Source organism: Celerinatantimonas marina, assembly GCF_046054165.1.
Classification (GTDB): domain Bacteria; phylum Pseudomonadota; class Gammaproteobacteria; order Enterobacterales; family Celerinatantimonadaceae; genus Celerinatantimonas.
Window position 1 is genome coordinate 1 of the sequence record NZ_JBFNXK010000012.1, and the last position, 115,343, is coordinate 115,343.

The following is a 115,343-nucleotide window of genomic DNA, read 5'->3' on the forward strand; positions in this document are numbered from 1 at the left end:
CGTAGGAGTCTGGGCCGTGTCTCAGTCCCAGTGTGGCTGATCATCCTCTCAAACCAGCTAGAGATCGTCGCCTTGGTGAGCCGTTACCTCACCAACTAGCTAATCTCACTTGGGTGCATCTGATAGCGCAAGGCCCGAAGGTCCCCTGCTTTGCTCCGTAGAGGTTATGCGGTATTAGCCACCGTTTCCAGTGGTTGTCCCCCTCTATCAGGCAGCTCCCCAAGCATTACTCACCCGTCCGCCGCTCGTCAGCAAAGAAAGCAAGCTTTCTTCCTGTTACCGCTCGACTTGCATGTGTTAGGCCTGCCGCCAGCGTTCAATCTGAGCCATGATCAAACTCTTCAATTCAAATCATGCTCATCGAATTCTGTTATTGACAGTGTTAGTCACTGCAGAATTGATGATTTAAAATTTTTACAAATCATCTCTGCGAGTGCCCACACAGATTGCTTGATATCTTGTTAAAGAACGTTGCTTCGCGGCTCAGTTGCCGTTGAAGCGGATGCGAATCTTACGCATCGGATGAAAACATGTCAACGATTATTTTCGTTTTTGTTTTCGCACCGTTAGGCGTGAAGCCTTGTGGTGACTGAGTTGGTGACCGTTTGAGGCGGTGTGCCGTGTCAGTGGTGGTGCATTATAGGGACCCCATTTTTTTGCGCAACCTTTTTTTTCCCTTTTTTTGGGTTTTTTATCTATGTGGGCATTTTATGGTCAATTACAGCACATCTTCGGCCTTATACGTCTAATAAAACATCAAGTTGTGCCATTCGAAATGGCTACAAGGCTATCGGAATAGTTGTTTGAGTTCCAAAGCAAACGTATCTACTTTATTCCAATCCGTGAATTCAATATCGACTGATGTATCGATACTTCCCCCGGTGATTTTCATAATGAGCTGAATGAGTTTGGTCTGCCACCAGTTATAACGAGAATATTGCAATGCTCCGGCAAACATCCGCCGAATGCTGGGTTGCCAATGATGCTTCTTCGCCAAATGGATCATATACACACTTCGCTCAGGATCATCTTTACCGGGTTTGCGGGCCGTTAGACAAACCCCGACAAACGCTGAAGGAATACTCTGTAATCGATCTTCAAATCGTCGAATATATCGGTGCAGCGCTGGACGGAATACGCCATAACGGATCGAAGCAACCAATAAAATTTTATCTTCGGCCGTAGCTTCCAGCCACTGTTCCGGATGGTCCAGACAAAACCACTTAATTGGTTCTCCTGAAAGCTGTTTAGCAATATGCTGCGCTATTTTATAGGACTGACCTTCACAACTGGAATAACCAATTAATATCGACATACTATCCTCTGCCTACGTTTATTCACACTTATATAGTATGAGCCATAGGCATCGGATTCCACCATTGTTGAATAGGTAAAGGCTTACCGATTTCATAACGCTGACCGAATTCTGGTGCAATCATAGTTACACCACGCTTTTGGCTAGCCGCCAGCGTATCTTTTAATGGCGCGTACCACGCGTGATCAGAAAGCTGGAAGGTACTGTTATGCACGGGTAATAACACTTTCGCTCTTAAATCGAGGCTCGCTTGTACCACTTGCTTGGGAAACATATGAATAACAGGCCAATTATGACTATATTGACCGTCTTCAAGCAGCGCCACATCAAATGGACCATACTGATCCCCTATTTTTTTGAAACCATGAAAATATCCGGAATCACCACTATAGTAGAGACGGTGTTGTTGCCCTTTAATCACCCATCCCCCCCAAAGGGTTTTGTTTTGATCAAACATACTCCGACCCGAGAAATGCTGTGCCGGAGTAAAAACAAACGTGGTGGTACCGATCTGGGTACTCTGCCACCATTTAAAACGATGCACTTTATCTTTGGGAACACCCCAGCCTAGTAAAATTTGGTCGATTTTCTCAGGAACCAAAAATTGCCCTACTTTCGGGATCAATGCTTTGACTGAAGCTTCATCCAAGTGATCATAATGACTGTGGCTAATCAATACGACATCGATAGGAGGCAGATCCTTAATCTGTATCGGAACAGGATGAAACCGTTTAGGACCAACCCACTGCATAGGAGAGGCACGTTCACTAAACATCGGATCCGTTAATATCCACTGCGAACCAAGTTTCATCAGTACGGTTGAATGGCCTAACCGATAGACGACATCTTGGGTTTCATTGACCAATTGCTGATGAGTGATGGGGATCACCGGAATCGGCTTAGTTGGGACACCTTCTTTATTGTCCGACGTGAGCATATTCCAAAACCCTTTCACAAAAGTACCAAAACCAGGGCGATAAGGAACTTCAGTATTTGAATATCGCTGATTCTCGGTCGTGGTCTGAGTTTCTGCAGCACACCCTGCCAGCAACAGCGTCCACAAACAAAGTCCGGAGATAATAACAGGAGTTAAACGACGTAAATGCATAGTTTCGGATCTTGGCTGATAAGTAAACTAAACCGTGTAGTTTATCGAGTCCTTAGAAAAAGTAAACTGACTCATATACAATCATGGTGAACTCAAAGTAACTGAACGAATAAATAATGGCAAAAACACGGAGTGAGCAAAAACGGAAGGCTATTCTACACGCAGCCTTATCCGCCTTTCGGGAAGATGGTGCTCAGCAAACTAGTATGGATAAAATTGCCGAGTTGGCCAATGTATCCAAACGGACTATTTACAATCACTTTCCCTCGAAGGAAGCCCTGATAGCCTCCTTATTAGCCGAATTATGGCAAAACATAGCGCATCTGGTCGTTCCGGAACAATTAGCTTCTTTAGATTGGAATGAACAACTGGAGCAACTGCTATACAGTGAAATTGAGCTATTATCATCCCCTGAATACATCGATTTAGCGCGTGTCGTTATGGGACATTATCTGTTTCGTCCCCAAGATTTGGCCGAGATTTCACAACAAAAGCTAGCCCAACAAACCCAACTATCGATTTGGTTAGAGGAACAAGTCAACCAACAGACATTGATGATCACGAATGTTGAAGAAGCAACAGCACAGTTACACAGTTTGGTCAAAGGACAATGCTTCTGGCCACAAATATTGGGTTTCAAACCGATGTTAACTGCTTGCCAAAAAAACACACTGGCCCAAAAAACAGCTGCATTCTTTCTCAATAATTATCGTCGTCATTTGCCTTGATTTGCATCTTGGATGCATCCCCATTGATCATGCCTATCGGATGCTCAGCGTTAATCTTCCACCTGAATAAACTCAACCTTCCCACTACAGGCATTGGTGAGCTGGCTTTTAAACAGGGATAAATGCTGAGCAGGCATCATTAACGTCATCATGACCTGATGACTATACTGTACATCCGTCTGCTCAGCCTGATATTGCTTTGCCAACTGAGATACGATGCCAATATGATTAAAGTCAAAAGTAAAGGTAATCGGCTTTAAAGGGATATACGGGGTTCTTTCTACAAGTTCCAAAGCCTGTCCGACACTGCTACCGTAAGCCCTAACCAAGCCTCCAGTACCTAATTTAATGCCTCCGAAATATCGGATTACAACGGCACAAATATACCCTAATCCACTTCCCTGTAACTGAGCCAATATCGGTTTGCCCGCCGTACCACTCGGCTCACCGTCATCGCTGAACCCCAAAACCTGCGTATCATCCGGCGCTCCGGCAATAAAAGCCCAGCAATGATGACGAGCATCTGGATATTGCTGTTTCATCTGTTCAATCCACTGAGAAGCCTGTTCTCTATCAGCAACATAACCAAGCTGAGTGATAAACCGACTTTTTTTCAGTGTTTGCTCACAAGAAACTGAAGCCACAGGAATTTCAAACGCACCAGACATAAAGCGCTCACTTATACGACTCAAAACCTCTTCTTAACGAGATTATACGTTAATCAGCCCACATCTCGGTAGTGACGCGCTTCAATCGCTACTGGGTTAGAGAATGAATCGTGGATTCCGTCACCAGAAAAGTATCCGCCCGGATCATCCCCCCGTATTCACATAACAGCGAGAACTGATTCCAATGAATCACATCCGGCTGGATATCGATATAACGGGATAGCCGTTTTGGATCGAGAGAAAAACTAACGGTCACCGAAAAGGCATGTCCGGGACTTATGACATCACCAGTCATTGAAGTTTCCCCCAAAGCGGCCTCATGTAATCCTAACCCGACAAATTGAATAACAGGTTCAATCAGGAGCTGATCCACAATTTCTAATTTCAGACATTGCCGAACCGAACATAGTACGAGTTCATTCTCTACCAGTAGACTAGCCAACCCTCGACGGAACTGTTGGTATAGTTCGTCATAGCGTTGTTGCAATTGCACCTGTCCGATCACCGATTCAAACATCGCCTCAAAATCCACCAGCAATTCAGAATAGTGATCACGTCGGTAAGCATAACAGCGTCCAATCCGCACCTGATAATCATGCCACGAACAACTCGCAGTCAAAGCAAACGAACGCCGGGTTTGCTCCGCTAAACACCCATCATGAGCGAAAATTCGACCGCCATGAGTCACCTGCTGATTAAAGGCCAACCGAGCAGGCTCCAGTAATTCGCTCTGACCAATACTTTTTAAATATCCAAGATAGATATCTAACGCTGATGCTCCCTGATAAAAACGTTCCCTAACTTGCAACATTGCTTTACCAGCTAGCTGTCCGGCCTGCTGCAAACAATACTGTTCATAGCCAGTTTTAATCGCTCGTTGCTGATAAAAATAATGTAGTACCGCTTCAGGATTTATTTCTTCAAATCCTAATGCTTTTGCGACATCGGGATGAGGCCCAATGTAAATGGCGGTTTCAACATCCGTCAACCAATCCTCCACCTGATGAGAATGATCCAGTAAATGAACATCGAACAAAGACCACCATGAACACTCCGACCAATGAGGATTAAAAGCATCCGCAGGGATTAACAATGTGGGAGAACCACAGCCATCGGTTAATAGCCAAGCATTTTCAACACTCGCAGCTGAAATCCACTGTGAAAAAAAGGGGCTGGCCCGAAAAGGTAATGGCTGATCGGCAAGCAATTGGTGTAAACTATACCCAGCATGGAACGCCAGTCGTTGTGAGGAAGTGACACTTAGAAGATCTCGGCAACGCTGCTGTAAAATTATCAGATGCATTGCATAGTGTTGATCATTAGACGCCATCGCTAACTCCTATCACTTGCCGAAAGACTATCATTCATTTAAGTTATAGTCTTCACTATGACTAACATAGTGCAACATGATAAATAATTCATTTTTATCGATCATATAGCGGCCTGTTGTCCGGTCGGACGTCGTATGTATTACAAAACCTTTGACCCACGTAACCGTAATAATGTTGACCAACATGTTACACTGGTAAACTAGTAACTCATTAATTGTGCTTAGATTATGACGCAACAAAAACAAATCCTTGTTGTAGATGACGATCAAGAAATCCTCAGCTTATTACAACAATACCTTACGAAATCAGGTTATTCGGTTTCGATAGCTAGTGAAGGCCAAGAGATGTTGCTCTATCTTGAAGAGCACCAACCGGATCTCATCATCCTCGATGTGATGTTACCCGGAGATGATGGCTTTACACTCTGCCGGAAAGTACGTCAGCAATCGAATGTGCCGATTATTATGTTAACGGCGAACTCCGATGAAATGGACCGGGTGATCGGTTTGGAACTAGGCGCCGATGATTATATCGGGAAACCATTCAGTCCACGGGAACTACTGGCCCGGGTCAAAGCATTGTTGCGTCGTTCTGAAGTGACTGCACAAGCGATGATGCCCACTCGCTATATCCGCTTTAACCAATGGCGACTGGATATGCAAACGCAATGTTTACTCAATGATAACGGAGAACAGCTTGAGTTATCCGGAAGTGATTACCGATTACTGCAATTATTTCTACAACATCCGAATGAAATCCTGAATCGGGATATGATCAGTGATGCAACTCGTGGACGGGAAAGCTTGCCAATGGAACGCGGTATCGATGTCCAGATTAGTCGACTACGGCAACGACTTGGGGATAACGGCAAAAGTCGCCGGATTATCAAAACTATTCGAGGCAGCGGCTATACGCTAGTCGCCCAAGTCAATCATGAACGCTAGCGATTTTTTCTCACGGCTCCGGCCTCAATCGCTCCTTTCCAGAATGCTGCTCCTGTTGTTTTTATCCTTAGCTCTGGCACAAGGGATCGGGGGCTTGTTCTGGTCCTATCGTTTTCAGCAAACGGAAGACGAGGGACTCAAAGCGGCCTCGAACAATCTGGCGATGAGTCTGGCCTCTACCGTTAAATTTTTTGAATCACTCCCTCTTGAATATCGCCATATTGTTTTAAATCAGCTGCGAAATATGGGGGGAACCCGATTTTTTGTCTCTCTGAACCGAGAAAAAATAGATATGACGCCAGTGACCTCCAGCCGACGCAAACAGTTGGTTTTAGATGAGGTCAACCAGATCCTGCGCCAACAGCTCAAACGCCACGATCAGATCTACACCAATTTTTCGACAGCCCAGACCTTAAAAGTATTTAATAATCATACCTTAATGACGGATCTTCCCCGTTCTTGGGCACACTACACATTGACACTGGATCCTCTGGCTCCTCCGATCCTAGTCACGCAAATTGAAATCCATCCGGATGAGTGGATCTATCTGGCCGCGCTATTACCAGCCCCATATATGACACTCAATGATCCCAGCATCTCTTTGCGGCAGATCGTCAATTTAATCCTGACCACGTTCTTTCTGAGCCTGTTTACTTACTTTTTTCTGCACCGTGAAACCCGGCCACTGGATAAACTGGCGACAGCAGCCTCCCAACTGGCCTTGAATTTATATCAACCGCCTTTAAAAGAAGAAGGAAGTATTGAACTGGTTCGAGCGACCCGTGCCTTTAATGCCATGCAGGAAAAACTCAAACGCTATATCGAAGATCGGGAACAATTATTCCGTTCCATTTCCCATGATTTGAAAACCCCAATCACTCGTTTGCGATTAAGGGCTGAATTACTAGAAGATGAGCAACTGATTACTAAATTTAATCATGATCTGGATGAACTGGAGATCATGGCGAAAGGAGCTCTACAAACAGTTAAAGAAACAGATATTCATGAAAATGTTCAAAATATCAATATGATGGACCTTATTGATCTCATCTGCGAAGGCTATCCTGGGAAAGTGACCGTTCAGGGCAGCCCTCAGCAACATTACCGAGGCAAACCCCTAGCGATCAAACGCTGTCTCGGCAATATCATCGAAAACGGGGTGAAATATGGTGACCACGTAGAGATTTCGATCGTGGATACAGAACCGGTACTCTATTTATATTTTTCCGATCAAGGTCCGGGGATCCCAGAGCATTTACAACAAAATATCTTTGCGCCCTATGTGCGCCTGAACCATAACACGCATGGTCATGGTTTAGGTTTAGGGATCGCCAGAAATATTGCCCATGCACATGGTGGAGACATTACGCTAGCCAATCGTCCGGAAGGGGGACTTAAGGTAACACTTCAGCTACCTCACATAAGCTAATCCAGTATTGACGAAGAATATCACGAGCTGGAAATAAGCTTTCGTTATCTGTAGGCACCCCCCAATTCTAAAAAGAGGCTGTTATGATTAACTTAAGATTATCCAGTATATGCTGCTATCTCACAGGCTGGCTTTGGTTGTTCAGCCTACCCGGCTGGGCCGATAACGGAGAAGTTGAAGTCCTTCACTGGTGGACATCAACCGGAGAAACCAATGCCGTCCATGTTTTGCAACAGCAAGTAGAGCAACAAGGTGTTCATTGGAAAAATTTTGCAGTGATCGGCGGAGGGGGCGAAAGTGCGATGAATGTCCTTGAAGCCCGGGTAATTTCCGGCAATCCTCCAACCGCGGCCCAGCTCAAAAGCTCAGAGATACGAGACTGGGCTGCCCTTGGTTTTTTGAATAACTTGGATCCCATTGCGAAAACCCAACACTGGGATCAATTATTGCCCCCAACGATTGCCAACTTACTGAAATATCAGGGGCACTATGTGGCGGTTCCAGCCAATATCCATCGCGAAAACTGGCTTTGGGTCAATACTCATATTTTCAAAGCGGCAGGGGCTAAAATTCCCACAACTTGGGATGAATTTTTTACCGCTGCACAAAAAATCAAGGCGGCAGGCTATCCGGTACTGGTCAATGGCAATCAGGACTGGCAAAACACAACGATTTTTGAATCCATTGCCCTTGGTATTTTAGGGGGTAAAGATTATATCCGCGCCTTCGTCCAGCATGATGCCACCGTTCTAACCAGCGATAAGATGTTGAAGGTATTTGAAATTTTTCAGAAGGTCCATCAATTTGTTGAACTCCCACCCCAAAGTGATGACTGGAATCAAGCCACCAACTTAGTGATTCATGACAAAGCGGCTATGCAAATTATGGGCGATTGGGCCAAAAGTGAATTCTTTATTGCTGGCAAACAACTGGATCAGGATTTTGATTGTGTTCCTGTCCCCGAAACACAACATGCCTTCCTGTTTGATACCGATAGTTTTTCTATGTTTCATCTGGACAATAAAGCCAACCAAAAAGCCCAGAAAATTCTGACCCGGACCATCATGGATCCTGAATTTCAAAAACGCTTCAATCTGGCCAAAGGTTCTATTCCGATCCGAAATGACATTCCACTGGATGCATTTGACCGCTGTGCCGTTGCTTCCAGACGCGCGTTCAACCAAGCTCGCAAAACAGGTCAGTTAGCCCCGAGTATCGCACATGGAATGGCTACAACCATGCCAGAACAAAAAGCCTTATTCGATGTGGTCAATCATTTTTTCAACACACCGAATGCCGATCCTAAACAGGCCATATTACGGCTCAACCGGGCAACTCAGGCCGCACAATAACGTCGAACGATCAAGGCAATGGGGGCTGCTTGGGGGGGGTCACTAAGACCTCTATTGCCATGCCGATAACCGAACAGGCCAGCACCAGCCAACCTTGCCACCAATCCAGATAAGACCAGTGAAAAACCAAGGCCAACACGGTTACAAAATCAATGAACAAATAAGTGGCAAGTCGAGGTACCATCATTGCTCTCCTTCTGTAGCTGTGCTTTTTGAGTATAGTTAGCCACCACATAACAATACGCTAACCATTACTTTTTTTACTGAAGAAAAACGAAAAATGAGTACAATGTTGCCTTTGACTGCAATTAATCGATCAATATCATGACCCGTATCTCGGATTACAATGTCACTTCAGAACTGGATGCGCGGGGACTACGCTGCCCGGAACCCGTCATGCTAACACGTAAGGCGATTCGCTCTTTGAATGAGGGTGATACTTTATTAGTGCTAGCTGATGATCCATCGACAACCCGAGATATTCCGAGTTTTTGCCGGTTTATGGATCATACATTGGTTAAAAGTCAGACCGATCAGCCGCCTTACAGCTACTTAATCCAGAAAGGATTGCCTGATCGATAAAATAATGAGCAATAAAATCATTGTTTTTCGATAGAGAAGGTATCGGCCAGTTGCTCCAATCGGTATACTCTTGGTTAATTTCAGTACACCATGATTTATAACATCGCGCGATAACTCAACATGCAAAAATACGATATAAAAACATTTCAGGGGTTGATTCTAGCGCTCCAGGATTACTGGGCTCGTCAGGGCTGCATCATTGTACAGCCACTGGATATGGAAGTGGGTGCCGGAACCTTTCACCCACAAACGTTCCTGCGTTCCATCGGGCCAGAACCCATGAGCAGTGCTTATGTCCAACCCTGTCGTCGTCCGACAGATGGCCGTTACGGTGAAAACCCAAACCGACTGCAACAGTATTATCAGTTTCAGGTTGTGCTCAAACCCTCTCCCGATAACATTCAGGAGCTTTATTTAGGCTCTCTGGTTGAATTAGGGATCAATCCAGAAGTCCACGATATTCGTTTCGTTGAAGACAACTGGGAATCGCCTACACTTGGCGCTTGGGGATTAGGTTGGGAAATCTGGCTCAATGGGATGGAAGTGACCCAGTTCACCTATTTCCAGCAAGTCGGTGGCTTAGAATGTTCGCCAGTAACCGGTGAAATCACCTATGGTCTGGAACGTTTGGCCATGTACATTCAAGGGGTGGACAGTATCTACGATCTGGTCTGGACAGATGGTCCTATGGGCAAAGTCACTTACGGCGATGTATTCCATCAAAATGAAGTTGAACAATCGACTTATAACTTTGAATATGCCGATATCGATTCACTTTTCCGCCAATTTGATCAATGTGAACATGATAGCCAGAAATTAATTGAAGCGAATCTCCCCCTACCGGCTTATGAACAAGTCATGAAAGCATCGCATGCCTTTAATTTACTCGATGCTCGTCACGCCATTTCTGTCACTGAACGGCAACGATATATTTTACGGGTTCGAGCACTCGCGAAAGCAGTGGCTGAAGGTTATTACAGTGCACGAGAAACACTTGGTTTCCCATTGTGCAAAGAACAGGGTTAAGAGACAGGCATGGATACAGAAAATCTATTAATTGAAATAGGCACAGAAGAGCTGCCTCCAAAAGCATTACGACAACTGGGTCAGGCTTTTGCTGACAATTTCCAACAAAGTCTGGATAATGCCGAACTTCCATATCAGCAAGTGACTTGGTATGCGGCCCCTCGTCGTCTGGCCCTGTTTGTCACTGCATTAGCTGAACAAGCCCCTGATAAATCCGTCGAAAAACGAGGACCATCGATTAAAGCGGCTTTCGATAAAGACGGCAATCCAACCAAAGCAGCACAAGGATGGGCGCATTCTAACGGGATCAGCGTCGAACAAGCCGAACGGTTGGTCACCGATAAAGGTGAATGGTTACTGCACCGAGCCGAAGTCAAAGGTCAGTCAATTCAGATCCTAGTACCACAGCTTACGACGGAAGCTTTAGCCAAACTGCCCATTCCGAAACCGATGCGTTGGGGGGCCAATACCACCCAATTTATTCGCCCGGTACATACCGTCACCATGCTCTATGGAGACAAATTGATTCAGGGAGAAGTGCTTGGGATTGAATCGGCGCGAACCATTCGTGGCCATCGGTTTATGGGCGAATCTGAATTTCAACTGACTCATGCCGATGAATATGTTCAGATGTTAGATCTACGTGGGAAAGTCATCGTCGATTACGAACGCCGGAAAGCGATTATCCGTGAACAAATCGAAGCCGAAGCCGCCCGTGAAAATGGGGTAGCCGATATCGATGAAAGCCTACTTGAAGAAGTCACATCACTGGTTGAATGGCCAATAGCCATGGTTGGTAGCTTCGAAGATAAGTTTCTGGATGTCCCCGCCGAAGCGCTTATCTACACCATGAAAGATAACCAGAAATACTTTCCGATTTTGGATCAAGAAGGCAAACTGCTCCCTCGATTTATCTTTGTCTCCAATATCGTAAGTAAAGATCCACAACAAGTGATCGCAGGGAATGAAAAAGTAGTTCGCCCTCGTTTGGCTGATGCTGAATTTTTCTATCATACAGATCGCAAAATCTCTCTGGAACAACGTCTGGACTCACTAGGTAATGTGGTCTTCCAGCAAAAACTGGGGACTTTACTGGACAAGTCTAAACGAGTTGCTGCATTAGCCGCACTGATCGCCCCCCAAATTCAGGCCAGTGAAAAAGATGCTGAACGAGCTGCACTCCTGAGCAAAACTGACCTGATGAGTGAAATGGTGATGGAGTTCACCGATATTCAGGGCACCATGGGGATGTATTATGCTCGCCATGATGGTGAAACCGCAGCCGTTGCCCAAGCTATTGGGGAACAATATCTGCCTCGCTTCTCCGGCGACAAACTCCCAGCTAGTGCCGAAGGCTCTGCCGTCGCTCTCGCCGATAAACTGGATACTTTAGCCGGTATTTTCAGTATCGATATGGCCCCTAAAGGCGATAAAGACCCATTTGCCCTGCGTCGTGCAGCCTTAGGTGTCATTCGGATCATCACCGAACAGCAACTGCCGCTGGATTTGGCACCGCTGTTTGAAGCAGCGCTAAAAGCACAACCGGTTGCTCTCGATGCGGCCGCAATAAGCCAAGTTCAAGCACAATTAATGGACTTCATCTATGCCCGGTTAAGAGCGTTTTATCAGGAACAAGGGATTGATATCAGCGTCATTCAGGCCGTCTTGGCTCGTCATCCGAGTCAACCAGCGGATATTGCGAAACGGATGCAAGCTGTGGAACATTTCCGAGGGCTGGAACCTGCCGCCGCATTAGCAGCAGCGAATAAGCGAGTGGCCAATATTCTGGATAAAAATGGCGTCACTACTCAAAGTCCTCTGGATGAATCGCTATTCATCGAAGCCGAAGAGCGCCAACTGGCTGATGCGCTGCATCAGCTGAGTGAAAAACTTCAACCTAGTTTTGCCGCTGGGGATTACCAAAGTGCGTTGACCGAACTGGCGCAGTTGCGTGCTCCTGTGGACAACTTCTTTGAAAAAGTAATGGTGATGGCCGATGATCCTAAACTGGCAGCTAATCGCTTAGCATTACTTGGACAACTGCGGAATTTATTCTTAGAAATTGCGGATATTTCGCTGATTCAGTATTAGACAGATAACTATTATTGACTGTGTATGACTGATTAATAACTACGTGTTCTGGACACGATCACGGATACGACTTAAGGCTTAAGCCTGGTGTATCACAAGTCCAGAACACGTTTGAATGATGCTTCATTTGCCATACCCCATGCTGCTTTTTCTTTGATTTCCAACTGATTATTGCTCCTCTGAAAAATGAAGGTCTCTAGTGATTTTATTCTCACTTTGGCTAATACAAACTCAGTATTTTGTGCTAATCTTTAAAGTGCAGTTATTTGCATAAATTGTAGTATTGGGTATTTTCCCTTCAACGACAAATCAACTAATTATTATGAAGCCAAATTTAAACTGCCAATTATAATCAAGAAGGAGGTGACTGAATGGGCTATTCAGCATGGCATGCTCGCACCCAAGCCGGAGATCAATGTTTACAACAGGATCAGCCAGGAATGGCATTGATCCACTATCTGGCGGCAATCGAACAAGCTCGTTACTGGATGGAACAAATCAATGACAACACTGATGATGAATATCGTATTGAGACCATTACGTTGTTTTTACGCTCTTGTATGAATTTATCCCGTTACTGGTACATCCAGTCTGATCTTCAGGAACAACAACGTTATCTCTTAGAAGCCTGCCAGTATCAGGATTATCTGCATGAAACCACTGATATTCACGAGAGCGCGCTAAAAGGGGCCTTGTTGACTTATTATAAATCGCTCTGTCATATCATCGCTCATCATCCCGAATCAGAGACGCTTGCGCCATTACGAACCCAAGCCAACCAATTGGAACAAAGCTTAGGATTAACCTCAGCGTTCTGATTAATTCGCTGAGCTCATCCATAACCAAGGAGTCTTAATGAACTATCCTTGGATATTTTTTATTGTTTTCCGTTAACTGAAAAAGGCAACTATCCGCAAACAGCTGATAAGGAGAACAGCCATTAATTTGACGGGCCTGATTTAACACAACGCCCCAACGAAACTCCTCTGATTCGCCCTGAGGAAGTTGTCCATACAGTTGCATCAAAACCTGCAGTCCTTGAACAATATCGGCCAGTTCATTTTGATATTGGATCCCGGAGCCTTGAGTCAGAATAATTTCATTGCGGCGATCAAGGATGGCCTGCTGCAATCGCTCACTCGCATTGGGTGATAACTCAGTCACCGTCAATGCCTCAGCCATCACTCGACGTAACCAAACCTGTTCAAATGCCTGATAGTCTTGCTCGTTTAAATCCAGGAACAGCATGACATATTGAGTCTGGTGTTCAACCAATAATAAACATTCATGAGATGCGATCGAAATAGTGTGGGCCTGCCAACACCAAGACTCCGAAGGTATCTGTGGCGGTAATGCAGGAGTTAACGGGTACGGTAACTGTTCTGTAAACTGTAAATTAATCATCGCGTCAAAAAAACATCAGCTTCATCCATAATGGTTCTTTTGCAACCGCGATGCCAATCTCTAAATCAGCGGAGCCTCATATAAAATAAATACCGCCGGAACCGAATCCTGGATCTTTAAGCATCAATCTATTCGACAAGAACAACACATGTCATCCACGGATAACTTATTGAATCATTTGTAGGTAGAGCGTCATTAAAAACCGTCAGACAGATGATAAAAGAGGTCACCGAAACTTGACGCATACTCCCATTAAGATTGATTCAATTGTTTGATCACCGTTGACTGATCTCGTCCAACCGGACGGTTCACGGATACTTTCTTCCCTTTTTTCATACCTGATTCAAAATCCGGTGTGAGCTGAGTCATCGCTTTCTTAATTTGAGCTTTAAACGTTTCTCGATCTAAATTTTTAAACTGCTGATCCAGATAATCATCCAGCGAATCACTATGTCCAGGATTCAGATTTGGCAACTTTTCTAAAGCCCCTTCGATCCATCCTGCGGTAAAAGATGCGACCCGACGTTGAACTTCATGTTGACTCACACCACTCCCGGCAAAACTATTTCGAAAAGAACCGATTTGCTGATGCATTTCACGATATAAGACATCAAAAGCAAATCCAGCAAAGATAGCGCGTTCCGCATCCCCCACAAATTCCAACCGTTTTAACCCTTTATGATCCAGCAAGACCGCTTCGACTCCGAACCGACTATTAATTCCCCGAATAATACGCAGAATATTCTGGCTAGGTTGGGAGGGGAGGAGTTGTTTAGCGGAAGTGGTTCCCATTCGAATAAAATCAATATCTGACTGCTCAAGCCCATGTTTGCGCATCAACCGCTCAGCCATACGAATGGCCTGTGCCGCTTCATGAATATTGGTGGAATGACCCAATTCCAAACATTTTGCAATTTTCTGCAATGCTTTTTGCCGGCGCTCAGACATTCTTACTCCTATTTTTCTACCAATCGAATATTGTCTGAAAAAAAAGACGTTTCCGCTACCCCAAATTCAAATTTGCTTACAAATTTGCAAAGTGCCGACCAAGATCTTCCATCAAAAACTGTCGGATCCCCCATTGTTATCTCTCATAAAATCGCTAATGATTAAGTATCCTTATTCTGAGAAACTATTCATGCTAACGGCTCTGGTCACAACGGTAACGATTATTCTGATGGGATTCATCAGCGGTGCTATCCTCCGTCATATGTTCCCTAATCAGGTTCAACGACTCAATTTCTGGTGTACCCGTCTGGCCCTACAAGGTGCCATCCCGTTATCTTTACTCGCAGCCATCTGGCAACTACATCATCTTTCTTGGCAACTCTTTTTGCTTACGATTGTCGGATCGCTCATTTTACTATCGGGTGGTGGATTAGCCGCATTTCTGGCGAAATGGTTAAAACTTTCCCCTTCTCAAACCGGTGCTTATATCCCGGCGGGGATGTTCATGAATATTGGAGCCATTGGCTGCTTTTGTGTTTATCTCTTTCTTGGAGAAGATGGATTAGCCTTAGTCCCGTTGTATAAATTATTTGAAGAAGTTATCTACTATTCGATCGCGTTCCCGATTGCGCGACGCTTAGGTCAGTATTCTCAGCAAAAGCAACGGCCTTTTTGGCTCGATCCTTTTTTATTGACCACACTTAGCGCTGTATCTGCCGGATTTATTTTGAATGGTTCCGGTTTAGCTCGCCCGTTATGGATCAGCGATGTGATGCAGTTTATTGTCCCTCTCGGCACTTATCTGTTAATGATCACCGTAGGCTTAGTTTTTCGTTTTACCGACATCACAGGGCTACTCCGCCCCGCGCTAACCTTAGCCATCAGTCGCAGTATTTTAGGACCGATACTGGTGATTATTTTAGCCTATCTATTTCAATTATGGGGCATACATCAAGGATTACTCGTTAAAGTAGCCTTACTGCTCTCTGTAATGCCGACCGCGTTTTTAAGCCTGCTTCCTCCGGTCATTTACGGTGTTGACCAAAAAATTGCCAACAGCTATTGGTTAATCAGCAGTCTGTGGTTCTTGTTTATTTTTCCAATTGTATTGTTATTGATGCATTTTTTATTTTTGTAAACATCATCGGGAAGTATTGATCATGATGGGGACATCGATTTGAACTTTACTTAAATCTGTTGCAAATAGCCTTGTAGGTTTAGAAACCCGCTGAACTTTGTTTCGCGCCTATAGGTTCACTGACCTTATTGCAGTGTCATCAACTGCCCCCGCCCCAAAGTCATGCCACCTAATAAAAATGATCTGAGTCTTTATACACAAATGAGATTTTAACTGACAAAAAAATGCCGCTCCATAACCGAGCGGCATCATCTCAACGAGATTCATCGGACTCATTATTCTTCTATATGGTCAGATGATTCAGCCTCTTCACTACGATGTTTGGTGAAATAGCGGATCACCAACACAAAGAACAGTGGTACAAAGAAGATCGCCAGCACCGTCGCACTGATCATCCCACCGATCACACCGGTCCCAATGTCGTGTCGACTAATGGCACCGGCACCGGTACTAATCGCCAGTGGCAACACCCCTAAAATGAATGCTAATGAGGTCATCAGAATAGGTCGCAAACGCATTCGACAAGCTTCCAATACCGATCCGACCAATGGGTTACCTTTGTCGTAGAGTTCTTTAGCAAATTCGACAATCAAAATTGCGTTTTTCGCCGACAGCCCAATGGTAGTCAACAATCCGACTTGGAAGTACACATCGTTATACAACCCGCGTAAGCTGGCAGCGACAATCGCCCCGAAGACCCCAAGAGGAACCACCAGCATCACAGAAAATGGAATACTCCAACTTTCATACAATGCCGCTAAGCAAAGGAATACCACCAACAGTGAAATAGCATACAATGCCGGAGCCTGAGAACCCGACTGTCGTTCCTGGAAGGACAGCCCAGTCCAAGAAATTCCGAACCCGTGAGGCAGTTGTTTCGCCATTTGCTCAATGTCGCTCATTGCCTGACCCGAACTATATAACGGTGCCGGTTCACCCTGAATTTCAACTGCAGGAACCCCGTTATAACGTTCCAAACGAGGTGATCCATAACCCCATTCACCGGTGGCAAAGGTTGAGAAGGGCACCATCTGACCTTGGTCGTTACGCACGTACCATTTATCTAAGTCTTCCGGAGTCATCCGATATTTTTTATCACCTTGAACGTAAACCCGTTTTACTCGGTTTCGGTCAATAAAGTCATCGGTGTAAGTCGACCCCCAAGCGGTTGAGAGCATATCGTTCAAACTGGCGATCGAAACGCCCTGCGCCATCGCTTTGGCATAGTCGATATGAATATTATATTCCGGGGTATCACTCATCCCATTAGGACGGACACGTACCAAATTTTTACTTTGTGCGGCCATTCCCAACAGCTGATTACGCGCATTCATCAACGCTTCATGACCTTGCCCACCCCGATCTTGCAGGTAGAAGTCGAATCCGGTCGCTGTACCTAATGCTGGAATGGCAGGCAAGTTGAAAACAAAGATCTGTGCCCCTTTAATAGTCTGGGCATAGCCCATCGCTCGGGCAATAATACTATTGGCCTCACCGCGTTTGGTCTCACGTTCAGACCAATCACGCAGACGAATAAATGCCATCCCCATGTTCTGACCACGACCCGCGAAACTGAAGCCGGATACCGTCATCAGTGACTGCACCGTATCCTTCTCTTTGGTCATGAAATATTCTGTTAGATCATGCAGTGTGGCATCCGTCCGTTGTTTCGAAGAACTCGGTGGTAATTGCACCATCGCCAACAGCACCCCCTGATCTTCTTCAGGTAAGAATGAGGTTGGCATCCGCAGAAACATAAAAGCCAAGCCAGCGACAATCAGCACATACAATGCCAAATAGCGGAATCGCTGCTGGATCACCCGCCGCACGCCACTCTGATAACGATCGGCACTCGCGTCAAAAAACCGGTTAAACCAACCGAAGAAACCTTTTTTCGCTTCCCCATGATTTTTTGGTTTTTTCAACAACGTCGCACACAGCGCTGGCGTCAAGATCAACGCAACCAACACCGATAACACCATCGCCGAAACAATAGTAATAGAGAACTGTCGATAAATGGCCCCAGTGGATCCACCAAAGAAGGCCATTGGGATAAATACCGCCGAAAGCACCATCGCAATCCCAACCAATGCGCCCGTAATTTGGCCCATCGATTTCTTGGTCGCTTCATAGGGCGAAAGATCTTCTTCCCCCATGATCCTCTCGACGTTCTCCACAACCACAATAGCATCATCCACCAACAACCCGATGGCCAGTACCAATCCGAACATCGTCAGAGTGTTGATCGAAAAGCCAGCCGCCGCCATTACGCCGAATGTCCCCAACAAGACCACCGGCACCGCAATGGTTGGGATCAATGTTGCCCGAATATTCTGTAAGAACAGGAACATCACGAAGAACACCAACACGATGGCTTCGATCAAAGTGTGAACCACCTCTTCGATAGAAATTTTAATGAAAGGGGTAGTATCAAACGGATAAACAACTTTCATCCCACGAGGGAAGAATTCGGATAACTCATCCAGACGAGCCCGAATCGCATCCGCAGTATCGAGGGCATTCGCACCGGTTGCCAAACGAATCGCAATCCCAGTTGCCGGTTGGTTATTATAATTTGACGAATACTGATAGCTCTGAGTACCAATTTCAATCTTAGCAACATCTTTAAGATAAACTTTGGAACTATCCTGATTCACCCGCAACAGAATATTTTCAAACTGTTTTGCAGTATTGAGTCGACCTCGGCCATTGATCGTTACCGAGAACTGCTGACCATCGACTGCAGGAGTCCCACCGATACTCCCTAGTGAAACCTGAGCGTTTTGTGCCGTAATCGCCGATTTGACATCCCCTGGAGTCAAGCTATATTGCTGCAGCTTATTCGGATCGAGCCAAACTCGCATCGAATACTGGCTCCCGAAGACCTGAATTTCCCCCACACCATTCACTCGGCTGATGGAATCCTGCACGTTCGAAACAATGTAGTCCGACAGATCATATTGGTTCATGCTGCCATCGGTTGAGATAAACCCGACCACCATCAAGAAACTACTGGTGGTTTTACGAACGTCAATCCCCTGTTGCTGCACTACCGTAGGTAACTGCGAAGTCACCTGCTGCAATTTGTTCTGAACCTGCACCTGTGCAATATCCGGATCCGTTCCGGGAGCAAAAGTCAGTGTTAATGTTCCGGTCCCAGAGGAATCACTTTGTGAGGACATATACATGAAGTGGTCAAGACCAATCATGTTCTGCTCAATAATCTGGATCACCGAACTTTCAACAGTTTCAGCCGATGCTCCAGGATAAGTCGCCCGAATAGACACGGCTGGCGGTGCAATCTGCGGATACTGAGCAATTGGCAGGTTGATGATCGATAACAACCCCGCCAACATAATGATTAAAGCTATCACCCATGCAAAAATGGGCCTATCGATAAAAAATCTGGACATGAATCCATTGCTCCACTTTACTGATTTTGCGCTTGTTCAGAGGGGGTATATCTGAAATTATCAGTGACATCATTTACCTGAACTTTACTTCCTGGTCGAACTTTCTGGAGCCCTGCGACAATCACTTTATCACCCACTTTAAGACCCGATTCAACTAACCAGAACTGGCCAATGGTACGTCCGGTTTTAATGATCTGCACTTGAACCTGATTATCTGCATTGATCACCATCACCGATGCTTCGCCACGTGGTGTATGAGACACAGCTTTCTGGGGAATTAATAACGCCTGCTGACGAGCTCCTTCATCGAGCTGAGCGCGAATGAACATCCCGGGCAATAAAACTTTCTGTGGATTGCGAGCAATAATTCGCTGATCCACCATCCCGGTGGTCGGGTCAACCGTGACATCCGAAAACTGTAAGTGTCCAGGGAACTGATAAATAGACTCATCTTCAAGAATAAATTTCACAGAAGCTGAATTGTCCTGATTCACGGCCAGCGAACCATTTTCTATCTCGCGGCGCTGACGGAGCAAATCAGATGTACTTTGACGCACATCCACATACACCGGATCTAACTGCTGAATCGTTGACATAGCCGTCGCTTGGTTGGCTGTAACCAGCGCCCCTTCAGTAACGGCAGAAACACCGATTCTCCCAGAGATAGGAGCTTTTACATGCGTCCGATCAAGATCGATTTTAGCAGTTTTAAGCGTAGCTTCCGCCGCTTTAATTTCTGCTTCCTGCTGTTTCCAGGCAGCCATTGCATCATCATAATCCTGATGACTAATCGCTTTGGTTTTAACCAATTTCGAATAACGTTGTGCCTGTAGCCGAGCACTCATCTCATTAGCATGAGCTCGTGCCAAAGTGGCCTCCGCATTAGCGACATTCGCTTCATAGGTCGAAGGATCGATCTGATACAGTAACTCACCCGCTTTGACATCACTCCCTTCTTTGAAGTAACGTTTCAAAATAATCCCACTCACCTGTGGACGGACTTCCGCCACGCGATACGCGTGAACACGTCCAGATAGTTCCGTTGTCAATTTAACCGGTTGAGCATGAATAGTAACCGCATCGACCGGCACGGCTCTAGTGACCTGCTGAGCGGCTGCTTGCTGTTGTTGCTTACTATCATCACACCCTGTTAACACCAGACTTGCAACTAATACCAAGCCCAATGATTTAATCAGAATATATTTCTTTGCCATGAAAATCTGTGCCCCTGTAAATTACGCCGATCCCGCACATTTCAATAATTGTGTTGGCCTTAAAACTCGTCTTGTAGTAATTTACATACATTCATGCATGTATGTAAGCTTTTTTTTTAATTAAATTTTTAAGAGAACCTCCGCTATGGCACGTAAGACCAAAGAAGAAGCGCAAAAAACCCGACAAGCAATCCTGAACTCTGCTTTGCAACTTTTTTGTGATAAAGGTCTTGCGGAAACGAGTTTGACCGATATAGCCAATGCCACCGGAGTCACTCGTGGTGCTATTTACTGGTACTTCAGAAATAAAAATGTATTGTTTGTCACTTTGTGGGATGAAATGTGTGAACCACTCACACACTTAATGCTAGCCAGTATTGATGATCATGAACCAGACCCAATGGGTAAGCTACGATCTTTTCTCATAAAATCTTTGCAAAGCTTATCTGTTAATGCCAGTCAACAGCAGATGTTTTCCATCTTATTTAATCTTGAGTCCCTTGATAATGAGTTGGCTGAGCTTCGGGAACACATCAAACAACAATACCAATGCTTTATTAAAAATTTAAGTCAAGCCTTAAACAATGCAAAAGTCAAGGGACAAATCCCTCCCCAAACCGATATGAAAATCTGTACAGATTTATTGGTTGCGATGGTTGACGGTATCATTTTACGCTTTGTGCAATTAGAACCTGAATACCCACTCTTCGAACAAGCCGAGTCTCTGGCCGATCTGATGCTAAAACTCATCTATACCCATACACCTTAAGGCAAATCCTTGGTGATGATTTGGCAGCCATCGTTTTAAACGCATTCTGAACGTATTGCACGCTGTTCGCTTAATTCATACCGCGACATAGGCCGAGCTTGGTTCAAAATGCGTTTACACTATTTGACCACCGAGGATCACCAGTGCCTCATATCAACTCCAGTTATGATTGACGGCTCTGCTGATAACTGGCTTTGCCTTCTTGATCCAATGCTGCAAAATCTTCATCACTCAACGTAATGAGAGTCGCTGCAACATTTTGCTCCAGATGACTAATCTGAGAAGTCCCTGGGATCGGTAACATCACCGGACTACGTTTTAAGATCCAAGCCAAAGCCAATTGACCAGGTGTCGCATTATACTGAGCCGTTAACTTAGCGAATAATGAACTATTTTGAGCCAGTTCTCCCCGAGCCAATGGATACCAAGGAATAAATCCAATGTTATGCTCCGTACAGTAATCCATGACGCTTTCATGTTCTCGATCAACGAGGTTATAGCGATTTTGCACTGTAGCTACCGGGAAATATTTATTCGCGAGTTCAATATCATCAAGAGTCACTTCACTCAAACCCGCATAGCGGATCAGCCCTTGTTCCAGCATTGTTTTAATTGCATCAAACTGTTCATCCCGTGGAACTTTAGGATCGATACGATGCAGCTGCCATAAATCAATGCACTCAACCCCTAAATTACGCAAGCTCTTATGTGCTTGTTGGATCAAATATTCCGGACGACCAACCGGGATCCACTCTCCTGGACCCGGACGAGCATTCCCCCCTTTCGTTGCGATCACCAATCCAGAATACGGATGTAATGCCTGGCGGATCATTTGTTCAGAGGTATCAGGCCCATAAGCATCGGCGGTATCAATGAAATTGATCCCCAACTCCGGCACCCGTTGCAGAGTTCGGATCGCGCTGGCAGGATCTTCGGGTGCTCCCCAGACGCCTTTGCCAGTCAAACGCATCGCTCCGAAACCCAATCGATTCACAGTGAGATCTGGACCGATATCAAATGTACCGGCATTTTTAGCACTGAGTTCAGTCATTGCTGCTCCTTACTTAATAAATAAAATCGCTCCAAATCGATCTGACGATTTAGCTCATGTTATCCTGTTGTTTTATATCAGATATAAGGTTCTCTCAGGCGCTCTATCCCTGAGCATAACCGTTTTGTAAAAATTGCACTATACAATCTTAACAAATGAGTTGAATGCGTCCAGAGATCCATAAATATTCCGGGACGTCCCGATGCGACTGAACGCTAGTAGGTGAGTTGAAACGCATTGATATAGGTGAAGATCAAATTCAACGAGAGAGCGAGCCGGCAACAGAATGCATCAAATGACCCAATTCGAAGGATTAAAATGCAACAGCTCCGAAGGGCTCGCTAACACCGCTAAATCGACGAAGTCATGGCGGGTGAAATCACTCCAATGTGAGAATCAACCGCCATTGCAACGCTCAGAGACGTAATAATCAGAATGGATGCAAAAAAGACCCGCCGCGCCCAAGCAACATCATCATTATCTTTACGATAACCTTTTAGCGCCATATGCAACCACCATAGACTGGTTGCAATCGCTACAGCGAGATAGCCAAACCCCACATATCCGGAAACCGTCAACATGCCTGCCGCAAAACCAAAAGCCACGATATAAGAGACGATATGCCCCTTAGCATGCTGCACACCTTTCACGACAGGTAATACCGGAATATTAGCCGCTTTATAATCGTTATAGCGGAAGATAGCGATGGCATAGGAGTGAGGCATCTGCCAAAGACAAAACATCAACAGTAAAATGGCAGCGCCACTGTCAAACTGACCAGCCACAGCACAATACCCCACCACCGGCGGAACAGCACCCGACAGACTCCCTACCAAAGTGCCATACACCGAATGCCGCTTCATATACAGACTGTAAACGCCCACATAGATGATAAAACCAAAAGCAGCAAAAGCGACCGCGACCCAATTGGTCCAAATTGCTAAAACGGCAAAACCAACCACGCCCAGCAAGCAACCATGTGAAATGGTTTGAGCCACCGAAATCACCCCCGTGACGGTGACCCGGTTTTTAGTCCGTTCCATCCTCGAGTCAATGTCGCGATCGATATAGTTATTGAGGGCACACCCTGAAGCCACCACCAACGATAACCCCACCATGGCCGCAACGAACAACGACAGATCGAAATGACCATTGGCCGCTAAAAAATAGCCGCCGATGGTTGCAATCAAGTTCCCGAAAATAATGCCGGGTTTGACCACCAGGAAATAGCGTTTAAGTTTAATCACGGCAACCTACTGTTTTAAAACATCATTAAATTGTTGGCACTGTAGATAATCCACAATGACAGACCCACAACTAAACCAATGACGATGGCACTAAACAGAAATGAAAAAGTATTCAAACGTCCGGTTTCCGTTGCAAAATTAAGATGCAGGAAGTACTTCAAATGCACCACAATTTGCACCACAGCAAACGCAAAAATGGTATACAGCGTCGCTACTTTTGACATGCTCAGATTCATCACCAGATAAAACGGGATCACCGTTAAAATCACCGCGAGCACAAAACCGGTTAAATACGACTTAACGCTACCATGATCGGCAGACTGATCTTGTGGATGACTCATTACAAGGCCCCCATCAGATAAACAACAGTAAAGACACAAATCCAAACGATATCGAGGAAATGCCAGAACAAACTTAAGCAACTTAAACGCGTCAGGCTACGCCCATTTAACCCGCAACGAGCCACTTCAATCATGGTGGCAATCATCCACAGCAGACCGACGGTGACATGCAAACCATGCATCCCCACCAGCGCAAAGAAGGATGATAAAAAGGCACTGCGCGAAGGACCATGTCCTTCCACGATCAAATGATGAAATTCATACAGTTCCATCCCGATAAACACAGCCCCAAGAGCAAAGGTGACTAATAACCAGAACTGGACGGCACCGCGTTTATTTTGATGGCCACTGACCATCGCAAAACCATAAGTAATACTACTGATCAACAGCGCAAAGGTTTCAACAAGTACAAATTTCAGATCAAAAATATCTTTACCTGATGGGCCACCATCAGTATTTGGGTACAAAACTGCATACGTCGCAAACACAGTTGCAAACAACAAGCAGTCGGTCATCAGATAGAGCCAGAATCCAAAAACGGCTGTCTGTCCGCTATCATGATGCTCTTCATGGGCAGCATCCTGCCCATGAGTATTTGTTATTGAATGTGATGTCATTGTCTTATCACTACCTCATCATGGTCTTAAACATTGCTCTTCATCAGGCCTGCCTGATGTACTTTTTCAAGATGAGCAGACTCACAGATATCAACCTCTTCCGGCTGGACGTAATAATCTTTATCGTTGTCATAAGCACGTATCAAGAACGCACCGACGATCCCTAACAACCCAACGATAGCTAACCACCAGATATGCCAGATCATCGCAAACCCAAGCACGGTTGAACCGATACCGATATAAACCCCTGCGGTGGTATTTTTCGGCATATGGATCGGCTGATAGTGTTTCAGTTTCTGATACGCCTCTCCCCGTTCTTTCATCCCATCGAATTCATCTAAATCGTGAATAACTGGGGTTTGCGCAAAGTTATAATGTGGTGGTGGTGATGACAAAGACCATTCCAATGTCCGACCATCCCAAGGGTCACCGGTTTCATCCCGATTTTCATGGCGCTGTTTATAACTGACATAGAACATCAGCAACTGATGCACAATTCCAATTAAGATCAAGAACGCCCCAAAACCAGCCACCATCAGCCACGGGGTCCATTCTGGGTTATTGGTATGATTCAAACGTCGAGTCATGCCTAAGAAGCCCAGTACATACAGCGGCATAAATGAGAAATAGAAACCAATTAGCCAGAACCAGAACGCACGACGTCCCAGTTTTTCATTCAATTTGTAACCAAATACTTTCGGGAACCAGTAAGAAACACCCGCCAGATAACCGAATACCGCCCCACCGATAATGGTGTTATGGAAATGCGCAATCAGGAACAAACTGTTATGCAATAAGAAATCGGCTCCGGGCACCGCTAACAAGACCCCGGTCATCCCACCGATAGAAAACGTCACCATAAAGCCAATGGTCCAATACATCGGTGTTGCAAAGCGGATCCGCCCCCTAAACATGGTAAATAACCAGTTAAAGAGCTTAACCCCGGTTGGCACCGCAATAATCATCGTCATCACCCCAAAGAAAGCGTTGACGTTGGCACCGGAGCCCATGGTGAAGAAATGGTGCAGCCACACAATAAAACCGAGAAACGCAATGGAACCAGTCGCCCAGACCATCGATGTATAACCAAACAACCGCTTACTGCTGAAGGTTGGTACAATCTCCGAAAAAATCCCGAAGGCCGGCAAGACCAGAATGTAAACTTCCGGATGTCCCCAAGCCCAGAACAGGTTGATATACATCATCGAGTTCCCACCCCCGGTATTGGTAAAGAAGTGGAAATCAAGATAACGATCCAGAGTGAGTAGCCCTAAAGCTCCGGTCAAAATAGGGAATGAAGCAACAATCAGCACGTTCGCCCAAGTACAAGCCCAAGTGAACACAGGCATCTGCATCAGCTTCATGGTTGGAGCTCGCATCTTCAACACGGTGACCAGGAAGTTAATCCCGGTCAGGGTCGTTCCAATCCCGGATATCTGTAAGGCCCAAATATAGTAATCGACCCCCACCCCGGGACTGTACGTCAACTCCGACAACGGTGGATACGCCGTCCAGCCAGTACGAGCAAACTCGCCGACGCCCAATGAAATATTCACCAGGAGCGCTCCCGCGACAAACAGGTAAAAACTCAGCGAGTTCAAGAATGGGAATGCCACATCCCGCGCCCCAATCTGCAGAGGTAACACGATGTTCATCAATCCAATCATCATCGGCATTGCCATGAAGATAATCATGATCACACCATGCGCCGAGAAAATCTGGTCATAATGTTCAGGAGGCAAATATCCGGCCCCGCCATCGGTTGCCATAGCCAACTGAGTTCGCATCATGATGGCATCGGCAAAGCCACGGATCAGCATCACTAAGGCAACCGCAATGTACATGACACCAATTCGTTTATGATCCACACTGGTGAGCCAGTTATGCCACAAGATCCCCCATTTTTTGTAATAGGTGATGGCAGCGACCAGAGCGATCCCTAAAATGACAACGACACTAAGCGTTCCCATGACAATCGGCACATGCCAGGGAACTGCATCGAGCGTTAATTTTCCAAACATTATGATTTACTCCTTACCTGCTGATTCTTCTGCCAATGGCGATGCCTGATGCATCTCCATGGAAGCCTGAGGCATTTTCTTCATGGCAGGCATATTCATATATTGGTGAACGATCTGAGAGAACAGATTCGGTTTCACGGCAGAGAAATATTCCACTAAATGGTTTTCTGACGGCTTCGCCAACGCCTGATAGGTTGCATCATTCAGCACATGATTAGACTGACGAACTTGATTAACCCATTTTTCAAAATCGGCTTCGCTCGGGGTCGCAATGGCTTTGAATTTCATTCCGGAGAAACCTTCACCACTGTAATTAGACGACATACCATCAAAGGTGCCGGCTTCATTAGCAATCAGATGTAATTTGGTTTCCATCATGGCCATCGAATAGATCTGGCTTCCTAACTGTGGGATAAAGAATGAGTTCATCACCGATTGTGAAGTGACTCGGAAACGGATCTGTGTATCTTTAGGGAAGACCACCTGATTGACCGTCGCTATCCCTTGCTCGGGATAAATGAACAACCATTTCCAATCCAGAGAGACCGCTTGAATTTCAAGGGTCGGTGTCCCTTCTTTAACATCCAACGGCCGGTAAGGATCTAACTTATGTGTTGAAATCCAGGTAATCGATCCCAGCACGATAATAATGACGATCGGAATACCCCAGCAAAACAATTCAATTTTGCTGGAATGAGACCATTTCGGTTCATAGCGAGCATTGGTATTGGAGGCCCGATACTTCCAGGCAAAAACGAGTGTTAAGATGATGACGGGGATCACCACCAGTAACATCAGAATAGTTGCTGTAATAATTAGATTTTTTTCCTCAACCCCCACCTGGCCTTTTGGATCGAAAATGCCTCCCTGACACCCGGTCAAAAAGAGGGCAAGTCCGACAAACAGCATCCGATAGAGTTTCAGAAAGATTCCTTGTCTCATGTTACAACCCTTGCTAGATAGATAAGCAGCGCATTTATTATGGAATTCTCAGAGTCTTAGCCCTAAGCCCACTAAACCCGCATTACAGACACGTCTGTAGCTAAGTATTGTCAATGAACGCAAAATAGCAAAACTACCTAACACTTAAAGCGGTACTAATCGGAGCAGTGCATTCACAATACTTAAAAAGACATCAAAATATTTAACTTAAAGATAAATAAAGACACACAATTATAACATCTTTAAGGGGTTGATCTATTCTTCTTTCACGGATGCCATCAAAATTCTGTGAGATAGTAACTAGCTTGTTTAATTTTTAAACACATGTCACCCATCGGTAAAAATAATCAATTTCGAAAAAAGATAAAAACCAAGCGAAAGGGGGAAATTAAATCGAACAGAAGCAACCAAGAACAATTATTTTCTGTGGTTACCTGTTGTAAGCTATTGGTAAAATGAACAAAACCTGCTTTAAACTGTTGCAATACATTGAATTTAGCCCCATCAAAGCAGGTTATATAAATTGAGCGACCCAATCAATATTAGACCGCATCTTTAAAAGCACTTAGATAATTTCGATGACTTGATCCGACGCAAGGCGGGATTTAGGCAAAGCCGCATTACTATCCTGCTCACTATGATAGCCCAACGCGACAATCACCGTCGCACTCAAATCACGGCGATTCAGATCAAACTCCTGATCTAAAACCCGAAAATCAGCACCTTCGATAGGTGTGGCATCAATTCCCAGCGCACTAGCGCTCCAAAGTAATCCCCCCAGCGCGATGTAAGTCTGTTTTTCCATCCAGTATTGCAAATCCTTATGCACATACTTATGCAAATCCACATACCCTTGACGCCCTTTTGCCATTCCAATTCGGGCCTCTTCAGTAGCATAACGTCCATCTTGCTGCTCTTTGTTCAAAATAGCATTAAGATGCGCATCATCTAATGTGGTTCTCGTACACAAAACCACCACATGAGAGGCATTCATTATTTTCGGGGCGTTATAAGCCGAGACCCCCTGAGTCGCTTTGGCAATACGTGCTTTAGCACGATCATCACTGGCAACCAAGAAATGCCAGGGTTGAGAGTTCACTGAAGAAGGGCTTAACCGCAGACAAGCTAATAATTCATCCACTTGTTCCTGAGGGATTTTACGAGATGCATCATATGCTTTTGTGGTATAGCGAGTACTTGCTAACTTAACCGGATTCATGAACGCTCCTTACGGTTCAATACGTTCAAGTTGATGAACTGTTAATGGCTGTGCCAAATACGGTTCAACATCTTCAAGCATCTGTTGAAAATAACGGGTTTGACCATGAACACTCAATGCGCTGGCATCTTGCCAGGCTTCAACAAATACGAATTGCTGCGCATCTTCTCGGTTCTGGTGTAACTGATAACCTAAACATCCTGGTTCTTTACGGACTTTGGATACAATTCCAAGCAAAATTTGTTTAACTTGCTGTTCTGATCCAGGTTTAGCCTGTGCAATGGCCACAACGTGAATCGCAGAATCTAAAGCATTTGACATGATGAACCTCTATAATTGTGGGTTAATATTGACAATTCACTTTACTGCAAACCGATAAATATTTGTGGGAAATCTATACGCTATACCACGGCTCTTATCAAATTTAAAAACAGATTGCAGTAAAAATAACCAATACGGATCCATCATTATAATTCCGATACAGAACCTATAACATCCTGTTCTTTACGACTATTGAACGTATTCAAGCCCATGCACTTGAAATGAATAGAATAAATAGCCAAAGATATAGAAATTGGCTCATCATCAGCCAAACTAAAATCCAACAAATTCCGGATATAACAATCTAAATAAAACCGAGACCGAAAATGAAGGACAATATTGAGGAAAATTCGATCTTATTTATACGCCATGAGTAAGACAGTATAAATCAGCAAGCCCTTCCGGGTCTTGCTGAACAATAGTGACAGTTACATTTTATAAGTAATACTAAAATAATGCCCTGCACCAGTAGAACGACCCGCAAGCCCTCCATTTTTAAGACCATAAATAGTTTTAAATAATTTCAAACCATAGCCAATAGACCAATGATCTTTCACTAGGAATAATCCATTATAAAGATCACCACCATTTGAAACATTGACAGCTGAATTACCATGTTTAGCACTAAACAAATAATCTAAATACCCTCCGTATTGCAATGTCATCCCATTATCAAAGGTATATAAAGATTTTCCCCAGTTACCGGAAACCTGATAGCCATTCCATTCATGATCGGTCCAAACATAGCGTTTATAGAGATTTAAGCTTGAACGATCTAATCCCGGAACGGTAAGGTCAACCCCGAAGCCCACTTGAGTTTCATAGGTATCAGTTCCTTTATCTGCGGCATTGCCCCCATTAGCATTCGTGAGCGTCGCAATATAAACTTCTTTAACTGGACCAAAGCTAAGATCTTTTCCTGTAAGATCATTTAAAGAAAAACGAGGGGCGAATTTTAAAAATTGACGCGGGCTACCATATTTATCACTATCCTTTGAGTTTCTCAGGTTAAATATATCGAGATAACCATATAAATCGACCACACCTGAACGCCCACCGAATTCCATTTCAAGATAATCATGCGTATTGTGACCATCACCGCGATAGGGCAATTCATTCACGGCATACATTAAATTGAATTGCATCCAACGATAATCTTTGGCGTGAATATCTTTTTTTTCAGAGGGTGTGCTTTCAGCGGCAAAACTCACTGAACAGATCATAGTTAGTATTAGAGCTAAATATTTCATATTGTTTAATTCGATCGATCGACTCGATCAAGTCCTTTTAAAAGAGAGAGAAAGAAATGTGATTTAACACACGAAACATCAGTGACGGCCGCGCATTTTATCATCGGAAAAGGAAATATCAATGCCACGATAACGGACAAAACGATGGATCCCTATAAATATTTCACATCTTTATCATAATTTTGCAATTAGTTTTTAACATGAAAATTAATAAAATTTAATTATATAAACACACTCTCATATAACGTATAAATTACCTGATTTTAGTATTCACATGACTTCTGTATCATGGGTGTACAATGGTCTCCCTTATCCAAAGAGTCACATCGCCATGACAAAAGAATTCATAAATTATGCCAGTTATATCGATCACACATTGCTTAAAATGGATGCAACCGTCTCCATGATCGATGAACTCTGTGATCAAGCCATTCAGCATCAATTCTATGCGGTCTGTATTAATAGTGGTTATGTTGCTCAAGCCGCCCAGCGTTTAAAAAACAGTGAGGTGAAAGTATGCTCCGTGATCGGTTTTCCCTTAGGGGCCTGTATGACCCAAGTCAAGGTCTATGAAGCTCAACAAGCGATTGCAGCCGGAGCACAAGAAATCGATATGGTCATTAACGTAGGCTGGCTAAAAAGCGCTCTGTGGGATGAACTCCAACAAGATATTGCCGCCGTGAAAGCAGCTTGCCAGCAGGTTCCTCTAAAAGTCATTCTCGAAACGTGTCTGCTCACCCAAGAAGAGATTATTCATTGCTGTCAAATATGCAGCGATCTGGAAGTCGCTTTTGTGAAAACATCAACGGGCTTTAGCACTGGCGGTGCCACCGTTGAAGCCGTTCAGCTCATGCGAAATACCGTCGGCCCCAAAATGGGCGTTAAAGCATCAGGGGGGATCCGTTCAAGGGAAAAAACGGATGCAATGATCCAAGCTGGTGCAACTCGCATCGGAACCAGCTCAGGTATCGAGATTATAAAATCCTAATGGATTGGATCGGGATTCGATATTGTATTGCTATTCAAATCCGCAAAAGCGGATTTGAATAGATCAATTCTACTGTGCCGCTTTATCAATGGCTTGCTGTAAAACAGCGGCTGGCGCTGCACCAGCAACAACAGAAGTGTTCTCCACCGAGGCCCCTTTTGCGGGCATCACGATAAATGCAGGCGTCCCCTTAAAGCCGATACTCTGCGCCAGCATATAGTTATGAGCGATCACCGAACGATACGCTTTACTTGGAACAGAACCTAAAGAGCTTCCTAAAGCTTTATCAGCAACTGACTCAATATCCGCTTTCGTCAATTTACCTTCATTGTGGCCCGTCTGATAGATGCCATTATGATAACTTAAATACGCATCTGCACCTTTTTGCTTCCAGACCTCCAGCCCTGTAAATGCTGCAGTTGCAGAACTTTCCCAGCGTGAAGCAAAAATAGGCCAGTCTCTAAAAATAAATTTCACCTTCGGATTGGCCTTCACAAGTTTTTCAATCTCAGGGGCCATCTGGCTGCAGTAGTAACACTGATAATCAAAAAATTCAGTAACAGTTACTTTCGCATCAGCGGGTCCCACATGAGGAATTTGCTCTAATGCCATCAGCTGATGATGCATGCTTACCGCTTGAGATGTGAGTTGAGCCTGTTGCTGTTGCTGTTGCATCTGCTGTAATTTCTGGCTGGCCTGAAGTAAGACCTCTGGGTGTTCTAGCAAATAATCCGCAGCTATTTTACCGATTTGCTGCTGTTGCTCAGGCGTGAAATTTGTCACCGCTGCATCAGCAGCAACCAGGGTTGACGAGACAACCATTGCCGAAACAGCCACGGATAACTTCAATCGATTCATTATCATAAACTCTGTAGGGAAATATTTGGAATACCATATCGATAAGGAAGAGTAAACACAATTATAAAATTCAAAAAAGCGATTCATCCAATAAATAACGAATATATTATTAATATTTATATAGATATGATTAAATCACAAATATATTAATTATAAATTTTATTTATAATTAATAAGTTACATCTTTATCTATCATTTAATACGGAGAGTCTTCACAATCAAATGTTTTACTGATTAGCCATATATCTATACCCACAAAAACACCCCTAAAAAGATATTTTATATATTCATTAGCAATATATATCTCCATTTTTGCTTATTAACCTAAAAATAGATAAGCAATCATCTTAGGATGTCATAGGCAATCATGCCTTTTAAAATGGAGAAAACCATGAGTACTAATAAAAAAGAACTACCCTCATTTTTACAAACAAGTTTAGATTTTTATCTAAAAGACTTAATTAAATATGATGATCAACATCTAGTCGTTGGAGATAAGCCTAAAGTCGGCGATGTTGTTTTACAATCCAATGACTACTTATCACTAGCTAATAATACCGCTATCAGAGAGACACTTAAAAAATCAGTCGATCTCTGCAACGAAAGCATTTTGATGTCAGCTGTATTCGTTCATAAAGATGATAGTAAACCAACCCTTGAAAAGCAATTATCAAGCTATGTTAATTTTGATAATTGTCTGTTGTTTCAATCAGGATGGAGCGCCAATACCTCCTTACTCCAAACCATCTGTACCGAAGATGTGAATGTCTACATCGATTTTCTGGCACATATGTCTCTTTGGGAAGGGGCTCGCAGCGGTGGAGCCAAAATCACTCCATTTCTGCATAATAATATGCGGCATCTCGAAAAAATGATTAAACGCAATGGCCCTGGAATCATCATCGTTGATTCAGTCTATAGCACCGTTGGAACAATTGCCCCGTTAGTGGAACTCGTTGCTATCGCTAAAAAATATAATTGTGCCACTGTAATTGATGAATCCCACTCGCTGGGTGTTTATGGTAAACATGGCGCAGGGATATTAGATGAACTCAATCTGTCATCGGAAGTCGATTTTATGACAGCCAGTCTGGCAAAAACATTTGCTTATCGGGCTGGTGCGGTCTGGGCTAATAATAATTTCACCCAATGCATTCCCTACGTTGGATATCCCGCTATATTCAGCTCCACCATGTTGCCATACGAACTGGATGTGTTAGAAAAAACGCTACATGTCATCCAATCCATGGATGATGCTCGTTCATATCTATTCAAACAGTCACAAAAACTAAGAGCTGGATTCCGAGACCTAGGGATCACCATTCGAAGTGAATCACAGATTATTTCTATCGAAACAGGAGAAGAAGACAATACCTATGAAGTCAGAAAATATTTAGAAAAAAATGGGGTGTTTGGTTCAATATTTTGTCGGCCGGCAACCTCACCCAAACACAGTATTATTCGCTTTTCTGTAAACAGCTCTTTAACCGATGCCCAAATAGATAAAATATTAAGCACCTGTTATTCAGCTATTCATTCAGAACACTTGTACATTAAATAATAATTTATAGCCCTGGAAATCCAGGGCTATATCCACAATTGTAATTTATTGACTAATTGTTCTTTTGTCGATGGTTTAATCAAATAATCATTCATCCCGGATGCTATTAATTTTTCAATCGTTGACTGTTGATCATCTCCAGTATGACCTATAATAGGAATAGTATTATAATGTTTATCTGATCTACGAATTATTTTAGTAATTTCAATGCCATTCATTACAGGCATTTCTAAATCCATTATAATAATATCGACATCTTCTTCATCTAAAATATGAATTGCTTCATCACCTTGCATCGCTTGATAAGCAATATATCCATTATGTTTAAGTAATAATGATGTTAAATTTAAAATAGAACGATTATCGTCAACAACCAGTACCTTTTTATAATCATGACTATAATTGTCATTATTAACGTTATTTGTTTTTTTATTTGAAAATAACATTTTAAAAATTATTTTTCGACTATTATCAATAAAATCTTCATATTTAAAAACATATTTATTAATTTTTCGTTCATCATCTGTCAGATAAATAACTCTATTGCACTTGCTAATATTATTATAAATTTCAGACGTGACTCTATCTAAATCAACTATATATAAGTCATTATTTTTCTTATATAAATTTGATTGGACATCCATTATGTCAAAACAACTATAATTAACGCATTCATTACTCAATAATTTATTTACTGCTGTAGAATAGGATGACAACGTATTTCTTAAATATATAATACTTTTCTTATCCATTATAGAATTTATAAGTTTACGCTGTTTTTTAGTTCCGTGAGCAGGAAAAACCAACTCAAACTCGGTCCATTCACCATATACCGAATGACAAAAAATATCACCGCAAAAAGCACTCATAACCCTTTTACAGAAGGGTAATCCTAATCCAAAACCATTAGTTTTCCCATTTGTATAAAAATCATCAAAAATGAACTTTTGTTCGTCTTCATGGATACCCTTTCCATTATCTAAAAAGATTAAATGATTGGTATCTCCTCTATTATATACATATATATTAATCATAAATTCATTATTTTTCTTATAGTAAAAAGAATTTTTCATTAAATTAAATATTGTATATATCAGTAAACTCTCACTGCCTAAATACTCAAAATCATCTTCTATCTTAATTTTTATTAATTCTTTATCTTTGTTATTTTTATATCCAAATGATTGGACAGCTTTATCTAAAGTTTTTTTAATAGAATTTATTTTGAAGTTATCTATAGATATCCGGGTTTCATCAATGGACATTAATAAAATTTCGATTGTTTCTAATGCATCATCAATCGTTTGAATAGATTCAGACAAAACTTTATCTAACTCATATCTATTTTTTTCTTTATTTTTAACTAAATCTTGAAATAAATATAATGAATGCTTTAATGCACTTAACGGATTTCTCATTTCATGAGCAATTCCAACACCAAAAGATTTGGTCGTTGATATTTTCGTTTCACTTTTTGATTTATTTTTAGTGTAGCACAAATTACCGAATATATAAGAGAAAAGGAAAATAGGTATATACTGCCATTTAACCTCGTCTAAAACAGCATTCCCTTGAATCATCCAGCTAAATAAATAAGAGATCAAAAAAGATATTACAGATTGAGTGAGTAATATCCGTGTATCATAAATAGTCAATATATGAAGAAATAAAGCAGCCATCAATGACATAGCCCAAACGTCGGACCAATGATTCATAAACATCATAAAGCTAAAGAAAAAAGGTAACCCTATCCCCATGACAATAACATAGTAATAAGGTTTATATTCATTGAGTTTTGATGGTAAATATTTATGAATAGCTAAGGGGAAAAATAATAAAGAACAAATCAATCGGATAATTAGGGAGTCATAGGGTTGCGGATATAAATAATGCCAGACATAGTAATAAATCGGATAACCTGTAACACCAAGCCATCCGATAACTGACAAATTTGACTCTGAAGTTGTATAAATTTTTTTTATAGCACCCATGTCATTCAATTTCACCCATTGAATCCATGGTGAATTCTACTTTATTTTTTTGACAAAAAAAACATTAATGCTATTTCTCTTATAATCCATATCCTATCAAGGACATTCCCATCATAACTTTTTTAGAATTTAACCCTAAAATAAGTTGTTTATATAACCTATTTCATCTATTTCATGTCTCAAAATGCAATTATATGAAATAAATATGAAATAAATATGCAATCTCATAGCATAAAATAGTATTCTCACTTAACTTAAATCTGTCTAAGTCACTCCTAAATTTTATTCTTTTAGATAAAATACCTTTTCATAACCCATTCAAATCGTTCACAGAGTTTCTTGATCATTGGGAATTAACACAACTTTACCAAATGCCTGATGACTTTCTAATAATGAATAGGCTTGCTGAAAATCAGAAAAACAATATATTTCAGAGAGTTTAGGAAGAATGATATGACGAGCAAGCAATGTAGCAATTTGTTGCATATCTAAATAATTCGATTGCATCAGTACAAAATAAAAATTTTTATCCTGTTGTCGGGCTATCGAACCAATATCAAACTGATGCGGCAACAATGATACTAAAGTCCCTCCTCGTTTTAGATATTTTAGTAAGTGAAGCGTATTTTCACCACCGACACAATCTAAAATAAAATCAAAATCATGAGGATATAAAGATCCATCGGTATTTTCATAGCCCAAACAATGATGCGCCCCCGCAGCCAAAACAGTATTCATTTTCATCATGGATGAAACCCCCACAACTTCAGCACCTAATGAAACGGCTATTTGCACAGCCATGTACCCCACACCACCGGATGCCCCATAGATCAAAACCTTATCACCTTGCTGGAGTTGAGCGTTTCTGGTTAAAGCTTGCCAAGCCGTCAACCCCGTCATTGAAGCCGCCGCACAAACCAAATGAGAAATAGATTCCGGCTTATGCGCTAAGTGACTCGCAAAAACAGCCACATATTCGGCATGCGTTTGCCCAAGTCCAGGAAAACCAACACAGCCAAAAACGTGATCCCCCAGCATAAATTCAGTGACATCAGAACCACAGCCGACCACTTGTCCGGATAGGTCCCACCCCAAAATAAATGGCGGTTTCACCTCAAAATGATTGGCCGCGCCCTGTCCTATTCGAGTTTTAATGTCGATAGGATTAATACTTGTAGCCTCAACCCGCACTAAAACTTGGTTAGGCAATATTTCAGGAATAGCGACTTCAGCTAGCTGAAGCTTATCTAGCGCCCCAAAAGCAGTCACAACAATGGCTTTCATGTAGATCCCTCGTTTAAATATAATAACAAGCTAGGGATCATAAACGGGTGTCATAACTGTTAAAATGCAGCAATAACACCTTATACTGCTGCAATAATGCAGATAGGCAACAAAAAATGAACTGGGATAATTTACGCTACTTTTTAACCATTGCTCGCACAGGAAGTGCCCGAGCCACTGCGGCCGAGTTGAAAGTGGATCAAGCCACGGTTGCCCGTCGCTTACAGAAACTTGAAAAAGAAATGGGGATTTTATTATTTAAGCGATACCCAGAAGGATACACGCTAACTGAGGCGGGTTTAGCATTGCTTCCTGAAGTAAAAGCCATGGAATTAGCGACACTGAATATGACTCACAAACTCAATAGCATCGATCCCATGCTCTCGGGTCCGATCCATATTGCGACGACGGATGTACTCGCCCACTATTTCACACTGAATGCCGCTGTCCGACTTAGAAATAAGTATCCCCAAATAAACGTCATTATTTCATCGAATATTAAAATCGCAGACATACGCTATGAAGATATCGATATGGCTATTCGTAGCGAGCGACCAACAGATAACGGACTGATTATCCGTCATCTATGTCAGACAACCCTGGGTATCTTTGCAAGCCAATCATATTTAAATCGATATGGGATCCCCAAGAAAGGTCATGCTTTTTCTGGCCATCACCTCGTCATGTATAACAGAAAAACACTCCCGGGATACTGGCAATCACTCTGCGGCGAATCATTAACACAAGCCCAGATTGCTCTTGAAACTGACTCCCAAAGCTTATACATCGAAGCCATTTGCCGAGGGCTCGGGATCGGCGTTATTTCCATCGATATTGTCGCCGATAATCATCCAGATTTAATCCAAATTCTTCCAACGTGTACAGAAACTAAAGATATCTGGCTCGTTGTTCATCCTCAAATGCATCCGGATCCACGAATCCAGGCATTGATTGATATCATTGTGTCTGAATTTGAAAATAAAATAACCAGCAAATAATGCGTGGTAGAACTCATAATTAAATACATGTTGGAAGATATAAATCTCCCTACTGTTATTCCTAAACAGGGAATATGGACTAAGAGCAGTTGAGCTTTTATGATTGGATTTTGTTCCATTCAACGCGTTCGCATAAGCTCTCGCCAGTGGTATCCATGAACGAAGCCAGCAGGGTGCAACCATGTTCAGCATTCGTTTCAATGAACGGGTGAGACAACATCTGACCTTGATTTAAATCAGGCTGATGTTGGGCCGTATAGAGCTCCTCCATAAACAACATCTCATGTCGAAGGGCTCAAGCTCAGATCACTGCAAAAATCATCAAATGGATCGAGGAGATAAACATTGAATAGTAACCTTGTCACTACAAACTGGTTAAATGATCATTTACATGATCCTGATTTAGTCATTCTGGACGCTACCATAGAACTGGTGCAGAAAAATACGGATGCGGCCCCAATATCCGATCGAAAATACATTCCCGGAGCCGTGTTTCTTGATATCGAGAATGCTTTTTCTCGTCAGGATTCGACTATTCCCCACACCATGATCAGCGACCATGAGTTCCAAAAGCTCGTACAGCATTTAGGTATTTCTCAGGATTCAGTGGTCGTGATCTATGATGCTCACGGAATTTACTCGGCCCCAAGAGGGTGGTGGATGTTTAAAATGATGGGACATGAACAGGTTTTTGTCTTAAATGGGGGATTACCAAAATGGCTTGCTGAAAAGAAACCCGTCACCACAGAAGCATCGACCATTCAGGCAACACCATCAAATTGGCAAGGACACTATCAGCAACACTTTATCTGCGATAAAGAACACATTAACTCGGTTTCACAAAATCATCAGGCCACCATTATTGATGCCCGTAGTCATGGACGATTTACCGCAGCTGAACCAGAACCTCGGGCAGGATTACGCTCCGGCCATATTCCAAGTGCCATCAACATTCCGTTTGAATCGCTCTTGGATCAAGGCTGCTACAAACCTCGCTCAGAATTAAACGACTTGTTTTGGGCTCATCATGTCCAATTGGATCAACCCACTTATTTTTACTGTGGCTCAGGAATTACAGCCTGTATCGTGCTTTTAGCGGCCTGTGAATGTGGATTAGAAAAATGCTGTTTATATGATGGCTCATGGAGCGAATGGGGAGCCGATTCGTCACTTCCGATTGCGACAGAATGACATCCTTTAGTCGATAACTCCGTTATAAATGATCATATGAAACGATATCTGCATAAGATATCGTTTCACCCATCCATAACGATTCACAACCCCATTAATGAGATAATTCTAAAGGAAATTTTTCCAGCCAACATAAGAAGATAAAAATTGCCCAGTCATTTCTTTTCAATTTTTTATTTACAACTCGATTCTTTAAATTACTTAAATAACTCGATGAAAAAATATTTAATGCGATTTCACCATGAATAACGTCTTTAAAATGATTATTTAATATGCCATTCATCCAATGAGAATAGGGCATCTCAAAGCCTGTTTTTTTCCTATTCCAAACTTCAATAGGTATAATGTCTTTTACACTATCAATAAAAACTGATTTTAATGTACCATTTCTAATTTTAAAGTTATCGCTGAGGCTAAAAGCCAATTCAACGAGTTTATGATCAAGGAGTACCGGGCGAAGTTCCAAAGAGTGAGCCATACTCGTTACATCATTATCTCTAAGCAACGTATTGAGCATATAACCATCTATCTCTGCTTTACTGATTCTTTGAGTTGATGAAAGATTGGGAAATGTAGGACAGTTATTAATAGGAAACTTATTTAATAAAATAGAGTGCACATTTTTATGTATCGCGCGTTGCTGTTCTAAGGCAAGCTCTTCATCAAGAGCTACATAATTATATTTTTGAGTCAATCTATTGGGTCGTAAATGCTCTAACTGCTTAGCTAAAAGAGAGATAACCCCTTCTTTCTTATGTGCATAATGGCTAATCATTTTAAAATGAGGGTATCCTGCAAAAATTTCATCTCCTCCCAAACCACTTAAAGCGACTTTGATTTCTTTAGCTGTTTCAAAACTCACGATATAAGTATTTATACCGTCAATACTAGGCTGATCAATACTAGCTATAAATCCATCAAAAATGTTTGCTATATAAGCCTCATCGATCATGATATTATGATGAGAACAGCCAAGTTGCTTAGCTGTTCTTGACGCTATAGCTGTTTCATCTTCTATAGTCGTTTTGTTTTTAAAACCCACACTAAAAGTATTTATCGGTGTCTTGCTATATTGTTTCATCATTGCGACAACAGCTGTAGAATCTACTCCTCCACTCAAAAAAGCACCGACCTCTACGTCTGCAACCATATGATATCTAGTAGCGATATCCAGTTCTTCTCGTACCTTGATGATAGCTTCTTCATAACTTTCAATTTTAGGTAGTTTTGCCGACTCTTTTATATAATCATAATAGCGTGTTATTTTGTACTTTCTATCCAACCCAACGACCATACAATGACCCGGCATCAATTGATAAACACCATTTAGAATCGTATTAGGTTGTTTGACTGATCCATATTGAAAATAGTCATTAAGGGCTTCTAAAGATAATTTATTAGATATAAAATTCGATTTAAAAAATGGCCTTAATTCTGAGCTAAAAACAAACTGCCCTTCTAAAAAGGTATAAATAAGTGGTTTAATCCCAAATCGATCTCTAGCTAAAAAAAGGAGTTCTTTACATTTATCATAAATACAAAAAGCAAACATCCCTCTAAATTTATTGACACATTCATCACCCCAATGAATATAACTTTTGAGCACGACCTCTGTATCTGATTGGGTGCGAAATTTATATCCCAAAAGGATAAGTTGGTGTTTTATTTCTTGATAATTATAGATTTCTCCATTAAATACAATTACATGATGACTATTTTCATCATTCATGGGTTGATCTGCAGAATCAGAAAGATCAATGATCGAAAGCCGTGTATGCCCCAATATCAAATTTTTTACGTCATTAGAATAAATGCCGTGACCATCTGGACCTCTATGCTGTAGTTCACGAGGAAAAATAGTGGCTATTTTTTTGTAATTTAGGCTTAATCCGCCATATATACTACACATGCTTATTTCCTAAAATATGATTAAAATCAGATATGTAGTTTTTACAGATACTTTCCCAGGTTAAATTGTTCGCGACGTACTCTCGTTGTTGTTTAGCTATATTTTTATATAATTTCGTATGAATCATATGTTCTATTAGCTTAGCTAATTTAAAAGTATCTCCGACTTCAAAAACCGTTTCAGGGCTAATAGTTCTGACAATTTCACTAATGCCACACCCAGTTGAAGTTAACACGGCAGTACCACATCCCATAGCTTCAAGAGGAGCATGCCCCCAAGTTTGATTATCATTGGGGAAGATAAAGATATCTGAGGACAAATACATATTATACATTTCCTCATCATTTTTAGGAAATTCTAAATCTAATTGTATATTATCATTATTTAAAAGATCTGGATAACTTTCAATACACCATTGATAATATGATCTATCCGTTATGGGTGAATTTATATAAATAAAGACCTTGTTTTTAACAGAATTATCCAAATTCATATACATATCAAAAATATCATGAACCCTTCGATAATTAATAAATCTTGTTAATAAAAATATGATAGTAATATCATCCGATAAATTAAATTTTTCTCTAATTTTATTTTTTTTATTATAATCTATAATATTTTTAGGAATCCCACCTCTTCTGATCACAGGAGTTTTACCATATAATTTTTGATATCTTTTAGACATTCTATGATCAAGCACCGCTGACTTATCGACATACTTATTTATGATATATTTATCATATTTAAAATAAATCCGCTGAAGTAATATGTGACGAATAAAAGAACTACGATGCTCTTTCTTCCATTCAAGAAACCATTTTTCTATAGAATCATAACAAAACCAATAGATTGGAATATTCTTAATTTTTTTATATTCTATGGCCGCATAAACAGATAATGGTTCTTCATGAGAAAAAATCAGATCATAATCTGTATTACTTTCAAAAATTAAACTAGCTACTTTTTTTGAATTTTTATGAGTTGAATACAAAGAAAACAAATAATCAATTCCAAAAACATTAACTATTTTCTTCACTGATTTATATTTATATATTTTCTTTAATATATTTTTAAAAATGTGATCTTTTTTATTAATTTCACTTTCATTTAAATTATATTCACGACTATGGACTTTTTGAATATTTAATTCTGATGTTAATTCTGGATAACATATATTTTTATTATATTCATAACAATATATATCAACATCCATTCCTAAACACTTTAGACCATTCGCAATTTCAATGACATATCGCTGTGAACCACCTCGGCCATCTAAGTGAGAATGAATTAGAGCTATTTTCATAACCAAATCTATTATCCTTAACAGTTATACTATTTTATAAGAGCATTAAACACATAGTTAACATATGTATTCATTTACTTATTTTACATGTTGTAAAGTACTCACCATAATTTCCTCTACCTTTATAAAAATTAACTAACCCAAAATGAGCCACAAAGAGAATAATAGAAATTATGGCGGTAGACAACGCAGCCCCTAAAATTCCATATTTGTTTGTAAAATAATAATTCATAACAATATTAAGCACTCCAGATAATGTATTTACGGGTACTGCAATATAACTTTTTTCATATATTTGATAAAATCCAGTCATCATCATACCCGCGATCTGAAAAAAGGATGCTAATACTAACAGCCATAAGAAACTTAAAGATTTGATATAGATAGGTTGGATAAAATAAGTTGCCAGTATATATACTAGCGCATAAAATGCCCCACCTAGCAGTATAGATATACCAAAAAAAATAAAAATAATTTTATAGGCTCTTTTAAATGATATATCTAAATTTTTCTCTTTAAAAAAATAGGGTAACCAGACACTTTGAAACGAATAAAAAATTAACATCAAAATATTAACAATTACTATAGCAAAACTAAAAATCCCCAAAAAAGAACTATCTAATAGTTTTCCTATTACTAATCTATCACCAAAGTTTATAAAAAAATTTGAACAACTTCCTATCGCAACAGGAAGACCATTTATCACACCTCTTTTATAAAATTCAATTGTTCTATTTTTAAATTTAAAATTATTTTTTTTAATAAAAAATCGATAATATAGAGTTATAATTATAAAATAACTCATCAACATTGCTAAAATTCTTGATTCATTTTTCGGTAAAGGTAATAGGTATAAAAAACATAACGATAATATATTAATAATAAAAAATTCAACTATAAGTTTTATTTGCACAGTTTTAATATTTTCTGATTGATATAAAAAAACCATAATTAATTGATTTAATGCCCTTAGCATTGATAAAGCCAACATGCTATAAAAAATAACATCATTAATCGAATTATTTGGAAATATATTAAATATATAATTTTTAAATATTATTAATATGCAGCAACAAAATATAAATGATGTGAATACTATTAATTGAACATTTTCAACTAACGCATCTTTTGTATATTCACTGCTATGATAAAAACGATTTATTGTTGTATATTGTCCAAAACCAAAAATAAAAAACATAACTTCGACAATAGATATTACATAGCTATAATTACCAAACTCTTCTGGTGACATAAGATTTAAATAAATAGGGAGTAGTAAAAACCCTACGCTTTTTGTTAAAATATTAATACTAAAAAGCTGAATAAATCTTTTTTTTATTTCTGTAATTTTCAATTAAAAAATCCACCAACATAATATTTAGCTATTCCCATGGATCATTGCTAAAAAATAACAACTAAAAAGATAATCCCATAAATCTATCTATTTTTACAATATATATCTAACATAGCGTGATCTGACCATCATTGATGCCGCATGAGACAATCGAAACTTTAATTTTAGAAGGCTACCGCCCCAGGGTCACAGCTCCCAGAAAACTTGTTAGGACTTAATGATGATTACGTAGGATTAATTGTCGTTCATATCATCTAAAACATCCAGCCGGCATAAACCACCGAATCAAACCATCATCAATCTCATCAATATAAATGACCCATTTTTGGCCCATCCAGTCCAACGGGATCAACCCACTTATTTTTACTGTGGGTCAGGAATTACAGCTTGTATTGTGTTGTTAGAGTCAAGGATATATTATGAAAATAAGTGAATTATCTAGAAAAACAAACGTAAGTATCAGAATGATTCGTTACTATGAGAAAAAAGAACTATTACAACCGACACGCACTAGTTCTGGCTACCGTTGTTTTAACAAGGATGATATATAACTAATTGATAAATTTAATCTTTTTAAAGAAATAGGATTTACCATGAGGACGTTAGACCAATATTAGAATGCCACTTAGGACCTCTGAAAGGAGAGCAAATATGTGATAAATTGAAAGGAAAATTTGCCTCTAGAGTTGAACAAATAGATCGAATAATTTCTAGCTTAAACGAATCTAAATTCATTTTATCTCAATACATATAAGCACATCCTCTCCGTCAGAATAGTCGCTCTATAGCATTACAAAAATTTGCACCAAATCTCAAGCATGGTTCAGAAGTCGTCAGCATAGGATACCGAGACATAGACGGAGCTTTTTCGATTTAGAAATGGCAGCGTAATAACGAATGACTGCACTCACTGCCATTTTTGTATGATTCTTTATTTCTCTTCTACAAATGATCCGAAATATTTGAATCCCCTATTCAACCGTGACCGATTTAGCCAGATTGCGCGGCTGATCGACGTCAGTTCCTCTAATCAAAGCCACATGATAGGCTAAAAGCTGCGTTGGAACAGTATACACAATCGGGGCCAGCAGCTCATCCACATGCGGGAGATCCATTACTTTCATCGTATCATCGCTTTTAAAGTTGGCATCCTTATCCGCAAATACATACAACAGGCCACCACGTGCCCGCACTTCTTCAACGTTTGATTTCAGTTTTTCCAGCAGTTCATTATTCGGGGCAACGACGATAATGGGCATCTCAGCATCGATGAGTGCTAGCGGGCCATGCTTCAGCTCGCCAGCCGCATACGCTTCGGCATGAATATAAGAGATCTCTTTCATTTTTAGCGCGCCTTCCAGGGCAATAGGGTATTGGCTTCCCCGCCCCAAAAACAGGCTATGTTGCTTATCTGAAAAATCTTCAGCTAGTTGTTCGATCTCTTTATCCAACATCAGCGTTTGGGTAATTTTAGCGGGCAATGCCAACAAGCCCGAGATAATTTGCTGTTGCTTTTCATCACTCAGACCCCGATGGCGACCAATAGCAACCACCAGCATCATCAGCGCCGTGAGCTGAACCGTAAATGCTTTCGTTGAGGCAACCCCAATCTCCGGTCCTGCTTTCATCATATACGCCATATCTGATTCACGAACTAAAGATGAGCCTTCAACATTACAAATTGTCAGTGAGCTCATATAGCCCATCTCTTTAGCCAACCGCAGTGCCGCCAGAGTATCGGCTGTTTCGCCACTTTGAGACAAAGTCACGAGTAGACTATTTCTAGGAACAAATGATTTGCGATAACGAAACTCCGAGGCAATTTCAACATTACAAGAGAGATCGGCCAATGCCTCAAACCAATAACGCGATACCATTCCCGCATTATACGAAGTCCCACAGGCGACAATCTGAATGTGTTCAACATGCGCTAAAAGATCAGCTGAGCCGGTACCAAAGACATCGTCAAGTACATGGCCTGATTGAATTCGCCCTTCCATCGTACGCTGCAAAGCCATCGGCTGTTCATAAATCTCTTTAGCCATAAAATGCTTATACGGACCCTTATCACCACTATCGTGTGAAGCATTCGATTCGCTGATAGCCCGTTCAACAGGCTGACCTTCGCGATCAAAAACTTGAACACGATGACGGGTGATCTCGGCAATATCCCCTTCTTCTAAGAAGGCAAATCGACGGGTTACCGGTAATAAAGCCAACTGATCAGAGGCCACAAAATTTTCACCCAAGCCATAACCGATAACCAAGGGACTCCCGCTACGAGCAACCACAATTCGATCAGGCTGCCGTTTATCCATAATGGCCATGCCATAGGCGCCTTCGAGCTGTTGACTTGCCAATTGCACGGCTTCACGCAACGAGATATCAGCTTTAAGCAAATCGTGGATCAAGTGAGCAATGACTTCGGTATCGGTTGCCGACTCAAACAAATAACCTTTCTGGATGAGTGCATCCCGGATCACCCGGTAGTTTTCAATAATGCCATTATGCACAACGGCAATCGTTTCACATGAAACATGAGGATGAGCATTGATTTCACTCGGCTCACCATGAGTAGCCCAGCGGGTATGCGCAATACCGGTTCCCCCAGCGACAAACTGTGTATTTAAAGCCTCTTCCAGCGCTTGTACTTTTCCTAAACGCCGAACGCGAGTGAGAGCGCCTTCAGAATTCACAATCGCAATACCTGCTGAGTCATACCCGCGGTACTCTAACCGGCGTAATCCTTCAACTAAAATGTCAGCCACATCTCGTTGGGCCACTGCTCCGACAATTCCACACATAGTTCATCAGCCTCTATTTAGCGTCACAAGCAGCACGAATCACGGTAACTCCGTGTGCTTCAATCTGTTGTTGTTGGTCTTCAGTTAAACGATGATCGGTAACAAAAACCGATATTTTATCCCATGCCAATTCTAGGTTATGCATCTTGCGGCCGACCTTATCGGACTCCGCCATCACAATGACTTCCCGAGCAACCTGGGCCATCACCTGACTCAAACCGAATAATTCATTAAAGGTCGTCGTTCCCCGATCAACATCGATACCATCGGCCCCAATAAACAGTTGGTCAAAGTCGTAAGACTGTAAAACCTGTTCTGCCACTTTGCCCTGAAAGGCTTCTGAATGCGGATCCCAGGTCCCTCCGGTCATCAGCAGCACGGGTTCGTTTTCCAACTCACGCAGGGATGCCGCGATACTGAGTGAATTGGTCATCACCACCAATCCCTGTTTGGATGATAATTCGGGAAGTAAAGCCGCTGTCGTTGATCCAGAATCTAGGATCAAACGATGATGATCTTTAATTAAAGTTGCAGCGGCTTTGGCAATCATTTTCTTTCGATTCGAAACTTCTGGTTCATTTTTATCATCCATCAACAATTCACTTGGCAATGGAATCGCCCCCCCATAACGGCGGAGCAACAAACCGTTACTTTCCAATTCAGCGAGATCTTTACGGATAGTCACCACAGAAGTATTAAAATAATGGGCTAAGTCATCTACCTTCACTTCACCTTGCTCATTGACTCGCTCGACAATTAACCGACGACGCTGCTGAATATTTCGTTTACTCATAAAATATGATAACTAAAGTTTCGATTTGAAAGTTATTATTATTCAATCGAAACTTTATATCAATGGTTTTAGCTGAAATGAGGAGGAATAAAACAGATCAGAAATGAAAGGAGGGATTAATACGGGACATCAAAATATGATCCTGCCACTTGCCATCAATAAACAAATAGTCACGAGCAAAACCTTCTTCGACAAAACCCACTCGTTTTAACAACCGGCCACTGCGCAGATTTGAAGGAATATAATTGGCCATCAGCCGGTGTAGTTTAAGGCCGTTAAAAATTGCGGGGATCGCGGCCGTTAAAATTTCCGTCATGATCCCTTGCCCTTGATACTGTTCATCCAAACCATACCCCAAGTAGGCTGACTGAAAAATACCTCGAACAATATTGGAAACATTGACCGTTGCAATAATCGATTCTCGCTTTTGATCCAACGCCACTAGAGGCAAAATCTGCCCCTGACTGGCTTGTAGCAGATAATCATGGATCCGCTGTTGCGTTCCCTTCAGAGTAAAATAATGGGCACTCCGAGGAGGCTCCCATCGCTCTAAATGCGTCTTATTGCGTTGGACATAATCTTGTAGCAACCGATCCAGACCGGGAGTTAACGCCACAATCAATGAACGCTGTGTTTGAACCTGAAAATGCAACAACCTAGTTCGCCTTGTCGATTTTAACTGGGCGTTTCCAGCTCGGTACAGAAACCTGCTTACTCCGAGACAGCGTTAATTGTTCATCTGGGGTATCTTTGGTGATCGTCGAACCGGCCCCAATCGAGGCATTCTTACCCACTTTAACCGGAGCCACCAGCTGGCTATCACTCCCGATAAATGCCCCATCACCAATTTCAGTTCGAAACTTATTCACCCCATCATAATTACAGGTAATCGTCCCGGCACCAATATTGACCTGTTTACCGACCAGTGCATCGCCTAAATAACTTAAATGACCACATTTGGAACCTTCACCCAATACCGCTTTTTTCAGTTCCACAAAATTGCCCACATGCGCATCCCGACATAATTTAGCGCCAGGGCGCAGCCGGGCAAATGGTCCAACCGAACTAAACGGTTCGAGTTCAGCGCCTTCGATCACAGTATTGGCTTTTACTTCACAATCATCACCAATCACACAATCTTTAAGTACACAATTGGGCGCAATCGTGACGCGCTGCCCCAGAACGACCCGACCTTCAAAGACGCAATTAACATCAATCACGCAATCCTGACCATGCTCCAAGCTGCCACGCAAATCAAAACGGTTCGGATCCATCAGGGTAACGCCGGAGGCCAACAATTTATGGGCCATTTTAAGCTGATAAGCGCGTTCCAATGCCGCCTGCTGGATCCGGTTATTGACACCTGATACTTCGTTGACATTCAGCGCGGTAACACTTTTAACACTGTGGCCCTCTTCGGCCGCCATCCGGATCACGTCGGTCACATAGTATTCCTGTTGGGCATTATCGTTAGTTAATTGGCTTAAGTACCGCTGCCAAAGCGCTCCACTGGCTGCCATAATACCGGTATTCACTTCCGTGATGGCTAACTGTTCCGGTGTCGCATCTTTCTGCTCAACAATTTCACTAATATCCCCGGCACTATTGCGAACAATCCGGCCATAGCCCGTTGGATCTGGCTGATTGATGGTCAGCAGCGCAATACCTTCAACAGGTTTAGCATCTACCAGCCGCTGCAAAGTTTCCACTTCAACCAGTGGCGTATCACCATAGAGCATCAGCACCGTATCATCCGCTTTAAACTGAGGCGCAGCCTGTAACATAGCATGACCTGTTCCCAGCTGTTCGACTTGTTCAACCCAGTTTAAGTCATCACCGCTAATTCCCTGCTTGAGTTGGTCACCCCCATAGCCATACACCAAATGGATTGGCTTAGCGCCTATCGCTCTGGCACTGTCAATAACATGCTGAACCATAGCCTTGCCCGCAATCGGATGTAAAACTTTAGGTAAACTTGAATACATTCGAGTCCCTTTGCCTGCAGCAAGAATGACCACACTTAAGCCCATGGATAACTCCACTTTTAAATTCATAATGATAGCTAGATTATAACAATTGGAGCTCAATAGAACAGCCATTCACGATGGGATCATGACCGAGCTATTTGAGCTAATGGGCAGATAATGTTTGAGTGGCCCATCCTGATATGGGAGGGCTATCTGTTAAAAAGGTATTCGCTACAAACTTATTCGTAAGACCGTTTGGTTTACATAAAGGCGAGTTTGTCGGTAAACCAGGATGAGGGAATTTGTGAATCGAGAAAAACTCAATATAAAATAATGAGGTAACGCCATCTTCAGAGCACGATAGTGCTTTTTATATATTAGAGCCCTTTGGTCAGGAGAAGCGTATTTTCCGAATTCAGATACCGGGAGCAACTGTTCTTCCCTTTATTTTCAAAGAGGAGATATAAAAAAGGCAACCCAAAGGTTGCCTTATATTTTTTGCTGTTCACTATTAATGATCGCGGCCTTTGACAATGTCCAGAACTCGTAACTGAGCGATAGCTTTCGCTAATTCACTTTGAGCCTGAGCATAATCAACATCACTATGAGGATTACTAATTCGCTCTTCAGCGGATTTTCTTGCCTGTTCAGCTTTAGCGCGATCCAAATCTTCACCACGAATTGCCGTATCAGCTAAAACAGTAATGACTTTCGGCTGAACTTCAAGGATCCCACCTGATAGGTAGATCACTTCTTCAACGCCATGCTGTTTTACAATACGAACCATTCCTGGCTTAATCGGTGTCAGCAACGGAGCATGACCATAATGAATGCCAAGTTCCCCTTCCTGACCGGTCACCTGAATGCGCTCAACAAGCCCTGAGAACATTTTATTCTCAGCACTTACCACATCCAAATGGACTGTCATTGCTGCCATGATTGCCTCCTAAAACGATTAAGTCCTCTTTCTTAATGAAAGATTACAGTTTTTTGGCTTTTTCAACCACGTCTTCAATAGCACCACAATACAAGAATGCCTGTTCAGGGATATCATCATAATCCCCATCCAGAATTCCTTTAAAACCACGAATGGTTTCTTTCAGTGGCACATAGATACCTGGTGTACCGGTGAAGACTTCGGCAACATGGTAAGGTTGTGTCAGAAAACGCTGAATTTTACGAGCACGGGCCACAGCCAGTTTATCGTCTTCTGAAAGTTCATCCATCCCCAAAATGGCGATAATGTCTTTCAATTCTTCATAGCGCTGTAAGACAGTCTGTACACCACGAGCAACGTCATAGTGTTCCTGACCAATAACCATAGGATCCAACTGACGACTGGTTGAGTCCAGAGGATCCACCGCAGGATACAAACCTAACGCCGCAATATTACGCGACAATACGACGGTTGCATCCAAATGCGCGAATGTTGTTGCAGGTGATGGGTCAGTCAAGTCATCCGCTGGCACATAAACAGCCTGGATAGATGTAATTGAACCACTTTTAGTTGACGTAATACGTTCCTGCAGAACACCCATTTCTTCGGCCAGTGTTGGCTGATAACCCACCGCAGATGGCATACGACCTAACAGCGCTGATACTTCAGTCCCAGCCAAGGTATAACGATAAATGTTGTCAATGAACAACAATACGTCACGGCCATCGTCACGGAATTTTTCTGCCATAGTCAGACCAGTCAAAGCAACCCGCAGACGGTTTCCTGGTGGCTCGTTCATCTGACCATAAACCATTGATACTTTATCGATAACGCCAGATTCTTTCATTTCGTAGTAGAAGTCGTTCCCTTCACGAGTCCGTTCCCCTACCCCGGCGAATACAGATAAACCTGAGTGTTCTTTGGCGATGTTGTTAATTAACTCCATCATGTTGACGGTTTTACCAACACCGGCACCGCCGAACAAACCAATTTTACCACCACGGGCAAATGGGCAAATCAGGTCAATCACTTTTACACCCGTTTCTAACAATTCAACGGTGTTTGATTGTTCTTCATAAGTTGGTGCAGCCCGGTGAATGATATATTTTTCATCAGTTTCAATATCACCCACACCATCTACAGGTTCACCCAGAACGTTCATAATCCGTCCCAGAGTTCCTTCACCAACAGGTACTTTAATTGCTTCGCCAGTGTTGCCAACAGTCATACCACGACTCAAGCCATCTGATGACCCCATCGCAATACACCGTACAACGCCGCCGCCAATTTGCTGCTGAACTTCAAGTACTAACCCATCAGCACTTTCAACTTTCAGCGCATCGTAGACGTGAGGCACGCTGTCCAGTGGAAACTCAACGTCCACAACAGCGCCAATAATCTGGACGATGTTACCGTTACTCATGTTGATTCCTCTAAATTCTTTATGCTTAGCTGCCTTAAACCGCTGCAGCACCTGAAACAATTTCCGTCAGTTCCTGAGTAATCGCTGTCTGACGTTCTTTGTTGTAAACCAATTGCAGATTATCAATCAGGCTGGTGGCATTATCAGTTGCAGACTTCATCGATATCATTCGGGCAGCCTGTTCGCATGCCAAGTTTTCAACGCATGCCTGATATACCTGAGACTCCACATAACGAACCATCAATGTATCGAGAATATCTCGCGCATCGGGTTCATAAATATAGTCCCAGTTACGTTTTGCAATTTCAGGATCATCTGCTTTAGGCAGTGGCAAAATCTGATCGATTTTCGGCTTTTGAACCATCGTATTAATAAATTCGTTATAAACCAAAAATAACCGGTCTAAACGCCCTTCATCATAGGCATCCAGCATGACACGCACGGTACCCACCAACTCGTCAACCGTTGGGTTATCACCCAACCCTGAGTTTTGGGCAACTACGTGTCCACCGTGACTATTGTAAAAAGCAGTGGCTTTTGACCCTAACAGGGCTAAATCGACTTCAACACCTTTTTCACTCCAGGATTGCATATCTTGCAAAGCTGTTTTAAACGCGTTGATATTTAAACCACCACATAAACCACGGTCACTGGAAACAATGATATAGCCGACGCGCTTAGGTTCACGTTCTTGAGTATAAGGATGTTTATACTCAAGTTTCCCAAGCGCGATATGACCGATCATTTTGCGCATTGTGTTTGCATAAGGACGGCTTGCTTCCATTCGCTCTTGCGAACGTCGCATTTTACTTGCCGCAACCATCTGCATCGCCTTGGTAATTTTCTGAGTGTTCTGAACACTGCCAATTTTACCTTTAATCTCTTTTGCGCCGGCCATAATTTACGCTCCTATCAAAGTGGATTACCAAGTCTGAGTTGATTTGAAAGACTCCAGTAGAGTTTTCAATTTGGCATCAATCTCTTCGTTGAAAGCACCAGCTTCATCGATAGTCGCCAACAGTTCTGCATGTTCAGCTTTCGCATATGAAATCAATGCAGCTTCAAAATCGACGATTTTCTTCTCTTCGACATCATCCAAGAAGCCGTTTTCAGCAGCATACAAGCCTAAAGCCTGCTCAGAAACAGTACGAGGAGAGAACTGACCTTGTTTCATCAATTCAGTTACTTTACGACCGTGATCCAACTGTTTACGAGTTGCTTCATCCAAGTCAGATGCAAACTGAGCAAACGCAGCCAGCTCACGATACTGAGCCAATGCAGTACGAATACCACCAGACAGTTTTTTGATGATTTTAGTCTGTGCCGCACCACCGACTCGAGATACTGAAATACCAGGGTCAACCGCAGGGCGAATCCCTGAGTTAAACAGCTGGGTAGTCAAGAAGATCTGACCATCAGTAATCGAAATTACGTTGGTTGGTACGAATGCAGATACGTCACCCGCTTGCGTTTCAATAATAGGCAATGCAGTCAATGAACCGGATTTACCTTTCACTTCACCTTTAGTGAACTCTTCAACGAAGTGTTCGTTCACCTGAGCAGAACGTTCCAACAAACGAGAGTGCAAATAGAACACATCCCCAGGATACGCTTCACGACCTGGTGGACGGCGAAGCAACAGTGAAATCTGACGATAAGCAACCGCCTGTTTTGACAGGTCATCATAAATAATCAGCGCGTCTTCACCACGGTTACGATAATACTCGCCCATTGCACAACCGGCATAAGGAGCCAGATATTGCAACGCAGCGGTATCAGAAGCCGAAGCCGCAACAATCGTTGTATATTCCAACGCACCATGTTCTTCTAAATGGCGAACCACGTTGGCAATGGTTGATGCTTTCTGACCGATCGCAACATAGATACATTTAATCCCAGAATTTTTCTGGTTAATGATGGCATCCATGGCAATGGCTGTTTTACCAGTCTGACGGTCACCAATGATCAACTCACGTTGGCCTCGACCAATTGGGATCATGGCATCAATCGCCTTAATCCCGGTCTGTACTGGTTTATCAACTGATTTACGAGCCATAACCCCAGGGGCAATCACTTCTACAGGTGAGAAACCATCATGTTCAACAGCACCTTTACCATCAATCGGCTGACCCAGTGTATTGACCACTCGGCCTAACAGGCCACGACCAACCGGAACTTCAAGAATACGGCCAGTACTGTAAACTTTATCACCTTCAGCCAAATCGGCGTAAGGTCCCATCACAACCGCACCGACGGAATCACGTTCCAAGTTCAGTGCAATCGCATAACGGTTGCCAGGAATCTCGATCATTTCACCCTGCATGACTTCAGCAAGGCCATGAATACGGAGAATACCGTCACTTACAGAAACGATAGTCCCTTCATTACGAGCTTCACTTACAACCTCGAACTGTTCAATTCTTTTCTTGATCAGTTCACTAATCTCAGTGGAATTCAGTTGCATGCTCTATTCCCCAATTACGCTTTGAGCGTGTCAGACAGTTTAGATAGTTGCCCTTTCACAGAGCTATCAATCACCAGATCGCCAGCAGTAATGACCATTCCGGCAATGAGGCTACTATCAACACAGCAGTCAAGCTGCACACTGCGCGCTAATCGTTTTTCCAGCGCTTCAGTTAATGTTTGCAGCTGTGGCTTCGACAATTCAGTTGCACTAGTTACACGAACAGTTATTTGTTTCAGATGTTCAGCCTGTAACTCTAAAAATTCATCGCAAACTGATGGGAGTACTCCCAGTCGCTTATTTTCGGCCATAACTCGGATAAAGTTCTGACCGTGCTCGTCGAGTTGCTCCCCACAAACACTGATGAAAAAATCAGCCATCAACTGGGTTTTATCAGCGTTCGTCAAGAATTCAACCACCTGTTGGTCTTTAGCGACTTCACTCGCAAAACCTAACATAGTAGCCCAATTATCGATCGCCTCATGCTCAACGGCATATTCAAACGCAGCCTTCGCGTAAGGGCGAGCAATGGTTTTTTCTTCAGCCATAAGCTCTTCTTATACCCCTCTAAAGCTCTGCGAGCACCTTATCAAGAATGTCTTTGTTAACATTAGCATCCACAGAGCGCTGCAAAATTTTCTCAGCACCTTCGATAGCTAATGCAGCGACCTGCGCACGCAATTCTTCACGAAGACGATTACGTTCAGCTTCTAATTCAGACTGACCCTGAGCAACAATTTTCTCACGTTCAGCTACAGCTTCCTGTTTCGCTTCATCAATAATCTGCGATTTGCGTTTATTCGCTTGCTCAATGATAACGGCGGCTTCGTTTTTGGCATTTTTTAACTGATCTGCTGCTTTTGTTTGTGCTAGCTCCAGATCTTTTTTAGCCCGTTCTGCACTGTCTAAACCATCAGCAATTGTTTTCTGACGATTTTCAATAGCCGCCAACAATGGTGGCCAGACAAATTTCATGCAAAACCAGACAAAGATAATAAAAGCGATAGCCTGGCCGAGGATGGTTGCATTGATGTTCACTGCAATACCTCTCTTAACTTAAAAAAAGTGAATTAAATATCAATTTATGAGCAGTGGTATGAAATCATTAAGCCACAGCGAACATGACGTATAGACCCAAACCAACAGCAATCATAGGAATCGCATCAACCAGACCCATAACGATGAAGAACTGGGTACGAAGAAGAGGAATCATATCAGGCTGACGAGCCGCACCTTCCAAGTATTTACCACCTAAAATACCAATACCAATCGCTGCACCGATTGCTGCCAAGCCCATCATTAAACCTGCAGCAATGAACAACAGATCCATACTCAAATTTTCCATTAGTTTCTCCAGTATTTCTATCGACTAAAGTTATTAAACAAGAGTTAAAGACTTAATGATCTTCACAAGCCTGAGATAAATAAACAATCGTCAGGACCATAAAGATAAATGCTTGTAACGTAATAATTAAGATGTGGAAAATTGCCCATGGTACCGACAAAATCCACTGGATCCAGAACGGCAACAACGCAGCAATCAGGATGAAGATCAACTCACCTGCATACATGTTACCAAACAGTCGTAACCCCAACGAAATAGGTTTCGAAAGAAGTGAAATAACTTCTAAGATCAAGTTGATTGGACTCAACGCCCAATGATTAAAAGGTTGCATAGTAAGTTCTTTGATAAACCCACCAACCCCTTTCACTTTAAAACTATAAAATAGAGTTAAAAAGAAGACACTTAAAGCCATCGACATCGTAATATTTACATCCGCGGACGGAACGACGCGAAAATACTTCAACCCCAGAGATTCAGCAACGTAAGGGATAAAATCGATTGGGATAATATCCATGAAATTCATCAGGAATACCCAAACGAAAATGGTCAGTGATAATGGTGCAATTAATTTATTGCGGCCATGAAAAATATCATTCACAGACCCATCCACAAACTCAACGATAATTTCAACGAAACATTGAAATTTACCCGGGACTCCTGTTGAGGCTTTTTTTGCTACGGAATAAAACAACCATAGAAAAAGAACACCCAAAACAATTGAAAACCCTAAAGTATCAACGTTGAACTGCCAAAACCCAGAACCCATTTGCAAATTATGCAAATGGTGTGCGATGTAATCCGAGGAAGTCATCGGTTCTCCAGTTGCAGCCATACAAAAAGTCCTACCTTTTATTCTGAAAAATAAGTAATAGAGTAAAACAATGCACTATCACACTCCCAATAAAAGCCAGTAAAAAACACAGGCCATTTAAAGAAAAGAAGTGAAGACTGATAGCACCAAGTCCTAACACCAATACCAGTTTAACTGCCTGACCTATGTAGATTTTTTTTACGCCAAATGCGTCTTCGTTCCACCTATCAAACAACATGGAAAACGAGATAAAAAACCAATTCGGAATAAAAAAAACAATAGAGCCCAAAATTACTGAAAAAATGTATGACGTATTTTCAGTAACAGTGGCTCCCAAGGCCATCATAAAAATAAAACAGGCTTGATAACCGATCAAACGAACTACACGCGTATGTGTATATTCGACAAACCGTTCAGACACTGTATTACTCCCTGTCAGCATCGAGTCACATACTGCAAACCGCTAACAAGCGCTGCAATTATACGTTGCTAAAACATCATTGCAATCTTGTTAACAACACGAAATGTTTCCTTATAAAGATAACTTTCGCGTTACATCAGCAATATATTTTGCAGATAGAAACTAACGCCCATATATTCAACCTGTAGCACTCTTGGCATGTTGACTCATGTCAATTTATTACATGATTGGCCGGCAAAAATACGCTATAAAGAAATAAAATTACAGTATCTTTCTCAAAATAGTTAACGAAACTTATTAATAATTTGATCTAGTTCTGATAATGATGTGTAGCTAATGACTAAACGACCTTGGCCTTGTTTAGTCTGTTGAATTTTAACAGCAGAGCCAAGTTGTTCTGAAAGACGCTGCTGCAACCGTTCAACATCTGGATCAGACTGAACCGGCGCTTTAGCAGGTGCAGGATTAAGTATTTTTTTAACTAACTTTTCCGTATCTCGAACAGTTAGCCCTTTGGCCGCAATCAGCCGTCCAGCTTCAATCTGTTGGATACCTTCAAGTGCGAGTAAGGCTCGGGCATGCCCCATTTCGATATCACCGTGTTCCACCAGCAGTTTGACTTCATCGGTCAAACCATTTAGCCGTAATAAATTACTGATAGCGGTGCGGGATTTACCAACAGCATCAGCAACCTGCTGATGCGTCAGGGAAAATTCATCAAGAAGCCGCTGCAATGCTGAAGCTTCTTCCATCGCATTGAGATCTTCACGCTGAATATTTTCAATCAACGCCATCGCCACCGCTGCATCATCTTCAACATTTTTGATAATACAAGGAACGTCATGTAAGCAAGCAATCTGAGCCGCTCGCCAGCGCCGCTCACCGGCAATAATTTCGTATTTTTCAGGTCCGATAGCACGAACCACTATGGGCTGAATGACCCCTTGAGCCTGAATCGATTGCGCTAATTCTTCCAGGGCCTCGCTCGACATATCTTTACGTGGCTGATATTTACCCGATTTTAACCATTCAATCGGTAGCGAACGTAACGATGAATCACCTTGCCCAGGCAACGATGCATCATCATCGGCTAAATACTGTTCTCGCTGCCGAGCTGAATGACTGGTACTGAGTAAAACATCCAGGCCTTTACCTAAACCACGTTTACGAGGCGACATTGATGAATCTGCTCCCATGATAATTAACTCGCTGCAACCGTCTGACTAGATTCCTGACGACGAATAATTTCGCCAGCCAGAGCCAGATAGGCTTTCGCTCCATTTGATGTTTTGTCGTAATACATGGCAGGTTTACCAAAACTAGGCGCTTCAGCTAACCGGACATTACGGGGAATGACGGTTCGATAAACTTTTTCACCAAAATGTTGCTTGAGCTGGCTGGCTACATCGGCTGCCAAACGGTTTCTTGGATCAAACATCGTTCGTAAAATCCCCTCAATTTTGAGATTGGGATTCACGACAGAAGCCAACTTACTAATGGTATCCATTAACGCGGTCAGTCCTTCCAATGCATAATATTCACACTGCATCGGCACCAACACTGAATCAGCTGCAGCCATGGCATTCACGGTTAACATATTCAGAGAAGGCGGACAATCAATGAAGATATAATCATATTGATCCCGAACGGGTTCCAGAGCATTACGCAATCGAACTTCGCGAGCGAAAAATTCCATCAATTTAATTTCAGCCGCAGTAACGTCAGAATTAGCCGCTAATAAATCGTAACCCCCAGAGGTTTCATGAACCACAAGCTCCTGAATGGGTTCTTCATCCACGAGCAATTCATAGCTCGTTTTAGGAACCTCATATTTATCGACTCCACTGCCCATCGTCGCATTTCCCTGCGGATCGAGATCGATCAACAAGACTTTACGTTTGGTCGCTGCCATAGAAGCAGCCAGATTGACACTTGTAGTCGTTTTACCAACGCCACCTTTTTGGTTAGCAACGGCGATCACTTTAGCCACGATAGTCTCTACTTTTGATTAAAAGTTCTTTCAATAATAACGAGATGACGCTGCCCTTCAAGTCTTGGAACCTGTAACTTGATAATATCAGTTACGGCAAAATCATCACTTAATGCTTCAATTTCCGGCTCTGGAACAATTCCTTTCAGCGCGTAAAATTTACCATGATTTGCCGGTAAGTGAGAACACCACTGTAACATATCTGCCAGTGAGGCAAAGGCCCTGCTTAAAACACCATCGAATTTGGGACCATTTTGATAATCTTCAACCCGACTTTGTATCGGGGTGACATTAGTCAGTTTAAGTTCATGGCACACTTGAGTGATAAAACGAATTCGTTTTCCCAATGAATCCAGCAGTACAAACTGTTTATCCGGATTCACAATAGCCAATGGTAATCCGGGAAGACCTGGGCCAGTTCCCACGTCGATAAAAGATTGCCCTTGAAGATAAGGGCTAACCACCAGTGAGTCCAGAATATGCCGAGTCAACATCTCTTTTGGATCACGAACCGATGTTAAATTATAAGCTTTATTCCATTTATCCAGTAACTGAACCAATTGAATTAATTGTTCTGACTGAAATGGCTCTAACTGAATATGGGCTTCTGCCAGTAGCGAATCTAATAATGATTTTAGCACCCGATCACCCTTATGCTGACTTCCGAGCCAGATCATGTTTTTTAAGATAGACGAGTAGCAACGATATTGCTGCCGGGGTAATACCAGATATCCGGGAAGCCTGACCAATGGTTTCGGGACGAGCCGATTCCAATTTAGCAACGACTTCATTGGATAAGCCACTAATCACTTTAAAATTCAAATTTTCAGGGATTAAAGTCCGCTCATGACGTCGATTTTTTTCAATCTCTTCTAATTGACGTTTGATGTAGCCATCATATTTAACCTGAACCTCGACCTGTTCCGCCGCGCTGGCCTGTTCAAGACCCGGACCGAATATCGAAACGGACATGAGTTTTTCATAGGTCATTTCGGGACGACGTAACACTTCTTCCAGTCGATGTTCACGGTTGATCGGAGTTTTTAGTAATGGTGTAAGTTCATTGATCCCCGGCGTATTGGGATGTACCCAGGTATCACGAAGTCGTTGCCGTTCCAGTTCAACCGCTTCTTGTTTTTCGTTAAATTTTTGCCAACGATAATCGTCGACTAATCCAAGTTCACGGCCTTTCGGAGTAAAACGAATATCGGCGTTATCTTCCCGCAGCAGCAAGCGATATTCTGCACGACTGGTAAACATTCGATACGGTTCTTTCGTACCTAAAGTTGCCAGATCGTCAATCAATACGCCAACATAGGATTCCTCACGACGAGGGGCCCATCCTTCTTCGTCCCAGGCTAGACGTGCGGCATTGAGTCCTGCGATGATGCCTTGAGCGCCCGCTTCTTCGTAACCGGTGGTCCCATTGATTTGTCCGGCAAAGAATAATCCATGGATATGTTTATTCTCGAGTGTCATTTTGAGATCGCGGGGATCAAAATAATCATATTCAATGGCATAACCCGGTCTTAGGATATGTGCATTTTCAAGACCTTGAATAGAGTGAACCAGTTCGACTTGAACATCAAACGGCAAACTGGTCGAGATCCCATTCGGATATACTTCATGAGTGGTTAACCCTTCAGGCTCTAAAAAGATCTGATGACTGTTTTTATCGGCAAACCGATTGATCTTATCTTCGATCGATGGGCAGTAACGAGGGCCGATCCCTTCGATCACCCCGGTAAACATCGGGCTACGATCCAATCCACCCCGGATGATCTCATGAGTTCGCTCATTGGTATGCGTGATATAACAAGGAATTTGCTGTGGATGTTCGCTGCGATCCCCTAAAAATGAAAATACAGGTTCAGGCATATCTCCGGGTTGCTCTTTCATGACTGAAAAATCAATGGTTCGGGCATCGATACGAGGAGGTGTACCGGTTTTGAGACGAGCAATACGCAGTGGCAGTTCATGTAATCGTTCAGCCAATCGTTGTGCTGGTGGATCACCGGCACGCCCGCCGGCGTAATTATCTAAGCCAATATGAATACGCCCAGCTAAAAAGGTCCCTACTGTGAGAACAACCGTTTTAGCATATAATTTTAATCCCGCCTGAGTGACAACACCGACTACCCGTTCACCTTCGACGATTAAGTCATCACAGGCTTGTTGAAATAGATACAGATTAGACTGATTTTCCAGCATTTGGCGAACAGCAGCTTTGTAGAGCAACCGGTCTGCTTGAGCTCTCGTAGCCCGAACAGCTGGACCTTTACTGGAATTTAAAGTTCTAAATTGAATGCCGCCCCGATCGGCTGCGCGAGCCATGATCCCGCCTAAAGCATCGATCTCTCGAACTAGATGTCCTTTGCCGATCCCACCGATCGCCGGATTACATGACATTTGTCCAAGCGTTTCAATATTGTGAGTCAGCAGAAGTGTTTTTCTGCCCATTCTTGCTGCAGCTGCAGCTGCTTCTGTGCCGGCGTGACCACCACCGACAACGATGACATCGAACTGTTGTTTAAAGAACATCTGACAAGCCTCGTTACTTAAATCGATCCCTGTTGAAGGGGGTACATATTCTACCGATTTAATGAAGCAGAAGAAACGATCATTTTTAAAAGGATCGCGTTAAAGATCTTAATTAAATAATATAAAGATCTTATTTAAAGATCTTTTATTAGATCTACTATTAGGGATCGCAGATCCTGTGATCAACGTTTAAAAACATATAAAAATCAAACTATTAAATAAGATCAAAAGATGTGCAAAAACTGAGATCTGATCGCGGAGAAGCTGGGATCAAGATCCTTGTTTATCCACAGGTGAAGATCTACTTAAAGTTATCCATAGGAATAACCTCGGTAAACGCAATGGATATTGATCCCGTTATTCACAGTTTATTCTTTTCCTTGTGGAAAATTATTGTGCTTCTAGTTGTTCTCGCCACTGTGGTAACCATTCTAGGGCGACATCTTCTGGAACCGGTTCTTCAACCGCATCTATTTCTAGACGTTCGCCAATTCGGGTCGCACCTAAATCTTGAAGTAATTGATCCGCATCTCGACCCGCCTGGCAGAATGAATCATATTGGCTTGAACCCAAAGCGATAACACCGTATTTGAGCTGGCTTAAATCAGGTCGTTCTTGCTGAAGTTGACTCATAAAGGGTTCTATATTGTCAGGAAAATCGCCTGCACCGTGAGTGGATGTGCAAATCAACCAGACATGGCTACCATCAGTTTTCAGCTCTGCTAAATCAGCATCTAAGTGTTGGGTTACCTGATGTTGATCCAATAATTGTTGTTCGACTTCATCAGCAACATATTCGGCTGCGCCGAGCATCGATCCAACGATAAGATCGATTTCCATAAGCTCTCCTTGGGTTCTTAAAGTGTTACATTTAGTTTGTGGATGCTTTTTTATATATAGCCTAAATGCCCTGTCAAAAACGATCCATCTCTTTTTATGATCGAGAATTGCTCACACAGGATCCACATTTTGTGCACTGGATATTCGCCGATCTTGATCGGACGATCAACCCTGTTGATCAAGGGCTTTTTGGATCTATGCACGAGATCCTTTAAATTTGAGATCAAAGGATCTGGGGATATGTGATGTGAATGGCTATAAATAGAAGAGAATCGCGAAAAGGTGATACAAGGTTAACCCTTTCGCGATGAGTGGTATTTAATGGGCGGTGACTTTCTGGATGAATTGCTGTAAACGAGGATCGTGTGGTGTTTCGAAAATTTGTTGGGGGGTTCCTTGTTCGACGATATTACCATCGGCCATAAAGATGATCCGATCAGCCACTTCTCTAGCAAATTGCATTTCATGAGTCACGATTAACATGGTCTGATGATTTTTGGCCAGTTTTTTCATTAGGGCCAAGACTTCGCCGACCCATTCGGGATCCAGCGCTGAAGTGGGTTCATCAAACAGCAATATTTGGGGTTTTAAAGCCATGGCACGGCCAATGCCGATGCGTTGTTGTTGGCCCCCGGATAATGAGGCCGGATAAGCATCCCCTTTGTCAGCCAGCCCTATTTCAGCCAGAATTTGTTCGGCGATTTGGTAGGCTTTAGGTTTTGGATAATGGTGAACGGTTATCAGCCCTTCAGCAATATTGTTTCGGGCGTTCAGATGGGCGAATAGAGCATAGTTTTGAAATACAAATCCGGTTGAGCGACGTAGTGCTAGAATTTGTTGGCGTGTGGCTTGGGTTACATCGACTTTTTGTTCATCTAATTGAATGGTGCCTTGATCGGCTTGTTCCAGAAAATTAATACAGCGTAATAGCGTAGATTTACCGGTTCCACTGGAGCCTATGACACAGACGATCTCACCCTGAGCAATATCCAGATCGATCCCTTTTAAAATGGTGGTCGTTCCAAAACTTTTATGCAAATTGGTAATCTGGATCATCGTTGATACGCCTTATTTAATTTTTGTTCGGTAAAAAGTTGAATGCGAGTCAGGATGACGACGATGGCCCAATAGATGAGCGCAACCGCTAAAAAGGCTTCCAGATATTTAAAGCTGGAAGAGGCTTCAGTTTGTGCGGTTGCCATCATCTCAGCCACGCCCAGTGTAAAGGCTAGTGAAGTTGATTTAATCATATCGATGAAATAGTTCACCAATGATGGAAAAGCAATACGCGCGGCCTGAGGTAGAATGATTCGGCGCATGGCTTGGGATGTGGTCATGCCGATGGAGAGGCTAGCTTCCATTTGGCTGTGGTCGATGCCGATGATGGCTGCACGAATACTTTCGGTCATGTAGGCGGCAAAGTGCAGTGTCAGAGCAATAACTGCCGCCGTAAAGGCATTGATACCCACGAGAACCGGGATCAGCTGCGGGAGTCCGTAGTAAAATAGGAACATTTGGACCAGTAGCGGTGTTCCCCGGAAAAAGCTGATATAAAGCTGACAAATCCCGTTTAAAACGGGGACTTTAAAAATACGGATGTTGGCAATAATAATCGCAAGGATGAGTGCGAACATCATGCCGATAACGGCCATTCCCATTGTGGTTCCCAAATATTTCAGGAGGATCGGGAACAGCCCTAACATATATGCATAATCAAATTGCATCGGTAGCCTCAAATAAAAAAGGCCCGACGAAGGGCCTTTGTCACATCACTCTATTATTGAGTGATGTCTGTATCAAACCATTTTTGTGAAATCTTACTCAGTGTGCCATCTGCCCGGATAGCGGCTAAAGTTTTATTGACTTGATCTCGTAATTGCTTGCCATGTTCGTTATTGAGAAATGGCCAGGCATTTTCAATTTTTGCAAAAGGTTTTCCGGCCAATTGTAGGGGCAAATGCGAGGATTTAATCAATTGTACTGAGGAGAGTCGATCCATAATATAAGCATCGGCGCGCCCTAATGCGACGACCTGTTCAACACCGGTATCAAAGGTTTTGACCTGAATCGTGCCTTGATGCTGTTTATTATATTGATCCAGTAACTGCTCGAAATTACTTCCTAAGTTAACAGCGACGGTTTTTCCATTTAAATCAGCAAGGCTATGGATGCTGTTATTTCCCTTGCGAACGGTAATTTGAGCGCCATCGATGACATAGGGATCAGAGAACAGATATTTCGCTTTCCGTTCTGCAGTCACGGTAATTTGGTTAGAGATCGTATCGATGCGTTTAGTTTCCAACAAACCAAATAGACCTGAAAAACTGGCTGTGACAAATTTGATGTCGTAATGATTTCGTTTACCGATTTCATTCCATACATCTACTTCAAATCCCTGAAGCTTATCGTTTTTACTAAAGGTAAAAGGGAAGTAGCGTCCTGACATACCTACTTTGACAACTGTTGCTGCTTGTACAGTCGATAATGTTGCCGCAATCAGAGTCATCCCTACGGCTATTTTGGCCCAAAATTTCATAGCTCATCCTATTTATTGAATTGCGATCAGTATAGCCTGACATGAATTGGGAACTAAATTATATTTTATTATGCGCACCTTTTATTGGGTTATAACTCGATTGCTGAAAAAAGTGCTTATAAATAACTAAATTGTTAGTTTATATTTCGTAAAATCGCGGGGTTGGAACAGTCAGAGATAAATTTAATCAGGAGTAATGGTTTGACATGATGGCCAGCGATCTAGCCATGATAGGTTAGAAACAAAAGGGCTTATCTTATATGGAATGGTACAGAGATAAGCCCATCATTAAGATTGATTATTCAGAATCAGTCACATTATTAAAACATTGATTTTTAGACATTAAATCTTGAAGTTTAGCCCGCTGTTCTTGAGTCAGAACCGACATTCTCTGGTGCATCCATTTGGCATGTTCTACCATACGTTGTTCAAACATCTGATCCCGGAATTGATGATGAGATTCAGCCATTTTATCGGCTAGCTGTTGGACTTGTTTTTCATCAAATTTGTCACTCATCATTAGATCATGCATCTGTTTTGCATATTGCTGATAGTGATCAGCTTGTGGACCTTTTCCTTTATGCATTGAGCCTGCAAAACGAGGGCCGTGCTGGAATCGTTGCATTTGCATATCGTATAACTGAGCTTTTTGGGCATCAGTCAGGTTAAGTTGCTGCATATAACCGGCCATTGCTCTTGGGCCGTCACAGCGCTGAGTCATGTGTTGCCCACGTCCAGCAGGGCCATCCATCATGCCATCACGCATACCCATTCCCATGCCACCCCCTTGGTGAGCATAACTGGCGACACTAAATAACATCGGTAAAGCGGCTAAACTAGCGATTAATTTGGTTGTACGGTTCATCATCGTCTCTCCTGTTGAAATCTATGACTTAGTTTAATTTACGCAACGTAAATAGGTGCCAGCGACTTGTAAAGTTATGCAAATCCCACACAAAAGAGATGTTCAGCACTTTTATATCTCAATTTGTACTACGCTCGAAGAGGTACCGGGGGCTTTTGACTCCGGAGTCAATAACTACTGAATGGAAGCATCACATGTTTTTGCATATAAAATTATGTCGTGCAGTACACCGTCTGGGAGTTGGGCTGGCTGCCTGTATTGCACTTGTTGCCAGTCCATGGGCTCTGGCTGATTTTGGACTTACGACATCAACGGATTACTATACGGTTGATACTGGCGCTGGCTTAATCTTTAAAATCTTGCGTCAGGATGGCGGTTCCAATACTCGATCTCCCGGAGATATTGCCTCATTGGTGATCGATGGTGTTGAATATGAGCAACCCAACCGAGGATCACAGATTAATTCGGGGTTTGATTATTTATACACCTCGGATAGCAGCGTTTCGCTTTCAGCTCAACAAGTAAATAGTCAAACGATCAAGATCACGGTGACCGCAGGTCATTTGACCCATTACTATATGGCTCGTCGTGGTGAACGTCGGATCTATATGGCCACTTATTTTACTGAAGAGCCGACCACGATGGGGCTGGTTCGTTTTATTCTGCGGATGCAGTATGATCGACTGCCCCATGGGCCCGAGCCTGCGGACATTAGTCAGACGGTGAGTACGGTTGAAGCTCATGATATTTTTGCGTTAGCTAACGGTGAAACACGTTCAAAACATTATTCGAATCATCGGTTGATGGATTGGAAATATATCGGGGGGACCGGAAACCACATTGGGATTTGGGTGGTTCGAGATAACGGCGAAGGTGGATCCGGTGGACCGTTTTATCGCAGCCTGTTGAATCAGGTGACCGCTCACGCTAATGAAATCACTTATATCGTCAATTACAATGAAGCTCAGACTGAAGCGTTACGTACACATGTGTTAAATGCCTACACGTTGGTTGTGACTGATGGTAGCGCTCCGAGTACGAATATCGATACCAGCTGGTTCTCGCAAATGTCGCTGCTCGGTTATGTACCGGATAGTCAACGAGGCCGGGTGGCTGGCGTCGGAATTAACGGGATGGACAGTGATTATCAATATACCGTTGGTTTTGCTAACAGCCGGGCGCAGTATTGGACTCACCCCAGTAGCAGTGGTTATTTTTCATTAGACCGGATGCTCCCTGGCACTTATACCATGACCATCTATAAAAATGAATTAGCCGTTCATACGCAGAGTATTACCGTATCGGCAGGTTCGATTACCTCTTTGCACACGATCACCATTACCGGTGATCCGTCTCAGCAATCGGCTATTTTTCGAGTGGGTCATTGGGACGGTACGCCGACTGAGTTTTTAAATGGCGATAAAGTAACCACGATGCATCCGTCGGATGTGCGAATGGCCAACTGGAGCACACCGACCTGGACGGCAGGGTCCAGTAGTTCCCGTGATTTCCCCGCTTACATCTGGAAAGATGTTAATAATGGTCGTCAAATCAGTTTTAGGTTGAGTAATAGTCAACGTCAGAGTGCCCATACGGTGCGAGTGGGGATCACGGTGGCTTACGCCAACGCCAGACCGATCATTAAAGTGAATGACTGGCAATCCTCTGTTCCGGCTATTTCCCAGCAACCATCGACGCGAACCTTGACCATCGGGACCTATCGGGGCAACAACCATACCTATGAATTTACAGTTCCGGCCAGTGCCTGGAATACTCAATCGAGTTGGAATACCCTGACCATTAGTGCGGCAAGCGGCTCAGGAGGAAGTCAGTACCTTTCTGCTGGTTTTAGCGTGGATTGTATCGATTTGCTTAATTAGCCTACCGGGTAAGAAGATGAGAGTCACCATGGTTAGGATGACTCCCATCAGTTTTGATTAAATCCAATATATTCAATAAATAATCCAACCTTAATTTTCAACGGCGTCTATCGAGGCTGTTGATCTTTCGTGATGATGTATGTTTGCAACCCTCTGAACTTGGGGTCTGTCAGGCAACGAAAAGGTCGTTGTCATGCAATCTATTCTGATAGAGGCATGATTAAATGGAATCGAGAACATGCGACTATTTTTCTTATGGTGTATCTCTCTTATTCGTTCGATGAAAACGGTTTAGTTGAATAAAATTCAATCACTCCAACTAAAAATTTTCTAATATAGGCCGTCTTATGCAATAAAGGACAAACGATGGTTGGGTTCATCGGGAATAAAATCATCATATCTGGGAACTATTGATGTTATGGAAGTGATTACCAGTCATGCTCCGTTTTTAGAACAACTGATCCACTGGCCTACCGATGCTGAGCAGCTCCATCTTTTTGCTGGCCCTGGGCTTCGCTGGCCTTTAACGGTTGAACAGTTAATCCAGAGTGAGCAGACCGGATATGCCGGAATGTTAGTCGAAGGTGAACTATTATTAGGTTACTTTCAACTGAAGATGCGATCACCGGAAATTTGCCGGTTATGTCGGGTCATTATCCATCCTCGTTACCGGGGGCAACGGTTAGGACGAATGATGTTGGCGCATGCGATTTTAATTGCTCGCGATCACTATCATGCCAAACGGATCGAACTGGGCGTATATCAGCATAATTTACGAGCGATGAACCGGTATTTGTACTTTGGATTTCGTCCGATGAGTCAGAGTATGGTTCGAGGTCCTGGGCATCGAAATTGGATCGTGGTGGAAATGTACAAAATATTGGGAAAAACCTGTATTGATATACAGGTCTGATCAAGCGCACAATAAATACTATAACTAAGCATAATTGAACGAAAAGTGAGATACGTCGTGGATGATACGTCGCGCATCAATTCGGCTCCTCCCATCGTATTAATCCGTGGATTGATGGGTGATGCCTCATACTGGGATTATTTTAAGCAATTACTGGAACAACGCTTGCAGCGGAATGTCTATCTGCTTGATTTGACAACAGCTTTTGATCGTGATGAATCCGTGCATCTGGATGAATGGGTGGAGCGATTGCGCCAGCATCTCAATGAAGAGTTTGGTCATCGTCGTTGCCATTTGGTGAGCTTATCACTGGGAGCTGTGGTGGCTTTGAATTGGCAACAGCGTTTTCCAGATGAAGTCGCCAGTTGTACGTTCATTAATGCTGCATTTATTGATGGTCAGCAGCGCTGGCAACCTCAGCGTTGGTGGTTATTGATTAAGTTAGCCGTATTAACCTTGTGGCCCGGAAATCGTCCAGAACGATGGTTGCGGTGGTTATCGGCCTGGCCAACACTACATTCACCTTGGCCTGATGATAAAGAACCTCCTGTGAATGTCAGACGGTTAGTGGCTCAGTATCAGATTTTGCTCAAGGGTGTGGCTTTTAGTCAGCCGAGCGCACCTTGTCAGCTGCTGGTTTCGCGTCATGATCGGCTGGTGCACTGTTCTCATAGTTATCAGTTGGCCGAACGCTGGCAGTCGCCGTTGTTTCCACATTTAAGCGCGGGTCATGATCTGGCGTTGGATGATCCTCGGTGGGTGTGTGAAAAGATTACTGACTGGGTCATTCGCCACGATTCATAATGAATAAAATTATTTATTTTATGTAGAACATCTACACTCAAATCAATTAGTTTATTATATGATTGGTCAAAAAAGAGCCAATTATATAGGATGGTTTAATCATAATAAACGAAGGATGCGAGTGATGTTTCGACGTACAAAAATTGTAGCGACCTTAGGTCCGGCGACGGCCAGAGGGGATTGCCTTGAACAGATGATCCTGGCCGGAGTGAATATGGTTCGCTTAAACTTCTCCCACGGTGAACCCGAACTCCATAAGCAACAGGCCGCTCTAGTGCGGAATATTGCCGCTAAACACAATCTTCATGTCGCCATTTTAGGCGATCTACAGGGCCCTAAAATTCGGGTTTCAACCTTTAAAGAAAATTCCGTTCAATTGCAAGTTGGTCAACCTTTTTGTCTGGATGCCGATTTAGCCCGAGGTGAGGGGGATCAGCACCAGGTTGGTGTAGATTATAAAGCACTGGTTCAGGATGTGATCCCCGGAGACATTTTATTACTCGATGATGGGCGTATACAGCTGGAAGTGGAGCGCACCGAAGGGCATAAAGTCTGGACTCATGTCACGGTCGGGGGCGTGTTATCTAACAATAAAGGGATCAATAAAAAAGGGGGCGGATTGTCGGCGGCGGCCCTAACCGATAAAGATAAGCAGGACATTCATATCGCTGCCGATATTGGGGTGGATTATCTGGCGGTATCTTTTCCTCGTAATGGTGATGACATGCGGTATGCCCGCAGTTTAGCGGTGCAGGCGGGGATGGAAAACGTCAAATTGGTCGCGAAAGTTGAGCGGGCTGAAACGGTCGCTTCCGATGAAAATATGACCGATATTATTTTAGCTTCGGATGCCGTGATGGTGGCGCGGGGCGATCTGGGGGTTGAAATTGGCGATGCGGAGCTGGTGGGGGTTCAGAAACGACTGATTCGATTGACCCGACATTTTAATCGGGTCGTGATTACTGCAACGCAGATGATGGAATCGATGATCCATGCGCCGCTTCCTACGCGTGCTGAGACTATGGATGTCGCCAATGCCGTACTGGATGGAACCGATGCGGTCATGCTCTCGGGTGAAACTGCTGTGGGTGATTATCCGGTTGAAACTGTTAAAGCGATGGCCAATGTTTGTCTCGGGGCAGAAAAACATCCCAGTATTAATATCTCCAGCCATCGAGCCGATAGCCAGTTTACCGATATTAATGAAAGCATTGCGATGGCGACTATGTTTGCGGCCCATCATCAGAAAGGAATGAAAGCGATTATCACCTTAACCGAATCGGGGTCAACGGCACTGCTCTGTTCGCGGTTAAGTTCCGGTCTGCCTATTTTTGCCCTTTCAAGACATCCTTATACACTTAACCGTTGTGCGCTGTTTCGTGGCGTTTATCCGGTGTACTTTAAGGTGACCGGGGATATAAAAACAGTGATGGTGGCGGCATTATCTCAGCTCAAAGAACAGGGATTTTTACATCATGGTGATTTGGTGATGCTGACGCATGGAGATGAAACCGATATGACCGGAACCACCAACACTTGTAAGATCCTCAAAGTGGGTTAAGACGACTTACCAAGAGCCACCAGTGATAGCCGCTGGGAGCCAGATAATAAAGTCCGCCACAAGCGGCTATCAATACAACCGTTAGCCAAGGCTCGTTCCATTGGGTTATTTTTAACGCACTGCCAAATGAGCCTTTGAGCCGGGCTCCGGCCAAGTCGACACTATAGATTTCATCTAATAATAGATGAACGAGTGCTCCTATAAATAAAAATAGTCCACAGCCCCATGCAATCGCAGCCGTCATATTGAGGAGCCGATAGCCGATCACAATCGTGATCAGCGCAAAAAGCAGGTTGGCCAGCAGTGAATGAAGTATGCCTCGGTGGATGGTGAGACGGGCAAAAATTTGGCGTAGTGGAAAATAAATGATTAAAAAAGTACCGAGCCCAGCCAGCCATAACTGCCATATTTTCAGATAAGGATGTACTTTAATCACGACGATCACGGTAGCTAATCCGGACAGAAGCTGAAAAATGAGACGGATTGATTTGGAATGATCCGAGTCGATGTCCGGTAAAATTCCCCCAAGTGTTCCGGCAGCCCAGTACAATAGCGCTAGCTCGACGGAAAGCTGGTAGTGTACGAGCATGGCCGTAGTGAGCGCACCGCTCACTACGGCGGCAGCAATGGTATGCGTTTTAAAATCAGCCATGATACAACAGTAACTCACGGAAAACGGGAGCATTATTCTACGAAATTTGCTGGCAAATAGACATCTTAAGTGGAATTATGGGCCTGCTTATTGTGAATCATAAAAGAATCGCTATAATCTGCCCGGATCCAAATGATCAGGTGATCTTTTATCTTTTGATGCCGGTTAAAAGCCTTTCATTGACTTTTGTCAGGCTTATGATTAGAATTTCGCCTCTTTTTACTAGGCTATCTCTGATTTATGGGGAAATAGCTTACTGTACAGTAAAAATTAGCTAGCAAATGGTAATAAAATTATGAAACGTACTTTTCAACCTAGCGTACTGAAGCGTAAACGTTCACACGGTTTCCGCGCTCGTATGGCTACTAAAAATGGCCGTCAGGTTCTGGCTCGTCGCCGTGCCAAAGGTCGTGCGCGTCTGTCTGCCTAATCGTGGCATTACAGTCGTTCGGCAGGGAGTTACGTTTGTTAACTCCCGTGCATTTTAAGCGAGTATTTAATCAACCGATCCGTGTCGGTACACCTCAGCTTACCTTTCTGGCAGTTGCTAATGAGCTGTCACATCCTCGCCTTGGCTTAGCCATTTCTAAAAAAAGTGATAAGCGTGCTGTGGCTCGAAATCGGATCAAGCGGCATGTTCGGGAAAGTTTTCGGTTAAATCAACACCTGTTACCTCAGGTGGACATCGTGGTGATATCCAAACCGGGAGTTTCAAAGCTTGAAGATGCCGAATTGAACAGAATGATAGAAAAATCATGGCGACGATTGCAGCGCCGGTTCGCTGGCTGATGATTGCCCTCATTCGGGGGTATCAACTTTTCATTAGTCCTTTAATTGGACCTCGCTGTCGTTTTACGCCAACATGTTCGCAATATGCGATCGAAGCAATAAAAGTGCATGGTGTGATAAAAGGCGGTTGGTTTGCTCTCAAACGTCTATTAAAATGCCAGCCTTTACATCCTGGTGGTTACGATCCAGTGCCACCGGCTCATCAAACTAAAAGAGATTGACTAGACTATGGAATCTCAACGTAATTTACTGATAATCGGTCTGCTGTTTGTCAGCTTTCTGATCTACCAGCAGTGGAATATGGATAAAAATCCTAAGCCGGTAGCGACTGAACAAACTACAACTGCACAGGCAAATCAAAGTGATTTACCTCAAGGTTCAGGCAGTGTAAGCCCCTCTGCTGTTGACAGCAGTAATTCGGCTGCGGCATCGAAAGGACAGCTGATTACGCTTAAATCAGATGTTTTAGAGCTCACTATCAATACTGAAGGTGGTGATATCGTTCGCGCTGGTTTATTGGCTTATCCAAAAACCGAAAAAACGGATGCCCCGTTTGAACTACTCGATATTCATGGTGAACATCAATATTCGGCTCGTAGTGGCTTGATTGGTCCAAATGGCATCGACAACAAAGATGCGCGTCCGGTCTATCAGGTGAGTGCTAAAACATTCGAACTGGCGAAAGGTCAGGATAAGTTGACGGTTCCTCTGACGTATACCGATGCTAACGGCGTGGTGTATACCAAGCTGTTTGTCCTGAAAAAAGGCAGCTACGATGTCGGTGTCAGTTATCGCGTGAATAACCATTCGTCGGCCCCCATTTCGGTTCAGATGTTTGGTGAGCTTAAACAGAATACCAAAGAAGAGGGCGGACATTTAGGTCGTCCGAGTTATCGAGGTGGTGCTTACTCATCAGATAACACTCGCTACGATAAATATAGCTTCAGTGATATCAAAGATACCAACCTGAATGAAAAAACCAGCACTGGCTGGGTGGCCATGCTGGAACATTATTTTGCAGCGGCTTGGATCCCACCCCAACACAGTGAGAGCACTTTATATAGTAACTATAAAGACGGGTTTGCTCATATCGGATTCATTAGTGCAGCGAAAACGATTGCGGCCGGTCAGAGTGGTGAAATTAGTAGCTCGGCTTGGATTGGTCCGGAATTACAGGACAAAATGGCCGCTGTAGCACCGCATCTGGATTTGACTGTTGATTACGGTTGGTTATGGTTCATCTCTCAGCCCTTGTTTAAATTCCTGAAATTCTTGCATAGCATCGTAGGAAACTGGGGGGTAGCCATTATCCTGATCACTTTGATTGTGAAAGGGGTGATGTATCCGCTGACCCGTGCGCAGTATACCTCCATGGCAAAAATGCGGTTGCTGCAACCGAAGATGAAAGAACTGCGTGAGCGTTATGGCGATGATCGCCAGAAACAGTCTCAGGCGATGATGGAACTGTACAAGAAAGAAAAAGTGAATCCGCTGGGCGGGTGTTTCCCAATCGCGTTGCAGATGCCTATTTTCATTGCGTTGTACTGGGCTTTCTTAGGCAGTGTTGAACTACGCCATGCACCATTCTTCTTGTGGATCCATGACCTGTCTGCACAAGACCCTTACTACATTCTGCCGGTGTTGATGGGGATCAGTATGTTTATGATCCAGAAAATGTCACCGACGGCTGTCGCCGATCCAATGCAGCAGAAAATCATGCAGTTTATGCCAGTGGCGTTTACCGTATTCTTCCTGTTCTTCCCATCGGGTCTGGTTCTGTACTGGTTGGTTAGTAACTGTGTGACCTTAATTCAGCAGACTCTGATTTATCGTGAGTTGGAGAAAAAAGGTTTACATAGCCGCGATAAGAAAGAAAAGAAAAAGTAACTTAAGCGGCAAACGTTTACTTTAAAATCATCTAAAATGCCACAACTTAACGTGGCATTTTTTATGGATCAAATTTAGGAGAGATCATGCCAAATGTAGATACCATTGTTGCTCAGGCAACCGCCCCCGGTCGAGGGGGGGTCGGTATTGTGCGCGTTTCCGGACCGTTATCACGGCAGGTTGCTGAAACCCTGTTAGGACGCTGTCCTAAGCCGCGTTATGCCGATTATCTACCGTTTCATGATCTGGACGGGCAAGTGTTGGATCAAGGGATTGCACTGTTTTTTCAAGGACCTCACTCCTATACCGGCGAAGACGTCTTAGAGCTACAGGGCCATGGTGGCCCGGTGGTTATCGACTTATTAATTCAGCAGATCCTGCAAGTTGAAGGCATTCGGACCGCTCGGCCGGGTGAATTTACCGAACGCGCCTTTTTAAACGATAAGATCGATCTGGCTCAGGCGGAAGCGATTGCCGATCTGATTGAGGCCACCTCTGCGCAGGCTGCAAAAAGCGCATTGAAATCGATGCAGGGTGAGTTCTCAGCCAAAGTGACCGATCTTGTTGAACAGCTGATCCGATTGCGGATTTACGTGGAAGCGGCGATTGATTTTCCTGAAGAAGAAGTCGATTTTTTAGGGGATGGCAAAATTGCCAGTGAGCTGCATGGCGTGCAGCAACAGTTAGCATTAGTGCGTCAGGAAGCTGGGCAAGGTGCACTGTTGCGTGAGGGCATGAAAGTGGTGATCGCGGGTCGTCCGAATGCCGGCAAATCCAGCTTGCTGAACGCGTTGGCGGGTAAAGAATCGGCGATTGTCACCGATATTGCCGGAACCACCCGGGACGTATTGCGTGAATATATCCATTTAGATGGAATGCCACTGCATATTATTGATACAGCGGGTTTGCGCGAAAGCCCGGATAAAGTGGAACAGATTGGTATCGCTCGGGCTTGGGATGAAATTAATAGCGCAGATCGCGTGCTGCTGATGGTTGATAGTAGCGAAAGTGATGCTAAAGATCCCAGCCATATCTGGCCGGAATTTATCGCCCGTTTGCCCGAACATATGGGGCTGAGCGTGATCCGCAACAAAGCCGATCAAAGCGGTGAAAGCATTGGCCAACAGTTAGTGGGTGACATCCCGGTATTATCGTTGTCCGCTAAAACCGGAGAAGGGATCGAATTATTACGCTCTCATCTTAAACAGTGCATGGGATTTCAGGGATCCAATGAAGGTACTTTCATGGCGCGTCGTCGCCATCTGACTGCGTTAGATTTAGGATCGGAACATCTGGAAAATGCTCGGGTGCAACTTGAAGAATATCAGGCCGGTGAGCTGGTGGCCGAAGAACTGCGGCTTTGTCAAAGCGCTTTAAGTGAAATCACCGGTGAATTTACCAGTGATGACCTGTTAGGTCGCATTTTCTCAAGCTTTTGTATCGGCAAGTAAAATAGTCAAACGCATCCAACCAAATCAAAACAACATGATGATTTTAAAATAATTTTGTTTTATTGGGTGGGAAGTGATTTGAAGGGTTTTGTCGATTCTTGCGCCGCATGTGCTCCGAAGATAAATTCTGGAGCACATGCGGCGCACAAGATGAGAAAAACCTATGAGAATCAATATACAAAAGCGAGAACTAGATGACTGACTCGCCACTACTTCTTTAGCCCCATTAAAATACTGACGTTCATACTTTAACGGGGATAGCCCATCATTGGAACGATGCTGTCGTTTCGGGTTGTAAAGCATCTCAATATCCAAGCATAAAGACAATGGGAGGTCGTACCTAAACGCTGAGCCACGTTAGCAACAGAATGACCCGCAACCGTAACTTGTTTTACTGCTTCGATTTTGAATAAAATTTGCGCGGTCACCGCTTGAAGAAAGCAATTCGAGTCTCACGGCGTGTATAGCGCCCCCCTTTGAACTAATCGACTGATTGCTGTGCTCGATAGTGTTGCTGTTCGATAAGTAATGGCATCCCGTAACGCCCCTGCCGACTCTTGCCAAGATAGGGGGCTAACTTATTAAAAGTCTAAAAATAGCTAATTTACTTATGCCTAATAGCAACCAGGTGGGGATCAGTTAGCACGGAATAAACAGTGGGTGACGTAAAAGTTTTAATAAGTGGTAAATCAAGCTTGAATCTCGGCCAATTGATTATCGAGCAAACTCTGACAAAACGCTAAGGTATCAGCTTCGCATTGTTCGATGTCAACTTCATATTCAGCACAAATGGTTTCAATAATTGCATTAACAGTTTGTGGTTGTTCGAGCAGTTTCCAAATGCGGCTGCCGGTACCACTGATGCCAAAATAGCGACCGGATTCTGGCTCCATCATCACGGTATCTCCGTCCATATCGGTGAAAATCTGGTCTGGTTTACGCACAAGACGCTGAGTGAGGGTCAATGGTGACATGTATTGCTCCAAAATGAATAGTTCGTTGCTTAGATGATACCTAACCATTTTAAATGATAATAGCTGTTAACTCGTTTAAATGTTTTGATACGGATTTTCGTGACCCATTAGGAATTAAGTCATTATATTACAGTTAGCAGCTTTAATATTCTGCAAGTATTGGACTGGCTGACTCAATGGTCATAGCAGTATTATTTCTTGTGTTATATGAACAAGGATGTTACAAGAGGAAACAGCTGTAATCGTCACTAGCTGTCTGATTTAAAAGCCTCTATCAATTTCCAAGGGATAAATTATGAATTCACTACCTGAAGATATCATCGATGTTGATGCTAAGAAAGAATGCGGAAAATTAACTTATATTCCCCCCTCATTGTCGCATTTAACACACAAAAATATCGAGTCAAAAACCGGGCCGGCCAGCCAGGAAATTCCCCCCACGACCCCGACTCTGGGGCCAAGTTAAATAACCGCAAATTGAGTTTAGACGTTCAAGAGGCTGAAGGCGTCTCTAAGCAGCCGCAGTAATATGGCTTTAAAGAGCGTTCTCCACAAACTCAGCCGTTTTTTCGCCAAGGGAAAAGAGGCAATTGGCGTAATAAACTGACTGAACAGCAGGTTTCGCGCATTCTTCATGACTATGGAGAAATGATGCAACGCTTGGAGTATTGAGATTCAGTTGGGCAACCGTTGGTTGACCCTCGGCCAAGGAGTGAACTCACGATTCAAGTTGAGTGCAAAGGTGAGCTCATAACCCGTGTTCATTAGTGAAATTAAACGGCTGGTTCGATATCGTCAATCACATGGATTGATGAAGTGGTGCTATCTTTTACTCATATTGATGTATTTGCCAGAACCATATCATACTCTTCGGTAGTGTAATGATGTGGCTACTGATGTACGACGCAGTGATAACAGTCAAGAGTTGAGCGTTACGTAGGTTATATAGAATCGAACTTAGTTGCTTTGGAATTAATCGCTAAAGATAGTTAGTCCTAAAAGATATCTGCTAGATATATCTATTTTTAATTCATATGAAAATTCTTTTTAACGTCATTTCTATGTTTCCTCTTCAATCAAAAAACAAGAATGTGGTGATGGGTATGAAGGGGAAAATTTAAGTCAACATCTATTGATGGGGGCGTTTTATATGTGTGATGGTATATAAGGAAGATGAATGATTATAAATTTATATATCAGTAAGTGTCGCTGTTGGAAAAGGGGAAGACGCTTAGGTTAAACGCTTTATATTGATATAGGTTCATAATAGATTCATCGAAAAAATATTAACTTTTAAAAAATTTTTCTCCATGATGGATGTCTCAAATACTCTTAATGTCAGAGCCTTATAGAGTATAGATATAGGGATACTTCTTCTAATTTCACCATGTTTTGTTGTAAACCGAGCCCGGCCCCGTCCAGAATTTGAGGATATAAATATTGCTGCCGAAAGCTCATTGAAAATGATTCAATGCCAGAGTTTGTCTGTAGATAACCCCGATCGTTTGGGAATGCTGAATGAGTTCTACAACGGTGGCTTTTTCTGATTTTTTCCGTCTTTATCGGTTGTGCTAAATATCTACTACTTTCTGGATTAGCGACTATTCTTTTATTAGAGCATTGTGCGTAAGGATGAAACGATATGATGCAACTAGGACTGAAAAAAGTATTAGTGTTGTCGATTTTTCTTTTGGTTGCTATTTCTGTATCAGTAGCGAGTTTGATTTCTTATTTTGAACAGAAATCGTTACTGACTGAAGCGATTATGCATCAGGGAAAAAGTTATGTTCAGGGACGTAGTGATGTCATCAAAACTATGATCAATGAGAAAGTTGGCGGGATCGATAAACTGGCTAAACAGTTTAAAGATACCCCGCTGAAAGGCTCGATCGTAAATAGTGAGGCGGACATCATTAATCATACCTATTTTCTGGCCAATGCAATGAACTTAGGAAGTGCGGTGTTGGCGTTTGATAATGGGGATGGTTATTGGAACCAAGCGACTAAAACCTGGGTGAATCATAAATATGAAGGGGATGTGACGCAACGGCCTTGGTATCAGGCCGCCATCAATAGTAATGATGTGATTGTGACTAACCCTTATCTGGGAACGGATGGGGTGTATTGGATCACTATTATTGAGAAAATCGCTGGTGGCACGATCTCGGTCGATATGGACCTTTCTTTTTTAAATTCGATGGTAAAACCTTCTGCGAATTTGCCCGGTTCCATCGCACTGATTTTAAATGCCGATGGTTTGTTATTGGCATCTTCCTCTGATGTGGCTAAAGCCAGTGAAAATTCGCTCAACTATCCATGGCTTAAGGATGCTGCGACCGAAGCTTTGAGTAAGGAGGATGCCGTTATTGATTACCGGTTAAACGGGGTTGATAAAATTCTTTTTTCTCATCGTATTAAAGTTGGAGATAAATACTGGTTTTATGCCATCGGGATGAATCGGGAGATTGCATTTGCCCCATTGACGAAAGCGCGGAACATGGCGATAGCGGTATCGCTTATCGCCACTGTTGTGAGTCTTATTATCGCATTCTTGCTTACTAAATGGCTTTATCGGCCGATTGTTTCACTGCGGGAGATGATCACCGGTCTGTCGAGTGGTAATGGTGATTTAACTCAGCGCCTGCAGGTGAATAACCATGATGATATTGGCCAAATATCCATGGGGATTAATACCTTCATTGAAAGCTTGCAGAGTCTGATGTTAGAAGTTAAAGGTGCCAGTGATTATTTACAGAGTAACGTGGTGCAATTACGAAAACAGGCTCAACAGAATCGAAGTATTCTGCAGCAGCACCAGAGTGAAACCGAACAGGTTGCAACGGCGATCGAACAGATGGATGCGACGGCGAATTCGATGGCAACCGATGCCGCTAATACCGCTGAATTAACGGATCAGGCTAATCAGACTAGTCAGGATTCGCTCTCTATTGTAAATCGTTCACAGCAGAATATGTCGGCATTAATTGCGGATGTTCAAAATGCGTCGGATGACGTGCAGAAAATGGATAATCAAACGCAAAGTATTAGCTCGATTTTAAGTGTTATCGGAGCGATTGCGGAACAGACGAATTTACTGGCGCTTAATGCCGCGATTGAGGCGGCTCGGGCAGGGGAACAAGGCCGAGGTTTTGCGGTGGTTGCCGATGAAGTTCGATCATTAGCGAGCCGGACCAAAGATAGTACTCAGGAAATTGAAGGGTCGATTGAAGATCTGGTTCAGGGGTGTCGACAGGTCGTGCAGTCAATGGATGATACGAAATCTCGATGTCAGGATGCTGCATCTGGTTCAGATGCGGTAGCTGAAAGTCTGAATGCGCTGACGAGCTTTGTGAATCAAATTAATAGTCTCAGTACCCAAATCGCAACGGCAGCCGAAGAACAGAGCGGTGTAACTAAAGAGATTAGTCGTAACATGAATGCGATCAGTGATATCGTCGGTGAGCTTGGGAACAATGGTCAGAAAGTACTGAGTGATGCTGAAGATATTGAGCGGATCAATAATCAGCTGATTTCGATTGTGGGTCGCTTTAAGTTATAACGGCTTTATTGTCAGGCCCTTTTTGAGCAAAGGGCCTGATGAATTAAAATTTGAGACTCATCGAAACCCCATAGGTGGCCCCGATATCTTCCATTAGTCCCCATGGTGCATTTCGGCCTGAAGGGGAAATTGTTTTAATGCTCCCTTTATTCATGGTTGAATAATGGCGATCGGTTATATTTTCTCCGAAAGCGGTTAATGTGATATCCGGTGTGATGTCATAAGCGACGGTCATATTAATGGTGGTGAAATTTCCAACGGAATAATCATTACTCATATATGAAGCGACATGCAGTACGTTGATGTGTGTCTGTAAGGCATGATGGCGCCAACCGAGGCGTGCATTATATTTATTATTGGGAAAATCCGACGTATCGTTGGTCGAATTATCAGATAAATAACTCCAGCCTAGTTCATAGTTTAAATGGTTGTCATTTTTAAGCTGGAAGCGTCCTTTTAGGGTTAATTCGAGCCCTTTACGAATGACGGTTGGAGCCAGTGTATAGATGGAAATAGAATTAGGGGTACCATCATCATCAACGACACTGATTGAACCATCGGTGACTTTTCGATTTTTAATGTAGTAGAAAAAAGGAGTCACCGAGAGTTGTAATGCAGGACTAAAGTGAGCCCGAGCCCCTAATTCAAAGCGATGACGGCGTTCTGCTGAAAGTGAGGTATCGTTTCTGGTGGTTAATGAATCCGGTGTTGGTGTGTAGTTAAAGGAATAACGGGCACTGAAGCGGTAAGTGGGATTCATTTGCCAGGCGGTTCCAATGGATGCTAGATAGGCATCGTCAGTCCATTCACCCTCGGCCATTTTTATTCGGGTACTGTCTTCAAGATATTTAGTTCCACTGTGAATGATTTTTTTCTTGTCCATTCGTAGTGCTCCATCAATCACCCATTGTTCAGTTAGCTGATATTCGTCACTGAGTGATGCACCATAAACGTGTTCCTGATTCGGGGCCGTACGACCTTCGCTAAGTTGGTACCATTCCACACTCTGTAAGCCTATTTTAAAAATGTTATCGCCATACATTAGGGTGTGAGAAAGTGTCCATTCTTTCGCCCAATCTTTACCTTTGCTTCCGGAGACGGTTGCCGGATCGCTATAGGTGTAATAAGCGTATTGAGTCCCGGTGGCTCGGCTGTAACCTAGAGTTATGGCGGTTGTCTGATGGTCATTCCAGTGATACCGGGTATTGATCGCCGTGACATAAGTATCCATCGGGGCATAACGCCAAATATTGCTGCTAAGTTCGCCTTTGGGGGTGGTATTCCGATTGGGGGGAACGCCCTCGTAAATCCCGACCGAGCGCTGAATATCTCGAGATCCTTTGTTGATAAATAATGAGCCATCTATTGAAAAGCGTTGCGCCTGATAGGCTCCGTTGAGCAGATAGGTATTAAATTGATAGCCGTTGTTCCAGTGAGATTTCCCATTGCTGGTGCTATGTTGGTAACCGGCACCGACGGTGAGTTTTTTATCTAAAAAATCTTGGTTGGTGAAACCATGAACTTTCCAAGTATCGTAAGACGCATAGCTGGAACTTATCTCAGAAGAATGGTTCGCATCCGGTTTTTTCTTTCTGGTTTTTATTAAGATAAATCCCTGATTGGGGGTTCCGGCATTGGCTGAGCCGAATCCCATGAGAGGGCTAATGGTAATGACGGATGAATCACGTAGAAATTCGATTGATTCAACGGATTCCGGAGGGATATCCCCCAAAACTCGTTGAGCGGTTGTTGGGGTTAAATATACGCCATCGAGAATGATACTGACATTATCCCCTCGGTTATAACTGAAGTTATGAACCCTGGCGCCTTGGCGTCGGATAGAAAAACCGAGGCTGTTTTCAATAAGGTCCATGATATCTCGGGGATGAATTTCTTCAATATCTTCTCGGGTTAAAACTTGGGTTGCTTCAACACTTTGCGGCAGAGAAAAACGACTCGAAGGGGGTTCATAATTTGTATTTTCATTATGGGCCGAAACCACCATTTTATTGAGTTGGCTAACCTCTTCGGCTTGTGTCACGTGATAAGAAGAGAGTGTTAATATAGGGATTATTATTATCGGTTTAGAATAATTCGATATTTTAAATATATTGAAAACATCCATATTATAATTCCTCACAGAAAGATAGATATTGATAACGTCTGTATTTTTAGTTTGTATTTATAAACCTTCCGAAATGAGTATCAGCAAGGGATATGCCATCCAATATTTAAATAATGGATGATATTTATTTTGTTGAAATTTAAAGGTTTTATTTTAATTGTACATCTGTGTTAATTTCAGTGAATTAGATATAACTGGGTTATGTACATGAAGGTAAAAAGTTCGATAACAATGTACATAAATATGAGTTGAATATAGATTATTAAATAATTACTTAAAATAAAAAAGAATACATTAACGAGAGTTAGTTTAAAGGACACGAATAGAATTGATAATTTTAAATTATCATGATGATTTAATAAATAGCAGTTGGAATGAAATTGCTCATGAACTAGCGAGGGTTAGTTGATTGAATTTAAATTTCCCGTATGCAGTTGCCCCTGTTCCATTTGTAGAACGCGATCTGCAATTTTTTGGGCCAGAGCTAGATCATGCGTAATGAACAGCATGGAAAATCCACGGCTGTTCTGTAATCCTTTCAAAAGCCGGATCACATTGGCTTGCGTTGATGGATCTAGAGCCGAAGTGATTTCATCTGCAATTAAGAGGCTCGGTTGCATGACCATGGCTCTGGCAATGGCTACTCGTTGCAGTTGACCGCCGCTTAGCATAAAACAGCGACAATTTAAAAACAGCGAGTCAGAGGCTAATCCCACCTGTTCTAAGGCCCGTTTGACTTGATCTAATTGCCATGTTTTATGGCCGATGTGATTAATCAGCAAGGGTTCGGTCACGACCTGCTGAACAGTCAGCCGCTCATTTATAGCGGATTTAGGATCTTGAAAAACAAGCTGTAATCCTCCCAAACGAGTTGTTTCACTGTTGCCGGAAAGCGGGTGATGATTAAAGGTGATGTGGCCATTATCCGCTTGGGATAATCCACTAATAATTGAGGCTAAGGTACTTTTTCCGGAACCGGATTGACCGACCAGTGCGACAACTTCACCGGCATAGATGTCCAGATTACACTGTTGACAGACCTGGACCCGGTTTGGTTGATAAAACGTTTTATTAATCTCGCGTGCTTGTAGACGCACAATTTGCCCTCCCCGCGAACAGATAACTTGATGGGTTGCTGAAAGTCGTCTCATTTTGGGAGGATGCAGCGCACAGGCGGGGTGGGTTTGATTACAGCGAAAACGAAACGGGCATCCCTGTTCATCTCTTTCTGCTGATTCCGGGATCCCCCATAAATCTCGATAGCGTGATAGATAGGGAGATGAACTCAGTAAGCCCCGGGTATAAGGATGTTGGGGATGAGTGAGTAATTCATCGCGTAATCCTTTTTCAATGATCATCCCGGCATACATCACCATGATTTGCTGACATAACGTGAGGATGAGTTGCAGATCATGGGAGATGATGAGCATCCCCAGTCCTGCCTGTTGCAACTGCTGCAACAACGTTATGATTTCAGTTTTGGATTGTGGATCCAAAGAGGCGGTGGGTTCATCGATAATCAGATATTCCGGTTCACAGAGTAATGCCATCGCGATTAATACTTTTTGTCGCATACCTCCTGAGAGTTGGTGAGGATAGGCCGCTTGCCACTGCGGATGCAGTCCGGTCCGGGATAAAATCGTATCGATACGCTGTTGCCTTTGTTCGGTAGAAAGCTGGGAAGCATGGCTGGTTAAGCATTCCATGAGTTGTGCATGGATGGTGAGTAGTGGGTTGAGTACATCGTTGCTGTTTTGAAAGACCAGTGCAATCCGAGACCAGCGAACCTGTTGATTTAACATCACATCGTTCATGGCTAGCAATTCCATCTCATCAAGCATGACGGTTCCCTGATATTGGGCGTGCTGGTTTTTAATCCCTAACAAGGTATGGGCCAGAGAGGTTTTGCCGCATCCAGATTCACCGATCAGACCAATATTTTCACCGGTTTGCAAAGTGAAGCTAATGTTCTTCACCGCGGTAATATGCTGTTGAGGATAACGGACGGTCAGTGCCTTGATGGTTAATGAAGAAGCCTGATTCATCGTCGGTATCCTGGCGTATGGCAGATCCCTTTCGGATCCATTAATGCTTCAAGATGGCGACTCAGTAAGGTTATCGCCATAACGAGTGAGGCAATGGCGACTAAGGGGGGAAGGACCCACCATTTCCAGAATGGTGTGAAAATCAATCCGTCGAAGGCCATTGCGCTGTTGAGCAACATGCCCCAGCTATGTGCATTGGGATCGCCGAGACCCAGAAGGGATAATCCGGCTTCCGCAATGATGGCGTGGTTTAATTGTCCGGTAAAACTAAGAATACACAGAGGATAAATTTCCGGTAAAAAATGCTGTTTAAGCAGGTATGGAAAATGAGCTCCGTAGCTTTGGGCTAGCCAAATATAAGGTTGTTGCTTTAAGGCCAGAACTTTGGCTCGTAAGATCCGGGCCGGGTGAGCCCAGGAAAAAAGCAACAAGACCAACACAATATTCAAGGTACTGGGGGAGAAAAAAGAAGCGCATACAATCAGCGTGGGAAGCCGAGGTAAAGCCATCACAATATCGGTAACTCGCATTAAGAGGCGATCTATTTGACCTCCCATGTAGGCAGACAAAGTGCCAATCCCGGTTCCCATCAGACAGGCTAATAATGCAGTCAACAGGCCGATGGCTAGACTGTTGCGGGTCCCTCGACACATCAGACTGAAAATATCGATCCCAAGATCATCGGTTCCCAGCCAGTGTTGGAGACTTGGAGCGGCCAGAGCTTCCTGACTGGGTAATAAAGCATGTGGTGGCGCGATTTGGTCGGCAAACACGGCGATAAACATAAAAGCCACTATAACTAGCAGGGGGAAGAGTAATGGCAGATGCCATTGGATTTTTTCCCGGTAGATGGATAAGGCCGTCATAGTGAGATCCTTGGGTCTAATTTTTTATAAATCAGATCCGAGAGCAGATTCATGGTCAGAATCGATACGGAAATAAAAATGAAAATTCCTTGTAGTAGCACGTAATCTCGATTGCTGATGGCGCTGCCCATTAAGGTTCCGACGCCGGGATAGGCAAAAATATTTTCTACGATGATGGCCCCACTGAATAGACTGCCCAATGACATAAAAATGCGGGTAATGATGGGGAGCATTGCGTTGCGCAGTGCATGACGATACAAAATGGCCCGTGATTTGAGTCCTTTCGCTCGGGCGGTGGTGATGTAATCTTTGGCCAGTATCGTCAGCATGCTATTTCGGGCCAGTAGATAGAAACGGCCTAATTTAGAAAACGTTAAAGTCAGCAGTGGCAGCGTGGCATAGTAAAGAATATTGATCAGGTGATAAAACCAATGATGGTTATGTGAAAAAGGGGTTTGACTACCGGCCATTGGAAACCAGTGCAGATAAATTGAAAACAGGCATAACAGGATAAGTCCAATGACGAAGGAGGGAATTTCAGACCATAAAATAATGATCGGATATAACCATTGGTCGATATAACGATTTCGATTCCAGGCCGAAAAAGCTCCCAGCAGTGTGCCTAATGCACTACTGAGTAATAATGAGCCGAGAACCATCAGCAAGGTCCAAGGCAGACGTTGCATAATGAGCGTGGAGACTTTTTCTTTATAGGCAAGACTATATCCCATATCACCGTGAACTAACTTCCACAGATATCCAACGAGTTGAGAGGCGAGAGGCTGATCCAGATTGTAATAATGTTTCAGATACAGGAGCTGTTCCTGAGTCATATTATCGGAGTATGCCTGATCAAACACATCTTCTTCACTGCTGAAAGGATCTCCGGGCATCAACCGAGGGAGCATAAAATTAATCAGCACTATGACGGACAGAGTGATGAGATAATGACGGCCGCGTTGCCCGGCAATAGCTAAATGTTTCATTGCGGCATATCCAGAAAAGAAATTTTATAGTAGTCGGTCATACTTCGGGCCCGATCGGCTCGAAAGCGCCAGCCGTTAAAATGAGCCGGACGATATACGTAATGCTCATTTTCCGTAAACAGGATCAATTGGGGAATTTGCTGAGCGATAATACGTTCCATCTCAAAGATAATTTGCTTTCTTTTTTGGGGATCCAGTTCGTAAAGTTGCTGCTGTCCTAATCGATGCAGTTCCGGATTGTAATAACCCCCGAGGACTTTGGCCGGTTTGGCGGCGCCAAAAGAAGTGCGCAAATAGTCAGGATCACCCCCAAAACCGCTTTTAAACAGGGCCAGGTCGTAATCTTGCTTATGCAGAAGTTCGAGTCGGCTTTTACTGTCGACACTCCGGATCTGCAGATGAATCCCAATGGGGTCAAGCATCGCTTTGATGAGCTTGGCGATTTTGACCTCATTCATCTGATTGCGGGCAATAATGTTGAATGTATATTGTTTGCCATTGAGTAATTTTTTGGCTTGGGTGGGATCGTATGCATGTTGGGGTGCCTGCGGATTGAAATAGGGATGGTGTTGAGGAACGATGGTATCGCGGCCTACTTCTGCGGAGCCCCGGGCTATTTTAGCAACGAGTTCTTGGCGGTTGATGCCATAGGCAAATGCTTGTCGGATTGTGGGGTCGTTTAAGGCGGGTTGATGTTGGACATTGAATACAATCCGGCATCCTAAGTGACTTTGAATCCGTTGAATTTTAAATTCAGGGCTTTGATAGTGGGCCAATAGATCCGGGGCTACCGATATGATATCGATATCGTTATTTTCAAATGCCAGCACCGGGTCACTGACGGGGACCCATTCCAGAACTTTGATTTTAGGTTTGGGTCCCCAGAAGGTAGGATTGGCGATTAAACGATAAGTGCCTTGTGCCGGATGAAATTCCTGGAGTTGATAAGGGCCTGTTCCTATACTCGCCTGCTTCGCCGATAATCGTTGTGGATCACTGACCGCAGCCCAAATATGTTGTGGGATCATGGGAATTGCCCCTAGTTTTTCCAAATAAGTGGCACTGGGCTGATTGACCGTGACCGAAACTGTTAGCGGATCGATTAAATGAGCTTCGGTAATAATATATTGATTATCAACGACTAAATCATTGTATAGCGGGGCATGAAGCCGATAATAGTCGAAGCTGAATAACACATCTTGTCCGGTAAAAGCGTGGCCATCATGCCATTTCACGCCGGAGCGCAGATAAAAAATATAAGTGCGTCCATCACTGGACTGATACCAGCGTTTAGCTAGCCAGGGAATGAGCCCGTGTTCGTCGTGTTCAAGCAGGCTGTCAAAAATGAGTTCGGCTTGTTTGGCTCCTCCCTTAGCCAACCCTCCAAAGGGGGAGGGCGCTCCGATATTTCCACCTCGGAAGCGTAAGATGGTTTCATGTGAAACAGCGGCTGGTGGTTGCGTATTCCGTTCATTGACCGCATGGATAATCAGGATATAGATAATGAGCAATCCCAGAACAAGGAGACCTAAGAATAGCCGCTGGCGACTATTTTTGAGGGGCAATAAGGGAATACGCATGCTTTACTCCTTTATTTTTCTGTCGGGACGAAACAAAACGCAATTTCGTCAAACAGTGGACATTTTCCTCGGCAATGCATTTTCCCGACGCAGGTCCGGCTGCAGGTTAACGACAGTTGCTGTTTTCGATATTCGGCGAATTTAGTGGTCCAGATCTCTGCAAAACTAAATTGGTTAAGATCCCACCCATATTGACCTTTGTTCGCAAATGAACAGGGCCTGACTTCCAGTTTTTCATCGACATAAACCGAGAAAAAACCGCATTCACAGGCGTCGACCGTCTGGGGATCGATCTGCCCGTGATGCAGTAACAACGGCACAGCACAGGCATCGAATCCAAGAGCCAGATGACTTTGGTGGGTGGCTACAGCATCCAGAAAACGGGTGAGTCGATCACTGCCGAAAGTGAGAATGCCGTCAGCATTGGAGCGTCCCTGGGGTTTTCGTGTTAAGAAGACAATGCTGGATAGTCCGGAGAGTAAGTCGTCATACTGGCCTTCTGCGATAGCAATGGCCTCCGACAAGGTATATTCATCCAGAATATAATGTAAGTTGGTGCGAATGCCTTGTTGGGTCAGTAGGGTTACTCGCTGCGGGTGAAATTCGCTAAGACCCATGGCAGAAAGTGCCAGTGCGCTGACTTTTCCAGAGAGCTGTTTCGCTAACGCTGCGGTGAGTTGCTCACCATTTGTCGTGAAGTTTGCAATAATCCCTTTGGCGTGGGTGACGTCTAGAATGTCCAGTAACTGAGGATGTTCAAGAGGTTCTCCTCCCCCTAGCGCCACCTGAAAAGGAGGCCCCCATTGCGGGCTGGTCAGCTGTTCCAATAGGAATGTGTACTGCTCAAGGCTCATGAGTGCGCCGCTGGGGGTACTGTCCCGATAACAGAAATCGCAGCCTTTACTGCATCGGTTAGAAATAGAAATATCCACGAGTTCCGGCCAAGGAGCCTGCAAAGGATCCAAATGAGCCGCGCTGCCCCAGCGGGCGGTTAATCCCGTATTGGGATCGCCGACAAAGTGATATCCCATGCTGTGTCGGCGTAGCAGCGGTAATCGGGATGTGGGCTGAAAGTTAGGTTGTATTGATGCCATAATCGACCACTTAGTGAATCATGAAATGAGAGATATCGAGCGGTTCGGTGATAGTTTCCCCGTTCCGGATCCGATTTCGTAATGTCAGTAGTCCGTTATCCAGCGCTTCTAAAATAGCGATGTTGCGTCGTTCCCGGTTCTCGGTGGCAATGACATCGGCAATTCCCCCATTTTTAATGACAATTCGGTAGGTTCCGGTGAGTGCCAGCAACGGATCATGGGTGGCGATAAATACGATTTTTTCCTGATCGACCAGAAGTTCAATGGCTCGTTTTCGGTCGACCCCGGCATTTTCGATTTCATCGATCAGAATGATGGGAGAACGGCTGAGTAAAGCCGTATCCGCAATCATCAGGGCTCGGGATTGACCACCACTTAATTGGGTGATGGATGTCTGCGGGGTAAATTGTTCCCCGGTGAGCTGGTTAGCGCATTCAATGATGTTGTGAACGACTTCCTGAGGATGGGCGACCATCCGGCTTCGGGCATGGGCGGTTATAAAATCAATAACACTCAGGTCGACGACAAAGTTCATGTTCTGAGAGATCTGGGCTACCAATTTATCTTCAAGGTTAAAACGTTCCGATGCGGCCGGAGTGGTATGGTTCAGTAAAATCTGGCGCTTGGATGGGGTATCTCGTTGTGCCAGACATTCGATATCGGCTAGTAATCGGCTTTTTCCTGAGCCGGTGGGGCCGACTAACGAGGCGATCTCTCCGGGGCGGAGTGTCAGAGAAAAATGTTCTTTTTTTTGAGATTTATTCTGTCCTCCCATAATGGTCAGGGCTTGCAGATGGCGATTTTCTTTTCTTTGCGTTTCGTTCATACGCCGGATTAATGCTTCCAGATAATCTAGAATTTGCTGACGTTCCATCCCCTGTTCTAGTAGATGATCCGGATTCAGTGTTTTAATCCATTGTTGCAGGGTCATTTCTCCTTTGGATGTTGAGGAATGTTGGTCTAGCGTATTAAAGAAATCCTGGGTATATGGATAATGTTCGATGAATTCAGCCAACGGCTGATCGGCAATAGATAGGCTCATGCAGTGACCTCTTTAAATTTCATTCTTCTACCGACAGAGAATTTATCGCCAATCAGGGTGGTGCCGGTGCAGTAACTGCAAATGGCGGCAGGCATTGGAAAGCGTAACTGTTCTCCGGCGACTTTTTCAGTGACACTCGCGTCTTTGAGTACCCGGCTCAGATCGAAAGCCCCTTGTCCGGTAATGCCATTAATGAAAAAGAGTTGGGCTTTAGGATTGGCGAGTTTGACATTAAAGGCGAAGACTTCGCGTTCGGCTTGGGAGACGATATCGCCTTTGGCAATCACGACCACATCCGCTAGTTTGAGCAGTGGGCCTATTTTTTTAGGGGTGTTAATTCCTGCGAGATTATCGACCACACTGATCGATAGAACATGTTCTATGTGGGGAGAGCAGCGATTACAAAGACCGGCACTTTCGGTAATGAGCATATCTAACCCCTGTTGCTGTCCCCAGTCGAAACAGTGATCGATATTACTGACGAAATAGTGATCGGGGCAGAGCGCACCGGAAATTCCAACCTGAACCGGAATTCCGGCATCACGATAGATGATGTCATCACTGGTGGATAAGGCATCGAATTTAATAACGCCAATTTTCAGCTCAGATTTTAGGTGCTCCAGTGTTTTAATAATAACGGATGTTTTTCCGGCTGATGGGGGACCGGCAAATGTAACTAACTTCATAATAACTATCCTTAATAAGGTATTAAGCGATATCCGGATTTTTTTGAATTTTGAAAGGTAATTCAGTAATTCCAAAGCCTTCGATTTTGTCCAGTTTGTTATGAAAGAAATATTCTCCGAAGATATATTTAAGAAGTTCTTCATCATCCATCGCGGAAAAGTCATAATCACTGATGGGACGATTAAACATCTTCATATCCCGACCTTTACTAAAGGTAAATAATTTGTAGTGAATATTGCCAGCAGGTTTTTGGACGATTTCACCATGCTCAAGTAAATTCTCAACCAACATGTTAAACATCCGACTTTCCTGATGTTCTTTACTATAGTCACAAAATAACTGCTTAAATTTTTCTGCGGTATCTTGATGAACCGTCACAATATAACTGACGGAACTACTGTTCGTCACAAAGTCGAGTCTTATCTTCATAAACTTAAATCCAGTCGATTAATGTACAATGAGATTTAGTATCAATGCATTGATTTAGCAATCACTGTGCCAGTCATAGGTTATTAATAAAAATCAATTAATATCAATACGTTATGAATGTTCATTTGTTTTTTTATAAATTAATCAACTTAATATCTTGTTCATGGCTGTTAATTAAAATGATCAATGTTCCAAATTGTACAGTTGTAAGTTAATTAAAGGGTATGATGTATTTAGCTGTTGATCTTATATAGATAAAGTGAAAGGATAGAATAAAGTTAATACTTAAACAGATAGAACTGTTTAGGATGTAATGGTTGCCGTGAGTAAGATTGATAGCATGATCAACACCATTAAATTATTCATTTTATCGAATGGATTTCATTTCCTAAAATAGAAAAACTATCGCTATTAAAATCTTTTTATAAAGATATATTTTAATGGTTTACATTTTTTAAATATATTTTAAATGGCATATTAACCTTTATTTGAAATACTATTTTTATAAATTTATGGTTTGGATATTCATCATGAAATGATTGAAATTTGAATCTTTGATGTGTGCGCCTATGAGCAGAGTTATGAGATTTTGTACCTGAAAGAACAGAATTAATGGCTTTTTTAGTGGGGTGTGATGCTATGCATATCAGAGATATAAAAACTTAACTTTATAATATTAAAAAGGAAATTAAATAGATAAATATTAACTTTATTTAATTGGCATAGCTCCTGCTCTAGTGAGAGTGAATAAATTTGAACAGAGCTGACTTTAGAAAACTGAATGTACTATTAAGGAGATCCAGGCTATGCCAATGGTTCTATTAAATTGTGATAAAGATATTCCAGAGCGACAGAAGCATGTTTATCTGAAAGCACCGGAAGAAAGTACCAAAGAATATTTACCCATTGCCAATGTCGCCACCATCCCGGGTTCGTTATCCGAAAGGGGCTGTGCCTTCTGTGGCGCTAAATTGGTGATCGGGGGGGCCGTCAAAGATGCTATCCAGATGATTCATGGCCCGGTCGGGTGTTCTTATGACACTTGGCATACGAAGCGTTATCCCAGTGATAATGGACATATCCCACTGAAATACGTGTGGTCTACTGATATGAAAGAAACCCACATCGTCTTCGGTGGTGAAAAGCGTCTTGAAAAAAGTATTCATGAAGCTTTTGATGCCATGCCTGAATTAAAAAGTATGTTTTTGTATACCACATGTCCCACGGCATTGATTGGTGACGATGTTCGAGCTGTGGCGAAGAAGGTGATGCAAGACCGTCCAGATGTCGATATTTTTACGGTGGAATGCCCGGGATTTTCTGGGGTGAGTCAGTCGAAAGGACACCATGTGCTGAATATCGGCTGGGTCGATGAAAAAGTCGGTGGAGTTGAACCTGAAATTACCAGTCCTTATACCATTAATTTGATTGGGGATTACAACATCCAAGGGGATAGTACCCTGTTGGAACAATATTGGAAAAAACTTGGGATTCAGGTGATTTCGCATTTTACCGGGAATGCTTCCTATGATGCATTACGGGGGATGCACCGAGCGCAATTGAACGTGGTGAACTGTGCCCGTTCTGCGGGTTATATTGCCAATGAACTTAAAAAACGTTACGGGATCCCTCGTCTGGATATCGATACTTGGGGATTTAGCTATATGGCTGAAGGGATCCGTAAAGTTTGCGCCTTTTTTGGGATTGAAGAACGCGGTGAAGCGTTAATTGCCGAAGAAGAAGCTAAATGGAAACCTCAGTTAGACTGGTATAAAGAGCGCCTGAAAGGGAAAAAAATGGCGATCTGGACTGGGGGACCGCGGTTGTGGCACTGGACCAAATCGGTTGAGGACGATATGGGCGTGGAAGTCGTTGCGATGTCTTCAAAATTTGGTCACGAAGAAGATTTTGAAAAAGTGGTCGCTCGGGGGCGTGAAGGGACATATTACCTGGATGATGCCAATGAGCTGGAATTTTTCGAAATTATTGATCTGGTGAATCCAGATATTATTTTTACCGGACCTCGCGTTGGTGAATTAGTGAAAAAACTCCATATTCCATATATTAATGGCCATGCCTATCACAATGGCCCTTATATGGGATTTGAGGGGTTCGTGAATATGGCCCGGGATATTTATAATGCGACACAATGTCCTGTTCATAAATTAGCATCCATTGATATCAGAGAACCATCCACAGCATTACTCGAGGAGGCCATATAATGGAAACCCGAGTTGATGAATTATTTAATTTTATTCAAAAAAATTGTTTGTGGCAGTTTTTTTCCAGAACATGGGATAGAGAGGAAAACATTAATAATATTTTGGCCCAAGCGGAACAAATATTATTAGGTTTAGAAGTTAAAGTCGAAACGCCTTCTGAACGCTGTTTTTCAGCTGATGCCAGAAGTTTAGTCTCAGATTTTCGTCATTACTTTCCTTGGATAAAAGACGTCAATGCTGAAGAAATAAAATCCATGTTCAGTGAACTGAAAGATAGATTAATAGATATTACGATCACGCATTCACGAAATCGTGAATTAAATAACAAATTATATTAATCCATTGGATTGCTCGGATAATAAGGACAAGATGATGACTTGTGAAATCGCAGACAAATCAGCTGCCGAAGTCAAGGTAATGAAAAAAGATCGGGCTGGTATTATTAATCCAATGTTGGATTGTCAGCCTGCCGGCGCTCAATTTGCAATGGTCGGGATTAAAGATTGTATTCCATTGGTTCATGGGGGGCAGGGATGCTGTATGTTTGTGCGGCTGCTGCTGGCGCAACATTTTAAAGAAAATTTTGATATTGCATCGACCTCGTTACATGAAGATTCTGCTGTATTCGGGGGCAGTAAACGTGTTGAAAGCGGGATTATGATCTTGGCGAAACGCTATCCTCAGCTGCGGATTATTCCCATTATTACCACGTGCTCTACCGAAGTGATTGGAGATGATATTGAAGGGTGTATTCGTAACTGTAATAAAGCCTTAAAAGAAGAATTTCCTGATCGTGAAATTCATTTAGTGGCTGTGCATACCCCGAGTTTTAAAGGCAGTCATGTCAGTGGTTATAAAGAAGCTGTGCTGGCTGTTGTAAAAGCATTAGCCAAAAAAGGGACTCCGACTAATAAAATTAATTTCTTTACCGGATGGGTTAATCCAGGTGATGTTGAAATGTTTAAAGACTATATGCAGCAGATGGATGTTGAGGCATCTATTTTAATGGATACGACTAGTTTTGAATCACCGATGTTACCGGATAAATCAATTCATACTCATGGGAGTACGACGGTTGAAGAATTACAAAATACAGCGAATGCGCTCGCAAGTATTAGTCTAGCGCGCTATGAAAGTGATGATGCCGCTAAATTTTTGGAAGAAGATTTTGGTGTTCAGGGTATTTATGCCAAAACGCCATATGGTATTCATAATACCGATTTGTTATTGCAACAAATTAGTAGTTTAACCGGTAAACCAATTCCGGAATCACTCGTTATCGAACGAGGACTCGCATTAGATTCGATGGCTGATATTTCTCATATGTTTCTGGCGAATAAACGAGTCGCTATTTTTGGTCATGCAGATCAGGTATTTGGTTTGGCTGAATTTTGTATGGAACTGGAAATGGAGCCGGTACTGTTATTATTAGGGGATGATAACGGGAAATATAAAAAAGATCCTCGAATTGCTGAGTTTAAGAACAAAGTAAGTTTCGATATGAATATCGTTTGTAATTCTGATCTTTGGGAATTAGAAAAACGGATTAAAGAAGGGTTGAAATTAGATTTAATTATAGGCCATTCCAAAGGCCGCTATATTTCGATTGATCACAATATTCCTATGGTTAGAACGGGTTTCCCGACCTTTGATCGGGCTGGGTTGCATCGTAAACCTTCAATGGGGTACCGGGGGGCCATGGAATTAGCTGAAACCATCGTGAATACCATTTTCACACATATGGAATATACGAAAGATCGGGAGTGGATCCTGAACGTTTGGTAAATCCACTGTATTTGATGATTCAATTTGATGAAAGCCGTTAAGGATCTATCTATGCCTGTATCACCGTTACATGAATTGCTACATAGCTATCAGGCTCAGTTCGGCTGTGAATTATCACTGCCTGAATACCGATGCCTTGAAATGTACACGGCGAGAACGGTGCGGCCCATGGGGGGATGCGAAGCCGTTGGTTCGGTTGGACAGGCTCGATTGGATCCTCAACTGCTACGCTATTTGAACGGCCCGTGGGCTGCATTACAGCTGTTGGAGGCAGCATTGACTCTAGAGGCCACGGGGCCCTTTGAAGGGCGCTGTAGCTGGGATAATTATCTGGCTTTCCCGAAGCGCAATCGGGCCGAAAAAGTGATTGCGGAGAGTTATCGTTTACTCCGGATCATTCGTATCGCGTTATTGCATCCGCAAGGCATTGTCCAAGGAAACGCTGATGAGATTGAATTAACGTGCCATGCAAATGCCTATCCGGTGATGATTAAAATCACACCGGTCGGCTTAAATTTACTGCAGTCATTAGTGAATTTTTACTTGCAGGAATATCACCATGAACGATTTGGTCGCGCTTATCTGGATGCCATGCTGGTGGCTTATTTTTCGGATGTCGTGGCTGAGTTGCATGGTTTTGAAGACGAAGATCACGTGTTGTATCAATTTCGTCCTTTATTTTATTTTAACCGTCACTGCCGGCTTGATTGCTGTAATCCCCGCTATTTTTACGATGAGTCACACTGCGTTGTTCAGTTATCGTCACATTACTGTGATGCGCAACACTATCCGATAGATTTTCATATTTGCCGCAATGAGCATACTTACCTTATTCCAATTGAATCGTTATCCCCCCGATCTGATCCGGTTGTGGGGTCGCTGGAGATTGCCCGTCAGCAGATGGCGGCATGGGAATATTTTGCCGAAGGGGGTCCGGCGGATGCGGCGCAAAAAGTCATTCACTTATAGGAAGGCGAATTATGTCATTCATTGATCCGAAACAGATAGGTCATTTAAGAGTCGCGTTTTGTACTAAAAATCTTACTCATGTTGATGTCGCATTTACGTTTGCCCGTCAGGTCGTCATCTACGATGTGAGCTATGACGACGCTACTTTTCTGGATGTTGCCCGATTTTCAGCGCCTCGTTCATTGACGGTGAGTGAACGTCAGGAAATTCGAAAACAGAAGCGAGCCTTCGGTAAAAATGGGGGATGTTGCATGATGGACGATATGGGGGGAACCGAGCTGGAACAATTGCCTCAGCGAGTTGAAGCGGTGACCGGATGTTCTATTTTGTTCAGCTATGGTTTGAGCGATCTGGCGGCGATTCGATTACGAGATGTTGGGATATTCCCCGTAAAAATTGATCAGATCCATGAAATAGATGAAACCCTGCGTTCATTACAACACACAATGAATCATAACCCCCCGTTATGGATCCGGCGAGCGCTGGGATATGGCATACAGGATGGTCTTTATCGCGTTGCAGTTTCTTCATGATCCAGAGGCATCACTAATGAAAATTTTGATCTTAGTTCGCAGTGTTGTGGATGATAGCACGCCCGTAGCATTGGGGGATGAGTACTCGCAACGTGGCTGTCGTTGGGTCATCAATCCCTTTGATGAAGTGGCCATGGAAGGAGCGGTGCAGCTCAAAAAACAGTGGGCTCACCCCTGTGAATTAATTGCGGTCGGATACAACGATGAGCCGGGACGAACTGTGTTGGAGCGGGCTTTGGCGATTGGTGCCGATCAAGCGATTGCATTGGCAGCGATAACTCCGGCGCTATCTGATGCTCCTCTGGTGCATGCCACTACCCTACAGCCGCTTTTGCAAGCCTTGACCCAGCAGCTACAGCCAGATCTTGTGTTGATGGGGGCCATGGCATTTGGTCAGGAACAGGGTGAAGTAGCCCCAATGCTGGCTGGTGCGTTGGGATGGCCTTGTGCGGTGGCCGTCAGTCAGTTGGCCGTAGCGCCCTCTACCCCCGGCTTACTCTCAATAGAACAGCGACGTCCGACTCTGAATTATCAGGCGCGTATTTCATTACCGGCGGTGTTGAGCTGCGCACTGGATTGGGTGAGCCCCCGTTATATTACGTTGCCGGCATTGGTGATGGCGAAGCAAAAACCGAAAGCCATTTGGTCCGGGCCTGCGGCTGTGACGGCACCGACATGTCGCTGGCAGTCCGGTATGTCCTCAAAGCCATCCAAACAGCCATTACAGAGTGTTGAAGAGTTGGTGGATGTCTTGCAGGCTGGAGGATGGTTATGAGTATTTTAGTGATAGGTGAACAACAGCAGGGACAGTTAACGCCGGCAACATTGCGTATTCTCGGGGCCTGTATGACCTGGCAGGAATCGATTCACGTACTGGTTGTGTGCTCTCAACAGGATGAACCGCAACTACATCAGCATTGTGCCCGTATTTCGGTGATCGAACGATTATTGATCCAACATCCCAATCATTCCGTTCGAGAACAGCCGTTTCATCCATTTTCCCAAAGCATGGCGATCATGTCGCTGATAGCCCAGTATCGAGGGGTGGTGATGCCACATGCGATCGAATCTGTCGCCTTGTTAGGGCGGATATCAGGCCGTTGCGGATATCCGTTGCTGACGGATATCACCCAGTTTGAATATGCGTCAGAGACGGCTTTCCCATCGGCAGCGTTACAACTGACGTTCGATACTCATGGCGGATTATGGTTCCCTTTGGAGACAGCTCCGCTGCTATTGACGCTGCGAGCCAGCTGTTTTGAACCGGTCTCGGATGTAGATAACCGCCGGATCTCATTGCCGGTGGAGCAGAGGGCTGCGGTTACGGAGTCCTGTGGTGAGTTACAAACGCTGGTTTTGGATGATCACGAGTTAGGCGAGGGGCAGGTTCTGGAAGAAGCCCGGATTGTCGTCGCCGGCGGGCGACCTTTGGGAAAACGCTTGATGGAGCGGCTTACTCCACTGTCTGCTGTATTACATGCGGCTACAGGGGCGACCCGTGGGGCTGTGGAGGCTGGGTTTGCACCGATCGCCTGGCAAATTGGGATGACCGGTGCGCATATTGCGCCGGATTTATATCTTGCCGTGGCGATTTCCGGGGCTCCGCAGCATCTGGCCGGGATTGGACAGAGTGGCTGTATCATTGTGATCAATAAAGATGCCTCGGCTCCGATTGTTGAACAGGCGGATTATTTTTTACAGGGGGATATGCAAACCCTGTTGCCGGAATTGGTGAGGCAGCTACAGGCGCGCCGGGCCGATGTGGGCTCGGTTAATGATAAGGTCTGAGTATGACTGAAGCGGATTTAACCTATGATGTGATCATTGTTGGCGCAGGGCCTGCGGGATTAGCGGCCGCGATTCGGTTGAAACAACGGCAACCAGATTGTCGCGTTTGTGTTTTAGAAAAAGGTGCTGCCGTGGGTGATCATATCTTATCGGGAGCTTTGGTTTCCGGTTCTTTAGCCTCACGGATTTTTCCTGAACATCAATGGCATACGTCGCCGCCAGCCACGGTTACTGTCACTCAACAATACTGGTGGTGGTTACGATCTCAGAGGGCCTTCTCACTGCCGAAAGGGGTTGTGCCGCGGCTGTTAAAACCAGCTCATTCGAATCAGATCCTCTCCTTAGGTGATTTCTGTCGCTGGTTGGCTGGAGAAGCAACCGCTTTGGGGGTGGATCTTTTTACGGCCCAGGCCGTTGCCAAAGGCTGGTATGGTGAAACAGGTCGTTTGCAAGGTGTGATTACCGCAGACATCGGACGTGATGGTGAAGGGGTTCCCGGACTCGGTTTTGTGCCGGGAATTCATATTGCCGCCCAATATACGCTGGTTGCGGAAGGGGCTCGGGGGTCATTGACTCGGGAGTTGGAGGAGCGGCTTAAGTTACGTACGCGTCCACAACATTATGCGCTAGGCGTTAAAGAGCGTTGGGTTTGTGATCATCCCCAATGGCAGCCGGGTATGGTGATCCATACGCTTGGGTGGCCGATGCTGCACGGTGGGGGCGGCGGGTTCATCTATGCGATGAGTGAACGGGAATTACATCTGGGTATTGTGACGCCATTAAGTGATTCCCGAGAAGATTTTGATCCTTATGCACAATTTGCTCAGTGGCGGGCACATCCAGAGATTGCCGCAATGCTAAAAGGGGCTCGTCGAGAAGGCTTTGGCGCTCGGGTGATGGCTGAAGGGGGATGGGATGCGTATGAAACACCGGTGTTTCCCGGAGGTGCTTTGTTGGGATCCGCGGCCGGGTTACTCGATCTTCGTCAGTTACAAGGGATTACCCCGGCCATTGACTCGGGAATGTTAGCCGCTGAGGCGGTGAGTCATCAGCTAACCTTCACGTCGACCACGCTTCCTCGCTCATTATTGACCGAGTATGCGACCCATTTATCTCAAGGCGCCGTCGGTATTGCCATGCGTCAGGCGGCACCTATCTATGCACTGCTACACCATTTGGGAACTCGTTGGGGGGTGTTGGCCTGTGGATGTCACTATTGGCTACGGGGACTTCACCTTAGATTGCCTTATGCTCAGTGCCACTCTGGTGATCATGAGGTTACCGGTCGGATTGGCCCGGTGGTTTTATCCCTTGAAGAGATGCGTCCGGAGCTGAATGAGCAACTGTTTCAGGCGCGGATCCAAGTTTTGAAAGGACAACCCGGACATCTGCGTTTAGCGGATGGGGGGCCTGCTCAGGATTATATGTCGAACGAGTGTATGGGTGTTTTGCAGCACAGCTGTCCCGCTGGCGTCTATCAGTGGGATGGTCAGGCGCTGGTGATTAAACATGAAAACTGTTTGCACTGTAAATGTTGTGATATTCGGGATCCGCTACAGCAGATCCACTGGACACCGCCCCCCGCCGGAGGGGGGCCTCGTTATTCACAGCTCTAAGTCGTTGGGAGGTGCGTTAGTTGCAATGGGTTAAAAAATAGACGAGTCATCGATAAGTTTAGGTGTTCTAAAATGTGCATTATGCTCCAGAGCGTGTCATCGTAGAACAAAACTGTATGATATTTAGTCAATAATTGAATGCATAGTCGTGGTGTCTGAAAAATAAACAATTATAACTATCTGTAATATATATAACTTATATAAACCTACATTGAAATTATGTGTTTTATAAATAGATATGGAATCATTTTTGCCTCCTCTATGGTTTGGTCTTTTGCTGAAACAGGATAAAGAACCATTGAGAAGAGGATTCTCGGTATTAATTCTATAGTAGTAATACTACGGACGCGGAGAAACTATGACTAGTCAACTAAATTCCCAAGACGCGTTGTTACCCAAAGATACGATGGCGACTTCAAAGGAACGGCCTAAACATCGTATGACCTTTACGACCTGTCGTCTTGGTGAATGTCGCTCTGAGTTGATCCCGTTACTTTCTGATGTAAGTAAAGCGGTCAGTCAGGGTGCGGAACTCTCAGTAACGCTTAAATTAGTACTACAGCTTATGCAGACCTATATGCATGTGGTTCGGGGAATGGTGACGCTTTATGAACCGGACACCAACCAGATTTATACTCATGAAGCCATTGGATTGACCGAAGATGAAATCTCCCGCGGGATTTACGCTCCGGGTGAAGGGATTACCGGGCGAGTCGTTGAAACCGGTAAACCGGTCATCGTTTCTTCAATTGCGGATGAACCGGCTTTTTTGAACCGGACCAAGGGATGGGATCCTAAAGAACATCAGCGTATCGCTTTTATCTGTGTTCCGATCATCCGTGGACATGTGGTGATGGGAACCATCAGTGTTGAACGGCATTATGACAATCGTGCGTTACCGGAAGTCGATCGGGAAGTCTTGTCGATTATGGCGACGTTGATTGCGCAGGTGGTTGAGCTGCATATTCTGGATAATATCTATAAAAAAGATCTGCTAGATGAGAACCGGCGGTTACGCAATGAACTGAAAGAAAAATTCCGGCCATCCAATATTATTGGTAATTCGAAAGCCATGCAGGGGATATACCGGATGATTGAGAAGGTCAGTCATTCTAAAACGACGGTCTTGATCCTGGGTGAAAGCGGAGTGGGTAAAGAGCGAGTAGCCAGTGCCATTCACTATAACAGCCCGTTATCGAATGGTCCTTTTGTGAAATTTAATTGCGCGTCACTTCCTGAAAGTGTTATCGAAAGTGAGTTGTTCGGTCATGAACGGGGATCATTTACCGGTGCGAATGCCCGGCGGACCGGGCGATTTGAGGAGGCGAATAACGGGACGATCTTTTTGGATGAGGTCGGTGAATTATCATTAATGATGCAGGCTAAGTTGTTGCGTGTGTTGCAGGAACGCTGCTTCGAACGTGTGGGGAGTAATGTCACGATCCACGTGAATTTAAGAATTCTGGCGGCGACGAATCGCGATTTACCGAAAATGGTAGCCGAAGGAACTTTTCGTGAGGATCTGTTTTACCGGTTGAATGTTTTTCCGATGACTATACCGGCGTTGCGGGAGCGAGGAAATGATATCGCGATGTTAGCAGAACATTTTATTGTGTTCTTTGCGCGGGAACAGGGGAAAGAGGTCCCCCGGCTTTCGACCCCCGCGATGAACCAATTGCTGGCCTATCAATGGCCGGGTAATGTCAGAGAGTTAGAAAATATGATGGAACGAGCCGTTTTATTAGCTGAAGAAGGGGTCATTCATACTCACCATCTCCCGGGGAATTTGCAACCGGCATCGTTGGTTGAAAGCGTGAATAAAGGGGGGATCGATGCGAAGATCTCACAGGTGGAATATGAAATGATTGTCGATGCGCTGAATATTTATCAAGGCAATGTCAGCGAAGCCGCCCATCACTTGGGAATGACGCGTCGGATTCTGGGATTACGTATGAATAAGTATAATCTGAGTTACAAGCAGTTCCGGCCGCATGTGAAAGCAACTTAAACGAATATGTCATTTTAAGAGAGATTCTGTACGGCCATGTACAGAATATTCTCTTCTTCGCTGTTAGCTCTCGTATTTTTCCCCCTTGTCACCGGTGTCCTCTCAATAATCTATAAATGCCATAAATCAATAACTATTTGTTAAATATAACTATTTAAGCTTTCATTTGGACTTTTTATAGATAAATAAGGCTTAACGGTCGTGTTTTTTACGAAAACGGCAGAATGGTACAACCCTTGCGTTAATGCATAGCATCACATCATTTTTAGATCTGGAGGTGTTATGGATCAGCAATCATTGGTGGAATTACGTAATGAGCCGGCCTGTGCTCATAATCGAGGTAAACATAAAGGATGTGCCCAGCCGCATCCCGGAGCCACCCAAGGCGGATGTTTTTTTGATGGGGCTCGGAATGCGCTGATGCCGATTGTTGATGTCGCTCACTTGGTGCACGGCCCTATCAGTTGCGCCGGGAGTTCATGGGATGCCCGAGGCTCGTTAACCTCCGGGTCCCGGTTGTATCGTCAGGGGTTTACAACTGATCTGAGCGATTTAGATATCATCATGGGTCAGGGGGAAAAACGATTACTATTTTCGATCCAGAAAATTATCAAAGAATATCATCCTGCCGCGGTTTTTATTTATATGACCTGTATTCCGGCATTGCATGGGGATGATGTCGCAGCGGTTGCTCGAGCTGCCATGCAGCGGTGGCAGGTGCCGGTGATCACGGTTGACTGTGCTGGTTTTTATGGGAGTAAGAATTTGGGAAATCGCTTGGCCGGTGAGGTGCTGGTGAAACAAGTGATCGGAACTCGGGAGCCGGAACCCCCTTGCTGGACACCTCCGGGAGTGTCGCGGGTACATGATATTGGCATTATTGGTGAGTGGAATGTTGGGGGCGAATTCTGGCGCTTTTTACCCCTCTTGGATGAGTTAGGGCTACGGGTGCTCTCGACGATTAGTGGCGATAGTCGGTTTGCCGAAATTCAGACCATGCATCGAGCCGAAGCGAATCTGTTAATTTGCAGTAAGGCGCTGCTCAATGTTGCCCGGGAGATGCAGGCTCGGTATGGGATCCCTTATGTTGAAGGGAGTTATTATGGGATGAAACCCACTTCAACCGCATTACGGGCCTTAGCCAAAGCCATCGATGATCCGGATCTACAAAAAAGAACCGAACGTTTAATTCGCCGGGAAGAACGGCAGTTGAATCGGGATTTAGCTCCGTATAAAACGATGTTGACCGGGAAACGCGTTCTTATTTTTAGTGGTGGTTTTAAATCGTGGTCGCTGGTGTCGGCCATGCAGGAACTGGGATTAACAGTCGTCGCTACCGGCACAGAAAAATCAACCGATCAAGATAAGCTGCGGATCACAACATTGATGGGCGACAATGCCATTACGATCGCCGACAACGATCAACAGGCGCTGATATCGGCTTTTCGACACTATAAAGCCGATATCATGATTGCCGGGGATCGCTATATTTATTCCAGCCTTAAATCCCGTATTCCTTTCTTAGATGTTGACCATATTCGGCACATTGCCTATTCCGGTTATGACGGGATGCGTGAATTGGCCTATCAGCTGAGTCGGGCATTATCCAATCCCGTATGGCACTGGGTGGATACTCCGGCCCCTTGGGAGAATCAGCTCTCCCGTTCTCGGCGCCAGCCTCCGGCTACCGGTATTCCATTAATTGCATAAACAGAGTGAATCAAATGGCTAAATTGAAAATTAAGAATAGCCCTTTAACGATTAATCCGTTAAAGGTGAGTCAGTCCGTTGGGGCCTCTCTGGCATTTCTGGGATTGGCCAACTGTATGCCGTTGCAACATGGTGCTCGGGGCTGTACGTCGTTTAATAAGTTGTTTTTTATGCGGCATTTTCGCGAGCCGATCCCGTTGCAAACCACTGCGATGGAATTGACGGCTGTCATTATGGGCGCCGACAAAAATGTGATTGAGGCATTACGAACGATCTGTGATCGTTATCATCCGGAATTTATCGGGTTGTCGACGACTGGGCTGACGGCCACCCAAGGGGTGAGTTTGACCCATTCGGTGGCCGAATTTCGCACTCTATATCCGCAATTTAATGCAACAGCTGTGATCAAGGTGAACACCTGTGATAGTCAGGGGGGGCTGGAAATCGGTTATCAACTGGCACTTCGGGCGGTATTGGATTACGTGTTACCTGAGCAGTGTCATTCCGAACCGGATCCCTCTCAGGTCAATGTGCTGGTGTCGCCTTTGATGACGCCACGAGATATCGATGTATTAAAAGAATGGATTGAAAGTTTTGGTTTAACGCCAATTGTGTTGCCCGACATCAGTACTTCGTTGGGAGGATCTTTGATGGCGCAAGGGTTTATGCCTCTCACTCAGAGTGGTACTTGTCGTCAACAGATCGAAAAAATGGTTCAGAGCTGTGCCACATTAGTGATTGGAGCCAGCTTATTTCCATTGGCTGAGGTGCTGCAACAGCGCACTGGGGCTCCTAGTTTTCGCTTTAATGGTCTGCATGGCTTACGTCAGTGTGATGCGTTTAATCGGGTTTTGCAGCAGATTTCCGGTGAACCTGTTCCTCAGAGCCAGTGTCGAGGTCGACAGCAATTGCAAGATGCCATGTTGGATTGCCAGTTTCGGCTCGGCGTTTCACGCATAGGGATCGGCGTTGAATGTGATTTGTTGCTGGCGTTAGCTCCGGCTCTGGAAGAAGTCGGTGCGGAACTGAGTGTAGTCGTGATCCCATCTAAACCGATTGAAGCTCAGCAAGAAGCGCTCAATATGCTGAATTGTGAGACGATTCAGGTGGCTGATTTAGGGGAGTTAGAGCATCAAGGACAGCACCGAAATATTGAAGTTCTCATTAGTAATTCTCACGGTCAGGCGATTGCTCAGCATTTACAGATAGGCTTGCTTCCTGCGGGATATCCGTTGCATCGTCATGCGGGAGGGCATGCCCGGCAGTGGATTGGTTATGAAGGGAGCCGACAACTCCTGTATAGCCTGGATAATTTATTAGCCCAGTATCAGCATTTACTTTCACCTTACCATTCTAAGTTTTGGCCGCAACGTGCGGTATGAACCGGCCGATATCAAGGAGATATCACATGATAAAAGTCGCATTTGCGAGTTTGGATGGCGTCCACGTTGATCAACATTTTGGGGCCAGCGAGCAGTTAATTATTTACAGTGTGAAACCCGGGGAAGCCGATGTGGATAACATTGCGCAATTTTCGGAAGCCATTATGAAAGGAGAACATAAAAATAATGCGCTGGGGTACGAGGTAACTCGAACGGACGAGGACTCGATGTTACAGGATAACGAGACGGAACCTTCGGAACAGCCTGAAGTGTTATCGGAAGATAAAGTGATTGAAAAAATTGAATTTATTGGAGAATGTGCTGCCGTCTATGCTGCTTCTATTGGGACCTCATCGATTCGACGGCTGATGAAGGCCGGGATCCAGCCGGTGATTGTGGATTATGGTCATGATATTGTCGATTTACTGAACGAAGTGAGCTTTGCGTTGGTACATGGTGGATTATCCTGGGTGGATAAGGCGCAGGCTCAGCATAAATCTCCGGAACGTTTTGCCAATATGTTGGAGCAAGGTTGGCCAACGGATGAGTCTACAGAACGCCCCTTTTCGTGATATTAGGCACAAGACTTCCCCATCGATGACGCGGGAGTCTTGTGCTGATTTTGTTACCTCTATGAATAATATTTGACCGATTGTACGAAACCGTACAGACCCAATCTTTATTTTTACTTTAAAAACAATAAGTTAATAATGGCATAATGCTTGCTCTTAGCTAGTACAAAGATTTTTTGTAGTCGCTAAGCATAGGAGCTTAATAAAATGAAGATTCGTCAGTGCGCGATCTATGGTAAGGGTGGTATTGGGAAGTCGACCACAACTCAGAACTTGGTGGCGGCTTTAGCTGAAGCCGGGAAGAAAGTGATGATTATTGGCTGTGATCCGAAAGCTGATTCAACACGACTGATTTTGCATTCAAAAGCACAGAACACAATTATGGAAATGGCCGCAGAAGCGGGTTCTGTCGAAGATCTTGAATTAGAAGATGTATTGAAAACAGGGTATGGCAATGTCCGGTGCGTTGAATCAGGTGGTCCGGAACCGGGTGTTGGTTGTGCCGGTCGTGGGGTGATTACCGCAATTAACTTCCTGGAAGAAGAGGGAGCTTACGATGATGATCTCGACTTTGTTTTCTATGATGTGCTGGGCGATGTGGTTTGTGGTGGGTTCGCAATGCCTATTCGTGAAAATAAAGCGCAGGAAATCTACATTGTTTGTTCTGGCGAAATGATGGCGATGTATGCGGCTAACAATATTTCAAAAGGGATTTGTAAATACGCTAAATCGGGCAGTGTGCGTCTGGCCGGATTGATTTGTAACTCACGGAAAACCGATCGGGAAGATGAGCTGATTATGGCGCTGGCTGCAAAAATCGGGACGCAAATGATCCATTTTGTCCCCCGCGATAATATTGTACAACGGGCTGAAATTCGCCGGATGACCGTGATTGAATATGACCCGACCTGTAATCAGGCCGATGAATACCGGACCTTGGCTCAAAAAGTCATCAACAACAAAATGTTCGTCGTTCCCAAACCTGTCACAATGGATGAATTGGAAGAATTATTGATGGAATTTGGGATCTTGGATGTTGAGGACGAATCCATCATTGGTAAAACAGCCGCTGAAGAAGCGACCGCTTAATTGGTTGTGGTTTATTTTTGGTGGAGATGAACGTTACTTCAAGGATTAGAACGGCTCTCTTTTCGGATGGATGATCCAAAGAGAGCCGTTTTTTATCGCGTTGTATTTTCACAATACATATTGATAGGATGATGAAAGTGTTGTTAACAGTCCGCAGCTAGGGTTTGTTATGCCAAGTCTCAGAGTTCATCATCACTTAACATCGATTGCAGCGGAACAGTGGGATGCGCTGCGCACCAATGATTATCCCTTTTTATCTTATGCGTTTTTAAATGCGTTGGAACAAACGCAGTGTGTCGGCGATCCGCAGGGCTGGCATCCGCTGCATCTGACCCTTGAAGATGACCAAGGTGAGTTGATGGCGGCGATGCCGATGTATCTGAAAAGCCATTCTTGGGGGGAATATGTTTTTGATGGGGCCTGGCAAGAGGCTTGGGAGCGTGCTGGATTCCATTATTTCCCCAAATTAGTGACTTCCATTCCTTTTACTCCGGCCAGTGGTGAACGGTTTTTATTTAATGCCGACGTCTTGAGTTTTGAGCAGGCGCTGGAATATTTTGTCACGGCAGTGCGCCAATTATGCCATGAACAGCAATTTTCGGGTTGGCACGGTTTGTTTATCAAATCGGAGCAACTGGAAGCCTTTAAGCAGCAATCTTTGATCCCGCGAATGGACTGTCAGTATCACTGGTATAACCGTGGCTATCAGAATTTTGATGATTTTCTAGCCACCTTCACCTCGCGTAAGCGGAAAAACTTGCGAAAAGAACGCGCTCGGATCCAGGCTCAGGAGATTGAGTTGAAAGTGTTGGAAGGGGCGCAGATCCGTGCTGAGCAGTTGGATGCCTTCTTTGAGTTTTATCAGCTCACCTATTTAAAACATGGAATGCAGAGCTATTTAAACAAAGCGTTTTTTCAGCAATTGTTGAAAACGATGCCCGATCAGATTTTATTGGTGATGGCTTATCATCAAGGCCGGGCGGTTGCGGGAGCTTGGTCATTTAAAGACCGTCACAACCTTTATGGGCGCTATTGGGGCTGCGATGAAGAGTTTGACAGCCTGCATTTTGAAACCTGTTATTATCAGGGAATTGATTACTGCATTGCTCACGGTTTAAGTCATTTTGATCCGGGCGCTCAGGGGGAGCATAAAATTCAGCGGGGCTTTGAACCGATCCCAACGTGGTCGGTGCACTGGATTGATGATCCTCAGTTTCGTGCGGCCGTGGCTGAATTTACTCAATCTGAACAAACGTGGGTTGAGCAGCAGATGCAAGAGCTGGCCTCGCATCTGCCTTTTCATCAATCGTAACGCTTACCCGGCCACCAGCAGCGCCCGCTGCAGTTGAGTTAAACGTTCGCCGCCCGTTTTGCCGACGCGCACCGTTTCGCTAAACCCCAGCCGTCCTGCCGAGACATACATGTGAAACACCATGTTTTCTTCCAGTTGCCAATCGGCTTTGGGATGAAAGCAGCGGGAAAAATCCGATAACCGTGGAGTGCGTGCATACTGACCCAGCGAATAACCCGTCACGTTGGGATAGTCAGCTCGTAGCCCGGCGTTTAATACGCCCTGACGCACAATGGCATCAATCTCCAAAGCTTGGGCACCGGCTCGCATCGCGGCGATTTGCTGATCCTGAAGCGTGATCAGCTGTTGGGCTAATTGGCTTAGTTCCGGCGTCGGTGCGCCAATGACGATAGGGCGCATCAGTCTGGCACTGTAATCGTGGACTTTGGGGATCAGCTCGACATGTAAGATATCCCCATGTTGCAGTGGCTCATCAAGCTGGTGGGAGTGTAAAAACTGATGATCGCCCGCCGAGCGCACAATCGGACCAGTATCGCCGCTATCTGCGCCTAAACGGATAAATTCACCTGCGGCGAGGGCGCTGGCTTCCCGGGCACTATCGCCTGCCTGAATGCCCCCGGCAATGCGTTGCATGCTTTGATCGGCAATCTGAGCGGCTTTTTTAAGGCAATCGATTTCGCTGGGCAGTTTCACCTGCCGGAGCTGATCGCCGCTATGGCTAAAATGTCGCCACTGCGCTTTCGGCAGCCCCTGTTGCAGGCGCAAAAAGCTCTCTAAGGTGCAGCCGTAAGAGTGGGGATCAATGCCGATGTTCGCACCGGCAAAGCCATGGGTGATGATCGAGTCGATCGCAAATTGCCAGCCATCGACATGATCCGGATAGCTTTCGATCGCGTCGACCCAGCCGCGTTCACGGCAGGGGCCACAATCCAGCTCTCGGATCACGTACCAAGGTGCGTCGTGGCGCGGTACCAGCAGTACCCGATACAGGGTTTGGGATGAGGTAAAACCGCCGACCCAAGCCATCAGTTCCGCCTGATCAATGAGCATCAGGTCGGCACCGATGAGATCCATTTCTGCGTAAATTCGGGCCAGTCGCTGTGGGTATTCAACCGTACTGGCTGATTTGATCGGGTCTGTCATGCTAACTCACAAATTTCGATAATGGCCAACATATAAATGCGGATCATATCGATAAAGTCATTTAGCTCGACGCGTTCATCCGGCATGGTGTTGTATTTCCCACCCGGTCCACACACCACGCCCTGCATGCCTAAACGCTGATAAAAGTGCGCGGCATCGGTGCCATAAAAAGCCGGAGGGGTAATGGCCCCGGTAGGTTGCTCTTCACCGCGCACCTGTTGATAAGCCTGATTGACCGCCTTGACGATTTTAGAGTCGGGGTCGACTTCAAACGGGGCCATCAACGGGCGATCATGGCTGTCATCGATAACGATGCCGGAGAGACCCGGGTGACGTGCGCAAAGTTGATCAATGCGGGCCTGGATATCTTCAAGAACGGTAGCAACATTTTGCCCCGGCGCAAACCGGGCGGAGCCTTTTAGTCTGGCGAAATCAGCTACTTGGGGCGGACGCCATTCATCGAGCTGTTTCCCGAGTGCTGAATGCAGACTGCCGACGTGGCAGCGGTTGATTTTTTGATGCTCAGCGGTTTTCACACCATGAAAGGTCATGGCATTCAGTTCAGGGATCAGCTCGGCAGCCGCAGCCAGAGCATCGACGGCTTCTTCTCGTTTGGAAAGATGGCGGGTGCTACCAGTCAGTTCAATGGTAAACATCAGTGATCCGGCGTGCATGGTCAACGCTTGGAGATCGGTCGGCTCGCTGTTAATAAAGTAATCAGCTTTAATGCCGTGTTCGATTGCGGCAATAGTACCAATTCCGCCCTGAAGTTCTCCCACCACATAAGTCAGGATCACATCGCCTTTGAGTTTAAATCCGGCATCCATCAGGGTTTTAACGGCGCAGAAATAAGCTGCATCACCGGCTTTCATGTTAGAAACCCCGATCCCGTAGATAAACTGTTCATCGACTTTGCCTTGCCACGGATCGACGGTCCAACCTTCGGTCACCGGATTGGTATCGAGGTGGCCGTTAAATAATAAACTCGACCCTCCTCCGGTGCCTTTCCAAACTCCGATGGCATTGAGCCGGTCGCCGGGAACGCTTTGCAGCTGACTCTCAAGCCCCTGTTGGCTCATTTGTTCATTCATATAACGCGCTAAAATGCGTTCTTCTTCAGTTTCGCTATAGCTTTTGTGCTGAACCATACGGGCTAAAAAGTCGATACAGCTCTGGCGGTCAATGGTAGGTAATTGAGATGCTTTAATCATAAAAATAGAAATTCTCGTTGATCATGATAAGTGGGTCGGACTCGGAATCGCATTCATCAAGGCTTGAGTGTATGGATGGTGTCCTCCCTGAGTGGCTAATCGATTTACATCGGTGGTTTCAACTACATCGCCACGATACATAATCACCAGTTTATGGGCGATTTGGCGGATAAGGTTGAGGTCATGGGTGATAAATAGATAAGCGGTGCCGTGGCGCTCGCGCAGTTTTAATAACAGCTCGAGTACTTTAGCTTGAACCGAAACGTCCAGAGCGGCCGTGATCTCATCGCAGATCACCAGCTCTGGTTTGGCGGCAAAAGCACGGGCAATGGCGACCCGTTGTTTTTGTCCACCGGATAATTCATGGGGATAGCGCTGCGCCATGTCGGCACTTAAGCCAACATCTTCTAATAATTCGGCGATCCGTTTGGCCTCACTGCGTTTGTCTAGCTGGCTATAAAGGCGCAGCGGGCGCGCTAAAATCTCGCGAATACGCTGGCGAGGATTGAGCGAAGCATCCGGATGCTGGAAGATAATCTGCACCCGGCGGCGATAGTCGTGATTCATTTGCCGAGGGTCTGTCAGGTGTTGTTCCCCATAGTGAATGTGGCCGCTAAAAGGCACTAAACCGGTTAGCGCTTTGGCCAGTGTCGATTTACCGGAGCCGGACTCACCAATCACACCGACGATTTCACCGGCACCAACGTCGATATTTAAACGATTGGCCGCGATCATCGGCGTGTAGCTTCGACGTAATAACCGATCAATAAAACTGGGTCCGCCATATTCCACTGACAGGTTTTCAATGTGTAGCAGCGGCTGGAATGATGGGGCATCCATTTGGATTAAGCGACGCTGTGGATTCGGTACGGCGGCGACCAGTTGCTGGGTATAAGGGTGTTGCGGCTGGCTAAAAACTGTCTGAGCTGGCGCTGTTTCGACGATTTTGCCACGATTGAGGACACAAACCTGATCGGCGACTTGGGAAACCAGCGCCAGATCGTGCGAAATATACAGTGCGGCAACCTGGGTTTGTTCGCGCAGTTTGGCAAATAGTTCTAAAATCTGGGCCGAGCTGATGACATCCAGAGCCGTGGTCGGTTCATCAAAAATCAGACAATCAGGCTCACAGGCGAAAGCGGTAGCGATGAGCACACGCTGTTTTTCACCCCCGGATACTTCATGCGGGTAGCGCTTCATCATTTGCGCCGGATGTTTGAGTTCGACATCGGCCAGCAATTGTTCACCGAGCTGCCAGGCTTGGTGATAGCCAAGGCCGCGGTGGCGCGTTAACACTTCAACGACCTGTTCCCCTAGCGTCAGTGTTGGGTTCAGCGATGCGCTGGGATCTTGAAAAATCATCCCCAATTTACCCCCGCGTAGCTTTTCAATGCGGGCCGGGGAGGCTTGGGTAAGATCTTCACCGGCCAGTTTGATGCTGCCACTTTGTTCTCTGGCATTGGCGGCAAGGTAGCGCATAATGGACCAGCTCAGCGTGGTTTTACCGGAACCGGATTCACCGACTAAACCGACCACTTCGCCTTTGGCGATGCTTAAGTTAATCTCATCCAACACCCGCAAGTTACGGCTCGGTAGCATAAAATCGAGGCTGTAATGGTTGATTTCGAGAATGGACTCCATTTAGTGATTCCTTGGGTTGAGTGCATCGCGCAGACCATCGCCAAGCAAGTTAAAACCAATGGCGACAACGGCAATAGCCAGGCCCGGCATTAACATGGCCCACGGTGCACTAAAGAAATAACGACGAGCTTCAGAAACCATCAGTCCCCACTCGGGTTGAGGGGGCTGGGCGCCGAGTCCTAAAAAGCTTAAAGTGGCAAATAGCATGATGGCAAAGGCGACCCGAATCGTGGCTTCGACAATGATCGGGGCGACAATATTGGGTAGCATTTCGCTTAAGATGATGTAACGCGTGGATTCGCCGCGTGCAATCGCCGCGTTGACATAATCCTGACGACGGGCCGCAAGCGCTACGCTTCGGGCAATACGCACCATTCCGGGAATAAATGCAATGGTAATGGCCATCACCGCATTCAAGCCACTTTTGCCCAGAGTGCTGACGATGAGCAGGGCAAAGAGCAGGCTGGGAATCGACATGATCGCGTCCATGGTGCGCATGATGAACTCATCGATTTTTCCGCCCAAATAAGCGCTGGCAGTGCCAATCACTGAGCCGATCAGTGAGGCGACCAGTGTCGCTAATAGCGAGAGTAAGATGGTGGGGCGGGCACCGACTAAAATACGACTCAACAGATCCCGGCCAAATTGATCGGTCCCAAGCCAGTGAGCGGCTCCGGGAGCTTTAAAGCGGGCTAGAATCGATAGCTCGTCGTAGCGATACGGAGCCCATAAAGGGCCAAAACAGATGATGAGCAGTACCGCAAGTAAGATCACTCCCCCAATCAGCCCTTGCGGCGTTTTTAGCAGCCGTTTAAATAATTGCAGCATATGGAGTCCTTTAAGAAAATTGAATTCGCCGGTCGAGCCAGGCATAGGCTAAATCAGCCAGAAAATTCACCACACAGTAGGTGATGGCCAAGATCATCACGCCCGCCTGAATCGACGGTAGATCGCGGGAGGTGACGGCGACAATTAAAGCGCGGCCAATGCCGGGAATGGCGAAGATTTCTTCTACGACGACAATGCCGCCCAGCAGATAACCGACATCCAGTGCGATAATGGTGATGGTCGGTAATAAGCCGTTGCGCAGGGCGTGGCGTAGTAATACCCGGCGACGGCTTAATCCTTTTAAGGTGGCCGCACGAACGTAATCGGTTTTCAGCACATCGACCATCTCCGAGCGTACCATTCGCGAAACATGCGCCACCAAAATCATAGAGACTGTTAATGCCGGTAAAATCAGATGTTTGATCCCGCCGATAAAATCTTCCGAGAGCGGAACATAGCCGGTTGCGGGCAGTAACTGCCAATAGTTGGCAAACAGCAGCATCAATAGGGTGGCGGTCACAAACTCCGGGAATGAGACGCCGATATAAGAGAATAAACTGATCAGCAGATCGCTGACTTTGCCGCGTTTGATAGCCGCTAAAATCCCCAACGGAATGGCGACGATCAACATCAGCAGCAGGGAGCACACCGCGAGTAGTAATGAACGGCCCAGTGCTTGTAACATCGCTGGAGCGACGGCTTGACCAGTGCGCATCGAGGTACCGAAATCGCCGCTGAGTAGATGTGAAAACCAGTGCCAGTATTGGGTCCAAACCGGTTGATTCAATCCGAGCTGTTCTCGCAGCGCCGCCAGCGCTTCGGCGGTTGCACTTTGTCCGAGCAGGGTGGTTGCCGCATCGGCCGGTAGAATTTGAGTAATGCCAAACACTAACACCGAGACGATCAGCAGGGTGTAAATCACCAATAGCAGGCGTTTGACAAGATAAGCTGGCGTCATTTGAATATCCTTTGTGGGTGCTTAAGGTTTTCCATGCCTTAAGCACCGTGATCGATTAACTACGTGTTGGGGCACCTTTGCCAAACCAAACTTCATCGAGGCGGAAGACCGCACCACGAGGATGTAACTGGTAACCCTGTACGTAATCACGTTCGGCAGCCAGAATGTCGAAGAATGTTGGAATGACTGAAGGAATCTCATCGTGCATCAGTTGCTGTGCTGTGGCATAAAACTGAGTTCGCTTCGCAGGATCGGTGGTTTTCTGTGCGGCTTTGACGGCTGCATCAAATTGAGCGTTATTCCAGCGAGTCTCATTCCACGGAGCATCTGAGGTATAGAGCAGCGAGAAGATCGAATCGACCGTGGGTTGCATGTTATAAAAACCGACGTAGAAATTACCTTTTTTCCAAACCTGAGACAGATAAGTCGCGTGGGCCATGGTTTCAACGTTGATATTAAAGCCGGCTGGTTTGGCCATTTCGCGCACGGCAATCGCGAGTTGGGCCCGGGTTTCCGGTTTATCGGATGCAACCAGCGTGATGTCGAGTCCGTTGGCATAACCGGCTTGTTTTAGCAAAGATTTGGCTTGTGCTAAATCGACATGACGCTGGGCTAATTTGGCAAAATATTGGTAGGCTGCATTTACCGGCGTATCATTGCCTGCCGTTGCAAAACCTCCGGCGACAAACTGCAGCAGTGCCTCACGATCCACGGCCAGTGCCAGTGCTTTACGTACCCGAACATCATTAAATGGTTTTTGATCACAGCCCATATTGATGTTGAGGAATTGGCCGGAAGCCACCCGCAGTGGTTTAACTCCCTGACTGTTTTGAAAACGTTGATAATCATCGGCAGAGATAGCCATCATCAGATCGATATCACCGGAAATCAGGGCTGAACCGGCGGCGGTTGAATCGGGATAAACCACGACGTCGACCCCATCCAAATGGGGACGGTTCGGATCATAAAAGTCCGGGTTTTTCTCGACACGAATCAACCGCTCGGGTTCATAGCTCACCAGTTTAAATGGGCCGGTTCCGTTGGCGTGCTGAGCCAGTGAATCGATCCCGGCTTTGAGCTGTTGAGCCGAAACAATTTTGGCTGAAGGATAGGCCAACGCAATCGGTAAATCGGCATAGGGCTGAGAAAGTGTGATGGTGACGGTATGTGCATCATGGGCCTGTACCGATTGGATGGGGCCGATATTTTTACGACCGGTGGCCGCGGTTTTCGGATCTAAGATCGCGTTAAGGGAGGCGGCTACATCGTTTGCATTGCAATCTGAACCATCATGGAATTTTAGATTTTTGCGTAAGTTAAAGGTCCAAATGGTGAGGTCATCATTGGCTTGCCAACTTTCAGCCAAATCTGCTTCAACTTTCATATCTGGACGTAAACGAGTCAGACCGCTGTAGAGCAGCTCTGCCACCAGATATTCGGGATTCACACGAACTTTGAGAGGATTCAGAACACTGACGGCTTGATCGACACTAATACGTAGTTTCCCGCCTTTGCGGCGAATTTCACTAGCCTGTAGCGAGTTGGACCAAGGGATGAGTGTTGCGCCAGCCAGAATAGCCATTCCCCCTAAAAATTGTCGTCG

104 protein-coding genes, 1 rRNA gene and 1 pseudogene (1 of these 106 running past the window's edge) are annotated in these 115,343 nt (G+C 44.2%); 40 read left to right on the top strand and 66 right to left on the bottom strand.

Annotated features, from left to right (window positions below):
- From ABUE20_RS13205 to ABUE20_RS13215, 3 genes are all read right to left on the bottom strand, one after another.
- Nucleotides 1-348 (bottom strand): 16S ribosomal RNA (locus ABUE20_RS13205); the annotation flags it as partial.
- A 439-nt stretch (nt 349-787) separates the two neighbouring features.
- Nucleotides 788-1,315, bottom strand: a complete 528-nt coding sequence (gene hemG, locus ABUE20_RS13210) for a menaquinone-dependent protoporphyrinogen IX dehydrogenase (RefSeq protein ID WP_408620409.1) — start codon at nt 1,313-1,315, stop codon at nt 788-790.
- A 28-nt stretch (nt 1,316-1,343) separates the two neighbouring features.
- Entirely contained in the window at nt 1,344-2,423 is a 1,080-nt protein-coding gene (locus tag ABUE20_RS13215) for an MBL fold metallo-hydrolase (protein WP_408620410.1), read from the bottom strand.
- Between the two features lie 116 nt (nt 2,424-2,539).
- Here ABUE20_RS13215 and ABUE20_RS13220 point away from each other — a divergent pair, with 116 nt between their 5' ends.
- Complete coding sequence (locus ABUE20_RS13220; RefSeq protein ID WP_408620411.1) at nt 2,540-3,151, top strand: TetR/AcrR family transcriptional regulator; 612 nt, start codon at nt 2,540-2,542, stop codon at nt 3,149-3,151.
- A gap of 50 nt (nt 3,152-3,201) precedes the next feature.
- Here the strand turns inward: ABUE20_RS13220 and ABUE20_RS13225 are convergent, their stop codons facing one another.
- Together ABUE20_RS13225 and ABUE20_RS13230 are read right to left on the bottom strand one after the other, a co-directional pair.
- A complete protein-coding gene (locus ABUE20_RS13225; protein ID WP_408620412.1) occupies nt 3,202-3,843 on the bottom strand; it encodes a YigZ family protein in 642 nt (213 codons plus the stop codon).
- A 64-nt stretch (nt 3,844-3,907) separates the two neighbouring features.
- Nucleotides 3,908-5,149 (bottom strand): hypothetical protein, encoded by a 1,242-nt coding sequence (locus ABUE20_RS13230; protein ID WP_408620413.1) that lies wholly within the window; start codon nt 5,147-5,149, stop codon nt 3,908-3,910.
- Nucleotides 5,150-5,377: 228 nt separating this feature from the next.
- Here ABUE20_RS13230 and ABUE20_RS13235 point away from each other — a divergent pair, with 228 nt between their 5' ends.
- The 3 genes from ABUE20_RS13235 (at nt 5,378) to ABUE20_RS13245 (ending at nt 8,875) form a co-directional block, all read left to right on the top strand.
- Nucleotides 5,378-6,094, top strand: a complete 717-nt coding sequence (locus ABUE20_RS13235) for a response regulator (RefSeq protein WP_408620414.1) — start codon at nt 5,378-5,380, stop codon at nt 6,092-6,094.
- Nucleotides 6,084-7,523: an ATP-binding protein gene (locus tag ABUE20_RS13240; protein ID WP_408620415.1), complete on the top strand. Its 1,440-nt coding sequence runs from the start codon at nt 6,084-6,086 to the stop codon at nt 7,521-7,523. Before ABUE20_RS13235 ends, ABUE20_RS13240 begins: the two co-directional genes overlap by 11 nt.
- Nucleotides 7,524-7,606: 83 nt before the next feature.
- Nucleotides 7,607-8,875 (top strand): ABC transporter substrate-binding protein, encoded by a 1,269-nt coding sequence (locus ABUE20_RS13245; protein ID WP_408620416.1) that lies wholly within the window; start codon nt 7,607-7,609, stop codon nt 8,873-8,875.
- A gap of 10 nt (nt 8,876-8,885) precedes the next feature.
- Here the strand turns inward: ABUE20_RS13245 and ABUE20_RS13250 are convergent, their stop codons facing one another.
- Complete coding sequence (locus tag ABUE20_RS13250) at nt 8,886-9,062, bottom strand: hypothetical protein (RefSeq protein ID WP_408620417.1); 177 nt, start codon at nt 9,060-9,062, stop codon at nt 8,886-8,888.
- 137 nt (nt 9,063-9,199) lie between these two features.
- Between ABUE20_RS13250 and tusA the strand changes: the two genes are divergently transcribed.
- The 4 genes from tusA to ABUE20_RS13270 all read left to right on the top strand — a co-directional run bounded on the left by tusA (nt 9,200) and on the right by ABUE20_RS13270 (nt 13,392).
- The gene (gene tusA / locus ABUE20_RS13255; protein WP_408620418.1) at nt 9,200-9,457 is read left to right on the top strand and encodes a sulfurtransferase TusA; all 258 of its coding nucleotides are present in this window, start codon (nt 9,200-9,202) and stop codon (nt 9,455-9,457) included.
- Between the two features lie 120 nt (nt 9,458-9,577).
- Nucleotides 9,578-10,483 carry a glycine--tRNA ligase subunit alpha gene (glyQ, locus tag ABUE20_RS13260; RefSeq protein WP_408620419.1) on the top strand — a complete coding sequence of 302 codons (906 nt, stop codon included), beginning with the start codon at nt 9,578-9,580 and terminating at the stop codon, nt 10,481-10,483.
- A 9-nt stretch (nt 10,484-10,492) separates the two neighbouring features.
- Nucleotides 10,493-12,574, top strand: a complete 2,082-nt coding sequence (gene glyS, locus ABUE20_RS13265; RefSeq protein ID WP_408620420.1) for a glycine--tRNA ligase subunit beta — start codon at nt 10,493-10,495, stop codon at nt 12,572-12,574.
- Nucleotides 12,575-12,945: 371 nt separating this feature from the next.
- Nucleotides 12,946-13,392, top strand: a complete 447-nt coding sequence (locus ABUE20_RS13270; RefSeq protein WP_408620421.1) for a DUF2753 family protein — start codon at nt 12,946-12,948, stop codon at nt 13,390-13,392.
- Between the two features lie 34 nt (nt 13,393-13,426).
- Here ABUE20_RS13270 and ABUE20_RS13275 read toward each other — a convergent pair whose 3' ends face one another.
- Complete coding sequence (locus tag ABUE20_RS13275; RefSeq protein WP_408620422.1) at nt 13,427-13,978, bottom strand: DUF6933 domain-containing protein; 552 nt, start codon at nt 13,976-13,978, stop codon at nt 13,427-13,429.
- A 252-nt stretch (nt 13,979-14,230) separates the two neighbouring features.
- Complete coding sequence (locus ABUE20_RS13280; protein ID WP_408620423.1) at nt 14,231-14,926, bottom strand: DUF2786 domain-containing protein; 696 nt, start codon at nt 14,924-14,926, stop codon at nt 14,231-14,233.
- 190 nt (nt 14,927-15,116) lie between these two features.
- On the opposite strand from ABUE20_RS13280, the gene ABUE20_RS13285 reads away from it, so the two are divergent.
- Nucleotides 15,117-16,064, top strand: coding sequence for a hypothetical protein (locus ABUE20_RS13285; protein WP_408620424.1), 948 nt, complete (start codon nt 15,117-15,119; stop codon nt 16,062-16,064).
- A gap of 275 nt (nt 16,065-16,339) precedes the next feature.
- Here the strand turns inward: ABUE20_RS13285 and ABUE20_RS13290 are convergent, their stop codons facing one another.
- Together ABUE20_RS13290 and ABUE20_RS13295 are read right to left on the bottom strand one after the other, a co-directional pair.
- Nucleotides 16,340-19,477 carry an efflux RND transporter permease subunit gene (locus ABUE20_RS13290; protein WP_408620425.1) on the bottom strand — a complete coding sequence of 1,046 codons (3,138 nt, stop codon included), beginning with the start codon at nt 19,475-19,477 and terminating at the stop codon, nt 16,340-16,342.
- 17 nt (nt 19,478-19,494) lie between these two features.
- A complete protein-coding gene (locus ABUE20_RS13295; protein WP_408620426.1) occupies nt 19,495-20,691 on the bottom strand; it encodes an efflux RND transporter periplasmic adaptor subunit in 1,197 nt (398 codons plus the stop codon).
- Between the two features lie 145 nt (nt 20,692-20,836).
- On the opposite strand from ABUE20_RS13295, the gene ABUE20_RS13300 reads away from it, so the two are divergent.
- Nucleotides 20,837-21,460 carry a TetR family transcriptional regulator gene (locus tag ABUE20_RS13300; protein ID WP_408620427.1) on the top strand — a complete coding sequence of 208 codons (624 nt, stop codon included), beginning with the start codon at nt 20,837-20,839 and terminating at the stop codon, nt 21,458-21,460.
- Nucleotides 21,461-21,623: 163 nt separating this feature from the next.
- Here the strand turns inward: ABUE20_RS13300 and ABUE20_RS13305 are convergent, their stop codons facing one another.
- The 9 genes from ABUE20_RS13305 to ABUE20_RS13345 all read right to left on the bottom strand — a co-directional run bounded on the left by ABUE20_RS13305 (nt 21,624) and on the right by ABUE20_RS13345 (nt 30,469).
- The gene (locus tag ABUE20_RS13305; RefSeq protein ID WP_408620428.1) at nt 21,624-22,511 is read right to left on the bottom strand and encodes an aldo/keto reductase; all 888 of its coding nucleotides are present in this window, start codon (nt 22,509-22,511) and stop codon (nt 21,624-21,626) included.
- 350 nt (nt 22,512-22,861) lie between these two features.
- Complete coding sequence (gene cyoE / locus ABUE20_RS13310) at nt 22,862-23,755, bottom strand: heme o synthase (RefSeq protein ID WP_408620527.1); 894 nt, start codon at nt 23,753-23,755, stop codon at nt 22,862-22,864.
- Between the two features lie 17 nt (nt 23,756-23,772).
- A complete protein-coding gene (gene cyoD, locus ABUE20_RS13315) occupies nt 23,773-24,099 on the bottom strand; it encodes a cytochrome o ubiquinol oxidase subunit IV (RefSeq protein ID WP_408620429.1) in 327 nt (108 codons plus the stop codon).
- Nucleotides 24,099-24,716 (bottom strand): cytochrome o ubiquinol oxidase subunit III, encoded by a 618-nt coding sequence (gene cyoC / locus ABUE20_RS13320; RefSeq protein ID WP_408620430.1) that lies wholly within the window; start codon nt 24,714-24,716, stop codon nt 24,099-24,101. Before cyoC ends, cyoD begins: the two co-directional genes overlap by 1 nt.
- A 26-nt stretch (nt 24,717-24,742) precedes the next feature.
- Nucleotides 24,743-26,743 carry a cytochrome o ubiquinol oxidase subunit I gene (gene cyoB, locus ABUE20_RS13325; RefSeq protein ID WP_408620528.1) on the bottom strand — a complete coding sequence of 667 codons (2,001 nt, stop codon included), beginning with the start codon at nt 26,741-26,743 and terminating at the stop codon, nt 24,743-24,745.
- The gene (gene cyoA / locus ABUE20_RS13330) at nt 26,744-27,679 is read right to left on the bottom strand and encodes a ubiquinol oxidase subunit II (RefSeq protein WP_408620431.1); all 936 of its coding nucleotides are present in this window, start codon (nt 27,677-27,679) and stop codon (nt 26,744-26,746) included.
- 565 nt (nt 27,680-28,244) lie between these two features.
- Nucleotides 28,245-28,898: an oxygen-insensitive NAD(P)H nitroreductase gene (gene nfsB / locus ABUE20_RS13335; RefSeq protein WP_408620432.1), complete on the bottom strand. Its 654-nt coding sequence runs from the start codon at nt 28,896-28,898 to the stop codon at nt 28,245-28,247.
- A 9-nt stretch (nt 28,899-28,907) separates the two neighbouring features.
- Nucleotides 28,908-29,219, bottom strand: coding sequence for a putative quinol monooxygenase (locus ABUE20_RS13340; RefSeq protein ID WP_408620433.1), 312 nt, complete (start codon nt 29,217-29,219; stop codon nt 28,908-28,910).
- A gap of 428 nt (nt 29,220-29,647) precedes the next feature.
- Nucleotides 29,648-30,469: a nucleoside-specific channel-forming Tsx family protein gene (locus tag ABUE20_RS13345; protein ID WP_408620434.1), complete on the bottom strand. Its 822-nt coding sequence runs from the start codon at nt 30,467-30,469 to the stop codon at nt 29,648-29,650.
- Nucleotides 30,470-30,800: 331 nt separating this feature from the next.
- Here ABUE20_RS13345 and deoC point away from each other — a divergent pair, with 331 nt between their 5' ends.
- Nucleotides 30,801-31,457 (top strand): deoxyribose-phosphate aldolase, encoded by a 657-nt coding sequence (deoC, locus tag ABUE20_RS13350; protein ID WP_408620435.1) that lies wholly within the window; start codon nt 30,801-30,803, stop codon nt 31,455-31,457.
- Nucleotides 31,458-31,526: 69 nt separating this feature from the next.
- On the opposite strand, the gene ABUE20_RS13355 is transcribed toward deoC, so the two are convergent.
- On the bottom strand, nt 31,527-32,315 hold the full coding sequence (locus ABUE20_RS13355) for a DsbA family protein (protein WP_408620436.1): 789 nt from the start codon (nt 32,313-32,315) through the stop codon (nt 31,527-31,529).
- Nucleotides 32,316-32,682: 367 nt separating this feature from the next.
- Here ABUE20_RS13355 and cqsA point away from each other — a divergent pair, with 367 nt between their 5' ends.
- Nucleotides 32,683-33,876, top strand: a complete 1,194-nt coding sequence (cqsA, locus tag ABUE20_RS13360) for an alpha-hydroxyketone-type quorum-sensing autoinducer synthase (protein ID WP_408620437.1) — start codon at nt 32,683-32,685, stop codon at nt 33,874-33,876.
- A gap of 26 nt (nt 33,877-33,902) precedes the next feature.
- Here the strand turns inward: cqsA and ABUE20_RS13365 are convergent, their stop codons facing one another.
- Complete coding sequence (locus tag ABUE20_RS13365; RefSeq protein WP_408620438.1) at nt 33,903-35,882, bottom strand: hybrid sensor histidine kinase/response regulator; 1,980 nt, start codon at nt 35,880-35,882, stop codon at nt 33,903-33,905.
- Nucleotides 35,883-36,194: 312 nt separating this feature from the next.
- A complete protein-coding gene (locus ABUE20_RS13370; RefSeq protein ID WP_408620439.1) occupies nt 36,195-37,151 on the bottom strand; it encodes an NADP-dependent oxidoreductase in 957 nt (318 codons plus the stop codon).
- A 116-nt stretch (nt 37,152-37,267) separates the two neighbouring features.
- Here ABUE20_RS13370 and ABUE20_RS13375 point away from each other — a divergent pair, with 116 nt between their 5' ends.
- Nucleotides 37,268-38,149, top strand: a complete 882-nt coding sequence (locus ABUE20_RS13375; RefSeq protein WP_408620440.1) for a LysR family transcriptional regulator — start codon at nt 37,268-37,270, stop codon at nt 38,147-38,149.
- A gap of 97 nt (nt 38,150-38,246) precedes the next feature.
- Here the strand turns inward: ABUE20_RS13375 and ABUE20_RS13380 are convergent, their stop codons facing one another.
- The gene (locus ABUE20_RS13380) at nt 38,247-38,420 is read right to left on the bottom strand and encodes a hypothetical protein (protein ID WP_408620441.1); all 174 of its coding nucleotides are present in this window, start codon (nt 38,418-38,420) and stop codon (nt 38,247-38,249) included.
- A 74-nt stretch (nt 38,421-38,494) separates the two neighbouring features.
- Here ABUE20_RS13380 and ABUE20_RS13385 point away from each other — a divergent pair, with 74 nt between their 5' ends.
- Nucleotides 38,495-39,340, top strand: coding sequence for a sulfurtransferase (locus ABUE20_RS13385; RefSeq protein WP_408620442.1), 846 nt, complete (start codon nt 38,495-38,497; stop codon nt 39,338-39,340).
- Between the two features lie 94 nt (nt 39,341-39,434).
- Here ABUE20_RS13385 and asnB read toward each other — a convergent pair whose 3' ends face one another.
- From asnB to ABUE20_RS13400, 3 genes are all read right to left on the bottom strand, one after another.
- Entirely contained in the window at nt 39,435-41,249 is a 1,815-nt protein-coding gene (gene asnB, locus ABUE20_RS13390) for an asparagine synthase (glutamine-hydrolyzing) (protein WP_408620443.1), read from the bottom strand.
- Nucleotides 41,242-42,558 (bottom strand): glycosyltransferase family 4 protein, encoded by a 1,317-nt coding sequence (locus ABUE20_RS13395; RefSeq protein WP_408620444.1) that lies wholly within the window; start codon nt 42,556-42,558, stop codon nt 41,242-41,244. The genes asnB and ABUE20_RS13395 overlap by 8 nt, the downstream gene beginning before the upstream one ends.
- A gap of 70 nt (nt 42,559-42,628) precedes the next feature.
- Nucleotides 42,629-43,912 carry a lipopolysaccharide biosynthesis protein gene (locus tag ABUE20_RS13400; RefSeq protein ID WP_408620445.1) on the bottom strand — a complete coding sequence of 428 codons (1,284 nt, stop codon included), beginning with the start codon at nt 43,910-43,912 and terminating at the stop codon, nt 42,629-42,631.
- A gap of 419 nt (nt 43,913-44,331) precedes the next feature.
- Between ABUE20_RS13400 and ABUE20_RS13405 the strand changes: the two genes are divergently transcribed.
- Complete coding sequence (locus ABUE20_RS13405; RefSeq protein ID WP_408620446.1) at nt 44,332-44,463, top strand: MerR family DNA-binding transcriptional regulator; 132 nt, start codon at nt 44,332-44,334, stop codon at nt 44,461-44,463.
- A 420-nt stretch (nt 44,464-44,883) separates the two neighbouring features.
- On the opposite strand, the gene glmS is transcribed toward ABUE20_RS13405, so the two are convergent.
- The 22 genes from glmS to ABUE20_RS13515 form a co-directional block, all read right to left on the bottom strand.
- Nucleotides 44,884-46,716 (bottom strand): glutamine--fructose-6-phosphate transaminase (isomerizing), encoded by a 1,833-nt coding sequence (gene glmS, locus ABUE20_RS13410; RefSeq protein ID WP_408620447.1) that lies wholly within the window; start codon nt 46,714-46,716, stop codon nt 44,884-44,886.
- A gap of 13 nt (nt 46,717-46,729) precedes the next feature.
- The gene (locus ABUE20_RS13415; protein WP_408620448.1) at nt 46,730-47,509 is read right to left on the bottom strand and encodes a DeoR/GlpR family DNA-binding transcription regulator; all 780 of its coding nucleotides are present in this window, start codon (nt 47,507-47,509) and stop codon (nt 46,730-46,732) included.
- A gap of 97 nt (nt 47,510-47,606) precedes the next feature.
- Complete coding sequence (locus ABUE20_RS13420) at nt 47,607-48,164, bottom strand: GNAT family N-acetyltransferase (RefSeq protein WP_408620449.1); 558 nt, start codon at nt 48,162-48,164, stop codon at nt 47,607-47,609.
- Between the two features lies 1 nt (nt 48,165).
- Nucleotides 48,166-49,539 carry a bifunctional UDP-N-acetylglucosamine diphosphorylase/glucosamine-1-phosphate N-acetyltransferase GlmU gene (glmU, locus tag ABUE20_RS13425; RefSeq protein ID WP_408620450.1) on the bottom strand — a complete coding sequence of 458 codons (1,374 nt, stop codon included), beginning with the start codon at nt 49,537-49,539 and terminating at the stop codon, nt 48,166-48,168.
- A gap of 448 nt (nt 49,540-49,987) precedes the next feature.
- Complete coding sequence (locus tag ABUE20_RS13430) at nt 49,988-50,413, bottom strand: F0F1 ATP synthase subunit epsilon (protein WP_408620451.1); 426 nt, start codon at nt 50,411-50,413, stop codon at nt 49,988-49,990.
- A gap of 43 nt (nt 50,414-50,456) precedes the next feature.
- The gene (gene atpD / locus ABUE20_RS13435) at nt 50,457-51,836 is read right to left on the bottom strand and encodes a F0F1 ATP synthase subunit beta (RefSeq protein ID WP_408620452.1); all 1,380 of its coding nucleotides are present in this window, start codon (nt 51,834-51,836) and stop codon (nt 50,457-50,459) included.
- A 34-nt stretch (nt 51,837-51,870) separates the two neighbouring features.
- Nucleotides 51,871-52,734: a F0F1 ATP synthase subunit gamma gene (atpG, locus tag ABUE20_RS13440; protein ID WP_408620453.1), complete on the bottom strand. Its 864-nt coding sequence runs from the start codon at nt 52,732-52,734 to the stop codon at nt 51,871-51,873.
- A 24-nt stretch (nt 52,735-52,758) separates the two neighbouring features.
- On the bottom strand, nt 52,759-54,300 hold the full coding sequence (gene atpA, locus ABUE20_RS13445; RefSeq protein WP_408620454.1) for a F0F1 ATP synthase subunit alpha: 1,542 nt from the start codon (nt 54,298-54,300) through the stop codon (nt 52,759-52,761).
- A gap of 14 nt (nt 54,301-54,314) precedes the next feature.
- Nucleotides 54,315-54,848 (bottom strand): F0F1 ATP synthase subunit delta, encoded by a 534-nt coding sequence (gene atpH / locus ABUE20_RS13450; RefSeq protein WP_408620455.1) that lies wholly within the window; start codon nt 54,846-54,848, stop codon nt 54,315-54,317.
- Between the two features lie 19 nt (nt 54,849-54,867).
- Nucleotides 54,868-55,338, bottom strand: a complete 471-nt coding sequence (gene atpF, locus ABUE20_RS13455; protein WP_408620456.1) for a F0F1 ATP synthase subunit B — start codon at nt 55,336-55,338, stop codon at nt 54,868-54,870.
- Between the two features lie 67 nt (nt 55,339-55,405).
- Nucleotides 55,406-55,645 carry a F0F1 ATP synthase subunit C gene (gene atpE / locus ABUE20_RS13460; RefSeq protein WP_408620457.1) on the bottom strand — a complete coding sequence of 80 codons (240 nt, stop codon included), beginning with the start codon at nt 55,643-55,645 and terminating at the stop codon, nt 55,406-55,408.
- Nucleotides 55,646-55,697: 52 nt separating this feature from the next.
- Nucleotides 55,698-56,477: a F0F1 ATP synthase subunit A gene (gene atpB / locus ABUE20_RS13465; RefSeq protein WP_408620458.1), complete on the bottom strand. Its 780-nt coding sequence runs from the start codon at nt 56,475-56,477 to the stop codon at nt 55,698-55,700.
- A gap of 10 nt (nt 56,478-56,487) precedes the next feature.
- Nucleotides 56,488-56,877 (bottom strand): ATP synthase subunit I, encoded by a 390-nt coding sequence (locus tag ABUE20_RS13470; RefSeq protein ID WP_408620459.1) that lies wholly within the window; start codon nt 56,875-56,877, stop codon nt 56,488-56,490.
- A gap of 284 nt (nt 56,878-57,161) precedes the next feature.
- Entirely contained in the window at nt 57,162-58,055 is an 894-nt protein-coding gene (locus tag ABUE20_RS13475) for a ParB/RepB/Spo0J family partition protein (protein ID WP_408620460.1), read from the bottom strand.
- A gap of 23 nt (nt 58,056-58,078) precedes the next feature.
- Nucleotides 58,079-58,867, bottom strand: coding sequence for a ParA family protein (locus ABUE20_RS13480; protein ID WP_408620461.1), 789 nt, complete (start codon nt 58,865-58,867; stop codon nt 58,079-58,081).
- Between the two features lie 8 nt (nt 58,868-58,875).
- Complete coding sequence (gene rsmG, locus ABUE20_RS13485) at nt 58,876-59,544, bottom strand: 16S rRNA (guanine(527)-N(7))-methyltransferase RsmG (protein ID WP_408620462.1); 669 nt, start codon at nt 59,542-59,544, stop codon at nt 58,876-58,878.
- Nucleotides 59,519-61,408 carry a tRNA uridine-5-carboxymethylaminomethyl(34) synthesis enzyme MnmG gene (gene mnmG / locus ABUE20_RS13490; protein WP_408620463.1) on the bottom strand — a complete coding sequence of 630 codons (1,890 nt, stop codon included), beginning with the start codon at nt 61,406-61,408 and terminating at the stop codon, nt 59,519-59,521. The genes rsmG and mnmG overlap by 26 nt, the downstream gene beginning before the upstream one ends.
- A 390-nt stretch (nt 61,409-61,798) precedes the next feature.
- Nucleotides 61,799-62,248, bottom strand: coding sequence for an FMN-binding protein MioC (gene mioC, locus ABUE20_RS13495; RefSeq protein WP_408620464.1), 450 nt, complete (start codon nt 62,246-62,248; stop codon nt 61,799-61,801).
- Between the two features lie 318 nt (nt 62,249-62,566).
- Nucleotides 62,567-63,304, bottom strand: a complete 738-nt coding sequence (locus tag ABUE20_RS13500; protein ID WP_408620465.1) for an amino acid ABC transporter ATP-binding protein — start codon at nt 63,302-63,304, stop codon at nt 62,567-62,569.
- Complete coding sequence (locus ABUE20_RS13505) at nt 63,301-63,972, bottom strand: amino acid ABC transporter permease (RefSeq protein WP_408620466.1); 672 nt, start codon at nt 63,970-63,972, stop codon at nt 63,301-63,303. Before ABUE20_RS13505 ends, ABUE20_RS13500 begins: the two co-directional genes overlap by 4 nt.
- A gap of 53 nt (nt 63,973-64,025) precedes the next feature.
- Nucleotides 64,026-64,784, bottom strand: a complete 759-nt coding sequence (locus ABUE20_RS13510; protein WP_408620467.1) for an amino acid ABC transporter substrate-binding protein — start codon at nt 64,782-64,784, stop codon at nt 64,026-64,028.
- A gap of 298 nt (nt 64,785-65,082) precedes the next feature.
- A complete protein-coding gene (locus tag ABUE20_RS13515) occupies nt 65,083-65,652 on the bottom strand; it encodes a hypothetical protein (protein WP_408620468.1) in 570 nt (189 codons plus the stop codon).
- A gap of 191 nt (nt 65,653-65,843) precedes the next feature.
- Here ABUE20_RS13515 and ABUE20_RS13520 point away from each other — a divergent pair, with 191 nt between their 5' ends.
- From ABUE20_RS13520 to pyk, 4 genes are all read left to right on the top strand, one after another.
- On the top strand, nt 65,844-67,529 hold the full coding sequence (locus ABUE20_RS13520; RefSeq protein WP_408620469.1) for a rhamnogalacturonan lyase B N-terminal domain-containing protein: 1,686 nt from the start codon (nt 65,844-65,846) through the stop codon (nt 67,527-67,529).
- A 418-nt stretch (nt 67,530-67,947) separates the two neighbouring features.
- The gene (locus ABUE20_RS13525; protein WP_408620470.1) at nt 67,948-68,442 is read left to right on the top strand and encodes a GNAT family N-acetyltransferase; all 495 of its coding nucleotides are present in this window, start codon (nt 67,948-67,950) and stop codon (nt 68,440-68,442) included.
- 57 nt (nt 68,443-68,499) lie between these two features.
- Complete coding sequence (locus ABUE20_RS13530; RefSeq protein ID WP_408620471.1) at nt 68,500-69,246, top strand: alpha/beta fold hydrolase; 747 nt, start codon at nt 68,500-68,502, stop codon at nt 69,244-69,246.
- Between the two features lie 115 nt (nt 69,247-69,361).
- A complete protein-coding gene (gene pyk, locus ABUE20_RS13535; protein WP_408620472.1) occupies nt 69,362-70,807 on the top strand; it encodes a pyruvate kinase in 1,446 nt (481 codons plus the stop codon).
- Here pyk and ABUE20_RS13540 read toward each other — a convergent pair.
- On the bottom strand, nt 70,794-71,459 hold the full coding sequence (locus ABUE20_RS13540) for a metal-dependent hydrolase (protein WP_408620473.1): 666 nt from the start codon (nt 71,457-71,459) through the stop codon (nt 70,794-70,796). The genes pyk and ABUE20_RS13540 overlap by 14 nt on opposite strands.
- Nucleotides 71,460-71,754: 295 nt before the next feature.
- Between ABUE20_RS13540 and rpmH the strand changes: the two genes are divergently transcribed.
- From rpmH to mnmE, 5 genes are all read left to right on the top strand, one after another.
- Nucleotides 71,755-71,889 carry a 50S ribosomal protein L34 gene (gene rpmH, locus ABUE20_RS13545; RefSeq protein WP_055733490.1) on the top strand — a complete coding sequence of 45 codons (135 nt, stop codon included), beginning with the start codon at nt 71,755-71,757 and terminating at the stop codon, nt 71,887-71,889.
- A gap of 2 nt (nt 71,890-71,891) precedes the next feature.
- Nucleotides 71,892-72,248 (top strand): ribonuclease P protein component, encoded by a 357-nt coding sequence (gene rnpA, locus ABUE20_RS13550; RefSeq protein WP_408620474.1) that lies wholly within the window; start codon nt 71,892-71,894, stop codon nt 72,246-72,248.
- Nucleotides 72,215-72,469 carry a membrane protein insertion efficiency factor YidD gene (gene yidD / locus ABUE20_RS13555; protein ID WP_408620475.1) on the top strand — a complete coding sequence of 85 codons (255 nt, stop codon included), beginning with the start codon at nt 72,215-72,217 and terminating at the stop codon, nt 72,467-72,469. Before rnpA ends, yidD begins: the two co-directional genes overlap by 34 nt.
- 7 nt (nt 72,470-72,476) lie before the next feature.
- Nucleotides 72,477-74,135 carry a membrane protein insertase YidC gene (yidC, locus tag ABUE20_RS13560; RefSeq protein ID WP_408620476.1) on the top strand — a complete coding sequence of 553 codons (1,659 nt, stop codon included), beginning with the start codon at nt 72,477-72,479 and terminating at the stop codon, nt 74,133-74,135.
- A gap of 86 nt (nt 74,136-74,221) precedes the next feature.
- Complete coding sequence (mnmE, locus tag ABUE20_RS13565) at nt 74,222-75,586, top strand: tRNA uridine-5-carboxymethylaminomethyl(34) synthesis GTPase MnmE (RefSeq protein WP_408620477.1); 1,365 nt, start codon at nt 74,222-74,224, stop codon at nt 75,584-75,586.
- Nucleotides 75,587-75,894: 308 nt separating this feature from the next.
- On the opposite strand, the pseudogene ABUE20_RS13570 reads toward mnmE, so the two are convergent.
- Nucleotides 75,895-76,014: pseudogene (locus ABUE20_RS13570) on the bottom strand (transposase); the annotation flags it as partial.
- Between the two features lie 261 nt (nt 76,015-76,275).
- Complete coding sequence (locus tag ABUE20_RS13575; RefSeq protein WP_408620478.1) at nt 76,276-76,560, bottom strand: lasso peptide biosynthesis PqqD family chaperone; 285 nt, start codon at nt 76,558-76,560, stop codon at nt 76,276-76,278.
- Nucleotides 76,561-76,855: 295 nt separating this feature from the next.
- Here ABUE20_RS13575 and ABUE20_RS13580 point away from each other — a divergent pair, with 295 nt between their 5' ends.
- Nucleotides 76,856-77,026 carry a hypothetical protein gene (locus ABUE20_RS13580; protein WP_408620479.1) on the top strand — a complete coding sequence of 57 codons (171 nt, stop codon included), beginning with the start codon at nt 76,856-76,858 and terminating at the stop codon, nt 77,024-77,026.
- 1,176 nt (nt 77,027-78,202) lie between these two features.
- Nucleotides 78,203-80,119, top strand: coding sequence for a methyl-accepting chemotaxis protein (locus ABUE20_RS13585; RefSeq protein ID WP_408620480.1), 1,917 nt, complete (start codon nt 78,203-78,205; stop codon nt 80,117-80,119).
- A 43-nt stretch (nt 80,120-80,162) separates the two neighbouring features.
- Here ABUE20_RS13585 and ABUE20_RS13590 read toward each other — a convergent pair whose 3' ends face one another.
- The 9 genes from ABUE20_RS13590 to ABUE20_RS13630 all read right to left on the bottom strand — a co-directional run bounded on the left by ABUE20_RS13590 (nt 80,163) and on the right by ABUE20_RS13630 (nt 90,973).
- Nucleotides 80,163-82,244: a TonB-dependent receptor gene (locus ABUE20_RS13590; protein WP_408620481.1), complete on the bottom strand. Its 2,082-nt coding sequence runs from the start codon at nt 82,242-82,244 to the stop codon at nt 80,163-80,165.
- Nucleotides 82,245-82,645: 401 nt separating this feature from the next.
- On the bottom strand, nt 82,646-84,289 hold the full coding sequence (locus ABUE20_RS13595; protein ID WP_408620482.1) for an ABC transporter ATP-binding protein: 1,644 nt from the start codon (nt 84,287-84,289) through the stop codon (nt 82,646-82,648).
- Nucleotides 84,286-85,155 carry an ABC transporter permease gene (locus ABUE20_RS13600; RefSeq protein WP_408620483.1) on the bottom strand — a complete coding sequence of 290 codons (870 nt, stop codon included), beginning with the start codon at nt 85,153-85,155 and terminating at the stop codon, nt 84,286-84,288. The genes ABUE20_RS13595 and ABUE20_RS13600 overlap by 4 nt, the downstream gene beginning before the upstream one ends.
- On the bottom strand, nt 85,152-86,141 hold the full coding sequence (locus ABUE20_RS13605) for an ABC transporter permease (RefSeq protein ID WP_408620484.1): 990 nt from the start codon (nt 86,139-86,141) through the stop codon (nt 85,152-85,154). Before ABUE20_RS13605 ends, ABUE20_RS13600 begins: the two co-directional genes overlap by 4 nt.
- Nucleotides 86,138-87,721 (bottom strand): ABC transporter substrate-binding protein, encoded by a 1,584-nt coding sequence (locus ABUE20_RS13610; RefSeq protein WP_408620485.1) that lies wholly within the window; start codon nt 87,719-87,721, stop codon nt 86,138-86,140. The genes ABUE20_RS13605 and ABUE20_RS13610 overlap by 4 nt, the downstream gene beginning before the upstream one ends.
- Nucleotides 87,722-87,732: 11 nt before the next feature.
- Nucleotides 87,733-88,815: a radical SAM protein gene (locus ABUE20_RS13615; RefSeq protein WP_408620486.1), complete on the bottom strand. Its 1,083-nt coding sequence runs from the start codon at nt 88,813-88,815 to the stop codon at nt 87,733-87,735.
- Nucleotides 88,816-88,825: 10 nt separating this feature from the next.
- Nucleotides 88,826-89,857, bottom strand: a complete 1,032-nt coding sequence (locus ABUE20_RS13620) for an ATP-binding cassette domain-containing protein (RefSeq protein ID WP_408620487.1) — start codon at nt 89,855-89,857, stop codon at nt 88,826-88,828.
- Nucleotides 89,854-90,543, bottom strand: coding sequence for a GTP-binding protein (locus tag ABUE20_RS13625; protein ID WP_408620488.1), 690 nt, complete (start codon nt 90,541-90,543; stop codon nt 89,854-89,856). Before ABUE20_RS13625 ends, ABUE20_RS13620 begins: the two co-directional genes overlap by 4 nt.
- 22 nt (nt 90,544-90,565) lie before the next feature.
- The gene (locus ABUE20_RS13630; protein WP_408620489.1) at nt 90,566-90,973 is read right to left on the bottom strand and encodes a hypothetical protein; all 408 of its coding nucleotides are present in this window, start codon (nt 90,971-90,973) and stop codon (nt 90,566-90,568) included.
- An 806-nt stretch (nt 90,974-91,779) separates the two neighbouring features.
- Between ABUE20_RS13630 and vnfD the strand changes: the two genes are divergently transcribed.
- The 14 genes from vnfD (at nt 91,780) to ABUE20_RS13700 (ending at nt 107,959) form a co-directional block, all read left to right on the top strand.
- On the top strand, nt 91,780-93,195 hold the full coding sequence (gene vnfD / locus ABUE20_RS13635; RefSeq protein WP_408620490.1) for a nitrogenase vanadium-iron protein, alpha chain: 1,416 nt from the start codon (nt 91,780-91,782) through the stop codon (nt 93,193-93,195).
- The gene (gene vnfG / locus ABUE20_RS13640; protein WP_408620491.1) at nt 93,195-93,533 is read left to right on the top strand and encodes a V-containing nitrogenase subunit delta; all 339 of its coding nucleotides are present in this window, start codon (nt 93,195-93,197) and stop codon (nt 93,531-93,533) included. The genes vnfD and vnfG overlap by 1 nt, the downstream gene beginning before the upstream one ends.
- Before the next feature lie 31 nt (nt 93,534-93,564).
- Nucleotides 93,565-94,980 (top strand): nitrogenase component 1, encoded by a 1,416-nt coding sequence (locus ABUE20_RS13645; protein ID WP_408620492.1) that lies wholly within the window; start codon nt 93,565-93,567, stop codon nt 94,978-94,980.
- 51 nt (nt 94,981-95,031) lie between these two features.
- On the top strand, nt 95,032-95,949 hold the full coding sequence (locus tag ABUE20_RS13650; protein ID WP_408620493.1) for a hypothetical protein: 918 nt from the start codon (nt 95,032-95,034) through the stop codon (nt 95,947-95,949).
- An 11-nt stretch (nt 95,950-95,960) separates the two neighbouring features.
- Complete coding sequence (locus ABUE20_RS13655; protein ID WP_408620494.1) at nt 95,961-96,482, top strand: NifB/NifX family molybdenum-iron cluster-binding protein; 522 nt, start codon at nt 95,961-95,963, stop codon at nt 96,480-96,482.
- A 16-nt stretch (nt 96,483-96,498) separates the two neighbouring features.
- Nucleotides 96,499-97,257 carry an adenine nucleotide alpha hydrolase family protein gene (locus tag ABUE20_RS13660; RefSeq protein ID WP_408620495.1) on the top strand — a complete coding sequence of 253 codons (759 nt, stop codon included), beginning with the start codon at nt 96,499-96,501 and terminating at the stop codon, nt 97,255-97,257.
- Entirely contained in the window at nt 97,254-98,270 is a 1,017-nt protein-coding gene (locus ABUE20_RS13665) for an electron transfer flavoprotein subunit alpha/FixB family protein (protein ID WP_408620496.1), read from the top strand. The genes ABUE20_RS13660 and ABUE20_RS13665 overlap by 4 nt, the downstream gene beginning before the upstream one ends.
- A 2-nt stretch (nt 98,271-98,272) precedes the next feature.
- Nucleotides 98,273-99,886 (top strand): electron transfer flavoprotein-ubiquinone oxidoreductase, encoded by a 1,614-nt coding sequence (locus ABUE20_RS13670; RefSeq protein ID WP_408620497.1) that lies wholly within the window; start codon nt 98,273-98,275, stop codon nt 99,884-99,886.
- A gap of 406 nt (nt 99,887-100,292) precedes the next feature.
- On the top strand, nt 100,293-101,894 hold the full coding sequence (locus ABUE20_RS13675; RefSeq protein WP_408620529.1) for a sigma-54 interaction domain-containing protein: 1,602 nt from the start codon (nt 100,293-100,295) through the stop codon (nt 101,892-101,894).
- A 282-nt stretch (nt 101,895-102,176) separates the two neighbouring features.
- Nucleotides 102,177-103,604, top strand: a complete 1,428-nt coding sequence (gene nifE / locus ABUE20_RS13680; RefSeq protein ID WP_408620498.1) for a nitrogenase iron-molybdenum cofactor biosynthesis protein NifE — start codon at nt 102,177-102,179, stop codon at nt 103,602-103,604.
- Between the two features lie 14 nt (nt 103,605-103,618).
- On the top strand, nt 103,619-104,986 hold the full coding sequence (nifN, locus tag ABUE20_RS13685; protein WP_408620499.1) for a nitrogenase iron-molybdenum cofactor biosynthesis protein NifN: 1,368 nt from the start codon (nt 103,619-103,621) through the stop codon (nt 104,984-104,986).
- 26 nt (nt 104,987-105,012) lie between these two features.
- Nucleotides 105,013-105,558, top strand: a complete 546-nt coding sequence (locus ABUE20_RS13690; RefSeq protein WP_408620500.1) for a NifB/NifX family molybdenum-iron cluster-binding protein — start codon at nt 105,013-105,015, stop codon at nt 105,556-105,558.
- A gap of 207 nt (nt 105,559-105,765) precedes the next feature.
- Entirely contained in the window at nt 105,766-106,647 is an 882-nt protein-coding gene (gene nifH, locus ABUE20_RS13695) for a nitrogenase iron protein (RefSeq protein ID WP_408620501.1), read from the top strand.
- 169 nt (nt 106,648-106,816) lie between these two features.
- A complete protein-coding gene (locus ABUE20_RS13700) occupies nt 106,817-107,959 on the top strand; it encodes a GNAT family N-acetyltransferase (protein ID WP_408620502.1) in 1,143 nt (380 codons plus the stop codon).
- 3 nt (nt 107,960-107,962) lie between these two features.
- On the opposite strand, the gene ABUE20_RS13705 is transcribed toward ABUE20_RS13700, so the two are convergent.
- The 6 genes in view from ABUE20_RS13705 to ABUE20_RS13730 are tightly spaced (at most 55 nt apart) and all read right to left on the bottom strand, a layout consistent with a single transcriptional unit that may run on beyond the window.
- Nucleotides 107,963-109,102: a M24 family metallopeptidase gene (locus tag ABUE20_RS13705; protein WP_408620503.1), complete on the bottom strand. Its 1,140-nt coding sequence runs from the start codon at nt 109,100-109,102 to the stop codon at nt 107,963-107,965.
- On the bottom strand, nt 109,099-110,313 hold the full coding sequence (locus ABUE20_RS13710; protein WP_408620504.1) for a M20 family metallopeptidase: 1,215 nt from the start codon (nt 110,311-110,313) through the stop codon (nt 109,099-109,101). The genes ABUE20_RS13705 and ABUE20_RS13710 overlap by 4 nt, the downstream gene beginning before the upstream one ends.
- Before the next feature lie 21 nt (nt 110,314-110,334).
- Nucleotides 110,335-111,954: a dipeptide ABC transporter ATP-binding protein gene (locus tag ABUE20_RS13715; protein WP_408620505.1), complete on the bottom strand. Its 1,620-nt coding sequence runs from the start codon at nt 111,952-111,954 to the stop codon at nt 110,335-110,337.
- Entirely contained in the window at nt 111,955-112,782 is an 828-nt protein-coding gene (locus ABUE20_RS13720) for an ABC transporter permease (protein ID WP_408620506.1), read from the bottom strand. It abuts the gene before it with no gap.
- Between the two features lie 10 nt (nt 112,783-112,792).
- The gene (locus tag ABUE20_RS13725; RefSeq protein WP_408620507.1) at nt 112,793-113,740 is read right to left on the bottom strand and encodes an ABC transporter permease; all 948 of its coding nucleotides are present in this window, start codon (nt 113,738-113,740) and stop codon (nt 112,793-112,795) included.
- Nucleotides 113,741-113,795: 55 nt separating this feature from the next.
- Nucleotides 113,796-115,343: the 3' portion of an ABC transporter substrate-binding protein gene (locus ABUE20_RS13730; RefSeq protein WP_408620508.1), read on the bottom strand. Its footprint extends 24 nt past the window's final position; only the last 1,548 of its 1,572 coding nucleotides appear in the window; its start codon lies beyond the right edge, outside the window; it ends in the stop codon at nt 113,796-113,798.

Excerpts from the sequence above, each read along its gene's own strand:
- ABUE20_RS13610 (WP_408620485.1), bottom strand. The coding sequence starts at position 87,721 with ATGCGTATTCCCTTATTGCCCCTCAAAAATAGTCGCCAGCGGCTATTC.
- ABUE20_RS13280 (WP_408620423.1), bottom strand. The coding sequence starts at position 14,926 with ATGTCTGAGCGCCGGCAAAAAGCATTGCAGAAAATTGCAAAATGTTTG.
- ABUE20_RS13580 (WP_408620479.1), top strand. The coding sequence starts at position 76,856 with ATGAATTCACTACCTGAAGATATCATCGATGTTGATGCTAAGAAAGAA.
- ABUE20_RS13525 (WP_408620470.1), top strand. The coding sequence starts at position 67,948 with ATGGAAGTGATTACCAGTCATGCTCCGTTTTTAGAACAACTGATCCAC.
- ABUE20_RS13295 (WP_408620426.1), bottom strand. The coding sequence starts at position 20,691 with ATGGCAAAGAAATATATTCTGATTAAATCATTGGGCTTGGTATTAGTT.
- ABUE20_RS13655 (WP_408620494.1), top strand. The coding sequence starts at position 95,961 with ATGTCATTCATTGATCCGAAACAGATAGGTCATTTAAGAGTCGCGTTT.
- ABUE20_RS13595 (WP_408620482.1), bottom strand. The coding sequence starts at position 84,289 with ATGAATCAGGCTTCTTCATTAACCATCAAGGCACTGACCGTCCGTTAT.
- glmS (WP_408620447.1), bottom strand. The coding sequence starts at position 46,716 with ATGTGTGGAATTGTCGGAGCAGTGGCCCAACGAGATGTGGCTGACATT.
- ABUE20_RS13300 (WP_408620427.1), top strand. The coding sequence starts at position 20,837 with ATGGCACGTAAGACCAAAGAAGAAGCGCAAAAAACCCGACAAGCAATC.
- ABUE20_RS13505 (WP_408620466.1), bottom strand. The coding sequence starts at position 63,972 with ATGCAATTTGATTATGCATATATGTTAGGGCTGTTCCCGATCCTCCTG.
- tusA (WP_408620418.1), top strand. The coding sequence starts at position 9,200 with ATGACCCGTATCTCGGATTACAATGTCACTTCAGAACTGGATGCGCGG.
- ABUE20_RS13355 (WP_408620436.1), bottom strand. The coding sequence starts at position 32,315 with ATGAATCGATTGAAGTTATCCGTGGCTGTTTCGGCAATGGTTGTCTCG.
- glyQ (WP_408620419.1), top strand. The coding sequence starts at position 9,578 with ATGCAAAAATACGATATAAAAACATTTCAGGGGTTGATTCTAGCGCTC.
- ABUE20_RS13540 (WP_408620473.1), bottom strand. The coding sequence starts at position 71,459 with ATGGCTGATTTTAAAACGCATACCATTGCTGCCGCCGTAGTGAGCGGT.
- glmU (WP_408620450.1), bottom strand. The coding sequence starts at position 49,539 with ATGGGCTTAAGTGTGGTCATTCTTGCTGCAGGCAAAGGGACTCGAATG.
- asnB (WP_408620443.1), bottom strand. The coding sequence starts at position 41,249 with ATGTGTAGTATATATGGCGGATTAAGCCTAAATTACAAAAAAATAGCC.
- ABUE20_RS13590 (WP_408620481.1), bottom strand. The coding sequence starts at position 82,244 with ATGGATGTTTTCAATATATTTAAAATATCGAATTATTCTAAACCGATA.
- cyoD (WP_408620429.1), bottom strand. The coding sequence starts at position 24,099 with ATGAGTCATCCACAAGATCAGTCTGCCGATCATGGTAGCGTTAAGTCG.
- ABUE20_RS13630 (WP_408620489.1), bottom strand. The coding sequence starts at position 90,973 with ATGAAGATAAGACTCGACTTTGTGACGAACAGTAGTTCCGTCAGTTAT.
- nifE (WP_408620498.1), top strand. The coding sequence starts at position 102,177 with ATGGATCAGCAATCATTGGTGGAATTACGTAATGAGCCGGCCTGTGCT.
- ABUE20_RS13345 (WP_408620434.1), bottom strand. The coding sequence starts at position 30,469 with ATGAAATATTTAGCTCTAATACTAACTATGATCTGTTCAGTGAGTTTT.
- ABUE20_RS13715 (WP_408620505.1), bottom strand. The coding sequence starts at position 111,954 with ATGGAGTCCATTCTCGAAATCAACCATTACAGCCTCGATTTTATGCTA.
- ABUE20_RS13275 (WP_408620422.1), bottom strand. The coding sequence starts at position 13,978 with ATGATTAATTTACAGTTTACAGAACAGTTACCGTACCCGTTAACTCCT.
- ABUE20_RS13665 (WP_408620496.1), top strand. The coding sequence starts at position 97,254 with ATGAGTATTTTAGTGATAGGTGAACAACAGCAGGGACAGTTAACGCCG.
- mnmG (WP_408620463.1), bottom strand. The coding sequence starts at position 61,408 with ATGTTCTTTAAACAACAGTTCGATGTCATCGTTGTCGGTGGTGGTCAC.
- ABUE20_RS13600 (WP_408620483.1), bottom strand. The coding sequence starts at position 85,155 with ATGACGGCCTTATCCATCTACCGGGAAAAAATCCAATGGCATCTGCCA.
- ABUE20_RS13645 (WP_408620492.1), top strand. The coding sequence starts at position 93,565 with ATGATGACTTGTGAAATCGCAGACAAATCAGCTGCCGAAGTCAAGGTA.
- ABUE20_RS13615 (WP_408620486.1), bottom strand. The coding sequence starts at position 88,815 with ATGGCATCAATACAACCTAACTTTCAGCCCACATCCCGATTACCGCTG.
- ABUE20_RS13575 (WP_408620478.1), bottom strand. The coding sequence starts at position 76,560 with ATGTCACCATTGACCCTCACTCAGCGTCTTGTGCGTAAACCAGACCAG.
- vnfG (WP_408620491.1), top strand. The coding sequence starts at position 93,195 with ATGGAAACCCGAGTTGATGAATTATTTAATTTTATTCAAAAAAATTGT.
- ABUE20_RS13510 (WP_408620467.1), bottom strand. The coding sequence starts at position 64,784 with ATGAAATTTTGGGCCAAAATAGCCGTAGGGATGACTCTGATTGCGGCA.
- ABUE20_RS13720 (WP_408620506.1), bottom strand. The coding sequence starts at position 112,782 with ATGCTGCAATTATTTAAACGGCTGCTAAAAACGCCGCAAGGGCTGATT.
- ABUE20_RS13230 (WP_408620413.1), bottom strand. The coding sequence starts at position 5,149 with ATGGCGTCTAATGATCAACACTATGCAATGCATCTGATAATTTTACAG.
- ABUE20_RS13285 (WP_408620424.1), top strand. The coding sequence starts at position 15,117 with ATGCTAACGGCTCTGGTCACAACGGTAACGATTATTCTGATGGGATTC.
- ABUE20_RS13245 (WP_408620416.1), top strand. The coding sequence starts at position 7,607 with ATGATTAACTTAAGATTATCCAGTATATGCTGCTATCTCACAGGCTGG.
- deoC (WP_408620435.1), top strand. The coding sequence starts at position 30,801 with ATGACAAAAGAATTCATAAATTATGCCAGTTATATCGATCACACATTG.
- ABUE20_RS13500 (WP_408620465.1), bottom strand. The coding sequence starts at position 63,304 with ATGATCCAGATTACCAATTTGCATAAAAGTTTTGGAACGACCACCATT.
- ABUE20_RS13625 (WP_408620488.1), bottom strand. The coding sequence starts at position 90,543 with ATGAAGTTAGTTACATTTGCCGGTCCCCCATCAGCCGGAAAAACATCC.
- ABUE20_RS13370 (WP_408620439.1), bottom strand. The coding sequence starts at position 37,151 with ATGAAAGCCATTGTTGTGACTGCTTTTGGGGCGCTAGATAAGCTTCAG.
- mnmE (WP_408620477.1), top strand. The coding sequence starts at position 74,222 with ATGCCAAATGTAGATACCATTGTTGCTCAGGCAACCGCCCCCGGTCGA.
- rsmG (WP_408620462.1), bottom strand. The coding sequence starts at position 59,544 with ATGATCTGGCTCGGAAGTCAGCATAAGGGTGATCGGGTGCTAAAATCA.
- ABUE20_RS13290 (WP_408620425.1), bottom strand. The coding sequence starts at position 19,477 with ATGTCCAGATTTTTTATCGATAGGCCCATTTTTGCATGGGTGATAGCT.
- ABUE20_RS13705 (WP_408620503.1), bottom strand. The coding sequence starts at position 109,102 with ATGACAGACCCGATCAAATCAGCCAGTACGGTTGAATACCCACAGCGA.
- atpH (WP_408620455.1), bottom strand. The coding sequence starts at position 54,848 with ATGGCTGAAGAAAAAACCATTGCTCGCCCTTACGCGAAGGCTGCGTTT.
- yidD (WP_408620475.1), top strand. The coding sequence starts at position 72,215 with ATGGCGACGATTGCAGCGCCGGTTCGCTGGCTGATGATTGCCCTCATT.
- yidC (WP_408620476.1), top strand. The coding sequence starts at position 72,477 with ATGGAATCTCAACGTAATTTACTGATAATCGGTCTGCTGTTTGTCAGC.
- ABUE20_RS13620 (WP_408620487.1), bottom strand. The coding sequence starts at position 89,857 with ATGAGCCTATCTATTGCCGATCAGCCGTTGGCTGAATTCATCGAACAT.
- ABUE20_RS13215 (WP_408620410.1), bottom strand. The coding sequence starts at position 2,423 with ATGCATTTACGTCGTTTAACTCCTGTTATTATCTCCGGACTTTGTTTG.
- ABUE20_RS13675 (WP_408620529.1), top strand. The coding sequence starts at position 100,293 with ATGGCGACTTCAAAGGAACGGCCTAAACATCGTATGACCTTTACGACC.
- glyS (WP_408620420.1), top strand. The coding sequence starts at position 10,493 with ATGGATACAGAAAATCTATTAATTGAAATAGGCACAGAAGAGCTGCCT.
- vnfD (WP_408620490.1), top strand. The coding sequence starts at position 91,780 with ATGCCAATGGTTCTATTAAATTGTGATAAAGATATTCCAGAGCGACAG.
- rpmH (WP_055733490.1), top strand. The coding sequence starts at position 71,755 with ATGAAACGTACTTTTCAACCTAGCGTACTGAAGCGTAAACGTTCACAC.
- ABUE20_RS13605 (WP_408620484.1), bottom strand. The coding sequence starts at position 86,141 with ATGAAACATTTAGCTATTGCCGGGCAACGCGGCCGTCATTATCTCATC.
- ABUE20_RS13690 (WP_408620500.1), top strand. The coding sequence starts at position 105,013 with ATGATAAAAGTCGCATTTGCGAGTTTGGATGGCGTCCACGTTGATCAA.
- ABUE20_RS13660 (WP_408620495.1), top strand. The coding sequence starts at position 96,499 with ATGAAAATTTTGATCTTAGTTCGCAGTGTTGTGGATGATAGCACGCCC.
- ABUE20_RS13250 (WP_408620417.1), bottom strand. The coding sequence starts at position 9,062 with ATGATGGTACCTCGACTTGCCACTTATTTGTTCATTGATTTTGTAACC.
- hemG (WP_408620409.1), bottom strand. The coding sequence starts at position 1,315 with ATGTCGATATTAATTGGTTATTCCAGTTGTGAAGGTCAGTCCTATAAA.
- cqsA (WP_408620437.1), top strand. The coding sequence starts at position 32,683 with ATGCCTTTTAAAATGGAGAAAACCATGAGTACTAATAAAAAAGAACTA.
- ABUE20_RS13220 (WP_408620411.1), top strand. The coding sequence starts at position 2,540 with ATGGCAAAAACACGGAGTGAGCAAAAACGGAAGGCTATTCTACACGCA.
- ABUE20_RS13340 (WP_408620433.1), bottom strand. The coding sequence starts at position 29,219 with ATGTCAAATGCTTTAGATTCTGCGATTCACGTTGTGGCCATTGCACAG.
- ABUE20_RS13395 (WP_408620444.1), bottom strand. The coding sequence starts at position 42,558 with ATGAAAATAGCTCTAATTCATTCTCACTTAGATGGCCGAGGTGGTTCA.
- atpB (WP_408620458.1), bottom strand. The coding sequence starts at position 56,477 with ATGGCTGCAACTGGAGAACCGATGACTTCCTCGGATTACATCGCACAC.
- ABUE20_RS13270 (WP_408620421.1), top strand. The coding sequence starts at position 12,946 with ATGGGCTATTCAGCATGGCATGCTCGCACCCAAGCCGGAGATCAATGT.
- ABUE20_RS13405 (WP_408620446.1), top strand. The coding sequence starts at position 44,332 with ATGAAAATAAGTGAATTATCTAGAAAAACAAACGTAAGTATCAGAATG.
- ABUE20_RS13650 (WP_408620493.1), top strand. The coding sequence starts at position 95,032 with ATGCCTGTATCACCGTTACATGAATTGCTACATAGCTATCAGGCTCAG.
- cyoA (WP_408620431.1), bottom strand. The coding sequence starts at position 27,679 with ATGAGACAAGGAATCTTTCTGAAACTCTATCGGATGCTGTTTGTCGGA.
- pyk (WP_408620472.1), top strand. The coding sequence starts at position 69,362 with ATGCGAGTGATGTTTCGACGTACAAAAATTGTAGCGACCTTAGGTCCG.
- ABUE20_RS13235 (WP_408620414.1), top strand. The coding sequence starts at position 5,378 with ATGACGCAACAAAAACAAATCCTTGTTGTAGATGACGATCAAGAAATC.
- ABUE20_RS13240 (WP_408620415.1), top strand. The coding sequence starts at position 6,084 with ATGAACGCTAGCGATTTTTTCTCACGGCTCCGGCCTCAATCGCTCCTT.
- atpE (WP_408620457.1), bottom strand. The coding sequence starts at position 55,645 with ATGGAAAATTTGAGTATGGATCTGTTGTTCATTGCTGCAGGTTTAATG.
- ABUE20_RS13700 (WP_408620502.1), top strand. The coding sequence starts at position 106,817 with ATGCCAAGTCTCAGAGTTCATCATCACTTAACATCGATTGCAGCGGAA.
- mioC (WP_408620464.1), bottom strand. The coding sequence starts at position 62,248 with ATGGAAATCGATCTTATCGTTGGATCGATGCTCGGCGCAGCCGAATAT.
- ABUE20_RS13415 (WP_408620448.1), bottom strand. The coding sequence starts at position 47,509 with ATGAGTAAACGAAATATTCAGCAGCGTCGTCGGTTAATTGTCGAGCGA.
- atpA (WP_408620454.1), bottom strand. The coding sequence starts at position 54,300 with ATGCAACTGAATTCCACTGAGATTAGTGAACTGATCAAGAAAAGAATT.
- ABUE20_RS13515 (WP_408620468.1), bottom strand. The coding sequence starts at position 65,652 with ATGATGAACCGTACAACCAAATTAATCGCTAGTTTAGCCGCTTTACCG.
- ABUE20_RS13380 (WP_408620441.1), bottom strand. The coding sequence starts at position 38,420 with ATGGAGGAGCTCTATACGGCCCAACATCAGCCTGATTTAAATCAAGGT.
- ABUE20_RS13670 (WP_408620497.1), top strand. The coding sequence starts at position 98,273 with ATGACTGAAGCGGATTTAACCTATGATGTGATCATTGTTGGCGCAGGG.
- nifH (WP_408620501.1), top strand. The coding sequence starts at position 105,766 with ATGAAGATTCGTCAGTGCGCGATCTATGGTAAGGGTGGTATTGGGAAG.
- ABUE20_RS13710 (WP_408620504.1), bottom strand. The coding sequence starts at position 110,313 with ATGATTAAAGCATCTCAATTACCTACCATTGACCGCCAGAGCTGTATC.
- nfsB (WP_408620432.1), bottom strand. The coding sequence starts at position 28,898 with ATGAATCCGGTTAAGTTAGCAAGTACTCGCTATACCACAAAAGCATAT.
- ABUE20_RS13725 (WP_408620507.1), bottom strand. The coding sequence starts at position 113,740 with ATGACGCCAGCTTATCTTGTCAAACGCCTGCTATTGGTGATTTACACC.
- ABUE20_RS13430 (WP_408620451.1), bottom strand. The coding sequence starts at position 50,413 with ATGGCAGCAATGACAGTCCATTTGGATGTGGTAAGTGCTGAGAATAAA.
- ABUE20_RS13585 (WP_408620480.1), top strand. The coding sequence starts at position 78,203 with ATGATGCAACTAGGACTGAAAAAAGTATTAGTGTTGTCGATTTTTCTT.
- ABUE20_RS13375 (WP_408620440.1), top strand. The coding sequence starts at position 37,268 with ATGAACTGGGATAATTTACGCTACTTTTTAACCATTGCTCGCACAGGA.
- cyoC (WP_408620430.1), bottom strand. The coding sequence starts at position 24,716 with ATGACATCACATTCAATAACAAATACTCATGGGCAGGATGCTGCCCAT.
- ABUE20_RS13305 (WP_408620428.1), bottom strand. The coding sequence starts at position 22,511 with ATGACTGAACTCAGTGCTAAAAATGCCGGTACATTTGATATCGGTCCA.
- atpG (WP_408620453.1), bottom strand. The coding sequence starts at position 52,734 with ATGGCCGGCGCAAAAGAGATTAAAGGTAAAATTGGCAGTGTTCAGAAC.
- ABUE20_RS13475 (WP_408620460.1), bottom strand. The coding sequence starts at position 58,055 with ATGTCGCCTCGTAAACGTGGTTTAGGTAAAGGCCTGGATGTTTTACTC.
- atpD (WP_408620452.1), bottom strand. The coding sequence starts at position 51,836 with ATGAGTAACGGTAACATCGTCCAGATTATTGGCGCTGTTGTGGACGTT.
- nifN (WP_408620499.1), top strand. The coding sequence starts at position 103,619 with ATGGCTAAATTGAAAATTAAGAATAGCCCTTTAACGATTAATCCGTTA.
- ABUE20_RS13520 (WP_408620469.1), top strand. The coding sequence starts at position 65,844 with ATGTTTTTGCATATAAAATTATGTCGTGCAGTACACCGTCTGGGAGTT.